The sequence below is a fragment of the Rickettsia endosymbiont of Nabis limbatus genome (assembly GCF_965196655.1).
GTDB lineage: Bacteria > Pseudomonadota > Alphaproteobacteria > Rickettsiales > Rickettsiaceae > Rickettsia.
Window position 1 is genome coordinate 1,555,011 of sequence record NZ_OZ239771.1, and the last position, 115,343, is coordinate 1,670,353.

The window sequence follows — 115,343 nt, forward strand, 5'->3', positions numbered from 1 at the left end:
TTCAGTGTACTCGCTTATTCTATGACTGTGTTATTTGATCATAAAACAAAATGAAAAATCAAATTAAGACTTCTTTTTAAACATCTCTAGCATTCTTTTTGTGACTATGAATCCGCCAAAGATATTGATAGATGCAAGCAGCGTTGCAAAAATCCCTAGCAAGCCAGAAAAACCAAAAGCACTACTACTTGCTGCTATCATAGAACTTAACACTATAATGCCTGAAATAGCGTTAGTGATTGACATAAGTGGAGTGTGTAATGCTGGAGTTACTTTCCATACTACATAATAGCCTACAAAAGAAGCTAGTACAAAAACTGTTATAGCAAACACTAAAGGATCAATAGTAGAAGCTGCAACTTGCGAGCTGCCATCTATCACTAAATCTTTTAATTTATCTGATAGTTCTTGGGTATTTTGAGCAATTTCACTAGCTTGCCTAGCTATTATTGGTAATTGATTCATATTTTTTATTTTAAAATGTTGTTTAACGTCGTGAGTTAAGCCTTACTGTGTCATCCCTTGGCTTGGGGACTAGATCCAGTAAAACAAACATAAATACGACAAGTTTTTAAAATTAGAAGCTCGATTTATCTCGCTTTATACTGGATTCCCGCCTACGCGGGAATGACATTGGAGCTATGCAACAATACCGCCACGGGATGATACCTAAAAGACTTTGCCTATTCTCGCAATGACGTATTTTTACCCAAACTTCTCGTTCACAATTTTGCCATCCTTAGTAACCAACATAGACTGCACTAACTCATCATCCATATTAAGTTTGCCGTCTTGGAGTGCATAATTTAAAAAATTATATAAATTCTTAGAATATAATTTTGAGCTATCAGTTGCAATTTTAGCAGCAAGGTTTGATAGACCTATTATAGTAACGCCGTGTTTAGTAATGATTTTATCAAGTTCCGAGCCTTCAACATTTCCGCCCGTTGCGGTTGCTATATCAACAACAATCGATCCATGCTTCATTGATTCTAGCATTTTGTCTGTAACAAGCAAAGGTGCTTTTTTTTCAGGAATTTGTGCAGTAGTAATAACTATATCATAGTTTTTAATGATCTTTGCTAAAAACTCTTCTTGCTTAACTTTATAGCTTTCAGAGCTTTCCCCAGCATAACCTGATTTATCTTGTAGATCCTCTTGCAGTTCTGGCGAAACAAATTTAGCTCCTAAGCTCTCCACTTGTTCCTTTGTCGCCGATCTTACGTCATATCCAGCAACAACGCTACCAAGTCTTTTTGCTGTTGCAATTGCTTGTAGTCCTGCAACACCGATACCAAGTATTAGAGTTTTACAAGGTGAAACAGTGCCTGCTGCCGTCATCATCATTGGAAAAGCTTTGGTATAATGATAGCTCGCTTCAACTACTGCCCTATATCCTACTAGATTACTTTGTGAAGATAGAGCATCCATATTTTGAGCTTTGGTAATTCTTGGTACTAATTCCATTGCAAAGCTAGTCAGATTTTTTTTAGCTGCTGCTTTAATATATTCATGATTCAAATAAGGCGAGATAAGCCCGATAATAACAGCTCCTTTTTTAGCAAATTCAAGTTCACTATATTTATCACTAACAGGCGATGGTTGAACCTTTAATATAATATCAGCATCAGAAATAATTTCGAGTGGTACAGCAGATATTTTAGCACCTACTGCTATATATTCTTCATCAAGAAAGCCAGCATAAGCCCCCATATCTTTCTCAACAGTAACAGCAAAGCCTTTTTTAACCAAAAGGCTAGCTACTTCAGGTGTGATAGCAACTCGAGTTTCGTGCTTTACTTTTTCTTTTAAGGCAACAATTTTCATAAATACTATTTGTTTTAAGTATATAACTAAAGTATTTTAAACATAATTTAAAATATAAAACAATGAAAATGAATAAAATATTTTCTTTAATTATCATTTATCTTTCCATAAATTCGATTGCGGCATTTGGAGCAGCTGATAAAGCGGCAGTTTTAGAGTTAAAAACATATTTGCGTGCAATGAAATCGATTGCGGTAGATTTTACACAAGAAGATTCTAAAGGTAATATATCTCAAGGAAAATTATTGATCAGTAAGCCTTATAACTTCAGATGTAATTATTACCCTCCTTTCCCTATAATTATAGTAGGTACTAAAAATTTTGTATCGATGTATGATTATGATATGGAGCAAGTAAGCCGTATTGCTAGGGATGAAAATATATTTAATTTTTTACTTGAGGATAATGAAAATTTCGACAAAGATTTTGTAGTTAAATCAGTTGTTAATGAAAAAGATTTCTCAAGGATTAATATTTATCACAAAGTAACAGAACGACATAGTGAAATTACTTTAAATAAAGCCAATAAACAAATTGAGTTGCTTAAAATATTTGAGGATACTAATGTAGTAACTATTAAATTTGATAAGATAGTTAAAGTACAAAAATTTGATGAAGATTTATTTAAGTTAAAAAATCCTGAGATATTTGGTCCGCCTAATAGGTTAACAAAATCAGAAATAGAAAAAAAATATGTTGTTTCTTCTAGCTAAAAAGGTTATGTTAATTATGCTAGTGGTGGGCATCGTGCTTATTTAGTTGGTCAGGTCGGAGAGGAAGCAGCCAGAGTAGGATTCGCTGGGTCACTACTAGCATTCTAGTTAATTGATACCCACTTGCTGCTTCGTTGTTCGTCGACTCGCCTATTATTATAGGCTTCGCTCTTCACGCCTGTCATCAAATAGGTCTGAATTAACTAGCACTTTTTGTATGGATCATTTTCCCCTGTCATCCCGTGATTTATTCACGGGATCCAGTTAAAAATACTAATAAAATTAGTATTTTTTTTATTTTCTGGATACCGTGGACAAGTCACGGGATGACTACCTTAGGGCGTTTTTCGATCCACGCAGCAATGCCGCCACGGGATGACAACAAAATTTCTAAAATTTAAATCGTGACTGATATAAATTCATCAAATAATTACATTCCTTTTGCTAGGAAATATCGTCCGGGTAGCTTTGCCGAGCTGCATGGTCAAGAAGTACTTGTAAAGGTTCTAAGCTATACTATCCTAAATAATCGTTTAGCCGGCGGGTATCTTTTAACCGGTATTAGAGGAGTCGGTAAAACCACCTCAGCTCGTATTATTGCTAAAGCGGTAAACTGCTCTGCCTTAGTTACTAAAGATAATGATATTAAGACATGTGACCAGTGTGTAAATTGTGTTAGTTTCAACAATCATAACCATCCTGATATAATTGAAATCGATGCGGCAAGTAAAACTAGCGTTGATGATATACGTAGAATCATAGAGTCAGCTGAATATAAACCACTACAAGGGAAGTATAAAATATTTATTATTGATGAAGTACATATGCTTTCTAAAGGTGCTTTTAATGCATTGCTTAAAACCCTAGAAGAGCCACCTCCACATGTGATATTTATTTTTGCAACAACCGAAGTTCAAAAAATACCTGCAACGATTATTTCAAGATGTCAAAGATATGATTTAAAACGTCTTAGCTTTGAAGAAATTTTTAAGCTGCTTGAACATATAGTTAAAGAAGAGAATCTAAAAACAGATATAGAAGCTTTAAGAGTAATAGCTTATAAATCAGATGGTTCAGCTCGTGATGCCGTTTCTATGTTAGATCAGGCAGCTAGTTTATCTGCTAAATCTGATAGTATGATTACAAGACAAGCGATTAATCAAATGCTTGGGCTTGTTGACAATAATGTTATACTAGAATTTAGCGAGTATATAGTTAATAGAGATATCGCAAATAGTATTTCTCTAATAAATAAGCTTTATTCTTCTTCGGTTAATCTTGAAATATTTATAGAATCAGTATCAGAATTTATAGCTTATCTTAATAAGGTAAAGATTTTGCCTAACTATAGCATGCCGTTATATGAGTCGTTTAATGATAAAATTAAAAATATTTTAAGTAAAATTAGTTTGCCGCATTTATCAATTTTGTGGCAAATATATAGTAAAGGGGTAGCGGAAATCAAAATTTCTTATAATCAACTTATTGAAACTGAAATGTTGATTATAAAATCAATATATTCAGCCTCGTTGCCATTGGATAATTCACCAAGTGATTACAAAGATTTAAAACAACCATCTACTGAAGAAATAAAAAAAAATTTTGAAATTATAGATTTTCTTAAGTATCTTTATGAAAATAATGAAATAGAAATATATTATTTTTTATTGAACAGCATAGAGCTTAAAAATTTTTATGATAATAAATTAGAAATTATAAGTTCTGAAATAACAAATAAAATAAAGAAACAAGTAGAAAATTTATTGTTTGCTTTTAGTAATGAAAAAATCGAAATTTTAATATTAAAAGAGCAGCAACAAACGATCTTAAAAAGTCAATTAATAGATAAAATTAAGTCAGGTGATGGTTTTAGTTTAATAAAAAAACACTTTCCTGATGCAAAAATCATGGATATTCTACTTAAAAATTAAAGGATAAAATTATGGTAAACTTTAATCAGTTTTTAAAACAAGCTCAAACAATGCAGAAAAAAATGCAAGAAGCACAAGAACAAATGGCAAATACTAGATATACTGGTAAAGCAGGTGGTGGGCTTGTAGAGATTATAGCAACAGGCAAAGGTGAAGTCGAAAAGGTTTCAATAGATGCATCTCTACTAAAAGAAGAAGAAAAAGAAATATTAGAGGATTTAATTAAAGTCGCTTTTAACGATGCAAAACAGAAATGTGATGCAGATTCACAAAATTCTATGTCAGGTGCTTTAAGTGGTATGAGTTTGCCGCCAGGTTTTAAAATGCCTTTTTAATATGAAGAACTCGGCCGCAAGCGACCGAGTTTCAAAACAGGTTAAACTGCTTTGTTTCTTTTTCAATTTTATCCATTGCGTTTATTTGATTTCGTACATATTCACGAATTACCTCATCATTAACGTTACCTACAGTTTCTACAAAAAAACTTTGCGTCCAAAGTTTACCACCCCAAAAATATTTACGCTTTATTTTTGGATAAAGCTTGAAAAAATTTCTTGCAGATATGCTTTTTATTGTCCCAAATTTGGGAGAAAAACCCCGCACTTGCAGTGCGTCGTTTTAACATATAGAATGTAGAGATGCAGTATTACAAGAAGATAAGCCACACAGTTTACGATTGCACTTATCATATAGTATGGGTGACTAAATATCGATATAATATATTGGTTGGTGATATTGGTAGGAGAGTCAAGGACCTAACCCAAGAGATATGTAAGGATAATGGAGTAGAGATATTAAGAGGGGAGATAGCTTCAAATCACGTACATATCTATGTATCTGTGCCACCTTATCAAAGTATTAGTAAGGTGGTACAGTATCTAAAAGGAAAGAGTTCAAGGAAGATTCAGCAGGAATTTCCAGAATTACGGAAACAGTATTGGGGTAAACACTTATGGGCTGTTGGATATTTTGTCAGAACCACAGGCAATGTGACTGACCAAATGATCAAGGATTATATTGATAAACATGAATCGAGAGATGATAAGTTTGGAAACTTTCAAGTTGAAAACTAGCTATAGCTAAGGCATTGATGCCGTAATCTTAAGCCCTGCATTTGCAATGCAGGGTGGTTAACTATTTGCATAATATACGACGGAGAAACTTTTGGCTCAGATTTTACTACCATATGAATATGATCAGTAGGTATCTCTAACTCCACTATTTCTATATTATAATCGTAACCAATCTTCTTTATTATTAACCTTAAGCTTTCTCTATAAGGTTCAATAAACACTTTATGACGATATTTTGGTATCCACACAAAGTGATACATTATTCTAAAAACATGATGACTATTACGCCTCAATTCCATTCTACTAAATTATAATATGCCAACGCTTATATTATAACGCTATCCATCTAGGGAGCAAGCTCCCTAGATTTTCGCTATGCGGTTAAACTGCTAAACGCCGTGGTCAAGCCACGGCATAACATTCGGTATAGCTTAATGCGATAAGATAGTGACTTAGAGTATGAGTTAGATTATACTAAATGAAAAACTTATGGCAAAGGCATATTCATACGATTTAAGAATACGAGTAATAAAAAGTTTAACAGATGGTAAAACAATAAAAGAGACTTCTGAGATATACTCTATTAGTAGGAAGACTATAATAGAATGGAAAAAATTAAAGAAACAAACCGGCGATATCAAAGCAAAAAGTGGTTATCATACAGGACATCGTAGAATAATAAGAGACATAGAGGGATTTAAAAAATTTATAGAATTAAATTTTGATAAAACCACCATGGAACTAGCTAACAACTGGAGTCAAAAAGTATCTGCAAGTACGATATCAAGATTGCTTAATAAATTAGGTTATAGTTATAAAAAAAACTTTTCTTCATCCCAAAAGAGATGTTGGTCTAAGGAATGAGTTTATATTGAAACTAAAAACTATAGACAAACAAGATTTAGTATTTATCGATGAATCTGGGATAGAAGATAATAGCTGTAGAGAACACGGGTGGAGCATTATCGGTCAAAGATGTTATGGTGAAAGGGTCTATCAACATAAATCACTGATTAGTATGATTGCTGGGGTGTCTGCCAAAGATATTATTGCCCCAATAATATTTGATGGGACATGTAATAAGGACATTTTTGAAACTTATGTACAAGAGATATTGATCAAAGAGTTAAAGCCTGGTCAGATAGTAGTAATGGATAATATTAATTTTCATAAAAGTACAAAAGTGAAAACGTTAATTGAATCTTTTGGTTGCAGTATTTTATTTTTACCAACTTACTCTCCTGATTTAAATCCTTACTATTACCCACAATTATAAAATGCTGCTAGAGTATTCACTGATCATTTTAAATAAGAAGGATAGGCGATATGCAAGATATAGTAACATACGGGATAAATATATCAAGCACTGGTTGGTTAGAGAATGAGCTCAGGCATGTTGACTTTAAAGATAAAAGACTTATAAATCGGCTTATTAAAACCAGTAACTTACTTGATAGCAAAGCATCCGGCACAATAAATCAAAGTTGCAGATCCTGGAAAGATGCGAAGGGAGCTTACAGACTATTTAGCAATGATAAGTTTGATATAGATGAAGTCTATTCTTCGCATCATGTGGAAACACAAAATAGAATCCAAGGCAAAAATTTAGTGTTTGCAATTCAGGATACAACTTACCTGGATTATGACACTCATATTAAGACAAAAGGGCTAGGCAGTATCTCCAAAGCTTATACAAAGCACAAACAGGGTCTTATTATGCATAGTACTATTATAGTGACGCCAGGAGGTCTGCCTTTAGGCCTTACCTCTCAGCAATGTTGGGCACGTATCGCAAGGGAAGAGGATCAGAAGGAAAAAGCAAGGCGTAAGTATATCACTCACATCAAAGATAAAGAAAGCTATAAATGGATTAACGCGTTTGAGGAAACAATTGCCAATATTCCTGAAAATACTAGAGTTATTACGGTTGGAGATAGAGAAGCAGATATCTTTGATTTGTTATGGAAAATTGAAGAATCAGCTGCAGAATTTGTAATTCGCAACAGACAGGATAGGAAATTTATTTGCCCGGAAAATGGTAAAACAAAAATACAAACGAAAATAAGTAAGCTACAGTCCAAGAAAGAGATTAGACTGAAAATCCCAGGCAATGGACTTCATAAAGCAAGAAAAGCAAATGTTGAAATTAAATACACATATGGGCACATACCAATTAGGTCTGTATCTTTATATGGCCCTGAAAATACTGATCACAAAATCAGTGACAAATTAGCTGTTTATGTTGTAAGCGCTAAAGAAATTAATGCCCCTGTTGGAGTAGAGGCAATCGATTGGACTATACTGACCAACATCCCCGTGAGTAGCTTTGAAGATGCTGTTGAGCGTATAACTTGGTATAAGCTAAGATGGAAAATAGAAGAATATTTTAGAGTTCTGAAATCAGGATGCAAGATAGAAGCCTCTCGCTTATCTGCCGAAACAAAGCTACAAAAATTAATTGCCATAAAAAGCCTCATTGCTTTTAAAATTTTATATTTATCAAAAATAGCCTCAACTTGTCCTGAAGAGAGCTGCGATAGCATACTTACCACCCAAGAATGGAAAACGCTTTATATGCGCGTGCACAGAACAAATAATACTCCTGGCAAGCCTCCAAATATAAAAGAAGCTATTATTTTGCTTGGTAAATTAGGAGGCTTTATGGCAAGAAAGAGTGATGGGTTGCCCGGAGCAATGTCTTTATGGCGGGGATATGAAATCCTTCAAGAGAGCGTAATGATGCTATCAATTGTTAGTGGTAAAATTTGTGGGTAATAGTAAGATTTAAATCCTATTGAGCATTACTGGTTTAAAATCAAGAACGAAATAAGAAAAACTGTTTCTAATTTTGAGCACTTTTTTGATGCGGTTTACTATGCTCTTAAAAAAGTCACTACCTTATCGCATTAAGCTATATCTTTGGCAGACACCCCAGCAATCATACTAATCTGTGATTTATGTTGATAGACCCTTTCACCATAACATCTTTGACCGATAATGCTCCACCCGTGTTCTCTACAGCTATTATCTTCTATCCCAGATTCATCGATAAATACTAAACAAAACTTACGCTATGAGTGGAAGAGTGATAAATTATTGTAAGAATAATTAAACATGTCAAAGAGGAACAGATTGCAAGCAATACCAATTAATAGAACAGATTACTGTCAATTTTTAACAATTAGCCAAAAGAATTATAGTTTAACCTACTACGCTGAACATGCCAAGAAATGTAGCCATGATGTTATTAATAGATTTTTAGAAAATGAAAAATATACTCCTTCTTTGTTATGGGAACACATTAAGAATGATGTTATCTTTTCATCTAACGGATATACAATATTTGATGATACGGTGTTAAACAAAAGGAACACAAAGAAAATAGAGGTTGCTAGATCGCAGTATAGTGGAGCTACAGGTGGAGTTACTACCGGTATAGGAGTAGTGAGTCTTGTATATTATAACCCCGATATTGATAAGTTTTGGGTAATAGATTATCGCATTTTTTCACCTGATCATGATGGAGCGACGAAACTAGATCACCTACTAAAGATGTTCAATAATGCTGTTTATAGTAAAAAGATTCCTTTTCAAACTGTACTTTTTGACACATGGTATGCTACACACAAAATTATGCAACATGTTGACTCCTTGGGCAAATATTATTATGCCCCTATTAAAGCCAATAGAAATGTTAGTAAAACGTGTGATTACGAGCCTTATAAAGCTGTTAGCAAGTTGACGTTTTCAGATGAAGAAATTAAGAATGGAATGGAGATTCATATAAAAGGATTTGCCAAAAATAAGCATGTTAATTTGTTTAAATTTACTGTTTCTACCAACAGAGTTGATTATGTTGTTACCAATAACAAAACTCAAAAATCTTCTAAAGCTGCACAAGATGAGTTTGGCTTGCGATGGGTAATTGAGAGCATGCATAGAAAAATTAAGCAACTGACTGGTATAGAACGTTGCCAATGCAGAAAACAGCGTATCCAACGTAATCACATTAGTTGTGCATTTCTAGTTTGGGCTTTTCTCAAAAGAACTGCAAATAAAATAGGTAAAACGGTCTACCAAATAAAGTTAGGGCTTTTAGATGACTATATGCAACAACAGCTTCGTTCTCCATCTTTACGATATTTAGAACCAAACATAGCGTAAGTTTTGATAGTATGGATAACAAAATACCGTTATAAAGTATTAACCCAAGTTATCAAAGAAAGGATTAGGGAAATCATAGCTCAAGTTTCAGAGGAAATGAATATTAGGATAGTAAATGGGGTGATATCATCTGATCATGTACATATTTTAGTATCGATACCTCCTAATATAGCAGTAAGTGAATTTGTACAAAGAGCAAAAGGTAGAACTTCACGTAGAATACAACAAGAATTCCCAGAATTAAAAAAGAGATATTGGGGGAAGCATTTTTGGGGAAGAGGTTATTTTAGTACAACAAGTGGTCATATCACAGATGAAGTAATTAATGAGTATATAAATAACCATACAGAAGCTCATAAACCAACTTCTATTTCTAACATTAGATTGGAATAAGCTTTAGCTTAAACTCTACGGCACTTCTAGTGCCTATCATCAACCTACCGGCTCTCAGCCGGTAGTGGTTGAGATTGTTTAAATCATTACGTAACCAAATTGATCTCACTCCTCCAGGTGATACAAGTATACCGCTCTTCTTAAGCTCATTTGATACTCGAATCTGTTCATATGCTGGATATTCTATTGCCATATCCATTACTGCCTTCTCTATCGCTGGATCAACTCTATTCGCTATTATTGGCTTCTTCCGGCTAATCTCATACAACGCTTCTTCACCACCAGTTTCATACAGTTCTTTAAATCTGTAATAACTATCTCTGCTATAGCCCATCGCTTTACTGTCATTGCTAAAGTAAAAGGGACCAGTAAATTGCACGAAAAAGGGACCAGAGAATTTGGTGTAACCTAATAAGGTTATAATGTGCAATATTCACTAGATAATTAATTAAAATAAATATCTAGTGATACAATGATAAGAATAAATATGTACACAACAATTATCACCCTTTATAAGCAAGGCAATAGTCAAAGAAATATTGCCAAACTAACGAGAATAGACCGTAAAACAGTAAGAAAAATAGTAAACCGTTATGTAGAGTCTGGTACAGAATCTCCTGCACCCTATGAACGATCTTCAGCACTGGATTCTTGGCACGAACAAATAATTGAGTTATTAGAAAAGAATCTAAGTTACATAAGAATTTTTGAAGAGTTAAAAATTCAAGGTTATACAAAAAGTTATGGTTCGCTAACCCGTTATATCAAAAAATATAAGATACAAAATAACAGTTGCATTCGTTTTCATACTTTAGCAGGAGAGGAAGCACAAGTAGATTTTGGTGACATAGGCTTACAGTATAATTCTAAGGGGCGTAGAGTTAAAGCATATGTATTTAATATGCGTTTAAGTTATAGTCGCCTTGATTATTATGAAGTAGTGTTTGATCAAAGTTGTCAAACATGGATACAATGTCATATCAATGCATTTAATTATTTTGCTGGCAGTCCAAAAGTAATAAAACTTGATAATCTTAAAGCTGGAGTGGTAGATAGCAATTTCTATGAGCCCGTATATCAGAAGGAATACAAACGTTTAGCTGATCATTATGGAATTTTACTTTCTCCTTGTCGTGTATATCAACCTCAAGAAAAAGGCAAAGTAGAATCAGGAATAAAGTATGTCAAAAATAATTTTTTTGCTGGACGTAAATTTCATAGATATGAAGAATTAACACATGATCTTGCTAACTGGTTAAATAAAGCAAATAACCGAATACATGGTACTACTAAAAAAATTCCTCAGGAACTATTTGAGCAAGAAGAAAGTAATAATTTAATGCCTTTACCATTAGAAACGTTTGATTTGTCATCGTGGCATAATCGAAAAGTAGCAAAAGATTGTCATATCACCATAGATAATTATTATTATTCCGTACCGGCAAAATATATATACAGTGAGGTACTGGTACAATTATCACCAAAACTTGTTCAAATATTTTCTATCCAAAATGATTTAATAGCAAGGCACGTTAGAACAGATGGCAAAGGAATATTTACCACTAATCCGTCTCATTATGCCAAATATAAACGTCTATGCCCAGGTTTTATAGAATATAGTGAACATTATCAACAACAAATGCAGCAGATAGGAAATAATTGCAGTTTATTATTAGAGTTATTACAACAAACACGAGTAAATGATTGGCAACGTTGTGCTAGAGGTATTATTTCTTTACGTAAGGTTTACAATGATGAGTTAATAGATAAAGCTTGTCATAGAGCATTACATTACGGTATAAGTTCTTACTCTAAAATTAAAAATATCTTAAATAGTAATGCAGTAAACTTACCATTGCCAGAGTTTGGAGGTCAGAATGCAGAACTTGCTTAATGACCTACGTAGTTTTAGATTATCAGGTATAGTCAATAGCTTAAATGAAAGGATTATTTATGCTCAAAATAATAAACTAGGATTTAAAGAATTTCTCTCACTATTATGTGAAGATGAAAAATCTCACCGTAAGGATAATAATTACCGTCGTCGTAAAAGTGCTGCTAAATTACCAGTCACTAAAAATTTAGAAGACTTTGATTTTCAGTTCCAACCAAGTATTGATGCCAAAGTAATAAGTGATTTATCTACTTGTGATTATATTAATACTAAGGGCAATGTCATATTCATAGGTAATTCTGGAACTGGCAAAACTCATCTTGCTATTGGATTAGCATTAAAAGCTTTAACACGAGAATACTCTGTATATTTTACTACGGTATCGGATATGCTTTATAATTTACATATTGCAAGAGCAGATAATAGCTATCACAAAAAAGTTAAATTACTCTTATCATTTGACTTATTAATTCTTGATGAGTTAGGTTTTAAGCAATTACCAAAACATTCAGTAGATGATTTTTTTAATATTATTGCTAAACGATATGAAAATAAATCTACCATTATTACCACAAACAAGGATTTTGAAAGATGGAATGAAATATTTGCTGATGAGTTATTAACTCATGCAATTATTGATCGAGTAGTACATCATGCACATATACTAAACATCACAGGTAAAAGTTATCGTATTAATAACTATAAATTTGGAGGTCATTTGACATAAAAATTTTTACATATAGTGGTCCCTTTTTCGTGCAATTTACTGGTCCCTTTTTATTTGACAATGACACTTTACATGCTGATGATATGCTACCAAGACTCTTAGCGAGTTCTAGTAATCCTAATTTTGGCTTTATTATTTTTTGATTTAAGTTCATTTCTTATCTCCATTTAATAATTATTTGACCAAAAACAAGATTTGTTACAAAAAAAGAAGAGAAGAATTAAATAGAAGAGTAAAAAGTTTACTTGAGCAAAAGAAGCAAGCCGCAAACACAACAAATTAATCTCTTAGGGTTTAATTCCCCGAAGGTCTGCTTCGTGATATACTAGATGCATGGAAGAAAGCAGTTATATACATAAAAGTGATAATGTCACAGTACTAATATATCATTTAGTAACACCGGCAAAGTATAGAAGAGTAATATTCAAAGAGGAACTAGACGATTATTTATGTAAAATTTGTGAGGACATAGAAGCTCGTTATGAAATTAGATTTTTGGAAATAGGAGTAGATAAAGAACATGTACATTTTTTACTACAGTCAATACTAATGTATAGCCCAACAAAAATAACTCAAATCATAAAAAGTATTACATCTAAGGAAATGTTTAAGAAATATCCAAATCTTAAAGAAAAATTATGGGGAAGTGAGTTTTGGAGTAAAGGATATTTTATGAGCACAGTAGGTAAACATGGTGATGAGCGGAAATTACGTAATTATGTAAAAAATCAAGGTTCAGGCAAACCTTCTTATAAAGCATTTCAACAAAAACAGTTAAAACTTTTTGGATAGATACCTCGTAGCTCTGCTGCGAGGAGTATCATTAATTAATTTATTTTACTAAATGTAAGATAAAATCTCAACTATTATATATTATGTTAATGGTAGAGTTACACCTAATTGTTTCATATATTTTCCTTGACGATCTGCATAAGATAAGTCGCAAATTTGATCACCTTTTAAAAATAAAAATTGACAAGCCCCCTCATTTGCATAAATCTTAGCCGGCAGCGGTGTAGTATTTGAAAACTCTAGCGTTACATGCCCCTCCCATTCTGGTTCTAGAGGCGTAACATTTACTATTATACCGCATCTTGCATAAGTAGATTTACCGACACAAATAACTAATACATCACGTGGTATTTTAAAATATTCTACAGTTCTTCCAAGTGCAAAGCTATTAGGCGGGATAATGCATACATCCACTTCTCTATCAACTAAATTATATTTATCAAAATTTTTAGGATCAACCATAGTAGAGTTTATATTTGTAAATATTTTAAACTCATTTGATACTCTAGCATCATAACCATAAGAAGATAAACCGTATGAAATAATCTTTTCTGAATCTTTAATTCTTACTTGCTTTTCTGCAAAATGCTCAATCATTTTATGATTTATAACGGTTTCCCTTATCCATTTATCCGACATTATAGGCATAATAAATTTATTATTTAGTTAATAAACTATAAAATATAACTGATAATTATTTTTAATACAAAGTAATTATGTTTATTTAAAATTGTAATTGCTTTAACTTTAAGCCACTTTGATAATATAAGTTGTAATAATACAACATTATACATCTATAAATAAATAATTACAAATTAAAATATGTTTATTTATTGTAAGTTTTAAAAATTATATTATATTCAGTATAAATTAATTTAGCCGCTATAACATAACAACCTTAATTATAGCATATAGTTTCACTAAATATATGAGGTTTTAAAATGAAAAAGTTATTATTAGCAAGTATTATCGGTCTTGCATCTACTACCAGTTTTGCATCAGGAAGTACAACTCCTGTTATTTCTAACTCCGATACTGAAATAAAATTAGAAGGTTTTTATCTATTTGAGAGTGGTTTTTCGAATCAAAATCGTTTAGGTGAATATGAAAATTTAAGTGATAATAGGAAAAAAACAGCGTTTTATACAGAGGCAGCATTTGCGGCTACTATAACTAAAACTATAAATGATGTAATAGGTGGGGTTAAAATAGTATTACAACCTACTACAAGATCAAAAACATCTACATCTTATAATGGTTCTCACATCTTTATTGAAACTAGTTATGGTAAAGTAGAACTAGGTTCTCCTTATGATGCAGGTAATAAATTTCGTATTACTAGTGGTCAAGTAGCTGCTGGATCAGGTGGATATTGGAGATATATTAACGTTGGTAGTCAATACATGCAATATAACAAATTAAAACCCGATTTTGATACCGGTCCTAGCTTTTATATAGAATCATTTTCTAACAATTTTGATGAATTTAATGTTAAAGCTGAGGCAACTAGAAAGATCAGCTTCTACACCCCTAAAATGAAAGGTTTTCAAGCCGGTATATCTTATACTCCTGATTCTGCTAACACAGGTGGTAATAAAAATATAAATAATGTCATATTTGATAATTCAATTACTGGTACTACTAATGTCCGCACTGGCATAAAGCGTAACATCGTAGAAAACGACGAAGCTATTACTATTAATCAAAATGTTACAGATTCAGTATCTGGTGGTTTAACTTATGAGCATGCACTAGGTGAAGATGCAGATTTAAAATTATCTGTTACCGGTGAATATGGTAAACCTGCTCGCCTTGCTGTTCGTTCTAAAGGAATAGGTACAACATATACAGTATTAAATACTTATAAACTATCTAACTTAAAAGCTTATAATCTTGGTGCAGTTTTTACATATGGTAATTTCTCATGCGGTGCTTCTTATGGTAGCTTAGGAAAAAGTTTAACAACTCCTGAATACCACAAAAATGGTCGTAATACTTATTATTACAACGGAGCTGTCGCTTATGGTCAAGGTCCTATTAAAACAAGCCTTAGCTATTTTAAATCTTCAAGATATAAAAATACTATTGATACTATAACTGTAGCTACGGAGTATAAAATTATGCCAGGTTTATTACCATATGCAGAAATTTCACATTTCCAAGCAAAAGGTAAGCCAGTATATTATCCTGAAGCTCCTAATAAGAAAACTAAAGGTACTCTTGGTTTAATCGGTACAAAACTTAAGTTCTAATAAAAGTCATTGCGAGGAGAAACTGCAAGTTTCGACGCGGCAATCTCATGAGGTAGTATAAAATTCCTGAGATTGCAATAATGCCTTCCTCGCAATGACGATTCTTGATCTATACAACAACCCACTGGATAACATTACACCGCAAAAGAATTACCGCAACCGCATTTCGCTTTAGCTTGTGGGTTACTGACATTGAAATATGAACTGCCTAGCTCTTCTATAAAATCAAGAGTACAATCTAGCATAAATTTTTGAGAAATAGGATCGATAATAACAGTAGCATTATATTTAGTAAAAACATAATCGTCTTTTTCTATAGTATCTTTGGAAACTAGTTCGTAATTATACATTAGCCCAGAGCAACCACCACTATCAACGGATACTCGTAGCACTAAATCTTTATTTTTTTCTAATTCTATTAATTCACTTACTCGCTCAAAAGCTCTATCGGTAATTGTGATTGTCACTAAAATAACCTTGTAAAAATCTTATAAATTGTATAATATACCTAATATTTTGTATTTTTTCAAGGTGGATACTAAATCGTCATTGCGAGCGACTGCAAGGAGCGTGGCAATCTCGGGAATATTATACTACTTTATGAGATTGCCGCATCGATGCTATGCATCTCCTCGCAATGACGGGAAAATGAGCCATACAATACTAACTTGACTACGAACCCAAGAAATAAATATCTAAATGGAAACCGAATTACCTGAACGCTCTCAAAAAATTAGGGTTAGGCTTGATTTTATAGAATCGGTGTCATCCCGTGGCGGCATTGCCCGTGTGGATCATTCTCCCCTGTCATCCCGTGATTTATTCACGGGATCCAGTTAAAAATACTAATAAAATTAGTATTTTTTATTATTTTCTGGATACCGAGGGCGTTTTTCGATCCACGCGGGCAATGCCGCCACGGGATGACATGGAAAAATTGAGCTATACAATAACACCAAACAAATCGTAAAGTGATAGAAACCAAATAAAGGTTAACAATGCTAGCTTCATATGCTTCTGATCCGCTTAAAAGCAGAGGAAGATTATACAGAGAAATACCGACTTCTTACCGCAATGAATTTGAGCGGGATCGTGATCGTATCATCCATACTAATGCATTCAGGCGTTTGCAGTATAAAACTCAGGTTTTTATTAATCATGAGGGCGATCATTATAGAAATAGGCTAACTCATTCTTTAGAAGTCTCAACAGTTGCTCGTTCGATTGCTAATACTTTAAATCTGTCAAGTGATTTAGCCGAGACTATAGCACTTGCTCATGATCTGGGACATACGCCCTTTGGTCATGCAGGAGAGAGAGCTTTGAATGAGTGCATGAAAGAGCATAATGGCTTTTCTCATAATGCTCAATCTCTAAAAATATTAACCTTACTCGAAAAAAGACATGCTGCTTATAGAGGGGTAAATCTTACTTGGGAAGTTTTAGAAGGTATAGTAAAGCATAATGGTCCTATAAGCGGTGAGGTAAACGAGTATATAGCCGAGTATAATAGCCAAAATGATTTAGAGCTTAATACTTACGCTTCTGCTGAAGCTCAAATAGCAGCACTTGCCGACGATATTAGCTATATTTCGCATGATTTGGAGGATAGTATCGGTGCTAAAATTATCGATTTTAATAATCTTGCTGAACTTAAATATATTGATCAGCAGGTTTTTGAACTTAAATCAAAATATAAGAATATAAGCTCCTCTTGCTTGATCTATGAAGTAGTACGCAAACTAATGCATGAACTAATTACCGATTTATTATGGCAAACTAAAACTAATATAAATAAAGAAAAAATTACTCATATAGATGAAATACGCAACTTAAATTATCAAATAGTCGATTTTACGGAAAAAACTAATGAGCGTATTAAAGAGATTAAAAAATTTCTACATGAGTGGGTTTATAAAAGTAATAGAAATACCGCAATCAGCCTTAAATGTACTAAGATCGTGCAAGGCTTATTTAAGGTTTATATGGAGGATGTTAACTTACTGCCTGTTAATTGGAAGATACAAATAGATTCTAACGATCCAAATAGTAAAGCTAGAATTATTGCCGATTATATAGCTGGTATGACTGACCGCTTTGCTATTCAAGAATATAACCAACTTTGCTCTTTAAATTTCAATAACATTTAATCATGAATATATTTAACAAACTAAAACACGACATAATTACTGCAAGTACGCAGTTATATAATAATTCTGAAATAGCAAATAATGCTAGTATTGAAACCCCAAAAGATAGCTTTAACGGCGATTTATCAAGTAATATCGCAATGATTATTGCTGCCAAAGAAAACATTCCTCCTCGTGAAGTTGCGTTAAAATTCAAAGAAATTCTTAATGAACTACCATATATCGCAAGCATAGAAATAGCAGGACCAGGGTTTATTAATTTTACTATCAAAGCCGATAGCTGGCACACTGCAATTGAAGATATTTTACAAAACGAATCTAAATTTTTTGAAATTGACATAGATAAAAACAAAAACATTAATATTGAGTATGTTTCAGCTAATCCAACCGGACCGATGCATATAGGACATGCAAGAGGTGCGGTATATGGGGACGTACTTGCTAATATCTTAAAAAAAGTAGGATATCCTGTTACAAAAGAATATTATGTTAACGATGCAGGTTCACAAATAAATGATTTAGTAAGTACAGTAATATTACGTTATAGGGAAGCTTTAGGCGAAAAAATTATTATTACTGATGGGTTATATCCAGGAGAGTATTTAATTCCTGTCGGGCAAGCTTTAGCTAAAGAATATGGTGATAAATTATTAAGTATGGATGAGCCGGAAAGGTTTAGAATAGTTAAAAATTTTGCTATCCAAAAAATGCTAGATTTAAATAAAGAAGATTTAAAAGAGCTGGGTGTCAAGCACGATATATTCTTTTCTGAGCAAACATTACACGATAATGGCGAGATAGAAAAAACTGTTAAATTACTAACTGATATGGGGCTAATCTATGAAGGTAGCCTGCCTGCTCCTAAAGGTAAGGTCCACGCAGAATGGGAAAACAGAACTCAAGAATTATTTAAATCTACTAAATATGGTGATGATCAAGATCGTCCGATAAAAAAAGCCGATGGAAGTTGGACATATTTTGCCTCCGATCTTGCATATGCAAAAGATAAAATAGATAGAGGAGCAAATCACTTAATTTATGTACTTGGTGCCGATCATAGCGGGTATGTCAAAAGAATCGAAGCTATTGTTAAAGCTCTAGGCAAAGAGCAGGTTAAAGTTGATGTTAAAATCTGCCAATTAGTAAATTTTGTTGAAAATGGTATGCCAGTTAAGATGTCAAAGCGTCTTGGAACTTTTGCTAGTGTGCAAGACGTAAATAATGAAGTAGGCAAAGACATTATAAGGTTTATAATGTTAACAAGAGAAAATAACAAAACGCTTGATTTTGACCTAGTAAAAGTAAAAGAACAATCTAAAGAAAACCCTATATTTTATGTCCAATATGCACATGTTAGAACGCTATCGATATTATCGAAAGCTATGGAAACGATTCCGCAATCTTATAATAGCTTTGAAGCTGGCACATATGATTTATCGCTATTATCATCGGAAGAAGAGATTGAGATAATAAAGCTCTTAGCTAGCTGGACGAAAACTTTGGAAACAGCAGCAAAATATTTTGAACCGCACAGAGTAGCGTTTTATTTGATAAATCTAGCTTCAAAATTTCATGCTTTATGGAACTTTGGTAAGGAAAATAACGATTACAGGTTCATAATAGAAAATAATGTAGAGTTAACAACAGCACGTCTTGCTCTTGCCAAAGCCATACAAAAAATTATCGCTAGTGGTCTTGAGGTTATAGGTGTAGAACCGATGGAAAGGATGTAACTGTATACTCGATGAATTTCAAAAATTGGCTACGTCGTCTTATAAGATCTGCGGTGTTCACGTATTAAGTATACGCTCCGTTCCGAGGGCTTTAGACTCCTTGCTCTTTTCCAAATTGAGCTTCGTCTACCTATACCTACTTTATCATTTACTAATTAATCTGTAATAGTTGAGATTTTATCTTACATTTAGTAAAATAAATTAATTAATGATACTCCTCGCAGCAGAGCTACGAGGTATCTATCCAAAAAGTTTTAACTGTTTTTGTTGAAATGCTTTATAAGAAGGTTTGCCTGAACCTTGATTTTTTACATAATTACGTAATTTCCGCTCATCACCATGTTTACCTACTGTGCTCATAAAATATCCTTTACTCCAAAACTCACTTCCCCATAATTTTTCTTTAAGATTTGGATATTTCTTAAACATTTCCTTAGATGTAATACTTTTTATGATTTGAGTTATTTTTGTTGGGCTATACATTAGTATTGACTGTAGTAAAAAATGTACATGTTCTTTATCTACTCCTATTTCCAAAAATCTAATTTCATAACGAGCTTCTATGTCCTCACAAATTTTACATAAATAATCGTCTAGTTCCTCTTTGAATATTACTCTTCTATACTTTGCCGGTGTTACTAAATGATATATTAGTACTGTGACATTATCACTTTTATGTATATAACTGCTTTCTTCCATGCATCTAGTATATCACGAAGCAGACCTTCGGGGAATTAAACCCTAAGAGATTAATTTGTTGTGTTTGCGGCTTGCTTCTTTTGCTCAAGTAAACTTTTTACTCTTCTATTTAATTCTTCTCTTCTTTTTTTGTAACAAATCTTGTTTTTGGTCAAATAATTATTAAATGGAGATAAGAAATGAACTTAAATCAAAAAATGGGACTGTTGCGAGATGAGAGGGTAGCAGGTATAATAAAAAAATAAAAAATATGTTTATATGTCAGAGTATCAAATGCTAATGGTAAGTTTAGATGAGTTAGTAAATGCGGATCATCAATATCGTAAATTCAAAAGTTTATTCAAATTCAAAGCAGTTGAAGCTGAGTTATTAGCATTAGAATGCGAAGCTAATTATAAAGGATATGGTATAGAGAGGCTGTTTAAATGTTTGCTGCTACAATTTATGGAAGACTTATCTGATCGGGAATTAGAACGTTATTTAGCTGATAGCACAGCGGCGAAATGGTTTTGTAATTTTGCTCTTACAGAAAAGACACCTGATTATAGTGTATTTAGTAAAATACGTAAAAAAATAGGTACTAATTTACTATCAAAAATATTTACAAAATTCCGCGATCAACTACGAGTACAAGGCTATATGGGTGAAGTATTTACCTTTGTAGATGCTTCTCATTTAATCTCAAAAGCTAATCTCTGGGAGGAACGTGATAAACTAAGAGCACAAAAATATGATAAATTGAATAATGAGACTTTGCCTAAGGTTGCAAAGGATAAACAAGCCAAAATTGGCTGTAAGGGAGGGAATAAATTTTGGTATGGTTATAAAAAACATGTGAGTGTTGATATTCAATCAGGCATGATCAATAAGGTTGCAGTTACCCCTGCAAATGTTACCGATAGCAAAGGTTTTAAGCATGTTATGCCAAGTTCTGGTGCTACATATGTTGATAAAGGTTATTGTACAATCTCTACCAAGAATGCAGCAGCTAAAAAGGGAGTCCATCTTTGTGCAATAAAGAAAAATAATATGAAAGATAAGAATTTTGACCTTGATAAATATTATACGAAAATCAGAGCACCTTTCGAGATGGTATTTTCAAAAGATAATAAGCGGGTTAGATATATAGGAATTGCCAAAAATCAATTCTCCGAATTTATGAATGCCATATGTTTTAATTTAAAACGATTAGTGGTTTTAACAACTTTAATGGCTTAAAGAAATTTATTAATAAAAATTCTAACTCTGTAAACAAATCTCTATTAAATTACTACACTATTGAATAACATTTATCTCTATATTAAACAGAATTTCTTTTTTAAAATATTTATTACCTCCTTTCCTCTTATTTTACTATCAAAAATTATCTTTCAACGGCCCCATTTTAGATAGGAACAGGTGCTAGGGGATAAACTCAATCATTGAAAACAATAATTATCCATTGTATTAAGTATTTAACCGCATAGCGAAAATCTAGGGAGCTTGCTCCCTAGATGGATAGCGTTATAATATAAGCGTTGGCATATTATAATTTAGTAGAATGGAATTGAGGCGTAATAGTCATCATGTTTTTAGAATAATGTATCACTTTGTGTGGATACCAAAATATCGTCATAAAGTGTTTATTGAACCTTATAGAGAAAGCTTAAGGTTAATAATAAAGAAGATTGGTTACGATTATAATATAGAAATAGTGGAGTTAGAGATACCTACTGATCATATTCATATGGTAGTAAAATCTGAGCCAAAAGTTTCTCCGTCGTATATTATGCAAATAATAAAAAGCATATCTGCAAGAAATTTTTTCAAGCTTTATCCAAAAATAAAGCGTAAATATTTTTGGGGTGGTAAACTTTGGACGCAAAGTTTTTTTGTAGAAACTGTAGGTAACGTTAATGATGAGGTAATTCGTGAATATGTACGAAATCAAATAAACGCAATGGATAAAATTGAAAAAGAAACAAAGCAGTTTAACCTGTTTTGAAACTCGGTCGCTTGCGGCCGAGTTCTTCATAAATACTTAGTACAACAGTCCCCTAGCATAAAGTTTGCACTAAAGGCTTAATAAGCTGTTTTGCAATAATGGAGTTTAAACATCATTCACGTTTTACATACTATCAACAGTAATTAAAATAATCAAGTGCCTTTAGTTACTTTTTAGTATTTTTTTAAACTATAAGTATACTCATACTATTTCTTAATGTTTTTATATTTCCAGTATAAAAATTAAGCCTTATTTCCATAAATAACTTTCAAAGATTGTTTTTTTATACTAAAATAAAAAGATAATCTTTTAGAGTAAGTAGAATGTCTCCTCAAATAATCGAGTTACTAATTTTTGCTGGTATTGCTTTTTTTATTATTAATAAGCTAATTACAACGCTTGGTGCTACTCCGGATGATGATCCAGCTAAACAAAAATCTTATTTTGGTGAACCGGTTATTAAAGATGTAACTCATAGTTCTACTAAATCATATGATGAAGAAAAAGATCTGCCAACTGCACAAGATATTAAAGCTTTCAAAAATTTGATAGTAGAACAGAATATAACGGCAGTTGTAGATGGTATGGAAACAGTACATAAACGTCTTAATGCATTTCAACCTATTAAATTTATCAACAATGCTAAAATCGCTTTTCAAATGATTATAGAAGCTGCTTATAAAAACCAAACAGAAGAGCTTGCTGAATTAGTTGATAAAAGATTTTTAGAAGAATTTGAAAAAATATCTGACTCTTATGGTAATTTTTTCGACGCAACAGCTTTAGACGCTAAATATTCTGAAATTTATACATTTGGCAACAACATATTTATTAGGTTACTATTCCAAGGTAAAAATGTAGTTGACAAAATAGAGGAATTAAAAGAAGAATGGACATTTACCCGTAACGCTAATACCAAGGAAGTGGATTGGTTTTTGAGTAATATCGAGAAAGTATAGTTTCGCTGTTTTGTAGTGACTTTGTCACTTAGAACCTGTCATCCCGTGGCTTGACCACGGGATCCAGTAATAAAAAATACAAATATAAAAGCTCGATTTCTCTCGCTTTATGTTGGATCCCGTGGTCAAGCCACGGGATGACACCGAACAATAATCAAGCCACGTGACACATATAAATAACAATAATAAACTATTAGTAATGAACAAATTATTCTATATTATAGGCACTATATTAATAATAGGTGTCTTTTTTATGTTTCAAAATAAATCCACCATAACAGGTGATGATAACAAAATAATCCCTCGTAAAGTTTTGTTCGGTAATCCTGACAAAACAAGAGTGTCATTAACTCATGATGGTAAATATATTTTATATATTGCACCGAAAGATGGAGTGCTCAATATTTGGTTAGCTCCAAGCGATGATATTACTAAGGCAGAGCCGATAACGCACGATAAAGGTCGTGGTATATGGTCTTATGCTAAAGCTTATAATAATAAAAATATTTTATACACTCAAGATTTTAATGGTGATGAAAATGACCGAATTTATAGTTATAATATAGAAACAAAAGAGACAAAGTTACTGACTCCGGAAAAGGGAGTAAAGGCTGGTCTAGTTGGGCTGAGCTACAAAAGACCAAATGAAATATTAATAGATTCCAATGAGCGTAATCCTGAATATTTTGACATTTATAAATTAAATCTAGATACTTTAGAAAAAGAACTGATTTATCAAAATGATAAATTTACTAATTTTGTAACAGATGAAAATTTAAATTTAAGATTTGGTAGTTTACTTGATAAAGATGGTGCCGTTGAATATTATGAATTAAAAGATGGAGAGCTTCAGTTATTTACCAAAATATCAATGGAAGATTCTTTTAATACCGCTATTCTTGGTTTTGATGCTAGTGGTGAAACTTTATATATGCTAGAGGGGCGTGATCGTAATACCTCAGCCCTTAAAGCTATAAATTTAGTTACTGATAGTGCTGAAATATTAGCAGAAGATTCAAAAGCCGATATTGGTTTATTTGCCGTACATCCTACCAAGCAGACCCCGCAAGCAGTATCAATAAATTACGATATGGTATCGTACAAAATATTAGATAAAGATATTGAAGATGATATCAAATATTTACAAAATCTTGATCGTGGTGATTTAATTATTAATAGTAGAACGCTTGATGATAAAACTTGGATTATAGCTTATAATAGCGATAATTCACCAGTGAAATATTATAAATATGATCGCACTAATAAAAAAGCTGAATTCCTATTTACTAATCGCAAAGAATTAGAGCAGTATAAACTTGCTAAAATGATACCGGCAATCATTAAGTCACGGGACGGTCTTGATTTAGTTAGCTATATAACTTTCCCAAATGATGTAAAACTTGATGAAAATAATATACCTGATAAGAAAGTACCGCTAATAATTAATGTTCATGGTGGTCCATGGGCACGTGATAGTTGGGGGTACGATCCGGAGCATCAATGGCTTGCTAACCGTGGTTATGCAGTTTTAAGTATTAATTATCGTGGTTCTACTGGCTTTGGTAAAGATTTCCTTAATGCTGGAAATTTAGAATATGCCGGTAAAATGCATACTGATCTAATTGATGGTGTAAATTGGGCAATTAAGAATAATATAGCAGAAACTGATAAAATAGGGATCATGGGTGGAAGTTATGGGGGATATGCAACGCTAGTTGGTCTTACTATGACACCTGATGTATTTGCTTGCGGTGTTGATGTTGTTGGTATGTCTAATTTACTAACTCATGTACAAACTAAAGCCCCATATTTAACTCCATTATTGAGTATATATAAAACACGTATAGGTCCTTGGGATACTGAAGAAGAAAAAGAGTTTTTAAGACAAAGATCGCCGATTAATTTCGTTGATAATATTAAGAAACCTTTATTTATAGCCCAAGGTGCTCATGATGTAAGAGTCGTGCAAGCAGAATCCGATCAGATTGTAAATGCAATGAAAGCAAAGCATATACCGGTAGTTTATGCACTTTATAAAGATGAAGGGCACGGCTTTGCAAAACCGCCTAATAGAATATCCTACTATGCTCTTGCTGAACAATTTTTAGCTAAAATCTTAAAAGGACGAGCTGAAGAAATTGGCGACGATCTAAAAATTGCTAATTTAATTTTGAATGATCAAGAAAATTTAAACGGAGTAGAAGCAGAGAAGATTATAGATAAGGCAGTTGGGAATTAGAGTCATTGCGAGGAAAAACTGTAAGTTTTGACGAAGCAATCTCAGGAATTTTATACTACTTCACGAGATTGCCGCGTCGCTACGCTCCTCGCAATGACCTTATAATATAAATAGAGTACAATATAATATAAATAGAGTACAATATAATATAAATAGAGTACAATTATGCTACTTACGAATACTAAAAATTCTTACGGGTTGATTGCTAAACTATTCCACTGGATTATAAGTATTATAGTTATAGCTATGCTCATTGCCGGCTTTTTAATGGATGATTACATAGAGCCGCCTTTAAAATGGCAAATATTTGGCTTGCATGAAGCAACCGGAGTGCTAATTTTAACTCTAGTTATATTAAGGCTTCTATGGAAATTCTATAACCCTAATGTCTTGCTACCTGCTGATTTACCAAACTGGCAAAAGAAAGCCGCCACTATTAACATAAATCTCTTATATCTTTTAATGATATTAATGCCGATAAGCGGCTTTTTTATGACTATCTTATCAAACCATCATATAGATTTTACGGCTTGTTTACTATACAATCTTTTGCCCAAGATTTACAATTCGCCAAAATCTGCAAAAAATCCACCAAAAAGCAGCTTTATTATTTACTGCTCTGATTATTCTTCATATACTAGCTGCGTTTTATCATCATTTTATTAGAAAAGATAATGTACTTAAGAGGATGTGGAATGAGTAAAAATATTTTAGATTTTTTGGGCAAGGCAAATATAATGCTGGAAATGGACCAATTGATGTAGATGAGGCAATTAGTATGGCAGTAATGGAAGAAAATAATTTTGATTTAGACGTCTCTTCTTTACAGTCTGAAGATTAATCACTATACTATGTTTTAATTATTTAAATAAATTATTTATGAATATTCACGAATATCAAGCAAAAGAGATTTTAAGAAAATACGGTGTGCCTACTTCAGCTGGGGTAGTGGTTACGAAAACCGAAAGCATTAATGCAGCGATTGATGAGCTAAATACAAAGGTTTATGTAGTTAAGGCACAAATACATGCTGGTGGTAGAGGTAAAGCCGGCGGTGTTAAGGTTGTTAAGAGTAAAGAGGAAGCAAAAAAAGTTGCTCATGATATGTTCGGTATTAATTTAGTCACACACCAAACAGGACCACAAGGGCAGAAAGTAAATCGTCTTTATATTGAATCAGGTTGTGATATTTTAAAGGAATATTATTTTAGTGTCGTATTTGATAGATCAGCTAGCTGTATCACCTTTATAGCTTCTACGGAGGGCGGTGTTGATATAGAAGAAGTTGCAGAAAAAACTCCTGAAAAAATTATAAAATTCTCAGTTGATCCAGCTACCGGCTTGCAAAACTTTCATGCTCAAGGAATAGCATATGAATTAGGGTTTAAAGACCAGCAAGTGAAACAAATGAAAGAAATAGTAAAAGCAACTTATAAGGCTTTTATTGAAACAGATGCAGCTCAAATTGAAATCAATCCGCTAATTGTAAATCGTGAGGGCAATTTATTAGCATTAGATGCAAAATTTACCTTTGATGATAATGGTCTATTTAAGCATCCTGAAATTATGGCTCTACGTGATCAGGATGAGGAAGATCCGTTAGAAACAAGAGCAGCTGATGCTGGTCTTAGCTATGTAAAAATGGATGGTAGTATTGGCTGTATGGTAAACGGGGCAGGACTCGCTATGGCAACAATGGATATTATTAAGCTTTATGGTGCAACACCAGCAAATTTCCTAGATGTTGGGGGCGGAGCTGATCGTGAGCGTGTGAAAGAGGCTTTAAAAATAATTTTATCTGATAAAGAAGTAAAAGGCATTTTAGTTAATATTTTCGGCGGTATCATGCGTTGTGATATCATAGCAGAAGGAATTATCGCAGCCGCAAAAGATATAGGTATAAAAGTGCCGTTAGTAGTTCGTTTAGCTGGTACAAATGTTGAGAAAGGTAAAGAGATTTTATCCAATTCAGGTTTAGAAATAATACCTGCTCATGATTTAGCTGATGCGGCTAGTAAGATAGTTGAGGCTATAAGGTAATACTACTTATATTTCATGAATTGCTCTTTCATTTTATCAAGGATTCGTGATGCTCACGTACTACGTGTACGCTCCGCTCACTCGCCTATCAAAATAAAATTCAATTCTTGGAGTATAAGTAGTATTAAAACTGAATACAATAAATTTAAAAGTTATTAAAGATGGCAATATTAGTTAACAAAAAAACCAAAGTAATCTGTCAAGGTTTTACAGGTTCACAAGGTACTTTTCACTCTGAGCAAGCAATAGCTTATGGTACTAAAATGGTAGGAGGGGTGACACCAGGTAAAGGTGGTAAGACCCACCTAGACTTACCAATATATAACACTGTGCATGAAGCAAAAGAAAAAACTGGTGCTAATGCTAGTGTTATTTATGTTCCACCTCCCTTTGCAGCTGATTCAATATTAGAGGCAATTGATGCGGGAATTGAAATAGTTGTATGTATCACTGAAGGAATTCCGGTGCTTGATATGGTCAGAGTAAAACGTGCTTTAAGCGGCTCTAGAACAAGATTAATCGGTCCTAATTGCCCAGGAATTATAACTCCTGATGAATGTAAGATTGGTATTATGCCAGGGCATATTCATAGAAAAGGTTCTATAGGTATTGTTTCAAGATCAGGTACTTTAACTTATGAAGCGGTAGCACAAACAACAGCTGTAGGGCTTGGACAATCCACATGCGTTGGTATTGGTGGAGACCCTGTTAATGGTACTAATTTTGTAGATTGCGTTGATATGTTTTTACAAGATGACGAAACAAAAGCAATTATTATGATTGGTGAAATTGGTGGTGATGCTGAAGAAAATGCGGCTGATTTTATCAAGCATTCAAAAATCAAGAAACCTATAGTAAGCTTTATAGCAGGTATTACAGCTCCTCCAGGTAAAAGAATGGGGCATGCTGGTGCTATTATTGCTGGCGGAAAAGGTAGTGCTGAAGATAAGCTCGAAGCTCTACAAAGTGCCGGCGTAACTATCACAAGATCACCTGCGGATATCGGCAAAACTATGATGAATTTATTAAATAAGTAAGCCGTGCTAAATCGTCATTGCAAGCGAACAAAGTGAGCGTGGCAATCTCAGGAGTATTAACTGTTTTATGAGATTGCCACGCCCTTAGTTTTGCCTATCCTCGCAATGACGAAAGAACTCCATCCACACAGCATAAAACATCCAGTATTTCCACCTCAGGCTAAAACGCCCAAAATAAATGAAATTAATAATTGATCATTAATTTCAATATATGTATGTTAATTCTACCAACTGATTAAAAATAGGTTAAGATATGAGTAGGTTAATAATAACTAGTTCTGATAATAAGTCTAACGATGGTTTAGGTCCTATAACCATTAATGATTTTCAATATACGTTTACATTTAAATCTGCTTTTATACCAGGCAATAATATTACAATTATTAACGATAATAGTAAAGGTAGTAGTTTAAGCCGTACTAAAATTTTTTATAATGATGGCAGTAATGATGTTAACATTGAAACTAATAATAAAGGAATTATTTGTAATAACTTTGCAGAAAAGTTTAAAGCTGAAACTAAAGAGGTTACTATACCTGCGGATGGTTTTAAAATTACCTATAATAATAATCAAGATTTAAATTATACTAGGATTTCTTATGATAATGGAATTATTATTCAAATTAAGGCTGGTATAGTTAGTATTTGGAATAAAGGTTGGAAAGATTGGGTTGAGTTTAGAGATTATTGTAGTGTTACTCAAATTACTTTGAAATCAGAAATTACTATAAGTAATCAGGAAAATCTACACGAACTTATTATTCAAAAAGAATCTTGGATTAAAAATAAACCTATAATATTGAATAATTACTGTTCACATTTAGAAGATATTTCTATTAATGCGGATACAATATTTAATAATTTCTGTACACATAGTAAAGCGAATTTTATTAATATTGCACATGGTACAGGCTTTGAGCAAACTGGGAATGACCTAGCTATAAATAAATTAAGGTTAGACTTAGCAGCAAAAATACAATTTACTCATGATGGAAGTAACTACAAAACTTAAGCTATGTTTGGTTCTAAATATCGTAAAGATGGAGAACGAAGCTGTTGTTGCATATAGTCATCTAAAAGCCCTAACTTTATTTGGTAGACCGTTTTACCTATTTTATTTGCAGTTCTTTTGAGAAAAGCCCAAACTAGAAATGCACAACTAATGTGATTACGTTGGATACGCTGTTTTCTGCATTGGCAACGTTCTATACCAGTCAGTTGCTTAATTTTTCTATGCATGCTCTCAATTACCCATCGCAAGCCAAACTCATCTTGTGCAGCTTTAGAAGATTTTTGAGTTTTGTTATTGGTAACAACATAATCAACTCTGTTGGTAGAAACAGTAAATGTTAAACAAATTAACATGCTTATTTTTGGCAAATCCTTTTATATGAATCTCCATTCCATTCTTAATTTCTTCATCTGAAAACGTCAACTTGCTAACAGCTTTATAAGGCTCGTAATCACACGTTTTACTAACATTTCTATTGGCTTTAATAGGGGCATAATAATATTTGCCCAAGGAGTCAACATGTTGCATAATTTTGTGTGTAGCATACCATGTGTCAAAAAGTACAGTTTGAAAAGGAATCTTTTTACTATAAACAGCATTATTGAACATCTTTAGTAGGTGATCTAGTTTCGTCGCTCCATCATGATCAGGTGAAAAAATGCGATAATCTATTACCCAAAACTTATCAATATCGGGGTTATAATATACAAGACTCACTACTCCTATACCGGTAGTAACTCCACCTGTAGCTCCACTATACTGCGATCTAGCAACCTCTATTTTCTTTGTGTTCCTTTTGTTTAACACCGTATCATCAAATATTGTATATCCGTTAGATGAAAAGATAACATCATTCTTAATGTGTTCCCATAACAAAGAAGGAGTATATTTTTCATTTTCTAAAAATCTATTAATAACATCATGGCTACATTTCTTGGCATGTTCAGCGTAGTAGGTTAAACTATAATTCTTTTGGCTAATTGTTAAAAATTGACAGTAATCTGTTCTATTAATGTCATTGTCAAATAAAAAGGGACCAGTAAATTGCACGAAAAAGGGACCACTATATGTAAAAATTTTTATGTCAAATGACCTCCAAATTTATAGTTATTAATACGATAACTTTTACCTGTGATGTTTAGTATATGTGCATGATGTACTACTCGATCAATAATTGCATGAGTTAATAACTCATCAGCAAATATTTCATTCCATCTTTCAAAATCCTTGTTTGTGGTAATAATGGTAGATTTATTTTCATATCGTTTAGCAATAATATTAAAAAAATCATCTACTGAATGTTTTGGTAATTGCTTAAAACCTAACTCATCAAGAATTAATAAGTCAAATGATAAGAGTAATTTAACTTTTTTGTGATAGCTATTATCTGCTCTTGCAATATGTAAATTATAAAGCATATCCGATACCGTAGTAAAATATACAGAGTATTCTCGTGTTAAAGCTTTTAATGCTAATCCAATAGCAAGATGAGTTTTGCCAGTTCCAGAATTACCTATGAATATGACATTGCCCTTAGTATTAATATAATCACAAGTAGATAAATCACTTATTACTTTGGCATCAATACTTGGTTGGAACTGAAAATCAAAGTCTTCTAAATTTTTAGTGACTGGTAATTTAGCAGCACTTTTACGACGACGGTAATTATTATCCTTACGGTGAGATTTTTCATCTTCACATAATAGTGAGAGAAATTCTTTAAATCCTAGTTTATTATTTTGAGCATAAATAATCCTTTCATTTAAGCTATTGACTATACCTGATAATCTAAAACTACGTAGGTCATTAAGCAAGTTCTGCATTCTGACCTCCAAACTCTGGCAATGGTAAGTTTACTGCATTACTATTTAAGATATTTTTAATTTTAGAGTAAGAACTTATACCGTAATGTAATGCTCTATGACAAGCTTTATCTATTAACTCATCATTGTAAACCTTACGTAAAGAAATAATACCTCTAGCACAACGTTGCCAATCATTTACTCGTGTTTGTTGTAATAACTCTAATAATAAACTGCAATTATTTCCTATCTGCTGCATTTGTTGTTGATAATGTTCACTATATTCTATAAAACCTGGGCATAGACGTTTATATTTGGCATAATGAGACGGATTAGTGGTAAATATTCCTTTGCCATCTGTTCTAACGTGCCTTGCTATTAAATCATTTTGGATAGAAAATATTTGAACAAGTTTTGGTGATAATTGTACCAGTACCTCACTGTATATATATTTTGCCGGTACGGAATAATAATTATTATCTATGGTGATATGACAATCTTTTGCTACTTTTCGATTATGCCACGATGACAAATCAAACGTTTCTAATGGTAAAGGCATTAAATTATTACTTTCTTCTTGCTCAAATAGTTCCTGAGGAATTTTTTTAGTAGTACCATGTATTCGGTTATTTGCTTTATTTAACCAGTTAGCAAGATCATGTGTTAATTCTTCATATCTATGAAATTTACGTCCAGCAAAAAAATTATTTTTGACATACTTTATTCCTGATTCTACTTTGCCTTTTTCTTGAGGTTGATATACACGACAAGGAGAAAGTAAAATTCCATAATGATCAGCTAAACGTTTGTATTCCTTCTGATATACGGGCTCATAGAAATTGCTATCTACCACTCCAGCTTTAAGATTATCAAGTTTTATTACTTTTGGACTGCCAGCAAAATAATTAAATGCATTGATATGACATTGTATCCATGTTTGACAACTTTGATCAAACACTACTTCATAATAATCAAGGCGACTATAACTTAAACGCATATTAAATACATATGCTTTAACTCTACGCCCCTTAGAATTATACTGTAAGCCTATGTCACCAAAATCTACTTGTGCTTCCTCTCCTGCTAAAGTATGAAAACGAATGCAACTGTTATTTTGTATCTTATATTTTTTGATATAACGGGTTAGCGAACCATAACTTTTTGTATAACCTTGAATTTTTAACTCTTCAAAAATTCTTATGTAACTTAGATTCTTTTCTAATAACTCAATTATTTGTTCGTGCCAAGAATCCAGTGCTGAAGATCGTTCATAGGGTGCAGGAGATTCTGTACCAGACTCTACATAACGGTTTACTATTTTTCTTACTGTTTTACGGTCTATTCTCGTTAGTTTGGCAATATTTCTTTGACTATTGCCTTGCTTATAAAGGGTGATAATTGTTGTGTACATATTTATTCTTATCATTGTATCACTAGATATTTATTTTAATTAATTATCTAGTGAATATTGCACATTATAACCTTATTAGGTTACACCAAATTCTCTGGTCCCTTTTTCGTGCAATTTACTGGTCCCTTTTTATTTGACAATGACACTATTAATTATTAGATGTAGTTTAAGTCCATAGAACCAACCTTTTGTTGTCTTACTGCGTGCTGCTATGCCGGCGAACACTTTATTCATTGAAATACGGTATCTCTTACATACCTCTATACTACTTGAATCTACAAAAGAAAGGCCATCACACTGATCCAAAATAGAATTGAATATCAGTACTAATAGTGGTAAATGTGGACCTATTATTTTTATAAATTGACTATAGCTTACTAATTGAAAATCTCTTTGATGATAAATCCATATTTGCTTCAGATAATAATTCTTAAAACAATCATAAGATGACTGCCAGTAGCCTATTATAATTGTTATTACCTCACTTCTGTTAAGTCGACTTTTAGGACCAGATTTGTTGTTATGGTTAGTAATTGAATTTGTATGCTTGTCTAATTCTTGAAAAAAATCATCGACGTAACAAAATATTTCTGTAAAATCCATTATCATAGGTTATTGCTCTTAAAGTTTTTTCAATAACCTATAAACTTTTTTCTTATACTATAAATACCATATTTTAATTAGCAATTTGTATTTTGTACTCACTTTATAACAAAAACAGTATTATCAATATCCCCGTAACCCACTGTTTATCAGCTATACAGCGACTTTTTGAATACGAAACTCGCGTATATTAGTACTGTGACATTATGACTTTTATGTATATAACTGCTTTCTTCCATGCATCTAGTATATCACGAAGCAGAGCTTCGGGGAATTAAACCCTAAGAGATTAATTTGTTGTGTTTGCGGCTTGCTTCTTTTGCTCAAGTAAACTTTTTACTCTTCTATTTAATTCTTCTCTTCTTTTTTTGTAACAAATCTTGTTTTTGGTCAAATAATTATTAAATGGAGATAAGAAATGAACTTAAATCAAAAAATAATAAAGCCAAAATTAGGATTACTAGAACTCGCTAAGAGTCTTGGTAGCATATCATCAGCATGTAAAGCGATGTGATATAGTAGAGATAGTTATTACAGATTTAAAGAACTGTATGAAACTGGTGGTGAAGAAGCGTTGTATGAGATTAGCCGGAAGAAGCCAATAATAGCGAATAGAGTTGATCCAGCGATAGAGAAGGCAGTAATGGATATGGCAATAGAATATCCAGCATATGGACAGATTCGAGTATCAAATGAGCTTAAGAAGAGCGGTATACTTGTATCACCTGGAGGAGTGAGATCAATTTGGTTACGTAATGATTTAAACAATATCAATAAAAGGCTTAAAGCATTAGAAGCAAGGATGGCTCAGGATGGTATTGTACTTACTGAATCTCAGTTACAAGTACTAGAGAAACGACGTAGCGAAAAAGAAGCCCATGGCGAGATTGAGACACAGCATTCAGGTTATCTAGGATGCCAAGATACATATTATGTAGGAAATTTTAAGGGTATAGGTAAGGTTTATTCTCAGGTATTTATTGATAGCTATAGCAGAGTAGCTGATGCTAAACTATATATACTGATAAAACAGCTTTAACTGCTGCTGATATGCTTAATGTGAGTGTTGATATTCAATCAGGCATGATCAATAAGGTTGCAGTTACCCCTGCAAATGTTACCGATAGCAAAGGTTTTAAGCATGTTATGCCAAGTTCTGGTGCTACATATGTTGATAAAGGTTATTGTACAATCTCTACCAAGAATGCAGCAGCTAAAAAGGGAGTCCATCTTTGTGCAATAAAGAAAAATAATATGAAAGATAAGAATTTTGACCTTGATAAATATTATACGAAAATCAGAGCACCTTTCGAGATGGTATTTTCAAAAGATAATAAGCGGGTTAGATATATAGGAATTGCCAAAAATCAATTCTCCGAATTTATGAATGCCATATGTTTTAATTTAAAACGATTAGTGGTTTTAACAACTTTAATGGCTTAAAGAAATTTATTAATAAAAATTCTAACTCTGTAAACAAATCTCTATTAAATTACTACACTATTGAATAACATTTATCTCTATATTAAACAGAATTTCTTTTTTAAAATATTTATTACCTCCTTTCCTCTTATTTTACTATCAAAAATTATCTTTCAACGGCCCCTTAATGACCGCGTGTTACCATGGTATGAAACTCAAGGCATACCAATACTTCGTATTCTGACAGATTGTGGGTCAGAATATAAGGGAAATATAGAGCATCATGCTTTTGAATTATTTCTAAGTATCGAAGGTATAGAACATACTATTACTAAAGCATATTCTCCTCAAACAAATGGTATGTGTGAACGTTTTAATAAAACTATGAAACAAGAATTCTTTGATACAGCTATGCGGAAAAAGATCTACACTGATCTTGATGATTTACAATTAGATCTTGATATTTGGTTAGAGCATTTCAATAATGAGCGACCACATTCAGGAAAATATTGTTATGGTAAAACGCCTATGCAAACTTTTAAGGATAGTAAGAAATTAGCTATTGAAAAGAACAATGAAATCTTATATCTTGAATACTTATCTGACAGTCATAATTTATCAGATATTCAGATATAATTTTTATAGTGTCTGTAAGATCAAATCTTGACTTCTACAAGCTCGCGGGATGACAATGAAATATGACAGAACTCTTTTTTGAATATATTTTTCCGTTAATTATAATCGCCTTAAAGGTGGTAGCGATCACTATACCTTTAATATTATGCGTTGCATATTTAACATATGCTGAGCGTCGTGTAATTGGGCTTATGCAGCTTAGAAAGGGTCCTAATGTTGTTGGACCGTTTGGGCTTTTGCAGCCTATTGCTGATGCGGTAAAGCTATTATTTAAAGAGCCGATCATTCCAACCAACGCCGATAAAATATTATTCGTTCTAGCACCGATGATAATTTTCATATTAAGCTTAATCGGTTGGGCAGTTATACCTTTTGCAAAAGGTGTAGTGCTTGCTGATATTAATGTCGGTGTTTTATATATTCTTGCTATTTCTTCCCTAAGCGTTTACGGCATTATTATTGCTGGTTGGGCTAGTAACTCAAAATATGCATTTCTTGGAGCTGTACGCTCATCGGCACAAATGATTTCTTATGAAGTATCGATGGGGCTTGTTATTATTACTGTGTTGCTGACTACTGGCACGCTGAACTTTAGCCAGATTGTTGAAGCACAGAGGACAATACCATGGTGGATTGATTTAATGCTCATGCCGATAGGTGTGGTATTTTTTATTTCAGTGCTTGCCGAAACAAACAGATTGCCTTTTGATTTACCGGAAGCTGAATCAGAGTTAGTTGCCGGTTATAATGTCGAATATTCCTCTATGGGTTTTGCTTTATTTTTCCTAGGTGAGTATGCTAATATGATATTAGTTAGTGCAATGACTACGACTTTTTTCTTAGGGGGCTATTTACCACCATTTAATATATCGTGGCTTGGTTTCATTCCTGGATTCTTTTGGTTTGCTTTTAAAGTAGGATTTTTGCTATTTTGCTTTTTATGGATTAGAGCAACACTGCCACGATATCGTTATGATCAGTTAATGCGTCTTGGTTGGAAAGTATTCTTACCTCTAACCTTATTTTGGGTGGTGTTAGTTTCAAGCGTGTTAATGTATACTAATAATTTGCCGGGTATTTAGTAGTTATGGGGATAGAACTTTTTCCTGATTTTATTAGAGAGCACTATGAAATTCATGAATGGAAGCATGCAATTGCTATTTTAAAAAATGATTTTGCTAATGAATGGCACGACATAATACAGGTATTAAAAAACTTTCATTTTAGAAAAAGTTGGATTACTGTAGGAGGAGGTGAAAAATCTGAAATATCAAAATCAATAGATAAATCTTTTACAGAATTGGGTTGGAAAGAAAAAATGTTTTTAACCAAAGTTATAGTAGATGAAAATTCTTTAGACTCTCCGACTCATAAGGTTGATTGCTACAAAAATAGAATAGCTTTAGAAATTGAATGGAATAATAAAGATCCTTTTTTTGATAGAGATTTGAATAACTCAGGCTTTTATTTGATTTGCGAGCAATAAGCATCGGCGTTATAATAACTAGATGTACAGAGTTACAAAAAATATTTAATTCTATAGGTAAAAGTAGTTCATATGGAGCTTCTACCACTCATATGGCTAAATTATTGCCGAGAATTGAAGGTGGCGGTGGTGGTTGTCCTATTTTAGTCTTTGGGATTACAAAGAAATTATATATAGAGGACTAAATAGAGAATAATATTGTAGCAGCAAAAGAAGATTTTGAAAGTAATATAAAAGGTAAATTTCATACTATTCTTGCTGACCCTCCTTGGCAGTTTGAAAATAGAACAGGTAAAGTTGCCCCCGAACATAAAAGACTAAATCGTTATTCGACATTAAAGCTTGATGAAATAAAAAATATACCCGTAGTAAACTGTGTTCTTGAGCCAGCACATTTATATTTATGGGTTCCTAATGCTCTGCTTCAAGAAGGGTTAGAAGTAATGAAAGCGTGGGGTTTTACTTATAAAACAAATATAATTTGGTCTAAAATTGGACGGCGGACCTGATGGTAGAGGAGCAGGGTTTTATTTTCGTAATGTTACGGAAATAGTTTTATTTGGTGTTAGGGGAAAAACTGCACGTACTTTAGCACCAGCACGAAGCCAGGTTAACTTGATAAGTAGTAGAAAACGTGAACATTCTAGAAAACCTGATGAATTATATGAATTGATAGAAAAATGTAGTAAAGGTCCTTATTTGGAGCTTTTTGCTAGGGGTACAAGACCAAATTGGACGCAGTGGGGGAATGAAGTAGAGGATTACAGCCCTAAATGGGTAACTTACTCAAATCATTCACAAATATCAAAGCAAGAAGATACGAATTATAAAAATGAAAGTTTGATTATTAAAAAGTCTGCTTGAAAAATAAAATATGATCAATTATTTAAAATCATTTTTTCTATATGAGATAATAAAAGGTTTGGCTTTGACTTTAAGATATTTTTTTAAAGCTAAAGTCACAATCAATTATCCTTATGAAAAAAGCCCAGTGAGCCCAAGATTTAAAGGTGAGCATGCTTTGCGTCGTTATGAAAACGGCGAAGAACGTTGCATCGCTTGTAAGCTTTGTGAGGCTATTTGTCCGGCACAGGCAATAGTTATTGAAGCGGATGAGCGAGAAGACGGTAGTAGACGCACCACCCGTTATGATATAGACATGACTAAATGTATTTATTGTGGGCTATGCCAAGAAGCTTGCCCCGTCGATGCGATAGTCGAAGGTCCAAATTTCGAATTTGCAAGCCTAACCCACACAGCTCTTATTTATGATAAAGAGAGATTACTGCAAAACGGTGATAGATGGGAGCAGGCATTAGCTAATAAGTTACATAAGGGCTATGAGTATAGATAGTAATATACTCTTTTATTGGAATATAATTATGTTAAAAGATCCAAATCATCATATACCAAAGGAATTTACAGAAAGTATTTACGGAGTAAAAGTTTATTGTACTTATAACTCTGAGCCGCCGACTAGTATTATTATAGATGTAGCTAAATCGTTTAACACCGGTAACAACCATAATTATTTAGCTGTATTTAGTAACCTCATAAAAAATGTATATGATAGTTTGACTAATAATCCATCTACTATAGAATATAGTCATTTTATGACTATGCTCTCGATAATTTCTGATCATCGTACAAATGTAGTTTCTAATGATGATATACTAATTAGCTGGGACTATATTGCATATTGTAGATACTTATATATGAACCCATCTAAAGCTATTGAAACCTTTAAAAAACATTTCCCATCTTGCACAGAAATAAAAATTGAACCTCCTGTTTTTCTTGCTTCGGTAGATAATTCTCTAAATGATTTTGCTCAACAAGGCATAACGCTTTCAGGAGTTCTTAATACTACTGCTGAAACATTCCCTGAAGTATAATTATAAAGTAAATTGCTTTTTAGCATATAGCTTAGTTTTTGTATCTTTTCCCTCCAACATCCATCATTAAATTTAGCTGAATTAATAATTCTAAAAAACGCGAGTTTCGAATTAATATAGCATAGGATTTAGCATATCAAGAGAGATGTAATAGAAGGTTTATTATCAGACATTTGATAATTTATCAGTGCTGCAACCATATGCACAAAGGCATTTGTAACTGATCTATGCCTTGAATGCTCAAACTTCCCCAATAGTTTAATTTTACTAAACACAGATTCTATTAATGCTCTTTTAAGCAATAATATTTTATCCAACATAGACATAAGTTTATTTTTCATATTTTTCTTTACCCTAGTTACCATAAAAATTCCTTGCTCTAAAAGTTGTTGAAATAATTGTTGTGAAATATAACCACGATCTCCGAATACTTTACCAAAAAGATTTTTGATCATCAGTTCCAGCTGTTTTCTATCATCCTTATTGCCAGGGCTAAAAGATGCTTTAACTATACCACCGGCTCTATTGTCATTGCTAAAGTAAAAGGGACCAGTAAATTGCACGAAAAAGGGACCAGAGAATTTGGTGTAACCTAATAAGGTTATAATGTGCAATATTCACTAGATAATTAATTAAAATAAATATCTAGTGATACAATGATAAGAATAAATATGTACACAACAATTATCACCCTTTATAAGCAAGGCAATAGTCAAAGAAATATTGCCAAACTAACGAGAATAGACCGTAAAACAGTAAGAAAAATAGTAAACCGTTATGTAGAGTCTGGTACAGAATCTCCTGCACCCTATGAACGATCTTCAGCACTGGATTCTTGGCACGAACAAATAATTGAGTTATTAGAAAAGAATCTAAGTTACATAAGAATTTTTGAAGAGTTAAAAATTCAAGGTTATACAAAAAGTTATGGTTCGCTAACCCGTTATATCAAAAAATATAAGATACAAAATAACAGTTGCATTCGTTTTCATACTTTAGCAGGAGAGGAAGCACAAGTAGATTTTGGTGACATAGGCTTACAGTATAATTCTAAGGGGCGTAGAGTTAAAGCATATGTATTTAATATGCGTTTAAGTTATAGTCGCCTTGATTATTATGAAGTAGTGTTTGATCAAAGTTGTCAAACATGGATACAATGTCATATCAATGCATTTAATTATTTTGCTGGCAGTCCAAAAGTAATAAAACTTGATAATCTTAAAGCTGGAGTGGTAGATAGCAATTTCTATGAGCCCGTATATCAGAAGGAATACAAACGTTTAGCTGATCATTATGGAATTTTACTTTCTCCTTGTCGTGTATATCAACCTCAAGAAAAAGGCAAAGTAGAATCAGGAATAAAGTATGTCAAAAATAATTTTTTTGCTGGACGTAAATTTCATAGATATGAAGAATTAACACATGATCTTGCTAACTGGTTAAATAAAGCAAATAACCGAATACATGGTACTACTAAAAAAATTCCTCAGGAACTATTTGAGCAAGAAGAAAGTAATAATTTAATGCCTTTACCATTAGAAACGTTTGATTTGTCATCGTGGCATAATCGAAAAGTAGCAAAAGATTGTCATATCACCATAGATAATAATTATTATTCCGTACCGGCAAAATATATATACAGTGAGGTACTGGTACAATTATCACCAAAACTTGTTCAAATATTTTCTATCCAAAATGATTTAATAGCAAGGCACGTTAGAACAGATGGCAAAGGAATATTTACCACTAATCCGTCTCATTATGCCAAATATAAACGTCTATGCCCAGGTTTTATAGAATATAGTGAACATTATCAACAACAAATGCAGCAGATAGGAAATAATTGCAGTTTATTATTAGAGTTATTACAACAAACACGAGTAAATGATTGGCAACGTTGTGCTAGAGGTATTATTTCTTTACGTAAGGTTTACAATGATGAGTTAATAGATAAAGCTTGTCATAGAGCATTACATTACGGTATAAGTTCTTACTCTAAAATTAAAAATATCTTAAATAGTAATGCAGTAAACTTACCATTGCCAGAGTTTGGAGGTCAGAATGCAGAACTTGCTTAATGACCTACGTAGTTTTAGATTATCAGGTATAGTCAATAGCTTAAATGAAAGGATTATTTATGCTCAAAATAATAAACTAGGATTTAAAGAATTTCTCTCACTATTATGTGAAGATGAAAAATCTCACCGTAAGGATAATAATTACCGTCGTCGTAAAAGTGCTGCTAAATTACCAGTCACTAAAAATTTAGAAGACTTTGATTTTCAGTTCCAACCAAGTATTGATGCCAAAGTAATAAGTGATTTATCTACTTGTGATTATATTAATACTAAGGGCAATGTCATATTCATAGGTAATTCTGGAACTGGCAAAACTCATCTTGCTATTGGATTAGCATTAAAAGCTTTAACACGAGAATACTCTGTATATTTTACTACGGTATCGGATATGCTTTATAATTTACATATTGCAAGAGCAGATAATAGCTATCACAAAAAAGTTAAATTACTCTTATCATTTGACTTATTAATTCTTGATGAGTTAGGTTTTAAGCAATTACCAAAACATTCAGTAGATGATTTTTTTAATATTATTGCTAAACGATATGAAAATAAATCTACCATTATTACCACAAACAAGGATTTTGAAAGATGGAATGAAATATTTGCTGATGAGTTATTAACTCATGCAATTATTGATCGAGTAGTACATCATGCACATATACTAAACATCACAGGTAAAAGTTATCGTATTAATAACTATAAATTTGGAGGTCATTTGACATAAAAATTTTTACATATAGTGGTCCCTTTTTCGTGCAATTTACTGGTCCCTTTTTATTTGACAATGACACTATTAATTATTAGATGTAGTTTAAGTCCATAGAACCAACCTTTTGTTGTCTTACTGCGTGCTGCTATGCCGGCGAACACTTTATTCATTGAAATACGGTATCTCTTACATACCTCTATACTACTTGAATCTACAAAAGAAAGGCCATCACACTGATCCAAAATAGAATTGAATATCAGTACTAATAGTGGTAAATGTGGACCTATTATTTTTATAAATTGACTATAGCTTACTAATTGAAAATCTCTTTGATGATAAATCCATATTTGCTTCAGATAATAATTCTTAAAACAATCATAAGATGACTGCCAGTAGCCTATTATAATTGTTATTACCTCACTTCTGTTAAGTCGACTTTTAGGACCAGATTTGTTGTTATGGTTAGTAATTGAATTTGTATGCTTGTCTAATTCTTGAAAAAAATCATCGACGTAACAAAATATTTCTGTAAAATCCATTATCATAGGTTATTGCTCTTAAAGTTTTTTCAATAACCTATAAACTTTTTTCTTATACTATAAATACCATATTTTAATTAGCAATTTGTATTTTGTACTCACTTTATAACAAAAACAGTATTATCAATATCCCCGTAACCCACTGTTTATCAGCTATACAGCGACTTTTTGAATACGAAACTCGCGTTAAAAAAGTAGCTATTAATAATAGCAACTAATGCAAATTAACTCACCACAAATTTAAAGTATAGCTTAATGCGATAAGGTAGTGACTTTTTTTTAAGAGCATAGTAAACTGCATCAAAAAAGTGCTCAAAATTAGAAACAGTTTTTCTTATTTCGTTCTTGATTTTAAACCAGTAATGCTCAATAGGATTTAAATCTTACTATTACCCACAAATTTTACCACTAACAATTGATAGCATCATTACGCTCTCTTGAAGGATTTCATATCCCCGCCATAAAGACATTGCTCCGGGCAACCCATCACTCTTTCTTGCCATAAAGCCTCCTAATTTACCAAGCAAAATAATAGCTTCTTTTATATTTGGAGGCTTGCCAGGAGTATTATTTGTTCTGTGCACGCGCATATAAAGCGTTTTCCATTCTTGGGTGGTAAGTATGCTATCGCAGCTCTCTTCAGGACAAGTTGAGGCTATTTTTGATAAATATAAAATTTTAAAAGCAATGAGGCTTTTTATGGCAATTAATTTTTGTAGCTTTGTTTCGGCAGATAAGCGAGAGGCTTCTATCTTGCATCCTGATTTCAGAACTCTAAAATATTCTTCTATTTTCCATCTTAGCTTATACCAAGTTATACGCTCAACAGCATCTTCAAAGCTACTCACGGGGATGTTGGTCAGTATAGTCCAATCGATTGCCTCTACTCCAACAGGGGCATTAATTTCTTTAGCGCTTACAACATAAACAGCTAATTTGTCACTGATTTTGTGATCAGTATTTTCAGGGCCATATAAAGATACAGACCTAATTGGTATGTGCCCATATGTGTATTTAATTTCAACATTTGCTTTTCTTGCTTTATGAAGTCCATTGCCTGGGATTTTCAGTCTAATCTCTTTCTTGGACTGTAGCTTACTTATTTTCGTTTGTATTTTTGTTTTACCATTTTCCGGGCAAATAAATTTCCTATCCTGTCTGTTGCGAATTACAAATTCTGCAGCTGATTCTTCAATTTTCCATAACAAATCAAAGATATCTGCTTCTCTATCTCCAACCGTAATAACTCTAGTATTTTCAGGAATATTGGCAATTGTTTCCTCAAACGCGTTAATCCATTTATAGCTTTCTTTATCTTTGATGTGAGTGATATACTTACGCCTTGCTTTTTCCTTCTGATCCTCTTCCCTTGCGATACGTGCCCAACATTGCTGAGAGGTAAGGCCTAAAGGCAGACCTCCTGGCGTCACTATAATAGTACTATGCATAATAAGACCCTGTTTGTGCTTTGTATAAGCTTTGGAGATACTGCCTAGCCCTTTTGTCTTAATATGAGTGTCATAATCCAGGTAAGTTGTATCCTGAATTGCAAACACTAAATTTTTGCCTTGGATTCTATTTTGTGTTTCCACATGATGCGAAGAATAGACTTCATCTATATCAAACTTATCATTGCTAAATAGTCTGTAAGCTCCCTTCGCATCTTTCCAGGATCTGCAACTTTGATTTATTGTGCCGGATGCTTTGCTATCAAGTAAGTTACTGGTTTTAATAAGCCGATTTATAAGTCTTTTATCTTTAAAGTCAACATGCCTGAGCTCATTCTCTAACCAACCAGTGCTTGATATATTTATCCCGTATGTTACTATATCTTGCATATCGCCTATCCTTCTTATTTAAAATGATCAGTGAATACTCTAGCAGCATTTTATAATTGTGGGTAATAGTAAGGATTTAAATCAGGAGAGTAAGTTGGTAAAAAACGCGAGTTTCGTATTCATAAAGTCGCTGTATAGCTGATAAATACTGGGTTACGGTGGATATTGATAATACTGTTTTTGTTATAAAATGGGCTTAAAATGCATAAATTTTCAGCAATTTGTCTTTTTTGACTCCAATTATTACAGTATGAAACTTATCCAATCTCCCAAAAGCCTTAAAAAATCAGGATTGTGGCAAATTCCTTAACTATAATTTAGGCATCTTAATACGAAACTCGCGTTAAAAATAAAATACTGCAACCAAAAGATTCAATTAACGTTTTCACTTTTGTACTTTTATGAAAATTAATATTATCCATTACTACTATCTGACCAGGCTTTAACTCTTTGATCAATATCTCTTGTACATAAGTTTCAAAAATGTCCTTATTACATGTCCCATCAAATATTATTGGGGCAATAATATCTTTGGCAGACACCCCAGCAATCATACTAATCAGTGATTTATGTTGATAGACCCTTTCACCATAACATCTTTGACCGATAATGCTCCACCCGTGTTCTCTACAGCTATTATCTTCTATCCCAGATTCATCGATAAATACTAAATCTTGTTTGTCTATAGTTTTTAGTTTCAATATAAACTCATTCCTTAGACCAACATCTCTTTTGGGATGAAGAAAAGTTTTTTTTATAACTATAACCTAATTTATTAAGCAATCTTGATATCGTACTTGCAGATACTTTTTGACTCCAGTTGTTAGCTAGTTCCATGGTGGTTTTATCAAAATTTAATTCTATAAATTTTTTAAATCCCTCTATGTCTCTTATTATTCTACGATGTCCTGTATGATAACCACTTTTTGCTTTGATATCGCCGGTTTGTTTCTTTCAAAACTTACGCTATGTTTGGTTCTAAATATCGTAAAGATGGAGAACGAAGCTGTTGTTGCATATAGTCATCTAAAAGCCCTAACTTTATTTGGTAGACCGTTTTACCTATTTTATTTGCAGTTCTTTTGAGAAAAGCCCAAACTAGAAATGCACAACTAATGTGATTACGTTGGATACGCTGTTTTCTGCATTGGCAACGTTCTATACCAGTCAGTTGCTTAATTTTTCTATGCATGCTCTCAATTACCCATCGCAAGCCAAACTCATCTTGTGCAGCTTTAGAAGATTTTTGAGTTTTGTTATTGGTAACAACATAATCAACTCTGTTGGTAGAAACAGTAAATTTAAACAAATTAACATGCTTATTTTTGGCAAATCCTTTTATATGAATCTCCATTCCATTCTTAATTTCTTCATCTGAAAACGTCAACTTGCTAACAGCTTTATAAGGCTCGTAATCACACGTTTTACTAACATTTCTATTGGCTTTAATAGGGGCATAATAATATTTGCCCAAGGAGTCAACATGTTGCATAATTTTGTGTGTAGCATACCATGTGTCAAAAAGTACAGTTTGAAAAGGAATCTTTTTACTATAAACAGCATTATTGAACATCTTTAGTAGGTGATCTAGTTTCGTCGCTCCATCATGATCAGATGAAAAAATGCGATAATCTATTACCCAAAACTTATCAATATCGGGGTTATAATATACAAGACTCACTACTCCTATACCGGTAGTAACTCCACCTGTAGCTCCACTATACTGCGATCTAGCAACCTCTATTTTCTTTGTGTTCCTTTTGTTTAACACCGTATCATCAAATATTGTATATCCGTTAGATGAAAAGATAACATCATTCTTAATGTGTTCCCATAACAAAGAAGGAGTATATTTTTCATTTTCTAAAAATCTATTAATAACATCATGGCTACATTTCTTGGCATGTTCAGCGTAGTAGGTTAAACTATAATTCTTTTGGCTAATTGTTAAAAATTGACAGTAATCTGTTCTATTAATTGGTATTGCTTGCAATCTGTTCCTCTTTGACATGTTTAATTATTCTTACAATAATTTATCACTCTTCCACTCATAGCGTAAGTTTTGCTTTAATTTTTTCCATTCTATTATAGTCTTCCTACTAATAGAGTATATCTCAGAAGTCTCTTTTATTGTTTTACCATCTGTTAAACTTTTTATTACTCATATTCTTAAATCGTATGAATATGCCTTTGCCATAAGTTTTTCATTTAGTATAATCTAACTCATACTCTAAGTCACTATCTTATCACATTAAGCTATATGTGTGGCTTATTCTACACACGGTGTCATATTTTTTATGATTTTAATTAGAAGTTATTTAATAAAATTTAAATAGTTTGTTGTATCATCAAGTTACAGTTAAGTATAAAAGCTTAATTTTTTAAAAATAAATTAAAAAAAGGTGCTATATGAGTAATAAGAATGGTAATAAACTGTAATAGTTGAGATTTTATCTTACATTTAGTAAAATAAATTAATTATTAAATGGAGATAAGAAATGAACTTAAATCAAAAAATAATAAAGCCAAAATTAGGATTACTAGAACTCGCTAAGAGTCTTGGTAGCATATCATCAGCATGTAAAGCGATGTGATATAGTAGAGATAGTTATTACAGATTTAAAGAACTGTATGAAACTGGTGGTGAAGAAGCGTTGTATGAGATTAGCCGGAAGAAGCCAATAATAGCGAATAGAGTTGATCCAGCGATAGAGAAGGCAGTAATGGATATGGCAATAGAATATCCAGCATATGGACAGATTCGAGTATCAAATGAGCTTAAGAAGAGCGGTATACTTGTATCACCTGGAGGAGTGAGATCAATTTGGTTACGTAATGATTTAAACAATATCAATAAAAGGCTTAAAGCATTAGAAGCAAGGATGGCTCAGGATGGTATTGTACTTACTGAATCTCAGTTACAAGTACTAGAGAAACGACGTAGCGAAAAAGAAGCCCATGGCGAGATTGAGACACAGCATTCAGGTTATCTAGGATGCCAAGATACATATTATGTAGGAAATTTTAAGGGTATAGGTAAGGTTTATTCTCAGGTATTTATTGATAGCTATAGCAGAGTAGCTGATGCTAAACTATATATACTGATAAAACAGCTTTAACTGCTGCTGATATGCTTAATGACCGCGTGTTACCATGGTATGAAACTCAAGGCATACCAATACTTCGTATTCTGACAGATTGTGGGTCAGAATATAAGGGAAATATAGAGCATCATGCTTTTGAATTATTTCTAAGTATCGAAGGTATAGAACATACTATTACTAAAGCATATTCTCCTCAAACAAATGGTATGTGTGAACGTTTTAATAAAACTATGAAACAAGAATTCTTTGATACAGCTATGCGGAAAAAGATCTACACTGATCTTGATGATTTACAATTAGATCTTGATATTTGGTTAGAGCATTTCAATAATGAGCGACCACATTCAGGAAAATATTGTTATGGTAAAACGCCTATGCAAACTTTTAAGGATAGTAAGAAATTAGCTATTGAAAAGAACAATGAAATCTTATATCTTGAATACTTATCTGACAGTCATAATTTATCAGATATTCAGATATAATTTTTATAGTGTCTGTAAGATCAAATCTTGACTTCTACAAATAAACCTACTGAAAAAAAGTAGATCAAATAAAGCTTAGGTTAAAAGGGGATGTTGATCCAAAACATAAATCATCCGAATTAGAGAAAATAAAAAAAGATTTAAAAGATCATAAAAAAGCTACTAGTACACCTAAAAAACCGCAAGTGTCTTTTAGTCAGGATATAGCTGGACGTCCACCAAAAGGAGGCAAAACAGGCGGAAGAGGAATGATAATTTAGAAATTATTATTACTGTGACTTTATCTAATATTTAAGCGTTATTTTTTGTTTAACAGGTACAACAGTTATATTAAGTTTTAATTGATATTTTTTAGTTCTAGGATATATAATAAATAATTCATCTAGGGCTAAATGTTTTATAGTGTAAAAAAATTATATCATGAAATTTCGAACCCTACATTCGAAATTTTATATTATTCATCAAGATTTATTTACGCAATTCCCTTAAACACCTCAATAGCTTTTGCTCGTGATAATCCATAGTCAACTATCGGTTTAGGGTAGTTATTATACATTTTGTGGAAATTTATATTGTGGGTAATGTGCGGTTGGACATTTTTTAAGATGGGTAAATATTTCTTGATATATTCAGCGTCTGGGTCAAAATTTTTCCCCTGAGTATAAGGGTTAAAAATACGGAAATAAGGCTGAGCGTCAGTACCGCACGAGCTTGCCCATTGCCATCCGCCAACATTAGAAGCGAGTTCGTAGTCCATAAGATACTGAGCAAAAAACTCTTCGCCCTTCCGCCAATCTAAAAGCAAATTCTTGCTGAAGAAACTAGCAACTATCATTCTTGCCCTATTATGCATCCAGCCATCACCGACTAACTGCTTAACTGCTGCATCTATTATAGGATAACCGGTTTCTGCGTTAATAAATTTATCGAAATATTCTTTTTTGTTATTCCATGGAATTTTATTTTTGTATTTTTCTAAGAATTCCTCATTAACAGTGTTTGGAAAATGATATAAAATAGTTGCATAAAACTCTCGCCAAATTAGTTCATTAATCCACGTTATACTACCTGGATTTGAATCAGCATTAAAAGCCTTACGATAACATTCTCTTATCGATACAAGCCCGAATCTTAAATAAGGTGAGATAGTGCTTGTGCCGTCAAGATATAAAAAATCCCGATCAATTTTGTAACGATTTATTCTTCTTGTAATGAATTTATCTAAAACATTCTGAGCATTTTTAGGCTGCCAAAGCTCATCTTCTTTATATACATAACCGATTTGTTTTAAAGCTTCAGATTCCCCTATATTTAGATCAATAGTTTTTAGTTCTATATCTTGCGGCGTATATAATTTACCATCTAAATTATAACTATAATTTGTTAGTAGCTTATTATGTGATATACTTCCATTATCTGCTATAAATTTGCGGAAAGCCTGCATATAAGGAGTATAGACTTTATAAGCCTTATTATCTTTTGTTAAAACTCTATCAGGTTTTATAAGTAAATGATCGCAGTATAAATTAAGTGTGCAGTTACTGCCTAACAACTCCTGAACTTTTTTGTCTCGTTCTATATTGCTTAGTTCATAATCTTCGTCAGCATATATATTTTCGATTTTTAGAGTAGCTGCGAGTTTTGGAATAATATCCAAAGGCTTGCCGTAAAATACTAGCAACTTTCCTTTCAGCTTTTTGAGTTCATCATTAATTAAACAAAGTGTATTGGCTAAAAAGGAAAGCCGTCTGTCATGTGGATTTTTAAACCTTTCTAGGATAGTGGTATCGAAAATAAATATAGGTAGGATTTTATCAGAATTATGAAGTGCTGCTGCAAATGATTTATTATCATGTAGCCGTAAATTACGCCGTAACCAAACTATAGAAGTTTTGTTCATAGATATACTCGATTATTTTCATCTCATGGCTTGTGAACTAGATTTAGTTAAAAATATCAAAATTGATACATACTTCAAGTTGTTTTTCTGGATCTAGTTCCTAAGCCACGGAGGGCATTGCCCGCGTGGATCGGAAAACGCCCTCGGTGTCATACCGTGGCTTGACCACGGTATCCAGAAAAGCAACTCTTAACACTAACAATTTTAGTATTTTAAGCTGGATCCCGCTACAAGCTCGCGGGATGACAGAGGAAAAATTGATCCATGCGGGCAATGCCTCCACGGAATGAAAACGAGTCTTAAATTGACATCCATGTGCTTCCACGGGAATGACAAAGAAGCTAATAAATTTACTGTAATTCTTTGCTTATTAATCTCTTAGGGTTTAATTCCCCGAAGGTCTGCTTCGTGATATACTAGATGCATGGAAGAAAGCAGTTATATACATAAAAGTGATAATGTCACAGTACTAATATATCATTTAGTAACACCGGCAAAGTATAGAAGAGTAATATTCAAAGAGGAACTAGACGATTATTTATGTAAAATTTGTGAGGACATAGAAGCTCGTTATGAAATTAGATTTTTGGAAATAGGAGTAGATAAAGAACATGTACATTTTTTACTACAGTCAATACCAATGTATAGCCCAACAAAAATAACTCAAATCATAAAAAGTATTACATCTAAGGAAATGTTTAAGAAATATCCAAATCTTAAAGAAAAATTATGGGGAAGTGAGTTTTGGAGTAAAGGATATTTTATGAGCACAGTAGGTAAACATGGTGATGAGCGGAAATTACGTAATTATGTAAAAAATCAAGGTTCAGGCAAACCTTCTTATAAAGCATTTCAACAAAAACAGTTAAAACTTTTTGGATAGATACCTCGTAGCTCTGCTGCGAGGAGTATCATTTATTTTTATATATTTCTTGCACTTTTGGATTTAGGTCATTTTCTAAAGCTTTAGATATTATATCTACTCCAACTGTAGATAACTCTCTCATAAATTTAGGACTTATGCCATCCAGTATAGCTTAATGCGATAAGATAGTGACTTAGAGTATGAGTTAGATTATACTAAATGAAAAACTTATGGCAAAGGCATATTCATACGATTTAAGAATACGAGTAATAAAAAGTTTAACAGATGGTAAAACAATAAAAGAGACTTCTGAGATATACTCTATTAGTAGGAAGACTATAATAGAATGGAAAAAATTAAAGAAACAAACCGGCGATATCAAAGCAAAAAGTGGTTATCATACAGGACATCGTAGAATAATAAGAGACATAGAGGGATTTAAAAAATTTATAGAATTAAATTTTGATAAAACCACCATGGAACTAGCTAACAACTGGAGTCAAAAAGTATCTGCAAGTACGATATCAAGATTGCTTAATAAATTAGGTTATAGTTATAAAAAAAACTTTTCTTCATCCCAAAAGAGATGTTGGTCTAAGGAATGAGTTTATATTGAAACTAAAAACTATAGACAAACAAGATTTAGTATTTATCGATGAATCTGGGATAGGAAGATAATAGCTGTAGAGAACACGGGTGGAGCATTATCGGTCAAAGATGTTATGGTGAAAGGGTCTATCAACATAAATCACTGATTAGTATGATTGCTGGGGTGTCTGCCAAAGATATTATTGCCCCAATAATATTTGATGGGACATGTAATAAGGACATTTTTGAAACTTATGTACAAGAGATATTGATCAAAGAGTTAAAGCCTGGTCAGATAGTAGTAATGGATAATATTAATTTTCATAAAAGTACAAAAGTGAAAACGTTAATTGAATCTTTTGGTTGCAGTATTTTATTTTTACCAACTTACTCTCCTGATTTAAATCCTTACTATTACCCACAAATTTTACCACTAACAATTGATAGCATCATTACGCTCTCTTGAAGGATTTCATATCCCCGCCATAAAGACATTGCTCCGGGCAACCCATCACTCTTTCTTGCCATAAAGCCTCCTAATTTACCAAGCAAAATAATAGCTTCTTTTATATTTGGAGGCTTGCCAGGAGTATTATTTGTTCTGTGCACGCGCATATAAAGCGTTTTCCATTCTTGGGTGGTAAGTATGCTATCGCAGCTCTCTTCAGGACAAGTTGAGGCTATTTTTGATAAATATAAAATTTTAAAAGCAATGAGGCTTTTTATGGCAATTAATTTTTGTAGCTTTGTTTCGGCAGATAAGCGAGAGGCTTCTATCTTGCATCCTGATTTCAGAACTCTAAAATATTCTTCTATTTTCCATCTTAGCTTATACCAAGTTATACGCTCAACAGCATCTTCAAAGCTACTCACGGGGATGTTGGTCAGTATAGTCCAATCGATTGCCTCTACTCCAACAGGGGCATTAATTTCTTTAGCGCTTACAACATAAACAGCTAATTTGTCACTGATTTTGTGATCAGTATTTTCAGGGCCATATAAAGATACAGACCTAATTGGTATGTGCCCATATGTGTATTTAATTTCAACATTTGCTTTTCTTGCTTTATGAAGTCCATTGCCTGGGATTTTCAGTCTAATCTCTTTCTTGGACTGTAGCTTACTTATTTTCGTTTGTATTTTTGTTTTACCATTTTCCGGGCAAATAAATTTCCTATCCTGTCTGTTGCGAATTACAAATTCTGCAGCTGATTCTTCAATTTTCCATAACAAATCAAAGATATCTGCTTCTCTATCTCCAACCGTAATAACTCTAGTATTTTCAGGAATATTGGCAATTGTTTCCTCAAACGCGTTAATCCATTTATAGCTTTCTTTATCTTTGATGTGAGTGATATACTTACGCCTTGCTTTTTCCTTCTGATCCTCTTCCCTTGCGATACGTGCCCAACATTGCTGAGAGGTAAGGCCTAAAGGCAGACCTCCTGGCGTCACTATAATAGTACTATGCATAATAAGACCCTGTTTGTGCTTTGTATAAGCTTTGGAGATACTGCCTAGCCCTTTTGTCTTAATATGAGTGTCATAATCCAGGTAAGTTGTATCCTGAATTGCAAACACTAAATTTTTGCCTTGGATTCTATTTTGTGTTTCCACATGATGCGAAGAATAGACTTCATCTATATCAAACTTATCATTGCTAAATAGTCTGTAAGCTCCCTTCGCATCTTTCCAGGATCTGCAACTTTGATTTATTGTGCCGGATGCTTTGCTATCAAGTAAGTTACTGGTTTTAATAAGCCGATTTATAAGTCTTTTATCTTTAAAGTCAACATGCCTGAGCTCATTCTCTAACCAACCAGTGCTTGATATATTTATCCCGTATGTTACTATATCTTGCATATCGCCTATCCTTCTTATTTAAAATGATCAGTGAATACTCTAGCAGCATTTTATAATTGTGGGTAATAGTAAGATTTAAATCCTATTGAGCATTACTAGTTTAAAATCAAGAACGAAATAAGAAAAACTGTTTCTAATTTTGAGCACTTTTTTGATGCAGTTTACTATGCTCACGCGAGTTTCGAATTAATATAGCATAGGATTTAGCATATCAAGAGAGATGTAATAGAAGGTTTATTATCAGACATTTGATAATTTATCAGTGCTGCAACCATATGCACAAAGGCATTTGTAACTGATCTATGCCTTGAATGCTCAAACTTCCCCAATAGTTTAATTTTACTAAACACAGATTCTATTAATGCTCTTTTAAGCAATAATATTTTATCCAACATAGACATAAGTTTATTTTTCATATTTTTCTTTACCCTAGTTACCATAAAAATTCCTTGCTCTAAAAGTTGTTGAAATAATTGTTGTGAAATATAACCACGATCTCCGAATACTTTACCAAAAAGATTTTTGATCATCAGTTCCAGCTGTTTTCTATCATCCTTATTGCCAGGGCTAAAAGATGCTTTAACTATACCACCGGCTCTATTAATTATTAGATGTAGTTTAAGTCCATAGAACCAACCTTTTGTTGTCTTACTGCGTGCTGCTATGCCGGCGAACACTTTATTCATTGAAATACGGTATCTCTTACATACCTCTATACTACTTGAATCTACAAAAGAAAGGCCATCACACTGATCCAAAATAGAATTGAATATCAGTACTAATAGTGGTAAATGTGGACCTATTATTTTTATAAATTGACTATAGCTTACTAATTGAAAATCTCTTTGATGATAAATCCATATTTGCTTCAGATAATAATTCTTAAAACAATCATAAGATGACTGCCAGTAGCCTATTATAATTGTTATTACCTCACTTCTGTTAAGTCGACTTTTAGGACCAGATTTGTTGTTATGGTTAGTAATTGAATTTGTATGCTTGTCTAATTCTTGAAAAAAATCATCGACGTAACAAAATATTTCTGTAAAATCCATTATCATAGGTTATTGCTCTTAAAGTTTTTTCAATAACCTATAAACTTTTTTCTTATACTATAAATACCATATTTTAATTAGCAATTTGTATTTTGTACTCACTTTATAACAAAAACAGTATTATCAATATCCCCGTAACCCACTGTTTATCAGCTATACAGCGACTTTTTGAATACGAAACTCGCGTTATGCTCTTAAAAAAGTCACTACCTTATCGCATTAAGCTATATAGCTTCAATCAATAAGGTTGATACATGAAATTTTACGAGTCTCGATTGTGCTCACGTATTTTTATACGCTCCGCAATCTCGCTCGTAAATTTAATGTCTAAACCTTATTGCTTTTTGTTATATATTTTTGGTTAGTATATTTCCTGAGATTGATCCTTTTTGCTAGGTACATAATCAAAAACGTCATCATTATAATTGTTGTCTATGATTTCGCTGTCATCTTCAATTATCAGGATGTTATTGATCTTAAATGCTTCCATAACAGAACCACCAGGCGTGATTTGACCAGTTGCTCTATCTACAGCTTGTAATTTTATTGAATCAGGTACTTTAAAAGGTAGGGAAGGCTCATCTTTATAAGCGTTACTCATAAAATCAATAAAAATAGGCAATACTACGCTTGATCCTGTTGCTCTTCTTCCTAGAGTTCTTGGCGTATCATATCCAACATAACTCCCTACAACTATTTTGGGCGTGAAGCCTATAAACCATGTATCTTTATTATCGTTACTAGTACCAGTTTTTCCGCCGATAATTTTCCCTAATTTCTTTGCAGAGTAAGCAGTTCCCCTATCTACTACACCTGTTAAAAGTGAAGTAATTTGATAGTCACTTGCTGCATCCGTGACCATATAAATATTTTCTGGAGGAATTTCTAATATTGCGTTATCTAAATTACTATCTGAAACGTTGCAAGTTGTGCATTCTCTATCATCTCTGCGATAAATAACTTTGCCGTTACGATCTTTAATTAATTCCACGAAATGTGGTTTGATCCTTTTACCACCATTAGCTATTATGCCGTAAGCATTAGTTATTCTCTCAAGTGTTGTTTCAATAGAACCAAGTACCATAGAATAGACTTTTTGTGGATTATCATTAATTCCAAATCGCTTAATTATATCAACAATTTTGGTGAGTCCCACCGCAGTTGCTACTCTAACTGTTACAAGATTACGAGATTTTTCAAGTCCTGTACGCATAGTAATTGGTCCTAGAAACTTACCCTCATAATTTTTAGGACGCCAGCTTGGCATGCCAGGACCTTGCGAAATCTCAATAGGACCATCGTTAAAAATCTGATTTGGTTTAACTCCATTTTCAAGAGCTGCTAGATAAACAAAAGTTTTACTTAAAGAACCTGGTTGACGAAGTGCCTGTGTTACCCTGTCAAATTTACTAGCAAAGAAATCATATCCGCCGACGCTTGCAAGTACCTGTCCAGTATTTGGATTCATGACCATAATAGCACCGTTTACTTCTGGAATTTGCCGTAATGCATAATAATCTTTTACAGGTTCTACAACTATTACATCACCCTTTGTTAGTAGCTTTTTAGCTGATTTAAGCTCACTTTTTGCCCATTTCATTTCAGAAATAGGGATTTTAGATTTAGCTCCGCTTGCAAAACCGATCTCAGCCTGAGTATCAGTAACTTCCAAAACTACAGCAATTTTATATTCTAGAAGCGATGGTGTAGTTGGTAATTTTTTTAATTCTTCTTGCCAGTTATTAAGCGAAATAGTAGCTATAGCTTTTGTGAAACCACGTTTTCTATCAAAATCTCTAAGACCTTTTCGTAGTGACTCTTCAGCAAATTTTTGCATTTTAGCATCTAAAGAAGTAATAATAGTAAGACCGCTAGTATAAAATTCATCTTTACTACCTAGCATTTTAATTACTTCATCCCTAACTTGCTCAGCATAATAATCAGCCGTAACAGTTTCATCTTGGTCTCGCTTTCGTAGCGTAATTGGACTATCTACTGCCTCTTTTGCTGCATCGCTTGTGATATAACCATCTTCTAGCATCCGCATGATTACATAATCACGACGAGCTTTAACTCTAGAATAGTTTCTCTCAGGATTAAGCTCAGAAGGAGCTTTAGGTAATGCTGCAATAAAAGCTGACTCCGCAATAGTTAGCTCCTCTACTGATTTGTTAAAATAATTTTGTGCGGCAGTAGCAACCCCATACGCACCACGTCCAAAAAATGTTTGATTAAGATATAATTCTAAAATCTGATCTTTAGTAAATACTCTTGAGATCATATAAGATAAAATCGCTTCTTTAATCTTACGCTGAAATGACACCTCATTGGTAAGTAGAAAATTCTTTACTACCTGCTGAGTAATTGTGGAAGCCCCCTCCATACGCCTATGATGAAGAAAATTTGATATGTTGAGAAATGCTGCCCTAACTATTCCAAATAAATCAACCCCTTGGTGGTTATAGAAGTTTTTATCCTCTGCAGCAATAAAGCTTTCTTTTAATGAGGTAGGAATACTGTTAATTGGAACAAATACACGTCGCTCAAAAGCATATTCCTCCATTAATTTCCCATCACGAGAATAAATACGTGTTACCGAGGGAGGATAATATCTTGCTAGCTGTCTATAATCAGGCAAATCACGAGAATAGTAATATATTATATAAGCTATAATCCCGCAACCTATCAAAAAAAGTAGAGCAAAAATTTTTAAACAAAAAAATAGAGATTTGTACATGTATAGATGATATTTTTTATATTAAAATGCCTGTTAAACTATTAAGTGCTGCTTTAGTAATTTTTACATTAATTGTTTTGCCAAGTAAATCTTTATTAGGGTTTGTGATATATACGGATTGCATATAAGGTGTTTTGCCTATAATTTGATCATCAAATTTACCATCACGATCAAATAAAACTTTCATTGTAGAACCTACACAACTTTCATTAAAAACTGGTTGCTGGTTTGAGAGTTCTTTTTGCAAAATAGTTAATCTTTCTGATTTAATATGCTCAGGCACTTGATCACTTCTTGTTGCACCAGGTGTACCAGGACGAGGACTATATTTAAAAGAATAACACTGACCGTATCTTACTTTGCGGACTAAATCTAAAGTATCTGCAAAATCTTCATCGGTTTCGCCAGGAAATCCAACAATAAAATCAGAAGACAAAACTATATCAGGTCTAGCTTTTCTTAAGCGATCGATTATGTCAAAGTAATAATCCCGATCATGTTTGCGGTTCATTGCCTTGAGTATTTTATTTGAACCTGATTGTACTGGAAGATGTAAGAATGGCATTAATTTAGGCTCTAAGCCATGTAAGCTTATTAAATCATCTGTCATATCTATCGGATGTGAAGTGGTGTAACGTAATCTCTCTAAATTTGGAATTTTTGCTAAATGCCTTATTAAATCAGCAAGAGTAAATACTTTATCGTCTGATGTTTTGCCGTGATAAGCATTAACATTCTGTCCAAGCAGCATGATTTCTTTAGCACCGCTACTAACTACCTTTAAGGCTTCTCTATAAATTTGTTCTACGTTTCTTGAAAATTCAGCACCTCTAGTATAAGGTACTACGCAAAAAGTACAAAACTTATCACACCCCTCTTGTACTGATATAAAGGCACTTACTCCTTGTGGATATAACTGTTCAGGTAATTGGTCAAATTTTGCTTCTTCAACAAAATCAAGATCGATTAAATGTTTTTCGTGCCTAACAACTTTAGAAATTAATTCAGGTAAATTATAATAAGATTGAGGACCAACTACGATATCGACGTAAGGAGTTCTGGTGAAAATTTCTTCTCCTTCGGCTTGTGCAACACAACCAGCTACTACTATTATTGCTGAATTTAGACCTTGCTTTTTTCGCACATCTTGTAATTTTTTAATGCGACCAAGTTCCGAGTAGGTTTTTTCTGCGGCTTTTTCTCTAATATGGCAAGTATTTAAAATAATGACATCTGCTTCCTCGATATTTTCTGTAGGCTCATAACCGTAAGGATATAGCAAGTCCTGCATCTTAACGGAGTCATACACATTCATCTGACATCCGTAAGTTTTAATATAAAGCTTCTTACTCATATATAATGTTTTGTAATACCTTAAAAGGTCTACATTATAATATATTTAAATAACTTTATCAAATTTTAAATAATATTAGATAACGGGTTACTTAGGTTCTATGCATTTTTAAAAAATGCATAGAATTTAGAATTTGTGTAAATTCTAGATAGGTTATATGAAAATAAAGAAGAAAGATAATTACATTATTTCACAACATTTAGAGCGATGTTTAGTACCTCCTAATTTTTTAACGTTATTATCTTGTTCTTGATGCAAATTTCCATGATGAGGTGGTGTTGTATAGTAATTAACCATTTTTTCTAGATTTTTGGAATCTTGCTGTGTTTGTTGTACAAAAGCTTTGTTTTCTTCAGGTTTATAAGTTTTTTGGAATTCTGCAAATAGTTCAGCTGCAGTTTTTTTTCCTTTAGACATAATTTTCTCCTTTTTTAGTTTTGTGATTGATTATTTTATAGACGAATGAATTATATTTCCCGACCTATTTTTTTTTGATTATTAATTTGTGGTTGTACATTTTGCGATATAGTTTTTTTAGGTTCTGAATTAGTTAAAGAATCTTTTATTTTATCGCACTGGTGTTGAGTTTTTACATTTTGACGTATTTGTTTATCATTTTCATCCAGCTCTTTATTATTTGTTATTGCATCATGCTGATTGTGAAGTAAAATATGCTTTTGCTTTAATTGTTCATGTTTATCAGGACTTCTAGTATGTTCCGTTTTTTCTATAGCATCTTTAAATTGTTTTATGTGCATGTGATCTTTTTCATGCGATGATTTTAATTTATCAAAATCATTTTTTATATTTTGCCTTATGTCTTGAGCTTTTTCTAATAAGATCTTATTTGCTGCTAGCTTGTCATGATTAGTTTTTAGTTTATTTATTTGCTCTGGGGTTAAATTTTGTTTATTTATTTGCGATAAGCTGTTAATTTCTTTTTCTAGCTCTTCCTTTTCTTGCTTAGCTGTTTCAAATACTTCATTTACTCTTTTCTCTTGTTCTTTAAGTGCTGCAAATTTTTGTTTACGCTCTTCAATTTCCTGATGAGTTATTATATTTTTATCTACAGCTTTTTCATCAATTGTTATCTCCCCTTTAGAATCTTTTTTTACCATTTCTTCTATTGGGGTATATAATTGTTTATACTCTTTTAGATTTTCCTTAAATTTATCGTGTTTAGTATTGAGATCTCTAATTTGCTCTGTTACTTTTGCTTTATATTGTTGTATTTCTTCTTGTTGTAATTGCTGTTGTAACTTTTCTAAGTCTTTTGCGTAAATTTCAGAATTAGATTGTATTTCAGAAGTCTCTTGTTTTTTTATGATAGTTTTTTGAATTTCATCAATTATCTTATTAAGATAACTATTATCGGATTTTAATGATTGTATTTGACTTGCTAATCTACTTAACTCCGCAGGATTGTTAGTAGCACTTACTTGAGAAAGAATAGACTTAATCTCATTAGAAATTTGAGGATCAGCCACTTGTTTTTCGCTTATATTTTTTTTATTATTCACAATAACCTTTTATATCTATTGCTATCATTGTGGAAAACGTTAACAAATAGTAAAATTTAAGTCAAGTATTTAATGATACTCCTCGCAGCAGAGCTACGAGGTATCTATCCAAAAAGTTTTAACCGCATAGCGAAAATCTAGGGAGCTTGCTCCCTAGATGGATAGCGTTATAATATAAGCGTTGGCATATTATAATTTAGTAGAATGGAATTGAGGCGTAATAGTCATCATGTTTTTAGAATAATGTATCACTTTGTGTGGATACCAAAATATCGTCATAAAGTGTTTATTGAACCTTATAGAGAAAGCTTAAGGTTAATAATAAAGAAGATTGGTTACGATTATAATATAGAAATAGTGGAGTTAGAGATACCTACTGATCATATTCATATGGTAGTAAAATCTGAGCCAAAAGTTTCTCCGTCGTATATTATGCAAATAATAAAAAGCATATCTGCAAGAAATTTTTTCAAGCTTTATCCAAAAATAAAGCGTAAATATTTTTGGGGTGGTAAACTTTGGACGCAAAGTTTTTTTGTAGAAACTGTAGGTAACGTTAATGATGAGGTAATTCGTGAATATGTACGAAATCAAATAAACGCAATGGATAAAATTGAAAAAGAAACAAAGCAGTTTAACCTGTTTTGAAACTCGGTCGCTTGCGGCCGAGTTCTTCATCTGTTTTTGTTGAAATGCTTTATAAGAAGGTTTGCCTGAACCTTGATTTTTTACATAATTACGTAATTTCCGCTCATCACCATGTTTACATACTGTGCTCATAAAATATCCTTTACTCCAAAACTCACTTCCCCATAATGGGACTGTTGCGAGATGAGAGGGTAGCAGGTATAATAAAAAAATAAAAAATATGTTTATATGTCAGAGTATCAAATGCTAATGGTAAGTTTAGATGAGTTAGTAAATGCGGATCATCAATATCGTAAATTCAAAAGTTTATTCAAATTCAAAGCAGTTGAAGCTGAGTTATTAGCATTAGAATGCGAAGCTAATTATAAAGGATATGGTATAGAGAGGCTGTTTAAATGTTTGCTGCTACAATTTATGGAAGACTTATCTGATCGGGAATTAGAACGTTATTTAGCTGATAGCACAGCGGCGAAATGGTTTTGTAATTTTGCTCTTACAGAAAAGACACCTGATTATAGTGTATTTAGTAAAATACGTAAAAAAATAGGTACTAATTTACTATCAAAAATATTTACAAAATTCCGCGATCAACTACGAGTACAAGGCTATATGGGTGAAGTATTTACCTTTGTAGATGCTTCTCATTTAATCTCAAAAGCTAATCTCTGGGAGGAACGTGATAAACTAAGAGCACAAAAATATGATAAATTGAATAATGAGACTTTGCCTAAGGTTGCAAAGGATAAACAAGCCAAAATTGGCTGTAAGGGAGGGAATAAATTTTGGTATGGTTATAAAAAACATGTGAGTGTTGATATTCAATCAGGCATGATCAATAAGGTTGCAGTTACCCCTGCAAATGTTACCGATAGCAAAGGTTTTAAGCATGTTATGCCAAGTTCTGGTGCTACATATGTTGATAAAGGTTATTGTACAATCTCTACCAAGAATGCAGCAGCTAAAAAGGGAGTCCATCTTTGTGCAATAAAGAAAAATAATATGAAAGATAAGAATTTTGACCTTGATAAATATTATACGAAAATCAGAGCACCTTTCGAGATGGTATTTTCAAAAGATAATAAGCGGGTTAGATATATAGGAATTGCCAAAAATCAATTCTCCGAATTTATGAATGCCATATGTTTTAATTTAAAACGATTAGTGGTTTTAACAACTTTAATGGCTTAAAGAAATTTATTAATAAAAATTCTAACTCTGTAAACAAATCTCTATTAAATTACTACACTATTGAATAACATTTATCTCTATATTAAACAGAATTTCTTTTTTAAAATATTTATTACCTCCTTTCCTCTTATTTTACTATCAAAAATTATCTTTCAACGACCCCATAATTTTTCTTTAAGATTTGGATATTTCTTAAACATTTCCTTAGATGTAATACTTTTTATGATTTGAGTTATTTTTGTTGGGCTATACATTGGTATTGACTGTAGTAAAAAATGTACATGATCTTTATCTACTCCTATTTCCAAAAATCTAATTTCATAACGAGCCTCTATGTCCTCACAAATTTTACATAAATAATCGTCTAGTTCCTCATTGAATATTACTCTTCTATACTTTGCCGGTGTTACTAAATGATATATTAGTACTGTGACATTATCACTTTTATGTATATAACTGCTTTCTTCCATGCATCTAGTATATCACGAAGCAGAGCTTCGGGGAATTAAACCCTAAGAGATTAACAAAAATTAACTTTGTATTGTGAGCCACTGGTTTAATAACTCATCAAGCTTATTTTTATCATTAACTAGTTGAGTGCTGACTTGATTATATTTTTGCGGGTTTGCAAGGTATAGATTACTATCCTCAAGTTGCTTTTCTAAAGCTTTAATTGAAACTTCTAATTTTTCAATTTCATTTGGTAATGTTTCAAGCAAACGTTGATATTTGTAAGATAGCTTTTTATTTTGTGGTTCTTTAGGACTAGAAATAGGAGTTATAGGCTTTGAGATTTTTTTAGTTATAGGGCTTGCAGTAAAATATTGTTTATAATCTTCATATCCGCCAGTTAAATCGTGAATTTTACTTTGAGCAAAAACTAAGGTTCGTGTAACTAATCTATCTAAGAAATCACGATCATGACTAACTACTATTAAAGTGCCGGAATAATCTGCAAGTATGTCTAGTAGAATCTCTAAACTATCCATATCTAAATCATTAGTTGGTTCATCTAGGATAAGCAAATTACCAGGATTAATTAAAATTTTTGCAAGTAATAGCCTGTTAGCCTCACCTCCTGATAGAATAGCAGTTTTAGCATTTAGTAGCTTAGGGTCGAACATGAATTGCTTCAGATAGCCAGCAACATGCATAGTTTCATCATTAGGCAAAAATACCTGATCCCCGCCAGTAGGACATAAAGTTTGTTGCAAAGTGTGATTATAGTTTAGTTTTTCTCGATGTTGATCAAAATATGAAATATCTAAATTACCACCATATATAATTTTGCCGATTTCAGGAGTAAGTTGCTTGGTTAGTAGCTTGATAAAAGTAGATTTTCCTGAGCCATTCGCTCCAATTATGCCGATCTTTTCGCCTTTTTTAACCCGAAAGCTAAAATTATCGATAATTTTAGTATTTTTATAGCTAAAACTAACATTATCAGCTTCGATAATAAACTTACTTTTGGCTATATTTTCTTCAAGTTCTGCTTGTACTCTTTGTTTTGAACGAGCTAGCTTTGCCGCATGTTCTCTTGCTATTTCCCTTAGGGTTTTTAGCTGAGCAAGCCTTTTCTGGTTACGCTTACGTCTAGCTGTGACACCTGCGTTTAACCATTCATTTTCTTGAGCTAATTTTTTATTTAATTTGCGAAGAGCTGCTTCTTCTTGCTCTATAATAATATTTTGCCATTCGTCAAAATATTTGAATCCTTTATCGGATTTGCGTAAATGTCCACGATCAAGCCACCAAATTTTATTAGTCACATTTGATAGGAAAGTTCTATCGTGACTAACGCAAATAATCGCACCATTATATGATTTAACGTATCCTTCCAGCCATTCAATTGTTTCAATATCTAAATGGTTAGTCGGCTCATCAAGCAATAATATTTCTGGTTCTAATATTAAGGCTTTAGCAAGGCTGGCTCTTCTAAGCTGTCCGCCTGAGTAGGTAGATAGGTTATCTGTGCCGTTGATTTGTAGCTTTTCTAGTATTATATCTATTTCATTTTTATTGTTTTGATCTAAAATGAAATCATAGATATTAGAATTAAGTTTGATCGCAATGTCTTGTTTTAAATATCCGGTTGTGATTGCAGGGTCTTTAAATAGTTCCCCGTTATCTAACTCATAATCTTCCGATATTACTTTCATTAGGCTTGATTTACCACAGCCATTACGACCTATCAAACAAATCTTATCGCCTTTATATAAATAAAGCTCTAAATCAGATAAGATTATTTTATCGGCAAAACTTAAATTACCGTCTTTGATATAATAGATTGGAGTCATAGGACTATGTCATGCCGTGGCTTATACGGCATCTAGTAAATAAATATAATAAGCGTAGGTTGTTTTTTTGGATTCTCGTTAATGTTATTGCATGCTCATATGTCATTCTTAGCTAAAAGCAGGAATCCAGAAAAATAAACATAAAAGCAGCAAGTTTTTAAAGTTAAAAGCTTAGGTTATCTCGCTTTATACTAGATTCCTGCTTTTAGCTAAGAATGACATATAGGACATTTTTTAATCCACGCAGGCAATGCCTTGCGGGAATAATATATAGGGCATTTTTTGAGCCATATAACAGTACCTACTTAAAATCAAATCTTCTTGATTATTAAACTAGTGTTAGTGCCTCCAAATCCGAAAGAATTGGAAAGCACATAGTTTATTTTAGCTTCTTTAGCTTTAAGTGCAACTAAGTCTAACTTAACTTCGTCCATTGGATTTTCTAAATTTAGGGTAGGTGGTGCAATCTGATCTCTAATTGCAAGCGTACCAAAGATAAATTCAACACTTCCAGCAGCACCAAGTAAATGCCCTATTGAAGATTTAGTAGAAGACATTAAAACTTGAGGGTTAGTTTCTAAAAATAATCTCTGAACTGCATTTAATTCGATTGCATCGCCTATATCAGTAGAAGTACCGTGTGCGTTAATATAGTTAATCGCATCAGGGGCTATACCAGCATCTTGCAGTGCTTCATGCATTGCTCGATAAGCTCCTCTTCCCTCAGGATGCGGAGCTGTCATATGATACGCATCACCAGTAGAGCCGTATCCTACGACTTCGCCATAAATTTTAGCACCACGACGCACAGCATGTTCATATTCTTCTAAGACTACAACGCCAGCTCCTTCTCCCATAACAAAACCACCTCGATTCTTATCCCAAGGTCTCGATGCTTTTTCAGGTTCATCATTATATTTAGTACATAAGGCTCTTGCTGCTACAAAGCCTGCAACTCCAACAGGAGTTACCGGTGCTTCTGCTCCGCCTGCAACCATAAAATCAGTATAGCCATGCTTTATCATACGCATAGCATCGCCTATAGCATGTGCTCCTGTAGAGCAAGCTGTTACTGCAGCTTGATTTGGACCGCTAAAACCGTATTTTATTGAAACAAGACCTGATAAAAGATTAATTAAGGAAGCTGGAATAAAGAACGGGCTAACTTTACCGTTATTTTCTTGATGAAGCTTTACTGAAGTATCTTCAATCATTTTAAGACCGCCGATTCCTGAACCCAGTATTAAACCAGTTCTATCACGTGATTTTTGATCTTCTGGTAACCATCCACTATCTTCAATTGCTTCAGTTGCAGCTGCAACACCATAATGGATAAATTTATCCATTTTACTCAATCTATTTACATCTTCAGCTTTCGTAAAATTTTCAAGTTTGAAGCCATTTTCTTCAGAATGGTTTAATAGTCCTGCAATTTTGCATGCAAGTTTGGAAGTGTCAAATGCTGTAATAGTTTTTATACCGCTTACTCCTTGGACTATATTATCCCAAGATGACTTAACGTTAAGCCCAACTGGGGTAATTAGTCCAAGACCAGTAATAACTACTCTTTTATTCATGGTTTGATTCAACATCCTTAATTATTTTACTAAGTCTTAATTTAATACAGATTAAGATTTATGTTCTTTTATATAGTTAACAACATCTGCTACTTTTTTTATCTTAGTTGCTTCTTCATCAGGAACATCAACACCAAATTCTTTCTCTATTTCCATCATTATTTCTACTGTAGATAGGCTATCTACTCCTAAATCTTCTGCAAATCGCGAGTCCTCGCTGATTTCTTCAATTTTTTTCCCTTGATTATCAGCAATAATTTTGATAACTTTCTGCTCGATATTATCCACTTTACTCATAATTTTGAACTCCATAAATCATTTTTATTAGTTTGTATATTTATAAACATAAGTTTAATATTTTAAAATATTATGAATACTTATTATTCATAGCTATTTTAGCTTTAAAAGAACTTCTAGCACAAAAAATTGTTTTATGCCAGCATAAAATTTTATACCATTAACATTCCGCCATTTACATGTAGGGTTTGACCAGTAATATATGACGATTGATTGCTTGCTAAAAATGCAACCGCATTTGCTATATCTTCAGGCATACCATATGTTCCTTTTGGGATTTTTCGTGTTATAGCTTCTTTTTGTTCCTCATTTAACTTATCAGTCATATCAGATTTAATAAAACCTGGAGCGACTGCATTAACTGTAATTCCTCTGGTTGCAACTTCATAAGCAAGTGATTTTGTCATACCGATTAAACCTGCTTTAGAAGCACAGTAATTCGCTTGCCCAGGGTTACCTGAAACTCCTACTATTGAAGCTATGTTAATGATGCGTCCGTATCTATTAGTCATCATCTTTTTTATTGCTTCACGATTTAAAATGAAATTTGCTTTTAAATTAATATCAATAACTTGGTCAAAATCTTCATTTTTCATTCTTATTGCTAGCGTATCTTTGGTAATACCGGCATTACAGACTAAAATATCTAATTTTTCTATTTGAGCTATTAAATTGCCCCATTCTTCAGTATTTGTAAGATTACAGACTTTAATTGTGTAATTATCTTTTAAATCATTGCCGAGAGCTTTTAATTTTTCCTCATTACTCCCGCTTATAATTACATGGCTTCCAAGCTTATGAAGCTGCCTTGCAATAGCACCTCCTATACCTCCTGAAGCTCCGGTAATTAATGCTGTTTGACCGCTTAAATCAATCATTTACTTCCTCCTCTTGTTCAAAATTTATATTATTGACTTTAGATGATTTTTCTCGTACAAGCTTCTCAATTTCATTAGAGATTTGTGGATTATCTTTCAAATATTGTTTAACATTTTCACGTCCTTGACCGATACGTACGCTATTATAAGAAAACCAAGAACCAGATTTTTCTATTATGTCAAGCTTTACTCCAAGATCGATTATTTCACCTTCTTTTGAAATACCTAAGCCATACATTATATCAAAATCTGCTGTTTTAAATGGAGGTGATACTTTGTTTTTTACTACTTTTACTTTGGTTTGGCTGCCTATTACTTCTTCTTTATCCTTAATAGAACCTATTCTTCTAATATCTATTCTAACTGAAGCATAGAATTTTAAAGCATTACCGCCGGTTGTAGTCTCAGGACTGCCAAACATTACACCGATTTTCATTCTAATTTGATTGATGAAAACAGTAATACAATTAGTACGATTAATTGAAGCAGTAAGTTTACGTAAAGCCTGACTCATTAATCTTGCTTGAGAAGCCATTTGTGCATCGCCCATTTCGCCTTCAATCTCTGATTTTGGTACTAAAGCAGCAACACTATCTATTATTATCATATCAATACCGCCGGAGCGAATTAAAGTATCGGCAATTTCTAAAGCTTGTTCTCCTGTATCAGGCTGAGATATGATAAGCTCATCAATATTGACCCCAAGCTTTTTAGCATAAGCTGGATCTAAGGCATGCTCAGCATCAATAAATGCACATGTTCCGCCTTTTTTCTGTGCTTCAGCAATTAAATGTAATGTAAGAGTAGTTTTACCTGAGCTTTCAGGACCAAATATTTCTATTATTCTGCCTTTAGGAACTCCGCCAATTCCAAGAGCTATGTCAAGTCCAAGCGAACCGGTTGACACAGCTTCTATATCAACATTAGGACGCTGACCAAGTTTCATAACCGAGCCTTTACCATAGCTTTTTTCAATTTGTGCGAGAGCTGCAGCAACAGCTTTTTCTTTATCTATATTTGACATAAGCTTCCATACTTAACTAATTCGTAATTAAATTAAAATATAGGCTTAATTCTAAAAAATCAAATTTTATTTTTTAAAGTTAATATAAAACTTTTGGTGTTGAAATTTTTATTAGAAGTAGCAATATATAATATATAGAAAAGCCCATGAATGAAATAATAACAAATACTAATGAGTTAATAAATGATATTAGCGTTCTTATTAATAATGCTAAAGTTAGAATTGCCATTAAAGCTAATACCGAAATGACAATGTTATATACCTTTGATATTTCAATATTTGTTAAGCCAAATTTCAGGATTCTCCTTTGCTCACGTACTATTTGTACGCTCCGCAGGCTCACCGCTTATTTGACTTCCAAATCTTAAAATATCTGCGGTATACTGGCATAGAGATCCTTAAAAGTATAAGAGCGGAATACGGGCAGGAGGTTATTAAGACTTTAGCTAAAGGTCTTTCTTCCTTATATAGGCAAGGCTTTTCTCGTATAGCTCTAATTCTCATGAATCAATTTTATCAATCTTTTAAAGAGCAACAAATTAGTGCGACACTGTTGCACCAATTAAGTTGGAGTCATATAATAGAGTTATTACCTCCAAAAGAACATAATCAAAGAGAATTTTATGCGTATATGTCTATACAAGAAAATTGGAATGTTAGAAAGTTACGTAGTAATATTGATAAAATGTTATATGAAAGAACGAAGTTATCTAATAGATCTGAAGAACAAGTAATATCATTATTTAAAACAGATTCTAGGTTAGAGCCTAATTTAATTCTTAAAGATCCGTATATACTTGATGAACTTAAAAAATTGGCTACGTCGTCTTGATAAATTCTGCGGTGCTCAAGTATTAAGTAACTGCTGCCGCTCCTCGTTTTGAGGACTTCTTACTCTTTTCCAAATTAAACTTTGTCTACTGACTTTTCGTTTATTAGCAGTATATTCATGTTGCACAATATTAGACAGAATTAACGCCTATAGAGATTTTACAGAAAAAAATCGGAGAAATAGTATTACAGACAAAAAGAATTTATGAAAATAGACCTATTGCAAATGTTCACGAATAAAGATAATTTGTATATCTTTGATACTTCAAGATTTGGTAAGCCTAAATTTTAGGAATTGCCTGTAGTGATGAATAGTGCCAGACAGTTTTTATTCTATGTCATTCCTGCTAAAGACCTGCTTGCGTGGATCAGTTTTTCCGTCATTGTGAGGAAATTACGAAGTAATTGTACGTACGCAATCTAGTTAAAAAATGCTAACTTATAGTATTTTTTATTATTTTGTCTGGATTGCCACGGTCCTTGCAGTCGCTCGCAATGACGAATTGGTATCCACGCAACAATGCTTACTGTGGTGGCTTTGTTGCTTAGATCGAAAAGCACCATCAGTGTCATCTAGTTGCTTGGAAACTAGATCTAGAAAACAATAAAAAATACTAGTTTTATTAGTATTTTTTACTGAATCCTGTGAATAAATCACGGTATGACAGGGAAAAATGATCTACGTTGGCAATGCCTTTACGCAAAAAGTAACATATGAATCATGCAATGAAATTAATCAATTTGTAAGGTATAATGAAGATAAACTTATGCTGACTCAGCTAAAGGCTCTGTTGTAGATTCTTCGGTTTTTTGTTCACGTAAATAGTCTTGTACTTCTGATTCTGATCTTGCAACAATAACTGTAACATCTGTACTAAGTTCAGCATGCAATCTTACTTCAACCTTGTAAACCCCTATAGATTTGATTTGAGTATCAAGAATTATATTTAAATGAGAAATAGGGTAAGATACAGCTTGAGATAATTTTTCGGCTATTTCTTTATTATTTACTGAACCAAATAATTTACCATCATCTGATGTTTGACGAACAAAAATTAATTTTTGATCTTTAATAAGATCATTAATTTTTGTTATTTCTTCTTTTATTTGTGTATCTTTTTCTTCTAATTCATGCTTCTGCTTAACAATTAACTCTTTATTAAGTTTAGTAGCTCTAATAGCTAATTTTTGTGGTAAAAGATAATTACGACCAAATCCGTCGGCTACTTTATGTATTTCCCCTATCTTACCTAATTTTCTTACCGGTTTAATTAAAATAACTTCCATGGTATTATACGTCCTTTACTTAGCTTGAAATACAAAAGGTAACAATGCTAAAATTCTTGCAATTTTAATAGCATTATTTAGCTTTCTTTGTTTTTTTGCACAAACATTTGTGATTCTACTTGGTAGCATTCTACCGCCTTCGGAAACAAATTTTATCAAAAGTTCTGGATTTTTATAATCAATAACCGGTGCATTAGGCACAGAAAGAGGACAACCTTTACGTCTTCTAAAGAACACTTTTTTAGAAGCTCTTTCCATTGGTTTTCGAGTTGTTGTTTCACTAGTATTGTTTTTCGACATTATTTACCTTAATTCCTGCAAATTTAGATTTGATTATTTTAATTAGCCGTTACATCAATTACTGGAGTATTTTCTGTATTTTGATTTTTTAATATCGGTGAAGGCTCATTACTAATTGAATCTACTTTTTGTATAAGAAATCTTATGATATTTTCATTAAGTTTCATTTTTCTCTCTAGCTCTTGCTTTACAGCTGGAGTAGTATCAAGACCTAAAAGGTAATAATATCCTTTTTTGTGATTGCCGATTTTATAAGCTAAAGCTCTTAACCCCCAGTATTCTTTTTTTACAATAGCACCGTTATTATCTTTAATGATTTTACTAAAATCATCAACTATTTTATCTATATCATTTAATGATACGTCTTGACGCACAATAAAAACTGACTCATAAAAACTCATAATTATAAGAATCCCATACAAAAACTTTAAAATAAAGCTATTTATAGCAACTGAAACTATTAAATTCAAGTATTATTTTTAAAAAATTATTATTTCTTTGTTTTTTTTTAAAAAAGTTTGCTATAACCCCTAGTAAATCTGAAGATTATTAACAATAATTTTCAATTATTTACTAAATATTAACAGAGGTTAATTTAGTTTTAGACAAACTATTATAGCAAAAAGCAATGAGGTTCAGACATTAAATTTGCGAGCAAGATTGTGGAGCGTATATTAAATACGTGAGCACAATCAAGACTCGCTAAATTTGATGTATCAAACTTATTGCTTGAAGCTATACGTCTAGCTTAACTTAGCACTTATTTGATTCCTAACTTTTGAAATATCTGCGATATACATTAAAAATTAATGATACTCCTCGCAGCAGAGCTACGAGGTATCTATCCAAAAAGTTTTAACTGTTTTTGTTGAAATGCTTTATAAGAAGGTTTGCCTGAACCTTGATTTTTTACATAATTAACGCGAGTTTCGAATTAATATAGCATAGGATTTAGCATATCAAGAGAGATGTAATAGAAGGTTTATTATCAGACATTTGATAATTTATCAGTGCTGCAACCATATGCACAAAGGCATTTGTAACTGATCTATGCCTTGAATGCTCAAACTTCCCCAATAGTTTAATTTTACTAAACACAGATTCTATTAATGCTCTTTTAAGCAATAATATTTTATCCAACATAGACATAAGTTTATTTTTCATATTTTTCTTTACCCTAGTTACCATAAAAATTCCTTGCTCTAAAAGTTGTTGAAATAATTGTTGTGAAATATAACCACGATCTCCGAATACTTTACCAAAAAGATTTTTGATCATCAGTTCCAGCTGTTTTCTATCATCCTTATTGCCAGGGCTAAAAGATGCTTTAACTATACCACCGGCTCTATTAAGGGACTGTTGCGAGATGAGAGGGTAGCAGGTATAATAAAAAAATAAAAAATATGTTTATATGTCAGAGTATCAAATGCTAATGGTAAGTTTAGATGAGTTAGTAAATGCGGATCATCAATATCGTAAATTCAAAAGTTTATTCAAATTCAAAGCAGTTGAAGCTGAGTTATTAGCATTAGAATGCGAAGCTAATTATAAAGGATATGGTATAGAGAGGCTGTTTAAATGTTTGCTGCTACAATTTATGGAAGACTTATCTGATCGGGAATTAGAACGTTATTTAGCTGATAGCACAGCGGCGAAATGGTTTTGTAATTTTGCTCTTACAGAAAAGACACCTGATTATAGTGTATTTAGTAAAATACGTAAAAAAATAGGTACTAATTTACTATCAAAAATATTTACAAAATTCCGCGATCAACTACGAGTACAAGGCTATATGGGTGAAGTATTTACCTTTGTAGATGCTTCTCATTTAATCTCAAAAGCTAATCTCTGGGAGGAACGTGATAAACTAAGAGCACAAAAATATGATAATTTGTAGATGCTTCTCATTTAATCTCAAAAGCTAATCTCTGGGAGGAACGTGATAAACTAAGAGCACAAAAATATGATAAATTGAATAATGAGACTTTGCCTAAGGTTGCAAAGGATAAACAAGCCAAAATTGGCTGTAAGGGAGGGAATAAATTTTGGTATGGTTATAAAAAACATGTGAGTGTTGATATTCAATCAGGCATGATCAATAAGGTTGCAGTTACCCCTGCAAATGTTACCGATAGCAAAGGTTTTAAGCATGTTATGCCAAGTTCTGGTGCTACATATGTTGATAAAGGTTATTGTACAATCTCTACCAAGAATGCAGCAGCTAAAAAGGGAGTCCATCTTTGTGCAATAAAGAAAAATAATATGAAAGATAAGAATTTTGACCTTGATAAATATTATACGAAAATCAGAGCACCTTTCGAGATGGTATTTTCAAAAGATAATAAGCGGGTTAGATATATAGGAATTGCCAAAAATCAATTCTCCGAATTTATGAATGCCATATGTTTTAATTTAAAACGATTAGTGGTTTTAACAACTTTAATGGCTTAAAGAAATTTATTAATAAAAATTCTAACTCTGTAAACAAATCTCTATTAAATTACTACACTATTGAATAACATTTATCTCTATATTAAACAGAATTTCTTTTTTAAAATATTTATTACCTCCTTTCCTCTTATTTTACTATCAAAAATTATCTTTCAACGACCCCATTAATTATTAGATGTAGTTTAAGTCCATAGAACCAACCTTTTGTTGTCTTACTGCGTGCTGCTATGCCGGCGAACACTTTATTCATTGAAATACGGTCAGGAGTTTCGCACTTAGGAAAATTGCATATCAGTTAGAAGCCATCTAATGTTATTCTGAATTGATGTTTTTATAACTTCCCAAGTTTGTTGATATAAAGTAATTTTTTCATTTATCCTCCTTTTGTTCATATCAAGCCATGCCAATACAGCAAGGCAAATATGATTTCTTTGAGCTCGACCCGTGCGTGCCTGACAGCTTTCAATACCACAAGTTTGTTTTAATTCTCGATGATAAACTTCTATAGACCAACGTGCCTTAACAATTTTCTCTATTTGCTCACGTGTAGGGTTTTCTAAATTAGTTGTTATGTAATCAATGCGACCATTTTTTGCCACAAACTTAAATACCGTTACCCAACCGTATCCACGTAGATGAATTTTTAGCCCTTCATCGGGAATCTCCAAAGTGTCCAAGCTAACATTACGATTAACTTTTCTATTTCTTCTTAGGTTAGTAACCCATATCCAACCTAAATTACGTATATGTTTTAAATTATCCAAACCACTATACCAAGCATCCATGACTATGGCATCAGGATTGATACCTCTTTCTTTAGCTAAAGTAAGCATATCACAAAAATGCTCGTTCTTTGTTTTGCCATCAGTTTCTTTATCATATATTCTATAATCTACAGGAGTAGATTGATCAATTTGAGTATTGTAATGCAGTAAGTTTACCATTCCTATACCAGGTATAACATCATGTACAGCCCCAGAATATTGATACTTTACAAGCTCGATCCTCTTACTGTATTGCTTTGACAATAAGGTGTCATCTCCTACTAATAAACAAGGCTCCTCTAGATCAAGATATTTTGACACTTTGCTATAGATTTCGCTAGGGCGAAAATCTTTACTCTTTAACCATCGACTTGCACTATCGTGCGATAGATCTACTGGGCTTACTTCAGATAATGCTTTGCCAGTATATCTTACACTACTTGCTTGTAAAAACGATTGATATAAATCTTTGCTACATTTTGATCTTGTCATTTTTATCTAAAACTATTTTTCTCTAGATTACCATATTCTTTGCTAAGAGCCTATCTTGAAAGACGAATATGCTCATTAAATAGTACTGCAACATATTACTTTAGCACTGTTTGATGTATCAAAAAATTTACAATTTTTAGCAAAATTACTGCTTTTTTATACAAATTGTAAACTGCTTGCTATGAATTAGTGTATTGTTTTTGTTCTCAATACACTTTCAAGACAGGCTCTAAGTGCGAAACTCCTGACGGTATCTCTTACATACCTCTATACTACTTGAATCTACAAAAGAAAGGCCATCACACTGATCCAAAATAGAATTGAATATCAGTACTAATAGTGGTAAATGTGGACCTATTATTTTTATAAATTGACTATAGCTTACTAATTGAAAATCTCTTTGATGATAAATCCATATTTGCTTCAGATAATAATTCTTAAAACAATCATAAGATGACTGCCAGTAGCCTATTATAATTGTTATTACCTCACTTCTGTTAAGTCGACTTTTAGGACCAGATTTGTTGTTATGGTTAGTAATTGAATTTGTATGCTTGTCTAATTCTTGAAAAAAATCATCGACGTAACAAAATATTTCTGTAAAATCCATTATCATAGGTTATTGCTCTTAAAGTTTTTTCAATAACCTATAAACTTTTTTCTTATACTATAAATACCATATTTTAATTAGCAATTTGTATTTTGTACTCACTTTATAACAAAAACAGTATTATCAATATCCCCGTAACCCACTGTTTATCAGCTATACAGCGACTTTTTGAATACGAAACTCGCGTTAAACATTTCCTTAGATGTAATACTTTTTATGATTTGAGTTATTTTTGTTGGGCTATACATTAGTATTGACTGTAGTAAAAAATGTACATGTTCTTTATCTACTCCTATTTCCAAAAATCTAATTTCATAACGAGCTTCTATGTCCTCACAAATTTTACATAAATAATCGTCTAGTTCCTCTTTGAATATTACTCTTCTATACTTTGCCGGTGTTACTAAATGATATATTAGTACTGTGACATTATCACTTTTATGTATATAACTGCTTTCTTCCATGCATCTAGTATATCACGAAGCAGACCTTCGGGGAATTAAACCCTAAGAGATTAAAATTTTTAACCGCTCGAATCATATAAAAAAATTAAAAAAATAAATAAAATAATGCTTAGGTTGATAGTTTTATTAGGTGAAATTAAGGTATGAGATTCTGTAATTGAATAGAATTTGAAAAATTGGCACAAAGTTAGTTAAGAATATGCCAACTCTTCATTCATTAGCAGCATAAACCGCTAGTAAATGAAGAAAGTTGTTAGATTATAATGAAAATAAAGCAATTAATTAGAAACTTTTATTGCATTTAATTTATTATATAGTTTGTAAATAGACTGTTCAGCGTCGTTAATTTTTCTATTAACTACTTTCAATAATTTTTTTGAAGGCTCTTCAGTTATTTGTTCAGCAGAGCTTATCTGTTCTGCTAAATTTTTAAGAGACTCTTGTATTTCTATAAAAGATCTTCTAAATTGTTTTTTAATCGTAGTAGATGATTCTTCAAGCTCTTTTATTTTTAAACATAAATTTTCTAAAAGCTGCTCTACCTTAGCTTGCATTAAATTTAATTTTTGCTTCTCTTTTTCACTGAGGTAACTTAATGTTTCTTGCATTTTTGCTTGAATTCTTACCTTTGTAGTACGGTCAAGTTCTGAAGCAAGTCCAATTTTACTCATCAAGAATATTATCCATTTGTGAACATCAAAATGATACCATTTTGCACCATTACGATAGTCTGAAGGGAAAGCATGATGATAGTTATGCCAGTTTTCCCCAAGTAAAAATAAAGCCATCCACCAAATATCTCCAGCAGTTCCTTTGTAATACTTTTTACTACCGACAAAATGACATAAAGAATTTACACAAAAAGTTGCTTGTTGTTGCAGAAATCTACCAAGCCCCATGAATAAAAATCCCATATATGCCGAATGTATAGTACCGCCGACTAGATAGCCTATAATTAATGGTACAGCTATATTCATAAAAGCTGCTATCTGCCAATAATATCTTAGCTGCCACTTTAACAAATTATTTTTACCAAGTTTAACCCAAGTAATACGATCGATAGATTTATAGCTTCCTTGTCCTACTAACATCCAACCTATATGAGACCAAATAAAACCTAAAACTCTATTTTCAAATTTTAAAGGACTATGCGGATCTTGATCTGTATCTGTTTTAGCATGGTGCTTATAGTGATTCGAAGCCCAAGACAACGCAGGTCCTTGCAAAGTTCCAGCAGATAGCACAACTAAAACGAACTCAGCATATTTATTTATTTTATAAGAATGATGAGACCATAATCTATGCAATCCAATTCCAACTGTAATATTATTAACATAATAACTGCTAACCAGAAAAATAATTTCAGTCCAACCTATTCCATAACTGGATACGTATTTAACTAAAAGCGATATTAGGATAACAGGATAAATTATTAGTGCAAAAAATGCAGGCTTATTTATTTTACTTAGCATAAAGTTTAACCGATTTTTAATTTGTAACAATGAACCTCAGGAGTTTCGCACTTAGGAAAATTGCATATCAGTTAGAAGCCATCTAATGTTATTCTGAATTGATGTTTTTATAACTTCCCAAGTTTGTTGATATAAAGTAATTTTTTCATTTATCCTCCTTTTGTTCATATCAAGCCATGCCAATACAGCAAGGCAAATATGATTTCTTTGAGCTCGACCCGTGCGTGCCTGACAGCTTTCAATACCACAAGTTTGTTTTAATTCTCGATGATAAACTTCTATAGACCAACGTGCCTTAACAATTTTCTCTATTTGCTCACGTGTAGGGTTTTCTAAATTAGTTGTTATGTAATCAATGCGACCATTTTTTGCCACAAACTTAAATACCGTTACCCAACCGTATCCACGTAGATGAATTTTTAGCCCTTCATCGGGAATCTCCAAAGTGTCCAAGCTAACATTACGATTAACTTTTCTATTTCTTCTTAGGTTAGTAACCCATATCCAACCTAAATTACGTATATGTTTTAAATTATCCAAACCACTATACCAAGCATCCATGACTATGGCATCAGGATTGATACCTCTTTCTTTAGCTAAAGTAAGCATATCACAAAAATGCTCGTTCTTTGTTTTGCCATCAGTTTCTTTATCATATATTCTATAATCTACAGGAGTAGATTGATCAATTTGAGTATTGTAATGCAGTAAGTTTACCATTCCTATACCAGGTATAACATCATGTACAGCCCCAGAATATTGATACTTTACAAGCTCGATCCTCTTACTGTATTGCTTTGACAATAAGGTGTCATCTCCTACTAATAAACAAGGCTCCTCTAGATCAAGATATTTTGACACTTTGCTATAGATTTCGCTAGGGCGAAAATCTTTACTCTTTAACCATCGACTTGCACTATCGTGCGATAGATCTACTGGGCTTACTTCAGATAATGCTTTGCCAGTATATCTTACACTACTTGCTTGTAAAAACGATTGATATAAATCTTTGCTACATTTTGATCTTGTCATTTTTATCTAAAACTATTTTTCTCTAGATTACCATATTCTTTGCTAAGAGCCTATCTTGAAAGACGAATATGCTCATTAAATAGTACTGCAACATATTACTTTAGCACTGTTTGATGTATCAAAAAATTTACAATTTTTAGCAAAATTACTGCTTTTTTATACAAATTGTAAACTGCTTGCTATGAATTAGTGTATTGTTTTTGTTCTCAATACACTTTCAAGACAGGCTCTAAGTGCGAAACTCCTGAACCTAACTAGCATCGATAAGAAATATTAATACAATTAATATGTAAATACAAAGAAATTTTTAATTGTTATTATTAAATATCTGATTCTACTATATCTTTATTAAGTGAATAACCAATAAAACGAACTGTTTTAATAATTGGGCTATCTTTTCCTAAAGCATCTCTAATTCTATTTATATGTACATCAATCAGACGCTGGTTAAAACTTTCGTCATCTTCCCATAAATATTGCATTATTTCTCGGCGTGAATATACACTATTAGGCGACTGAAGAAAAAGTCGCAGAATTTTAAATTCTGTAGGACCTAAACGAATAGTTTCTTTGCCCTTATAAACCCTTTCGGCATTTAAATCAATGCTTATATTTTTAAATTTGATAATATTATCCTGTAAAATTGTTTTAGAGCGTCTTAACAAGTTTTTCAGAAAATGTATTATCTGATCAGATAAGAGAGGTTTGTAAAAAAATGATATCAAATCATCGATCTCCATTAAATTTAACTGCTTAGTTGAGGACAGAAAAATTATCGGTGTATTAGAAAGCTTATCAATTTTCCTAATATTAGATACAGTAACCATAGGATTTTCCTGTAGTTCTGCATTAGTAATTATAATAGCAAGTGGTTCATTGAAGAAATAATCAAAACTTACGCTATGTTTGGTTCTAAATATCGTAAAGATGGAGAATGAAGCTGTTGTTGCATATAGTCATCTAAAAGCCCTAACTTTATTTGGTAGACCGTTTTACCTATTTTATTTGCAGTTCTTTTGAGAAAAGCCCAAACTAGAAATGCACAACTAATGTGATTATGTTGGATACGCTGTTTTCTGCATTGGCAACGTTCTATACCAGTCAGTTGCTTAATTTCTCTATGCATGCTCTCAATTACCCATCGCAAGCCAAACTCATCTTGTGCAGCTTTAGAAGATTTTTGAGTTTTGTTATTGGTAACAACATAATCAACTCTGTTGGTAGAAACAGTAAATTTAAACAAATTAACATGCTTATTTTTGGCAAATCCTTTTATATGAATCTCCATTCCATTCTTAATTTCTTCATCTGAAAACGTCAACTTGCTAACAGCTTTATAAGGCTCGTAATCACACGTTTTACTAACATTTCTATTGGCTTTAATAGGGGCATAATAATATTTGCCCAAGGAGTCAACATGTTGCATAATTTTGTGTGTAGCATACCATGTGTCAAAAAGTACAGTTTGAAAAGGAATCTTTTTACTATAAACAGCATTATTGAACATCTTTAGTAGGTGATCTAGTTTCGTCGCTCCATCATGATCAGGTGAAAAAATGCGATAATCTATTACCCAAAACTTATCAATATCGGGGTTATAATATACAAGACTCACTACTCCTATACCGGTAGTAACTCCACCTGTAGCTCCACTATACTGCGATCTAGCAACCTCTATTTTCTTTGTGTTCCTTTTGTTTAACACCGTATCATCAAATATTGTATATCCGTTAGATGAAAAGATAACATCATTCTTAATGTGTTCCCATAACAAAGAAGGAGTCAGGAGTTTCGCACTTAGGAAAATTGCATATCAGTTAGAAGCCATCTAATGTTATTCTGAATTGATGTTTTTATAACTTCCCAAGTTTGTTGATATAAAGTAATTTTTTCATTTATCCTCCTTTTGTTCATATCAAGCCATGCCAATACAGCAAGGCAAATATGATTTCTTTGAGCTCGACCCGTGCGTGCCTGACAGCTTTCAATACCACAAGTTTGTTTTAATTCTCGATGATAAACTTCTATAGACCAACGTGCCTTAACAATTTTCTCTATTTGCTCACGTGTAGGGTTTTCTAAATTAGTTGTTATGTAATCAATGCGACCATTTTTTGCCACAAACTTAAATACCGTTACCCAACCGTATCCACGTAGATGAATTTTTAGCCCTTCATCGGGAATCTCCAAAGTGTCCAAGCTAACATTACGATTAACTTTTCTATTTCTTCTTAGGTTAGTAACCCATATCCAACCTAAATTACGTATATGTTTTAAATTATCCAAACCACTATACCAAGCATCCATGACTATGGCATCAGGATTGATACCTCTTTCTTTAGCTAAAGTAAGCATATCACAAAAATGCTCGTTCTTTGTTTTGCCATCAGTTTCTTTATCATATATTCTATAATCTACAGGAGTAGATTGATCAATTTGAGTATTGTAATGCAGTAAGTTTACCATTCCTATACCAGGTATAACATCATGTACAGCCCCAGAATATTGATACTTTACAAGCTCGATCCTCTTACTGTATTGCTTTGACAATAAGGTGTCATCTCCTACTAATAAACAAGGCTCCTCTAGATCAAGATATTTTGACACTTTGCTATAGATTTCGCTAGGGCGAAAATCTTTACTCTTTAACCATCGACTTGCACTATCGTGCGATAGATCTACTGGGCTTACTTCAGATAATGCTTTGCCAGTATATCTTACACTACTTGCTTGTAAAAACGATTGATATAAATCTTTGCTACATTTTGATCTTGTCATTTTTATCTAAAACTATTTTTCTCTAGATTACCATATTCTTTGCTAAGAGCCTATCTTGAAAGACGAATATGCTCATTAAATAGTACTGCAACATATTACTTTAGCACTGTTTGATGTATCAAAAAATTTACAATTTTTAGCAAAATTACTGCTTTTTTATACAAATTGTAAACTGCTTGCTATGAATTAGTGTATTGTTTTTGTTCTCAATACACTTTCAAGACAGGCTCTAAGTGCGAAACTCCTGGGAGTATATTTTTCATTTTCTAAAAATCTATTAATAACATCATGGCTACATTTCTTGGCATGTTCAGCGTAGTAGGTTAAACTATAATTCTTTTGGCTAATTGTTAAAAATTGACAGTAATCTGTTCTATTAATTGGTATTGCTTGCAATCTGTTCCTCTTTGACATGTTTAATTATTCTTACAATAATTTATCACTCTTCCACTCATAGCGTAAGTTTTGCTGAGATTCAGTAAGTACAATACCATCCTGAGCCATCCTTGCTTCTAATGCTTTAAGCCTTTTATTGATATTGTTTAAATCATTACGTAACCAAATTGATCTCACTCCTCCAGGTGATACAAGTATACCGCTCTTCTTAAGCTCATTTGATACTCGAATCTGTCCATATGCTGGATATTCTATTGCCATATCCATTACTGCCTTCTCTATCGCTGGATCAACTCTATTCGCTATTATTGGCTTCTTCCGGCTAATCTCATACAACGCTTCTTCACCACCAGTTTCATACAGTTCTTTAAATCTGTAATAACTATCTCTGCTATAGCCCATCGCTTTACATGCTGATGATATGCTACCAAGACTCTTAGCGAGTTCTAGTAATCCTAATTTTGGCTTTATTATTTTTTGATTTAAGTTCATTTCTTATCTCCATTTAATGATACTCCTCGCAGCAGAGCTACGAGGTATCTATCCAAAAAGTTTTAACTGTCAAAACTTACGCTATGAGTGGAAGAGTGATAAATTATTGTAAGAATAATTAAACATGTCAAAGAGGAACAGATTGCAAGCAATACCAATTAATAGAACAGATTACTGTCAATTTTTAACAATTAGCCAAAAGAATTATAGTTTAACCTACTACGCTGAACATGCCAAGAAATGTAGCCATGATGTTATTAATAGATTTTTAGAAAATGAAAAATATACTCCTTCTTTGTTATGGGAACACATTAAGAATGATGTTATCTTTTCATCTAACGGATATACAATATTTGATGATACGGTGTTAAACAAAAGGAACACAAAGAAAATAGAGGTTGCTAGATCGCAGTATAGTGGAGCTACAGGTGGAGTTACTACCGGTATAGGAGTAGTGAGTCTTGTATATTATAACCCCGATATTGATAAGTTTTGGGTAATAGATTATCGCATTTTTTCACCTGATCATGATGGAGCGACGAAACTAGATCACCTACTAAAGATGTTCAATAATGCTGTTTATAGTAAAAAGATTCCTTTTCAAACTGTACTTTTTGACACATGGTATGCTACACACAAAATTATGCAACATGTTGACTCCTTGGGCAAATATTATTATGCCCCTATTAAAGCCAATAGAAATGTTAGTAAAACGTGTGATTACGAGCCTTATAAAGCTGTTAGCAAGTTGACGTTTTCAGATGAAGAAATTAAGAATGGAATGGAGATTCATATAAAAGGATTTGCCAAAAATAAGCATGTTAATTTGTTTAAATTTACTGTTTCTACCAACAGAGTTGATTATGTTGTTACCAATAACAAAACTCAAAAATCTTCTAAAGCTGCACAAGATGAGTTTGGCTTGCGATGGGTAATTGAGAGCATGCATAGAGAAATTAAGCAACTGACTGGTATAGAACGTTGCCAATGCAGAAAACAGCGTATCCAACATAATCACATTAGTTGTGCATTTCTAGTTTGGGCTTTTCTCAAAAGAACTGCAAATAAAATAGGTAAAACGGTCTACCAAATAAAGTTAGGGCTTTTAGATGACTATATGCAACAACAGCTTCGTTCTCCATCTTTACGATATTTAGAACCAAACATAGCGTAAGTTTTGCCAATTATAATTACTAAAAATAAAATATTAATATCTGATTTCCCAAATTTCCAGTTTGTTCGATCTATTGCTACAACATAATTTTCTATACAAAAAAAGCTTAATATCAATGATGCAACTTTCATATAATCAAAAGTAAATTCTTTCAAAAAACAATAAATCCTATGGGTTTTTGATGATATTTTAGCATCACCTACAATACCAAGGGCTAAACCTTTTTGATAAATAGAACTTCCAGTCATTAGACTGATTATCATTCCAGACAAACATTTTAATCTTGATTTATTTCCATCTATATATAAAATTAATTCTCGAAGTAGTATTTGGTGCATTGTTTTCCAAAAAATCCACCTTATACTACTTTATTACCCTTTAAATCAACCTTTCTTCAACATCTCTACAAAATTGTAGGGTACTATGAAATGATTTATGCAGTAGCACCGCCAGAATTAGTAATTAGAAAAATTTTAAAAACATCAAGATGGATCAATGTTGTTGATAACAATATTACAAAATCTAAACATGAATCAGAAGCAGAATTTAATGCATTACTTGAGCTTCTCGAACCTATTTTAAAACATCCAGATTCAGCTGAGTTATTAAATCAAATTTATATAATAACTATGTATAAAAGCTTTAGCCTTTAATACAAAAAAATATTAAAGATAAATTTTTAGCATTAAGTAAAAATCAAAAAATACCTGAAAAATTACAAGATTTTTGTAGTAAAAATATCGGCACTATTCATGCCTTTCAAGGCAAAGAAGCAGATACTGTAATTATGCTACTTGGGGCTCAACGTCCTCAAGATACAGGCACTAGAAATGTTATGACTAAAAAGCCCAACGTTTTAAACGTTGGTATTAGCAGAGCAAAAAATAATCTTTATATTATTGGTAATGCGGAGCTTTGGCTAAAGCATAAATATATGCAAGAAATACATAACATGCTTTCTTAGTTGTCACCCCGTGGCGACATTGCCCGCGTGGATTAGTTTTTCTGTCTGAGCTAAGGAAATTACGAAGTAATTGTACGTACGCAATACCGCCACGGGATGACAACTTTAAAGCGAATGATAGTTTAATTTCTCTTATTCCTTTTTTCTAAAATAATTGCATGTATTTGTTGAAGAGTATCGTTAAAATCATCGTTAGTGATTATATGATCATATTCGTTAGAATATGATATTTCCGCTTGTGCTGAAGCCATGCGTAGTTGTATTGCTTCTTCATTATCAGCAGCTCTATTTCTTAAACGCTGCTCCAATACTTCAAGGTTAGGAGGTAAAATAAATATAGAAACAGCATTAATTGCATTTTGCTTTATACTCCTTGCACCTTGCCAATCAATATCAAATAAAACATCTAACCCTTGATTTAGCAAATTTTCGACATGTTTTTTAGGGGTGCCATAATAATTATCATATATTTTAGCATGTTCAAGAAATTGATTTTGTTTAACTAATTCTTCAAATTCAGATTTAGTTTTAAAATAGTAATTTACGCCATCTTGTTCGTTTGGTCGTGGTTTTCTAGTAGTTGCCGAAATTGATAAGCGTAGATTATTATCGATTTCTAATAACGCCTTTGCTAAGCTTGATTTACCTGCACCAGATGGGGAAGATAAAATTATGATCAACCCTTTATTTTTTGTCATGTTTACTAACTATTCGTATTAGGTACAGTTCTGTTTATTACCTCATCCATAGTACAACTAAAATATTTTGCTATTTTTAAAATTGTATCTATTTCAGGATTAAATTCACGATTTACTTCCGCTCTCATAATCCTGCTAATGGTAGTATAAGGAACATCGGTAACCTCAGCGAGATATTTACGGTCTATTTTTTCTTGTTTTAACTTTTCTTCTAAAAATTCTTTTACTTTAGTAGCAAGTGCCATATTGTTATACTCCAAATAGTTGGATTAAATATTTGTATCACGATGAAAACCATCTTCGGTGTCATCCCCACATGGATCACTTTCCCCTGTCATCCCGTGATTTATTCACAGGATCCAGTTAAAAATATCAATAATATCTGGATCTAATTCTCAAGCCACGGTATAAGATTGAACACATTTTCCTATCCACGCAACAAATAATATATTTCACCAAACATTTTTTATAATTATAGGTAATTTATAAGGACTGACAATAACTAAATCAAAACGAATATTATAATTAATTATATTTACTATTACTGCTTAAGAACATTTCAGCTGCTCGCTTAATTCCTTTTTGCTGATTAAAAGATACGAATCTATCATCGATGTTAGAGCTTCTTGCTTTTATAGCTTAATGCGATAAGGTAGTGACTTTTTTAAGAGCATAGTAAACCGCATCAAAAAAGTGCTCAAAATTAGAAACAGTTTTTCTTATTTCGTTCTTGATTTTAAACCAGTAATGCTCAATAGGATTTAAATCTTACTATTACCCACAAATTTTACCACTAACAATTGATAGCATCATTACGCTCTCTTGAAGGATTTCATATCCCCGCCATAAAGACATTGCTCCGGGCAACCCATCACTCTTTCTTGCCATAAAGCCTCCTAATTTACCAAGCAAAATAATAGCTTCTTTTATATTTGGAGGCTTGCCAGGAGTATTATTTGTTCTGTGCACGCGCATATAAAGCGTTTTCCATTCTTGGGTGGTAAGTATGCTATCGCAGCTCTCTTCAGGACAAGTTGAGGCTATTTTTGATAAATATAAAATTTTAAAAGCAATGAGGCTTTTTATGGCAATTAATTTTTGTAGCTTTGTTTCGGCAGATAAGCGAGAGGCTTCTATCTTGCATCCTGATTTCAGAACTCTAAAATATTCTTCTATTTTCCATCTTAGCTTATACCAAGTTATACGCTCAACAGCATCTTCAAAGCTACTCACGGGGATGTTGGTCAGTATAGTCCAATCGATTGCCTCTACTCCAACAGGGGCATTAATTTCTTTAGCGCTTACAACATAAACAGCTAATTTGTCACTGATTTTGTGATCAGTATTTTCAGGGCCATATAAAGATACAGACCTAATTGGTATGTGCCCATATGTGTATTTAATTTCAACATTTGCTTTTCTTGCTTTATGAAGTCCATTGCCTGGGATTTTCAGTCTAATCTCTTTCTTGGACTGTAGCTTACTTATTTTCGTTTGTATTTTTGTTTTACCATTTTCCGGGCAAATAAATTTCCTATCCTGTCTGTTGCGAATTACAAATTCTGCAGCTGATTCTTCAATTTTCCATAACAAATCAAAGATATCTGCTTCTCTATCTCCAACCGTAATAACTCTAGTATTTTCAGGAATATTGGCAATTGTTTCCTCAAACGCGTTAATCCATTTATAGCTTTCTTTATCTTTGATGTGAGTGATATACTTACGCCTTGCTTTTTCCTTCTGATCCTCTTCCCTTGCGATACGTGCCCAACATTGCTGAGAGGTAAGGCCTAAAGGCAGACCTCCTGGCGTCACTATAATAGTACTATGCATAATAAGACCCTGTTTGTGCTTTGTATAAGCTTTGGAGATACTGCCTAGCCCTTTTGTCTTAATATGAGTGTCATAATCCAGGTAAGTTGTATCCTGAATTGCAAACACTAAATTTTTGCCTTGGATTCTATTTTGTGTTTCCACATGATGCGAAGAATAGACTTCATCTATATCAAACTTATCATTGCTAAATAGTCTGTAAGCTCCCTTCGCATCTTTCCAGGATCTGCAACTTTGATTTATTGTGCCGGATGCTTTGCTATCAAGTAAGTTACTGGTTTTAATAAGCCGATTTATAAGTCTTTTATCTTTAAAGTCAACATGCCTGAGCTCATTCTCTAACCAACCAGTGCTTGATATATTTATCCCGTATGTTACTATATCTTGCATATCGCCTATCCTTCTTATTTAAAATGATCAGTGAATACTCTAGCAGCATTTTATAATTGTGGGTAATAGTAAGGATTTAAATCAGGAGAGTAAGTTGGTAAAAATAAAATACTGCAACCAAAAGATTCAATTAACGTTTTCACTTTTGTACTTTTATGAAAATTAATATTATCCATTACTACTATCTGACCAGGCTTTAACTCTTTGATCAATATCTCTTGTACATAAGTTTCAAAAATGTCCTTATTACATGTCCCATCAAATATTATTGGGGCAATAATATCTTTGGCAGACACCCCACAGCTGTCGAAAGTAGAAGAGAAGAAATAAGTATGTAAAAAAGTATTAGGAAGAGGTAAACAGGTAACTAAAAAATTAAAAAGGTTACCCTGAATGGAAATAAAAGAAATAATGAACTTAATTAGTGATAAGAGGCTGATAGAAGTAGGGGAAAAATATACCGTAGATAAAGCCAATCATAAAATAACGGGAGCATTTATTTTAAAAAGTTTTGTTAGGTCATCACTACTTGGTAGACCGATTAGCTTAAGGACATTAGAGGAAATAGTACCGGCAACTTTAGAGTTAAGTAGTCTTCTTAAAACAAAAAAGGTTGGTAAAAATAAAATAGACCATAGTTCTATTGGTAAAAGATTAAAAACAATAAAGACAGAATATTTCAAAGCAATTTATGATGAACTAGTAGAAAAGTATAATAGCCATTTTAATAAGATAGAAAGAAAACAATTACACATATTTGATTCAACAACTATTAATCTTTCCGGCAGAGTAATTAAAGATGGATTAAAAATAGGAGGAAAAAAGAATGATAGTCAAGTAAAGCTTAGTGTAGGTTTAGAGGGACAAATACCATCTAATATAAGATTTTGCAATGATAAATCTGAAGCAAGTGATGATGTAGCATTAGTTAAAGCTATAAATGAATCTAAGCTAGATAAGGAAGATATATTAATATTTGATAGGGGAATTTGTAAAACAACTACCTATGAAGATTTCAGTAACAAAGAAATAAAATTTGTTACTAGAGTACAAACTAACAGACGCTATAGAGTTATTAAAAAGTTAGAGATCAAGCAGAATCAAAACAATCATAGTAACTTACAAATACAAAGTGATGAGATTATTAATTTATACAGTGCTAACAAAATAATCAAATGTAATTTAAGATTAATAAAAACCATTGATTATAAGAACAAAGAAATATGGTTTTTAGCAAATTTATCGGATAGTTCTGCTGAAGAGATAGCAGAGATATATAAGAAAAGATGGGATATAGAAGTATTTTTTAAATTCATAAAACAGCATTTACAGTTTAAACATTTTATCAGTCATTCTCAAAATGGCATGATAGTATATTTATATAGCATATTAATAGCTGCAATTCTATTTACCATATTTAAAAATATAAATAAATTAAAGGGTTTTAAGATTCCATTATTACGATTTTGCTTATTACTAGAGAAGGAAATAATTCGTGATATTGTAATATTGTCTGGGGGCAATATTGATCTTATAAAGTTTAGATTATAACTATATCTACTTTCGACAGCTGTGGCAGACACCCCAGCAATCATACTAATCAGTGATTTATGTTGATAGACCCTTTCACCATAACATCTTTGACCGATAATGCTCCACCCGTGTTCTCTACAGCTATTATCTTCCTATCCCAGATTCATCGATAAATACTAAATCTTGTTTGTCTATAGTTTTTAGTTTCAATATAAACTCATTCCTTAGACCAACATCTCTTTTGGGATGAAGAAAAGTTTTTTTTATAACTATAACCTAATTTATTAAGCAATCTTGATATCGTACTTGCAGATACTTTTTGACTCCAGTTGTTAGCTAGTTCCATGGTGGTTTTATCAAAATTTAATTCTATAAATTTTTTAAATCCCTCTATGTCTCTTATTATTCTACGATGTCCTGTATGATAACCACTTTTTGCTTTGATATCGCCGGTTTGTTTCTTTAATTTTTTCCATTCTATTATAGTCTTCCTACTAATAGAGTATATCTCAGAAGTCTCTTTTATTGTTTTACCATCTGTTAAACTTTTTATTACTCATATTCTTAAATCGTATGAATATGCCTTTGCCATAAGTTTTTCATTTAGTATAATCTAACTCATACTCTAAGTCACTATCTTATCGCATTAAGCTATACTTCAATAAAAACAATTTCTTTATTACGCAGTGCAATGATATCTATTTCACCGACATAATAACGTTTTCTATGATGAAGAATTTGATAAAATTTTATTTTATAGATTATTATACAGATATATTCGGCAATAATACCAAGATATTTTTTTTCATGTATACTCGTTTAGTTTGAAAAATTGGCTTCGTTACTTCTCGCTTTTGGTCCTCACATAGAATAAACTACGCTGCGGTCAAAAGCCCCGAGATGCCTTGCTCTTTTCCAAACTAAACTTCGTCTACTTTTTTTACTCTTTAGGCAATAATACTTGCACAAACTCAGTTTTAGATAGATCGGCAGCGATGTTAACTATAACATCATTTTCTGTAACTTTAGTGACATAACCAACTAAGATACCTGCTGGGTAAGTACTGCCATGACCAGAAGTTATTATCTCTTCATTTTTTTGCACTAAATGATTATTAGGTAAGTATAAAATTTTACTATTGTTATTATTACCGGCTAAAATACCTTGCTCTCTTGAGGCACTTGTTTTAATAGGTATTCTAGAGTTAACATCACTTATTAGCATAACTTTAGCATAATTATTACTTACTTCTATTACTTTACCAACTAATCCTTGTGAATTGGTCGTAACGATTTGATCAGGTTCAACTCCGTGTTTTCTACCAGCAGAAATTAATGCCGTTTTAGAAAATGGACTAAAAGACACACTTAATAATTTAGCAGTAACATATTTAAATTCTTCTTCCTCGGTAACTGTTAAAAGATCTTTCAGAGCAATATTTTCAGCCCTTACTGATTCTACTTCGCTCTGAAGATGCTTAAGTCTTGCTACTTCAAGCTCAAGCTCTATATTTCGTTTTTCTAGATCTTGAAAATAAACAAATTTTTGTTTTATAGAATTTATACTTTCAAATATATTTTCGTAAAATACTAATCCAGCTGATAATACGCTACCTGTTATTTCAATAGAAATATTGGATATTTTTTTAGGTGAAACAAGAAATAAATACAAAGATAATCCAAGAAAAAATATGACAAAAAAGCGTTTAAGAGTAACTAATAAAGTTCTTACTAGCTCCAAGGAACTTGAAGAATTTTTTACTCTATTCGCAAGTATTGCCATCTTTAATCCTGTTTAAATAGTACATGTTTTAGCTTTGTAAAATCTTCAAGTGCTTTTCCTGTCCCAAGTGCTACACATGATAGTGCATCATCTGCAATTATCACAGGTAATTTTGTTGCCTCACTAAGAACAAAATCAAGATTTCGGAGTAATGAACCACCACCTGTTAGCACTATTCCTTTATCAACTATATCAGAAGATAATTCGGGAGGCGTCGCCTCTAATGCTACTTTTACTGCCTCAACAATTTGACTTACTGGTTCTATTAGACTATCAGCAATTTGCCTTTCATTCAATACCATTTCTTTTGGAATGCCATAAATTAAATCACGACCTTTTATTTCCATAACCCTTGGTTCTGCATTTTGATCTACATAAGCAGTACCTATTTCTTGCTTTATCTTTTCAGCTGTAGCCTCACCAATTAGCAGGTTATAATGTCTTCTTATATATGAAATAATTGCTTCATCCATCTTGTCGCCACCGACTCTTACGGACCTTGCATATACTATACCACCTAGTGACAAAACTGCAACTTCTGTAGTACCGCCGCCAATGTCAACAATCATTGAGCCTGTTGCTTCCGTTACAGGAAGCCCCGCACCAATTGCCGCCGCCATAGGCTCTTCAATTAAATATACATCCTTACCACCTGCACTTTCTGCTGCTTCTTGAATAGCACGACGTTCAACAGGCGTAGAGCCTGACGGCACACAAACAACAATCGTTGGACCAAAAAAAGAACGACGATTATGTACCATTCTAATAAAGTACTTAATCATTTCTTCTGCACCTTTGAAATCGGCAATCACGCCGTCTTTTAAAGGTCTTTTAGCTTCAATATCATTTGGAGTACGACCTAGCATCATTTTTGCTTCATGACCAAAAGCATAAGGCACAAAAGAGCCATCTTTTTTTATTAACGCAACTACTGAGGGCTCACGAAGAACAATACCACGTCCTTTTTGATATACGATAGTATTTGCCGTACCAAGATCAATAGCCATACCGGAATAAAACCCTTCCAAAAATTTCATTATCATTTTTCTTTTTCTCTCTAAATTCTAAAAATTCTTCCATGCTAAATTAATTATAGACAAAGTTTTATTTGGAAAAAGCAAGGCGTCTTAAAGCTTAAACCTTTACTTATATAGTAGCGGATTATCAGCAAAAAACAATTTTCAGCGTATATTTTAGAAAGTTCTAGACAAGATGAAAAAGGTGAGCCTGCGGAGCGTACATACTTAGTACGTGAGCACAGGCGAATCCTGCAAAATTCGCTTGTATAGAGCTTTCTAAAATAGCTGAAACCAATTTTTCAAATAAAACGAGTATAATTTAAATTTCTTTATAATGTAAAATAATAAGGTTACTAATAAAAAATATTAACATACTTGGTAACAAAATAGCAGCAATTAAAGATAGATTATTATAGGTCAGTACTTTAAGTAATATTTCTGACAATGAATATACTATAAAACCTGAAAATAATCCTAATATTAATATTTTTTCCTGCGAATTATCACGTTGTTTTAGGCTAATAAAACAACTTGCTAAAATTATAGTCGCTATCATCATTGCAGGTTTAAATAGTTGCTTATAATAATAAACTTGGTAATTAGTAATAAGTAGACCTGAATTTAATAGTTCATCGATTAATTTAGGTAAATTCCAAATAGAAACCATTTCAGGATGAGTAAACTTATTTACTAAACTACTAACAGATAAATTAGTTGATATAGTTAGGCTGTTATGTGCTTCGGTACTATCTTTTGTAAAAACTTTGACCCTATTTAAGTGCAGTGATTTATTCTCAATTATACCATATAATGCATCAATTCTCTTTAAGAAGTTGTTGTTGTTATCGATAAATAAAACTGTAACATTATTTAATTTTTTCTCAGAAATATTAATAAATTGTGTTTGAATTATTTGATTTTTCCTGTTTAAAGCTTCAAAAAATAATAAACCTGATTTAGATATTACTGCTTCATTATGTGTTTTTTTAGTAAGCTTTGCTTCTAGTAAATCATATTTTCGTAAGCCTAACGCCCCGATAGGATTTAATATAGTCGTAAAGGCTATACCTAAAATTAAAGTCACGATACATGGAATTATCAATACTTGCCAAATATGAATACCACTAGATAATATAGCAGTTAACTCATTATTTTTTGTTAAGTTCCTAAGGAAAAAAAGCATAGAAGTAAAGCTAATTAAAGCAGAAACTTGATTCAAAAGATATGGAACTTTATATAATATAAATCGCCAAAAAAAATCAAAAGGTACATACATGTTTTTGAATTTTTGTAAGAGATCAAAGAGATTGGATATGATTAATAATCCAATTAAAATAGATAATATTATAAAAAAACACTTAAAATATAATTTAGCAAGATACCAAGAAAGTGTTTTTAAATTAATCATTTAAATTCAATTTAATAATGATTTTTTAGAATATTGTAAGGATTGCTTCGTCAATTAATTCGTAATTTCCTTAGCTCAGACGGAAAAACCGATCCACGCAAGCAAGCCCCTTGTGGTCAAGCTAACCATATGACACAGACAAATTTGTGTGGTGGGGCTGGTAGGACTTGAACCTACGACCACACCGTTATGAGCGGCGTGCTCTAACCAACTGAGCTACAGCCCCTGTTCATCTGAATTTTATATAATTATTATGGCTATAAGTCTAGTAAAATTTTTATATTTTTTTAATATATACTTAAAATTTATCTATTTTTTGCTACAAGTAAAACTAGCTTTCATTTATCTATAGATATACTCAAATGATTTGGAAAATTAGAATATAAAACAAGAGTTAAGCATGTGAGTTCCTTAAAGTTTTGCAGAGCCAATTCTTCAAATCATTTGAGTATACAAATAAAAAAGGTCGAGTTAATTAACCCGACCTTTCCTATGGAAAATCTAATGATTTAGAAATTTTTAGTGATGTACAACTGTTACAGCTCTACGATTATAAGCAAAAGCTTCTTTAGTATTACCCATCATAGCAGGTCTATCTTTACCATAAGATATTGTGCTTACTCTATGATGCTCAATTCCTTTATGCTTTAAGAATTCTGCAGCTTTTTGTGCTCTTCTTTCACCTAAAGCTAAGTTATATTCTCTAGTACCTCTTTCATCACAATGTCCTTCGACAGTAGCTTTTACATGAGGATGTCTTGATAACCAGCAAGCTTGTCTTTGTAATTCTTCTTTAGCTTTTTCAGATAAAGCAGAACTATCGAAAGCAAACCATACAGCGTTACCTGCTTGCTTTTCAAAATCTTTCATTATAGATGTTTCTTCTGATGGATTCATTCCACAACCATATGACGCTTTTTTGGTTTTATTACACCCTGCAAGCACAAATAATGCAAGAAAAGCTAATGTTATTTTTGTTATTTTCATAATTAAACTCCTTGAGGTTATAATTTATTAAAATTTAAATTATTCAGTTAGATAACAAGTTTAAACTAACTAAAACTATGAAGTTAGTATATATCATTATTTTACGAGTTTAAAGGCTAAAATACTATAAAATACAAATAGTGCTATATAAATGTGGTAAAAATATCATTGACCTTTCCCCAAAACTCCCTTTAAAGAAGTAATAATAGGTTTGAATTGCAGAATTTAAGGATACTAAATTATAGTAGATAGACGAAGTTTTATTTGGAAAAGAGCAAGGCGTCTTGAAGCTGATAACCGCAGCGTAGTTAACCTACGTGAGGATTATCAGCAAGAGACAACGTAGCCAATTTTTCAAATAAAGCAAGTATATCACCATCTAATGATGGCACTACCCCAAGTAAGACCGGCACCAATAGCCGAGAATAAAATAATATCACCTTTTTTGATTTTACCTGAAGCTTTAAGAGAACTTAGAGCAAGTGGAATAGAAGCAGCTGAACAATTAGCGTGTTTTTCTACAGTTTTCACTACTTTATGATCTTCGACATTTAATAGTTCGGCAAGCTTATTAATTATACGTATATTTGCCTGATGTGGGATAAAATAGTTAATATCGTTTACAGTGAAATTATTATTGCGTAATAATTCCTCTATAGATTGGTGCATTTTCTCTACTGCAAGACGGAATAATTTCTGTCCTTGCATAATTATTTTACCGCTGCTACCATTCATACTTACACCGCCGTTGGTATATAGTATTTCATAATCTGCACCGCTTGAGAAAATATTACTGTCTATTACACCGGAGTTATCATCGCTACGTTGTAGGATTACACTGCCTGCTCCGTCGCCAAATAAAACACAAGTAGCTCTATCTTCCCAATCCAGTAAAGAGGTCATTTTTTCAGCACCTATCAGTAAAATAGTTTTATATTTACCGGAGGAAATAAGAGAATTTGCTACTTGCACGCCATAAGCAAAACCGGCACATACGGCTTGTAAATCAAATGACGGAACATTAGTTAAACCAAGATAACCTTGTAGTTTAGTTGCAACTGATGGGAAGCTATTGTCAGGAGTAGTAGTGCATGTAATAATTAAATCAATCTCATTTACTGAAATGCCAGCATCCGCTATAGCTTTTTCAGCGGCTTTTAAAGCAATATGAGAAGTATACTCAGTATCACCTGCTATATGACGTTGTGAGATACCGGTTCTTGTTCTAATCCATTCATCGTTAGTATCAACAAATTTTGCAAGCTCATCATTGCTAACAACTTTTGGAGGGAGATATCCGCCGCAGCCAATAATTTTACAGGTCATAAAAATTTAAACTTAAGCTACTTCTGCTTCGATTTTTTTCGTTACTACTTGACGATTATTATAAGTACCATCAACTAAAGAAACGTGATGTGGAAGTTTATATTCACCAGTTTGAGAGTCAACTATTACATTAACTTTACCAAGTGCTAAATGTGAACGTCTCATATTACGTCTTGATTTTGATGTTTTCTTCTTTGGAACTGCCATTATTTACCTCTTTTATTAAAAAGTATTTGTCAAATTAGTGAAGCAGTATATTATAATCTTATAATAAAATCTAGATAAAATTAAATTTATGAAATTTTTCTTAATATTCGTCTCCAGTATATTCGTCATTTTTTCCTTAAGCGGTTGCCAAACTATTGAAAATAGAGGGCAGTCTATAGATGACTCAGCACTTACAAAATTAGAAGCAAAAAAACTAAGTAAAACAGAAGTAGTAGAACTAATCGGCACTCCTACCATGATTCCAGAATATTCTCAAAATACATGGTACTATGTTGAGCGAGTGATGTCACAAAGAGCTTGGCTTAATCCTAAAATCGTAAAACAGAGAATAGTGAAAATTACCTTTGATAACCATAATTTAATGCAAGAGGTTATGGTAATTGATGATTCACATAGACATGATATCGAAACAGTCAGTGAATATACAAAAACATACGGCACTGAACTTAATTGCTTACAAAAATTTGTTAAAAACCTAGGTAGATTTAATAAAACTACTGGCGGAAATAAGAATAAAAATAAAAGCAAGAAGAAGAAATAAGTTGTTGTACTGTCATCCTGCGTAGGCTTTGCTCGCGTGGATCAGTTTTTCCTTCTGAGCTAAGGAAATTACGAAGTAATTGACGAAACAAGGAAGTATAAAAAATGCTAACTTATAGCATTTTTTATTACTCCTTCTAGATTGCCACGCTCATTTTATTCGCTTGCAATGACTGAAAACCAATGAAACGTTAACTTATGGAATGCATTACAAAGGGGTCGTTGAAAGATAATTTTTGATAGTAAAATAAGAGGAAAGGAGGTAATAAATATTTTAAAAAAGAAATTCTGTTTAATATAGAGATAAATGTTATTCAATAGTGTAGTAATTTAATAGAGATTTGTTTACAGAGTTAGAATTTTTATTAATAAATTTCTTTAAGCCATTAAAGTTGTTAAAACCACTAATCGTTTTAAATTAAAACATATGGCATTCATAAATTCGGAGAATTGATTTTTGGCAATTCCTATATATCTAACCCGCTTATTATCTTTTGAAAATACCATCTCGAAAGGTGCTCTGATTTTCGTATAATATTTATCAAGGTCAAAATTCTTATCTTTCATATTATTTTTCTTTATTGCACAAAGATGGACTCCCTTTTTAGCTGCTGCATTCTTGGTAGAGATTGTACAATAACCTTTATCAACATATGTAGCACCAGAACTTGGCATAACATGCTTAAAACCTTTGCTATCGGTAACATTTGCAGGGGTAACTGCAACCTTATTGATCATGCCTGATTGAATATCAACACTCACATGTTTTTTATAACCATACCAAAATTTATTCCCTCCCTTACAGCCAATTTTGGCTTGTTTATCCTTTGCAACCTTAGGCAAAGTCTCATTATTCAATTTATCATATTTTTGTGCTCTTAGTTTATCACGTTCCTCCCAGAGATTAGCTTTTGAGATTAAATGAGAAGCATCTACAAATTATCATATTTTTGTGCTCTTAGTTTATCACGTTCCTCCCAGAGATTAGCTTTTGAGATTAAATGAGAAGCATCTACAAAGGTAAATACTTCACCCATATAGCCTTGTACTCGTAGTTGATCGCGGAATTTTGTAAATATTTTTGATAGTAAATTAGTACCTATTTTTTTACGTATTTTACTAAATACACTATAATCAGGTGTCTTTTCTGTAAGAGCAAAATTACAAAACCATTTCGCCGCTGTGCTATCAGCTAAATAACGTTCTAATTCCCGATCAGATAAGTCTTCCATAAATTGTAGCAGCAAACATTTAAACAGCCTCTCTATACCATATCCTTTATAATTAGCTTCGCATTCTAATGCTAATAACTCAGCTTCAACTGCTTTGAATTTGAATAAACTTTTGAATTTACGATATTGATGATCCGCATTTACTAACTCATCTAAACTTACCATTAGCATTTGATACTCTGACATATAAACATATTTTTTATTTTTTTATTATACCTGCTACCCTCTCATCTCGCAACAGTCCCACAAACTATCGCTGTCATGTATTTTTTCAGAAACTTCACCGGAAATTATAACATTACTTTGCTCTGTAATAACATCTCCTCCCTTAATAATTCTTGCTGTTTCACAAATAAGCGTATTGAGATTACCGATAATTTTAGAATCTGAGCTAGTGGCATCTAATATTATATCGCTAATAAATTTTTTGAATGATACTCCTCGCAGCAGAGCTACGAGGTATCTATCCAAAAAGTTTTAACTGTCAAAACTTACGCTATGAGTGGAAGAGTGATAAATTATTGTAAGAATAATTAAACATGTCAAAGAGGAACAGATTGCAAGCAATACCAATTAATAGAACAGATTACTGTCAATTTTTAACAATTAGCCAAAAGAATTATAGTTTAACCTACTACGCTGAACATGCCAAGAAATGTAGCCATGATGTTATTAATAGATTTTTAGAAAATGAAAAATATACTCCTTCTTTGTTATGGGAACACATTAAGAATGATGTTATCTTTTCATCTAACGGATATACAATATTTGATGATACGGTGTTAAACAAAAGGAACACAAAGAAAATAGAGGTTGCTAGATCGCAGTATAGTGGAGCTACAGGTGGAGTTACTACCGGTATAGGAGTAGTGAGTCTTGTATATTATAACCCCGATATTGATAAGTTTTGGGTAATAGATTATCGCATTTTTTCACCTGATCATGATGGAGCGACGAAACTAGATCACCTACTAAAGATGTTCAATAATGCTGTTTATAGTAAAAAGATTCCTTTTCAAACTGTACTTTTTGACACATGGTATGCTACACACAAAATTATGCAACATGTTGACTCCTTGGGCAAATATTATTATGCCCCTATTAAAGCCAATAGAAATGTTAGTAAAACGTGTGATTACGAGCCTTATAAAGCTGTTAGCAAGTTGACGTTTTCAGATGAAGAAATTAAGAATGGAATGGAGATTCATATAAAAGGATTTGCCAAAAATAAGCATGTTAATTTGTTTAAATTTACTGTTTCTACCAACAGAGTTGATTATGTTGTTACCAATAACAAAACTCAAAAATCTTCTAAAGCTGCACAAGATGAGTTTGGCTTGCGATGGGTAATTGAGAGCATGCATAGAAAAATTAAGCAACTGACTGGTATAGAACGTTACCAATGCAGAAAACAGCGTATCCAACGTAATCACATTAGTTGTGCATTTCTAGTTTGGGCTTTTCTCAAAAGAACTGCAAATAAAATAGGTAAAACGGTCTACCAAATAAAGTTAGGGCTTTTAGATGACTATATGCAACAACAGCTTCGTTCTCCATCTTTACGATATTTAGAACCAAACATAGCGTAAGTTTTGTCCTATATCCTACTGATATAATTGTATCTAGTTTGTGGCAAATTATCAAATTTTTTTGAAATAATAACAATCCCTGTTTTAAAAAACTTTTTTAAGTATAAATCTTTATACAACCTAAGTATCTTTTACGAGTGTAAGCCATTCTGCTTCATCAATAATTTTAATACCAAGCTCTTTGGCTTTTTTGAGTTTACTGCCAGCGTCTTCACCTGCTATTACTAAATCCGTATTTGAGGATACGCTAGCTGCAACTTTAGCTCCAAGCTTTTCGGCAGTTGCTTTTGCTTCAGCCCGTGATAAAGTTGGCAGGCTGCCGGTAAATACCACTATTTTTCCTGTTAAGCTACTTTGTTCCCTAGTCTCTTTATAATCTTCAATATTTAATACTTCACTTAGATTTTTGATAAGCTCAATATTTTCCTTAACATCAAAAAAATCAATAATATCTACTAACATTTTGTCGCCGATACCATCAAGATTGTTTAATTTTTGATAAATTTCAGAATCATTTTCTTTTAATAACTCCATTTGAGTTATAAAATTATCATAGCTGCTAAATTCTCTAGCAAGTAGTTTAGCGTTTTGCTCGCCAATATGCCTAATACCTAAGGCATATATAAATCTCGGCAGACTAACATTTTTTGATTTTTCAATATTGTTGAAAAGATTTTCTACGGATTTTTTACCCCATCCATCCATGTTCTCTAGCTTAGTTAAGTTAGCTTCGTTTTTTTCTTTCAAAAAGAATATGTCATAAGGGTTACTAATTAAGCCTTTATCAATTAAAAATTCAACTTGCTTACGCCCAAGTCCTTCAATATCCATAGCGTTTTTTGATACGAAATGACGTATATGCTCATAATTCTGAGCAGGACAATTAAGTCCATTATAGCAACGTATTATAATATCTTCAGGAACATAATGTAATTTAGAATTGCAAGAAGGGCAAAATAAAGGGGGATCGAATGTTGTAGCATCAGCAGAACGTTTAGCAAGATCAACTCCGGTAATTTGTGGAATTACATCGCCTGCACGCTGCAAAAATACATAATCACTGACCCGAACGTCTTTTCGTGCTATCTCTTGGTAATTATGTAACGTTGCTCTACTAACTATGACTCCGCCGATTTCTATAGGCTCAAGCTCTGCTACCGGCGTTAAAGTGCCGGTTCTGCCTACTTGTACTGTGATCGAAAGTAGTTTAGTTTGTCCTATTATAGCGGGGAATTTGTGAGCGGTAGCGAACCTTGGAGATCTAGCAATGAAACCCATTCTATCTTGCAAAGCAAAATCATTTAACTTATATACTACCCCGTCAATTTCATAGGGTAAATTTTCTCTGTTTATTTTTAAATATTCATAAAAGTCAAATATCTCTTCTTCGGAGCTTGCAAGTTTACCTATTTCATTAACGTTAAAGCCGAATTCTTTTAATTTCACAAGTAGCTGATCTTGAGAGTTTGCTAGTTCCTCTTTTGCAGAGCCTATAGCATAAACAAAATATTTGAGCGGTCTTTTAGCGGTAATAGTAGGATCAAGCTGACGAAGTGAGCCGGCAGCAGCATTACGAGGATTAGCAAACTTATCTTTGCCTTGCTGTTCCTGTTCTTGGTTTAAACTTATAAAGTCGTTTTTTTCAATGTAAATTTCCCCCCGTACTTCTAAAAGTTCCGGAGCATTGTTAATTTTGTGAGGAAAGTTTTTGATTGTTTTAATATTTGCTGTTATATCCTCACCTATATAGCCATCGCCTCTAGTAGCGGCAGTTACTAGAATACCATTTTTATAAGTAGCAGCAAATGATAGTCCATCTATTTTAGGCTCACAAAATATAGGAGAAAAATCATTAAGCCGTAAAAAGTTTTTAATACGATCTACAAAATCCTTAACATCCTCTTCATCAAATACATTACTAAGCGATAGCATCGGCGTATTATGAGTAATCTTAGCAAATTTATTTTCGACTTTAGCACCTACTTTTTTGCTAGGACTGTTTTTTAGGATTAGGTGAGGAAATTTTTGCTCTAATTTTAGATTGATGTTAAATAGCTGATCATATTCGGCATCTGAAACTAGTGGCTTATCTTCTATGTAATAAGCATGGTTATATTGTGCTATTTTATCAGCTAATTCTATTAATAATTTTTTTGCTTCTTCTTTATTTATTTTTTCTATATTTTGCATTAGTGATTTTTAAGTTTTTTTTAAGTCAGTAAATTCAGCAATTTCTTTGATAGATAAATTTTTTATATATACTTGCTGCTTTATCATACTCACCTTTTTCTTGAGCTCTTTTTATGGTACTATCTTCAATTTTAAGCCATTTTAACAGTAAAATTCATATGAAATACAATTTATTTATTAGAGTCTGTTATTTCTCTTTTCAGTTTTTCTATTTCTTCTTTCGTTAAGTCAGTAAATTCAATAATTTCGTCTAATGGTTTTCCTCTAATAAGCATTTTCTTTGCTATTTCTATACTTCTTTCAGCCTTACTTTCTTCTTTAGCTTTTTTAATAGTATTAGCTTCGATCATAAGCCATTTTAAGCGATCCTCATAAGCTTTTTGCTCTTCCTCATTAAAATTCATAACCTCAAGTACCATTAAGGCTTTCTTTAAAACTTTATTATCTAGTTTTTTTGGTAGCTTATCTTTGTTTAATAAATCATGGCGAGTTAAAAAAGCTAGCCATATATCAAGAGAGTCTTTTACTTTTTTTACTATATCTGCTAACTCTTCAGAAGCATTAGTAAATTTATTTAGCTCTATTGTATGCAACTCTATATCTTCAAAATATACTAAACCGGGTACTCTATCTCTTAACTCAAAGGCACTATGATAGTTTTCAGTATTCGGAATACTAGTAAAATTTAGTATATGAATACCTATTGTTTTATTTAGCTTCGAATAGTCATCACCGGCTTTTAATTGTTCTGCATATAATTTAGACCAATAATATAAGGCTCTTTTATCATAGTCAGCTTCGTCGGTCACCTGTATTTCGATATTAAACATTTTACCGCTTTCACTTTTAGCTTTGACGTCAAGAATAGATAACTTATCTGCTGCAAAATTCTTTGGATTATATGGATTAAGTAGCGTTACTTCTACAATTTGATCTTTTTCACTAACTATTGAATTAATAAGCGATATCAACAAATCCTTATTCTCTTCCACTCCAAAGATTTTTTTAAACGCTAAATCTACTCTAGGGTTAACTTTATACATAATTATTACTTTATTTTACTAAAATTATTATACTATATTTTTCTAATTAATCCAATTAAGAAACCGCTAACAGTAATGAATACCCCAAACCAAATAAAGCTCATCATCGGTTTATAATATATCTTAGCGTGAATTATATCGCCGTCTATATTACTTAATACTGCGTAAAGATCGTATAGTAAATAAGAATATATATCGCTTTCTTGTGACAAGCCTTTCTCAACTATATAAAGCCTATTTTCCGGTTTTAGTATGGTTATATTATGGTTATTATCCTCAAGCCAAAATTCAGCGATTTGTCTATAATAATTTTTACCTTGAGCGAACTTAACATTTTGCAAAGTTACTTTAAACTCATTAAATTTTGTACTTGTGCCAACGCTTCCGGTAAAGTCCATTTCACTTTGCAATAATGCATTCATAGTAATACTAAAAGCGATAAGTGCAAAGCCGAAATGCCCAAGGATCATGCTAGCGGTGCTTGCTTTTAAAGATTGTCTGAAATAATTGGTTTTGACTAAAAAATATAAAATATTATGCAGCATTAAGAAGATAGATGCAGTTGTGGTTAAAACAGATATGACCTTAAAGTTTACCTTGAGCGATATTAAATATGTTATTATCAAAGATAATATTAAGATAATAATATGTTTCTTAATTGAGCTTTTAGTAGTAAATAACCCGATAGTGAAAAGAATAGGTATAACGAAAATAAGAAAATTATTAATAAAGAATCTCTTATCGATAATAATAGGTTTAACGTCAAATAAAGAATAAGCTAAAGGATAAAGCGTGGCGGATATTAATACAATAAGGCTTAAGGTAAAAAGGATGTTACCTATGGTTATAGCTTGCTCTCGTATGTCATTCCCGCAAAAGTAGGAATTTAGAAAATAATCTACCAAAGAAGAACTGGATTCCCGCTTTTGCGGGAATGACATAGTACGGATATACACCCCCAAAGCACTAATACCCATAATCAAAAATATTGTCAGTAAATATACACCTCTCTCAGGTGAGAATGCAAAGGAGTGAATTGAAGTAATAAAGCCGGATCGGACTAAAAAAGTACTGAATACTACTAATAAAAAAGTTACAATCGATAAAATAATTGTCCAGTTTTGCATACGTCCAGTTTTTGTTGTGACTACTATAGAATGGTGCAGTATTATGCCGGATAGCCATGGAAATAGCGAAATATTTTCAACAGGATCGAAGAACCAAAATCCTCCCCAACCGAGTTCTCTATACGCCCACCACGAACCAAGAGCTATACCGATTGTAGTAAATAAAATACCGATATTGGAGAATGTTTTAAGGAGGCTTATGTCATTCCCGCAAAAGCGGGAATCCAGTAAATAATTTGCAAAAGAACTAGATTCCCGCTTTTGCGGGAATGACATAGAGGAGCGGGATGACACTAACATTGCACAAACAATAATAAAAGGTACGACATAGCTGACATAGCCTAAATAAAGTAGAGGAGGGTGGATGCTTAAAGCGATATCTTGTAGCATCGGATTTAACCCTAACCCTTCTTTAGGAATAAAGGAAAATGTATTAAATGGATTAGAAGTAAAATAAATAAAGCTGCTAAAAAGTAGTTGGATAACTGACAAAATAATAATAGGTAATTTTTTATCTTCTTGGTTTTTAATTAGGAAGATATAACAGCAACTAACGATTTGTAATAAAGTAAACCATAATAATATTGAACCCTCATGGCTCGACCAACTACCGGCTATTTTATATATTAACGGCTTTAATGTGCTGGAGTTTAAGAAAACATTTTGTAGTGAAAAATCTGAAGTAATAAAGGCATAAACTAAAGTAAGAAAAGCAAGCAAAGTGCAGAGGATGGTGGTGTAGAAAGTGAGTATGTCATTCCCGCAAAAGCGGGAATCTAGTTTTTTAATTGTCATCCTGCGGCTTGACCGCAGGATCCATTTAAAAATATTGTTAGGTTTTAAGTTGTTTTTCTGGATCCCGTGGACAAGCCACGGGATGACACAGGACAAACCACTTAAGCACATAATAGCAATGAGGAAAAAATTACCAATTTCACTCACTGTCTGATATTTCCTCTATGGTAGGTAATATGATAATTCTTAGGCTATCGATTTTATTAGCGATTTTCTTTAAAATTATTATTTTAAAGTTAAATAGTTCAATTACTTCCCCTCGATTTGGAATTCTAGCAATTTTATGGATTATTAACCCTGCTATAGTATTTGCATCATTATCCGGTAAGTTCCAATCAAGTTCTCGATTAACATCTCTAATAGTCGTGGTACCTTTTATAACATATTCAGTATCAGATTTTTTAATAATTTCATCACTATGCCTATCATGTTCATCGGTAATAGGTCCAACTATTTCCTCTATAACATCTTCAAGAGTAATGATGCCTTGCAAATCCCCATATTCATCGACAACACAAGCAAAATGGTTATTACGCTCTCTGAAAGCATTTAGCTGATCTACAACAAGTGCATTTTCAGGAATAAACCATGGAGGCGTCAGAAGCTCATTAATATTAATCTTCTTTTGATCGTTATTGTGCTCATAAAGTGATTTTAGTAAATCTTTTAAATTCAAAATACCGATTATATTATCTCGATTATCTTTCCATAAAGGTATGCGTGTATGCGAGCTTGATAATAAAGTTTTAATTATTACTTCGCTAGGTAGATCAATATTAATAGCTATAATATTACTCCTATGAGTCATAATTTCCGATACCGTCATATTACGTATATCTAAAATTCCGCCAAGCATATTACGATCGGTTTTATATACGCCGCCCTCTTGATGGTAATGCTCAATCACGCCTCTAACTTCTTCAGTACCGGATATTTGAGGATTTAAGTTAATACGAAATATAAAGCAGAATATTTTTGTGATGTAATCAAGAGCAATATTAATAGGTTTAAAAAGCTTTAGAAAAACTACAATTGTTGAAGCCATTTTAAGGGCTAATTGCTCAGCTTTGGCAACAGCTATAGCTTTAGGAACTACTTCAGCAAAAACAATAATTATAAAAGCCATAACGGCAGAAGCAACTAAAGGACCATTATCACCAAGAAAGCTAATAAATAAAGTAGTCGCAATAGTAGTACAAACAGTATTAATTAAACTATTACCGATTAGTAAGGTTCCAATTACTTTTTCTTTTTTCTTCAAAACCTGTAAAACAGTCTTAGCACGTTTGTCGCCAGCAACCTTAAGTTTATGAATCTTCCCGGGGGAAGAAGCAGTAATAGCAGTTTCGGTAGCAGCAAATAATGCAGATAAGGCGATCATTATTATAATAATAATCACAAATATAGTGGTCATTTGATGTTAAATTATAAAATTAACTATAAGTAATTATATTAGGAATTAAGCATTTTGCCTAATCTTTTTTGCATGCTCATTTTATTTGAAATTTTGGTTACGCCATTTTACAAGCGTGTAGGTCACTTACATTAATCAATTTATAGCTTGTTTCTTGTGTTGTAAATTAAAATTTAGAGTTTTCTTTATTTGCATCTTGGTACTTTTGTTCTAAAAATTCGTCAACAAATGACTTTGAACCTGAACCATGTTGTTTAAAAATTACTTGAGCTTTTTTTACTGTTTTATTCAAACTAACAAGATGTAATTCATCATTAAGGCTATTAACAATAAAAGCATCACCTGGCTTTAGTTTCATGGAGTTTCTAATCAAAACTTACGCTATGAGTGGAAGAGTGATAAATTATTGTAAGAATAATTAAACATGTCAAAGAGGAACAGATTGCAAGCAATACCAATTAATAGAACAGATTACTGTCAATTTTTAACAATTAGCCAAAAGAATTATAGTTTAACCTACTACGCTGAACATGCCAAGAAATGTAGCCATGATGTTATTAATAGATTTTTAGAAAATGAAAAATATACTCCTTCTTTGTTATGGGAACACATTAAGAATGATGTTATCTTTTCATCTAACGGATATACAATATTTGATGATACGGTGTTAAACAAAAGGAACACAAAGAAAATAGAGGTTGCTAGATCGCAGTATAGTGGAGCTACAGGTGGAGTTACTACCGGTATAGGAGTAGTGAGTCTTGTATATTATAACCCCGATATTGATAAGTTTTGGGTAATAGATTATCGCATTTTTTCACCTGATCATGATGGAGCGACGAAACTAGATCACCTACTAAAGATGTTCAATAATGCTGTTTATAGTAAAAAGATTCCTTTTCAAACTGTACTTTTTGACACATGGTATGCTACACACAAAATTATGCAACATGTTGACTCCTTGGGCAAATATTATTATGCCCCTATTAAAGCCAATAGAAATGTTAGTAAAACGTGTGATTACGAGCCTTATAAAGCTGTTAGCAAGTTGACGTTTTCAGATGAAGAAATTAAGAATGGAATGGAGATTCATATAAAAGGATTTGCCAAAAATAAGCATGTTAATTTGTTTAAATTTACTGTTTCTACCAACAGAGTTGATTATGTTGTTACCAATAACAAAACTCAAAAATCTTCTAAAGCTGCACAAGATGAGTTTGGCTTGCGATGGGTAATTGAGAGCATGCATAGAAAAATTAAGCAACTGACTGGTATAGAACGTTGCCAATGCAGAAAACAGCGTATCCAACGTAATCACATTAGTTGTGCATTTCTAGTTTGGGCTTTTCTCAAAAGAACTGCAAATAAAATAGGTAAAACGGTCTACCAAATAAAGTTAGGGCTTTTAGATGACTATATGCAACAACAGCTTCGTTCTCCATCTTTACGATATTTAGAACCAAACATAGCTTAAGTTTTGAAAATAAACGTGTTATAAAATTCGATGATCAAAAAGTCATAATATATCCTGTAGAGGAATTTTTATCAGATTTATGGAACGGTTTATTGTTTTAAGAAATTAGCGTCATTGCGAGGATAGGCAAAACCCAGGGCGGAGGCAATCTCTTGAAGCAAGGCTCCAGAGATTGCTTCGTCGAAACTTACAGTTTCTCCTCGCAATGACGTTATACGTAAGGGTTCTTAGTTTTTATGTAGATGAATCTAATAGGAACACCAGGCATATCGAAAGCTTCACGCATATTATTTACTAAATATCTTGTGTAACTATCGGTAATTTTTTCTGGATTATTAGAAAATAATTTGAATGTAGGCGGTCTAGTTTTTGTTTGCGTCATATATTTTACACGCACTCGCTTACCACCTTTTTGCAAAGGCAATGGATGTGCTTCGGTAGTAAAATTAAGCCACTCATTTAATTTGCTGGTAGTGATTTTTTTATTCCAAGTTTTATAAATCTTAATACAGCTATCCAGTACATCGGCTATATTTTGTTTATTTTTTGCTGAGATAAATAAGGCAGGAACGCCTTTAATCTGCGGCAGGTGATTATTTATCTGATAATAAAACTCTTCTTTAAATGCTTCTTTCTCGGATTCTTTAACTAAATCCCATTTATTGACCACTATACCAATGCTTCGCCCTTCGTTTGCTACATGGCTTGCAATATTTAAATCCTGCTGCTTCAAAGGCGATAAGGCATCAATCATTAAAATCACAGTATTAGCAAATTTGATGCTATTAATAGCGTCTGATGCTGATAATTTTTCTAAAGATTCTGTAATAGTAGCTTTTTTACGAAGTCCTGCCGTATCAATCAGTTTGATATGATTACCTTTATATTGCCAATCAATTTCAATTGATTCACGAGTAATTCCTGCTTCCGGTCCGGTTAGTAACCTTTCATCATTAATTAAAGCATTTATAAAAGTAGATTTTCCTGCGTTAGGTCTACCGCTTACTACTATTTGCAGACAATCCCCTTTAATTGGGTCATGTATTTCTGCTTCTTCTGAATTTTCTTCGGGTAGTTTGGCAATAATTTCATCATATAAATCAATCATTCCTGTGCCATGTTCGGCAGAGATAGCAACCATACTATCAAACCCAAGCTTGTAATATTCCTTATCAAAATCAAAAGCCTTTTCGCATTTGTTAATTACTAATACCGCCGGCTTATTATATTTTCTAACAAAATCGCTAAGTAATTTATCATCAGGCAATATTCCGCTTCTACCGTCCACCATAAAACAAATTAAATCTGCTTCATTTATCGCTTTAGTAGTTTGCTCCATTAGTCTTTTACCAAAACTATCAGGATTTTCTTCAAGCCCTGGAGTGTCAATAAGCGAAAACTCAAACGAACCGATTCTACCATCCGTATATTTCCTATCTCTAGTAACACCTGGCAGATCATGAACAATAGCTTTTTTACGTGTGCTTAAGCGATTAAAGAGCGTTGATTTACCAACATTTGGACGCCCTACTAAGGCAATAATTTTTTTAGTCATTATGTTTATACAATATAAATATGAAAAGCAGACGAAGATCAATTTCAAAAAGAGCAAGGAGTCTAAAGCCCTCGGAGCGAAGCGTACATGCAAGTAACGTGAGCACCGGAGAACTTATAAGACGACGTAGCCAATTTTTTTCATCGAGTAGACGGTAACATTATTTTTATATATGCTTTCTTGTGCATATCTTCGAAAAACTTCTGAGCTTTTTGAGAAATCTTTTTATTTGTTAGAAAATTTACCACATAATTATTTTCATCTTCGCTAATATTTAAGATTTTCTTAGTACATACCTGTACTATCTCAAACTCATTATATTTTTCAAAAACATTACTTGCTTGATTAGGACTCAAATCTTTTACTATAGTTTGCTTGGTTTCTTCTATTTTACTAAGCTTATCAGTAACCACTGTCATTGTTGCGAAATTATCATAAAGAGATTTTTTAACATCTGAACAGTTCTTTAACTTACTTTTTAAATTATTCATCTGTGCAAAAGTTTTATCACTTTTATCTTTAGAGGTAAAAACCTGCATTGAAACTTCTACTTCTTTTTGATCGCTAGATAAAATTGCTACATCTATTTCTTTATTACTTACTTGTACTGATCTTGATAAACCTGATAAAACATTCATCTTAATTAGTTCAGACTTAATTTGGGAAATAAAGCTATTAGTATTAACTGATCTACTTTTTAAATATTGAAGAAGAGAGCCATGAGGCATTTTGTTACGATCTTCAATAGATTTTATAGCATTATCTATTTCTTCTTGTGAAATTTCTTTATCACCATAATATTGGGAAAGTAAAGATTCATCAATCAAGCTTTTTATAGCTATATCACTTAACTGCTTATCCTGAGCAGGCGTTACCTCCTCAACATTATTTAATGCCATGATCATTTTTTTTCTAGCACGAAACTCATTAAGAGTAATCGGTTCATTATTTACAAGTGCCACTATATTTGATGTGTCAGCACATGCTGTATTAGAAATAAAAAAAATAGTAATTATTAATAATAATTTTTTCATATTTAACTCTGTAATATTAATACAATTTAGTAGACGAAGTTTTATTTGGAAAAGAGGAATCGGTCTTGAAGCTGATAACCGGAGCGTACATATAGTACGTGAGGATTATCAGCAAAAGACTTTGTCGCCAATTTTTCAAATAAAACGAGTATACTACATATTTAGGACTCTTAAACCAATGGAAATATTAAGCGAGGATTTAGTTTTTTTAATTCCTCTACTTTCATCAGATAAATAATCAGAATAAATCTTAGTTGCGATTCTAACACAATCTTTAGCATATGTCACTCTAATAGTTCTAGTCAATAAATCTGCTGAACCTTTTGAAAGATCAATACGTCCACCAATTCCAATAGACCAATTATCTGTCAATTGGTAATTAACATTTCCATAAAATTGTCTTGCTCGATTATTTGAAAGTTGCATCTCTTCTGCTCTATAATACTTTTTAAGATTTGTAAGCTGAATAAGACTACCAGTCAAACTTATCCTACCATAATATAAATTAGCTCCTACCTCATCACGTATAGGCTTAAAATATCTATTTTTTCGAAAATCATAAAATAATTCTAAATTATTAGAAATATTTCCTGAAATTTTACCAACATTTTCAGTATCACTTGCTTTTTGATATACACTATATCTAGTATTAAGAGACTGACCTAAAAACAATCTTAAATAATTTTGTTCTTTAGCAAAACTAGCGTTTAAACCATAATTTAATCTATTACCGAAGTCATGGCAATCAATACCGCTATAACGATTGGATAAGAAGAGATTTTTTCCTGATAGCTCATATTTCATAGGGTCAATTATAACAAACTTCATATCTTTACTGGTTAATTTACGCCCTATAGTAAAAGAAACTATCGGCTCAATAAGTACATTTATTGTTTTTGTTATAGCACCTGCGAATGGATAACGCCATAAAGTTTGAAATTCCGGTATATTACGTTGAAGCGATTTAGCTGCTCTTGTTCTTTCAAAATAAGCCTGTTTTGTTATATAAAAATCTCCTCTATCCCGAGCAACAAACTCAAAAATTTGTCCCGAAGAAGTTATAAGATTATGAATATAGGATAATTGTAAAGAAGTTCTAGTAAGCTGCTTTCCTATCCTTTCTTTATACATTAAAGTGTTATTTTCGATAACGATATGCCTACTTTCGTCATCATTTAAACTTATTACATTTTTTGTAGTGATTTTTGGTAATACTAGTGGATAGTTAGATCTGCTATCATTACTACCTAACCCTTGCGAAGTTAAAGCTTCTATCTGAAAATAATCCGCCTTGTGAATCTTATTTAAAAATACTCTAGAAGTTAGGTATGAAGCATAGTTATTATAATAATTTTTTAAATAAGCTTTATCAGACGTACGCTCTGCTTTAAAACCATAATTATAAACTTGATCACTACTGAAAAAATTGCCATTTACAATATAATGATAGGAAGAGGTTTTTTTATCCTTTATTTTATCTCCGTTTTTTTCCAAAAGGTAAGGCAGTCTACCATAACTACCATCAAAACTTATATTATCGGTATTATTTAGTCTATAACGCCCTTCTAGCTCAAAAATTGGACCTTTATTAAAAACTCTTGGAGTTAATGTAAAATCCATGTTAGGCTTTGCCCGTAAATATAGAGGCACTCCAAATCTTCCATTCTTCACATCTGGCACTAGTAGCCCTGAGGAAGCAGGAGCTGACGGAGTTGGATGGAAAAAATATGGTAAGTAAAAAACTGGTATACCATATACCTCGAAAAATACATTTTTATAAACTATTTTATGTTCTGCAGAATGAATATCAGTATTTTTAGCAGAAATCTGCCAGAGAGGATTTCCACTACAAGCAACTTCGCAGGGAGTAAACTTGGCATAATGAAGACGTATATTATTTTCATCTATTCTTTCAGCAAGCTTAGCAACTAAAAGACTATTATTATTAAAAAGCATAATAAACTTAGACACTACACCTTGTTTAAATTCATTTTTTAAGATTGCTTTATCACCTAATGTAATTCTATTGTCTTTATCTTTAACTCTTACATTACCCTCTACCCACAAAATATCATTATTTACATCATAAAGTAAATTATCTGCTGTTAATAAATGCTCATCCGTAAGAATTTTTAAATTACTTTTAGCATATATTAATCCCTCATTTTCATTATATTCTACAAAATCAGCAATTAAATTATTAATTTTAACGCCACTGCTTTTTGTCAAGCTACTCGCAAAACTAAAAAAAGAAGATATTACGATAATAAATAGAAATATTACCCGTAGCATTTATCATTAACCAAATATTTAAATAGTAGGAAATAATAGCAAGCTATTATTAATATAGCAAATAATAAAAATTTTGCTTGCTCTTTTGATTATTGGAGGGTTATTCTATTGGGATGATAAACGTCATTGCGAGGAGCGAAGCTTTGCTGCAATCTCGTATAAACCTCCCGAGATGGCTTCGTCGAAACTTGCAGTTTCTTCTCGCAATGACGGGTAGCACCCACCTTTAGCCAAAAACCAAATATTAATAAAATGCTAGATAATTTTACTTCCAGTCAAACTACTAAAGAATTTTCCGTTAGTGAGCTTTCTAACAAAATTAAAGAATTATTAGAAAATAATTTTGGTTATATTAAAGTAAAAGGCGAGATTTCTGGCTTAAAAATAGCAAGCTCAGGGCATGCTTACTTTAATCTAAAAGAAAATACTGCTATTTTAGCTTGTACTTGTTGGCGTCCTATTCTTGCTAAAATTAAGTTTCCATTAAATGACGGGATGGAAGTAGTAATTAGTGGCAAGCTTTCGAGCTATGCAGGCAATTCACGTTATCAACTATCAGTCGAGAATTTACAGCCCGCAGGAATCGGAGCTATGATACAAATTCTAAACGAACGTAAAGCATGTTTAGAAAAAGAGGGATTATTTAATAAAATACGTAAACCTATACCATTTTTACCTAATAAAATAGGCGTTATAACTTCAATAACTGGTGCTGTTATACAAGATATAATTCACCGAATTCGTGAACGTTTTCCAACTCATGTAATAATATGGTCCGTTAGTGTACAAGGCGAAAATTCCGGTAATGAGATTGCTGAAGCCATAGAGGGTTTTAACAAGCTAGAAGAAACAAATAAGCCAGATGTTATAATAGTTGCAAGAGGCGGCGGTTCTATCGAAGATCTTTGGTCGTTTAATGATGAAGTACTAGTGCGTGCTACTTACAACTCCAAAATTCCTATTATCTCAGCTGTAGGTCATGAGGTGGATTATACTTTAATAGATTTAGCAGCCGATAAAAGAGCCCCTACCCCAACTGCTGCCGCTGAATTTGCTGTACCTGTGCGGTCTATTTTAAATAGTACTCTGCAATCTTATGAAAAAGTATTAGTAACTAATACCAAACAATTAGTTAAAAATCATGAACAAGCTATTACAAATTATGATAAAATAAATAGGTATCTTGTCCATTATATGAATCATAAACAACAATTACTAGATGAAACGGGATTTAATCTATTAGACTCCTTACCATGCCTAATTAGTTTAAAAGAAACAAAGCTTAAATTATTTTCAAAAGAAAGAATCCATCCTCATAAAATCATTACTTATAAGACACTCGAATTAACACATAAAGCCGCTTATATCGTAAAATCGGCAAATAATACTTTGAAAAACTTTGAGTATAAATTAGAATTAAATAGTCTGTTACTATTAAGCTTAGACTATCATAATGTACTAAAACGTGGCTTTGCTATAGTTAAAGGGGAATCAGGTAATTTTGTATCTTCTAAAACTACTACTGAAAAAGTTTTAAATATACAATTTTTTGATGGGAATATTAAAGCAGTTCGTGATTAATTTTATTTTAAGGTGTGTGCAGAAATGAAAATTTTCAAACTTTTTATTTTTATACTAATTATTTTAAAAAGTTTTTATTCCTTAAGCAATTCAATATCTAAACAAGAAGCAGCTTTAGAATGCGAGAACTTACCTGATAAAAAAACTTTAATCACTGCTTGGTATATAAATGAGCCTTACCAATACTGGATGGTTACTTCAAACGGTACTGCTAATGTTTCTGGTATGGATATTGGATTAATTAATGCTCTTGCTGCAAAAATAGGAATTAATATCGAGTACCACCAAGATAATTGGTATCAAGATCAGTTAGATATTCAAAGTGGTAATGCTGACATGACTTCAGGTGCTACTTATACTGATGAGAGAAGCAATTACGCTTATTTTTCGAAGCCATATCGTATGGAAGAGTTCTCTTTATTTATCATTGAGCCATTAGCTAAAAAACTAAATTTTCAAAATAGCGATGAATTAATGGCACAAATACGCTTATTTAATCTTCAGCTTGGAATAGTAAAAGGTACGATATATGGGGAACAAAAATTCACAAATTTTTTATTTGACTATAAAAACCAAGATATAATTAAAATATATCAAAATAATATAGAACTAATAAATGGTATAGTAAAAAAAGAAATCGATGGTTTTATTAGTGATAAGATAGTCGGTTCAGTTAATATTTTAAGCAAACCTACAGATAGAAAAATAGTAGAAGTTCCTTTAAATATTAAAACCCCGTTACATTTTATGTTCAGTAAAAAAACCGTATCTTTAAATGTAGTTGAACAATTTAATTTTGCTATAGATGATTTTCTCGCAAGTAACGAATACAAAAAAATTGTTAAAACTTACATTTATCATATTTTACTGCCAAGATCTATCGACTCACATTGGTGTCATATAATAGGATTACTTGGCAGCCTTGCTTTTGCTTTTTCTGGGATTATTATAGGTATAAAAAATAATAGCACCTTATTTGGTACATTTTTATTGGCAATATTGCCATCTGTTAGCAGCTGTATAATGCTTGATTTAATAATAAATCACGATACAGGGCATTTAAATCTATATTTTACCCCATCTTATTTTTACTATATATTTACAGTGGTGCTACTTGGTTTTATCGCTGTTAAATTATTTAGTTACTATAATAAACAAATTACTGAAGATAGTTATTTAGAAAATTCTTTAAACAACACGATCGCAGTTTGTGATGCATTTGGACAAGCAGCTTTTATAATCATTGGTGTTGCAATGGTTATTATTCAGAAGATTGAACCTCTAAATTTTTGGGGTCCATTATTTGCATTTCTTACTTCTAACGGCGGAATTATAATTAGAGATTTTATTATTGGGGAAAATTCTGTAAAAAGAGTACCGAAAGGTCTTAGTATTGAAATAACGCTAATATGGGCTTTAGTCTTTAGTATATTGCTAGATATGTATGGTGCTAATCCAAACTATGATACGATAAAATATTCTATGATTATAATAATTGTCAGTGCATTTATTACCCATCTTTTACTTTATCATTTTGGTTTCCGTGAGTGGCGATTTCGCAATAAGGAAGTAACAACTAACGAAGCAGAAAGTGGTACAGAAAAATAAAGTATACTTCTTACATAACTTATTTTATAAAGAAAAACTAAGTTTTGCACGAGAGGTTTAATGAAAATTGCTACTTGGAATATTAATTCCATAAAAATGCGGATTAATATATTGCGTGATTTTTTAGCAAACGAAAATCCAGATATTTTATTATTACAAGAACTAAAATGCAAAAGTGATAAATTTCCTTTCGAGGAGTTATCTGATCTACCTTATAATTTTTATGTTCATGGGCAGAAATCATACAATGGTGTTGCTATTCTTTCAAAATTTCCTGCTGATGAAATAGTTAAAGATTTTCCAAATAATCACTGTTATGATCAAGCAAGATTTATAGAAGCAAGAATCTCATTACCTATCGGATTTTGTAATATAATTTCTTTATATGCTCCTAATGGTTCAATGCTGGGTAGCGATAAATTTACGGCAAAACTAGCATTCTATGATAGTCTTCTTAATTATTTATCAAGTAAAAAATCTTTTGACGAAAAAACCATTATAGGTGGTGATTTTAATATTGCACCATTTGATATTGATGTATATTCACCAGTAGCACTTGCAAATACTACCTGCTTTACGGAAATTGAACAAAAGAAAATGCGAACTATTTTAAATTCTGGATTTGAAGATTGTTACAGATTCCTGCACCCAAAGAAACAAGAATTCTCATGGTGGGATTATAGAGCCGGATGTTTTGAACAAAACAAAGGTATGAGAATAGATATGATCCTTTGTAGCAATAATAGCATTGACTATCTGGAAAATTGCTATATGGATTATAATTTGAGGACCAAGGAAAAGCCCTCAGATCACATACCGGTAATTGCTAATTTTAAAATTTAACAAATGCTTCCATCAATTGCTAAACATGCAGCGAGTCATCAAATCCATCCTTTGAAAAAGCATGGGCAGAATTTTATTTTTGATAGTAGCTTATGCGATAAGATTGTGCGAGCTAGTGGACTTGAAGAAAATAGTAATGTTCTAGAAATAGGACCAGGCACAGGCGGGCTTACTAGGTCAATATTACATAAAAATCCAAAATTTTTAACTGTTATTGAAACAGATGAAAGATGCATCCCATTACTTAACGAGATTAAGGCACATCACCCTAATCTAAATATCATTAAACAGGATGCTCTTAAACTTAATTTAAATGATTTAAACCTTGGTAAACTTACTATCATTTCTAACCTACCATATCATATAGGAACTGAACTAGTAATCAGATGGTTAAAAGAAGCAAGCCTTGTTACTAGCATGACATTGATGTTACAAAAAGAAGTGGTAGAGAGGATTTGTGCTAAGCCTTCCACTAAAGTATACGGGAGATTATCGGTAATATGTAGCTTAATTGCGAAAGCGGATAAATGCTTTGACGTAGCACCTACCGCCTTTTATCCACCTCCTAAAGTATATTCAGCATTAGTTAAACTAACTCCTTTAGAAAATATACCTTCTAGCGATTTAATAAGTAAAGTTGAATTGATAACTAAAATGGCTTTTGCAGGACGCCGAAAAATGATTAAATCATCGCTAAAAAATCTTGCCCCTAACATATCTGAATTTTTAGCTAAATTATATATAAGTGATAATTGCCGAGCAGAAAACCTTACTCCTAACGATTATTTATCCTTAGCTAGCTTGATATAATTGAGGCTTGTACGTCATTCCCGTGTGAGGCTTGCTTGCGTAGTTTCGATGTCATTCTTAGCTAAAAGCAGAACTCCAGTATAAAG

At 32.3% G+C, this 115,343-nt stretch carries 114 protein-coding genes, 1 tRNA gene and 18 pseudogenes (1 of these 133 only partly in view); 59 read left to right on the forward strand and 74 right to left on the reverse strand.

Features of this window, described 5'->3' with window-relative positions; genetic code table 11:
- Nucleotides 1–54: the 3' portion of an MFS transporter gene (locus ACOAL3_RS09020; RefSeq protein WP_395476913.1), read on the forward strand. The gene continues 1,188 nt to the left of window position 1, outside the view; only the last 54 of its 1,242 coding nucleotides appear in the window; its start codon lies beyond the left edge, outside the window; its stop codon occupies nucleotides 52–54.
- A 9-nt stretch (nucleotides 55–63) separates the two neighbouring features.
- Here the strand turns inward: ACOAL3_RS09020 and ACOAL3_RS09025 are convergent, their stop codons facing one another.
- The gene (locus ACOAL3_RS09025; protein WP_419234884.1) at nucleotides 64–465 is read right to left on the reverse strand and encodes an NAD(P) transhydrogenase subunit alpha part 2; all 402 of its coding nucleotides are present in this window, start codon (nucleotides 463–465) and stop codon (nucleotides 64–66) included.
- 240 nt (nucleotides 466–705) lie between these two features.
- Nucleotides 706–1,827, reverse strand: a complete 1,122-nt coding sequence (locus tag ACOAL3_RS09030) for an NAD(P) transhydrogenase subunit alpha (protein ID WP_419234885.1) — start codon at nucleotides 1,825–1,827, stop codon at nucleotides 706–708.
- A 68-nt stretch (nucleotides 1,828–1,895) separates the two neighbouring features.
- Between ACOAL3_RS09030 and ACOAL3_RS09035 the strand changes: the two genes are divergently transcribed.
- The 3 genes from ACOAL3_RS09035 to ACOAL3_RS09050 all read left to right on the forward strand — a co-directional run bounded on the left by ACOAL3_RS09035 (nucleotide 1,896) and on the right by ACOAL3_RS09050 (nucleotide 4,806).
- On the forward strand, nucleotides 1,896–2,540 hold the full coding sequence (locus ACOAL3_RS09035; protein ID WP_395476916.1) for an outer-membrane lipoprotein carrier protein LolA: 645 nt from the start codon (nucleotides 1,896–1,898) through the stop codon (nucleotides 2,538–2,540).
- 404 nt (nucleotides 2,541–2,944) lie between these two features.
- Complete coding sequence (gene dnaX / locus ACOAL3_RS09045; protein WP_419234886.1) at nucleotides 2,945–4,471, forward strand: DNA polymerase III subunit gamma/tau; 1,527 nt, start codon at nucleotides 2,945–2,947, stop codon at nucleotides 4,469–4,471.
- Nucleotides 4,472–4,482: 11 nt separating this feature from the next.
- A complete protein-coding gene (locus tag ACOAL3_RS09050; RefSeq protein ID WP_395476918.1) occupies nucleotides 4,483–4,806 on the forward strand; it encodes a YbaB/EbfC family nucleoid-associated protein in 324 nt (107 codons plus the stop codon).
- 31 nt (nucleotides 4,807–4,837) lie between these two features.
- On the opposite strand, the gene ACOAL3_RS09055 is transcribed toward ACOAL3_RS09050, so the two are convergent.
- Nucleotides 4,838–5,074 carry a transposase gene (locus ACOAL3_RS09055; protein ID WP_419234887.1) on the reverse strand — a complete coding sequence of 79 codons (237 nt, stop codon included), beginning with the start codon at nucleotides 5,072–5,074 and terminating at the stop codon, nucleotides 4,838–4,840.
- 35 nt (nucleotides 5,075–5,109) lie between these two features.
- Between ACOAL3_RS09055 and tnpA (ACOAL3_RS09060) the strand changes: the two genes are divergently transcribed.
- The gene (gene tnpA, locus ACOAL3_RS09060; RefSeq protein WP_419234651.1) at nucleotides 5,110–5,544 is read left to right on the forward strand and encodes an IS200/IS605 family transposase; all 435 of its coding nucleotides are present in this window, start codon (nucleotides 5,110–5,112) and stop codon (nucleotides 5,542–5,544) included.
- Here tnpA (ACOAL3_RS09060) and tnpA (ACOAL3_RS09065) read toward each other — a convergent pair.
- Complete coding sequence (tnpA, locus tag ACOAL3_RS09065) at nucleotides 5,541–5,804, reverse strand: IS200/IS605 family transposase (protein ID WP_419234888.1); 264 nt, start codon at nucleotides 5,802–5,804, stop codon at nucleotides 5,541–5,543. The genes tnpA (ACOAL3_RS09060) and tnpA (ACOAL3_RS09065) overlap by 4 nt on opposite strands.
- Before the next feature lie 229 nt (nucleotides 5,805–6,033).
- Between tnpA (ACOAL3_RS09065) and ACOAL3_RS09070 the strand changes: the two genes are divergently transcribed.
- From ACOAL3_RS09070 to ACOAL3_RS09080, 3 genes are read left to right on the forward strand one after another with little or no spacing between them, the layout of a single operon-like run.
- Nucleotides 6,034–6,408, forward strand: a complete 375-nt coding sequence (locus tag ACOAL3_RS09070; protein ID WP_395476636.1) for a helix-turn-helix domain-containing protein — start codon at nucleotides 6,034–6,036, stop codon at nucleotides 6,406–6,408.
- 7 nt (nucleotides 6,409–6,415) lie between these two features.
- The gene (locus tag ACOAL3_RS09075; RefSeq protein WP_419234855.1) at nucleotides 6,416–6,820 is read left to right on the forward strand and encodes an IS630 family transposase; all 405 of its coding nucleotides are present in this window, start codon (nucleotides 6,416–6,418) and stop codon (nucleotides 6,818–6,820) included.
- 50 nt (nucleotides 6,821–6,870) lie between these two features.
- Complete coding sequence (locus ACOAL3_RS09080) at nucleotides 6,871–8,319, forward strand: IS4 family transposase (RefSeq protein ID WP_419234585.1); 1,449 nt, start codon at nucleotides 6,871–6,873, stop codon at nucleotides 8,317–8,319.
- 137 nt (nucleotides 8,320–8,456) lie between these two features.
- Here ACOAL3_RS09080 and ACOAL3_RS09085 read toward each other — a convergent pair.
- Nucleotides 8,457–8,603: pseudogene (locus tag ACOAL3_RS09085) on the reverse strand (transposase); the annotation flags it as partial.
- Between the two features lie 73 nt (nucleotides 8,604–8,676).
- Between ACOAL3_RS09085 and ACOAL3_RS09090 the strand changes: the two are divergent.
- Nucleotides 8,677–9,708, forward strand: coding sequence for an IS701 family transposase (locus tag ACOAL3_RS09090; RefSeq protein ID WP_473198140.1), 1,032 nt, complete (start codon nucleotides 8,677–8,679; stop codon nucleotides 9,706–9,708).
- A gap of 3 nt (nucleotides 9,709–9,711) precedes the next feature.
- The gene (gene tnpA / locus ACOAL3_RS09095) at nucleotides 9,712–10,101 is read left to right on the forward strand and encodes an IS200/IS605 family transposase (protein ID WP_419234889.1); all 390 of its coding nucleotides are present in this window, start codon (nucleotides 9,712–9,714) and stop codon (nucleotides 10,099–10,101) included.
- A gap of 70 nt (nucleotides 10,102–10,171) precedes the next feature.
- On the opposite strand, the pseudogene ACOAL3_RS09100 reads toward tnpA (ACOAL3_RS09095), so the two are convergent.
- Nucleotides 10,172–10,453: pseudogene (locus ACOAL3_RS09100) on the reverse strand (helix-turn-helix domain-containing protein); the annotation flags it as partial.
- A gap of 135 nt (nucleotides 10,454–10,588) precedes the next feature.
- On the opposite strand from ACOAL3_RS09100, the gene istA (ACOAL3_RS09105) reads away from it, so the two are divergent.
- Complete coding sequence (gene istA, locus ACOAL3_RS09105) at nucleotides 10,589–11,995, forward strand: IS21 family transposase (RefSeq protein WP_419234890.1); 1,407 nt, start codon at nucleotides 10,589–10,591, stop codon at nucleotides 11,993–11,995.
- The gene (gene istB, locus ACOAL3_RS09110) at nucleotides 11,979–12,722 is read left to right on the forward strand and encodes an IS21-like element helper ATPase IstB (protein ID WP_419234522.1); all 744 of its coding nucleotides are present in this window, start codon (nucleotides 11,979–11,981) and stop codon (nucleotides 12,720–12,722) included. The genes istA (ACOAL3_RS09105) and istB (ACOAL3_RS09110) overlap by 17 nt, the downstream gene beginning before the upstream one ends.
- On the opposite strand, the gene ACOAL3_RS09115 is transcribed toward istB (ACOAL3_RS09110), so the two are convergent.
- Nucleotides 12,688–12,876, reverse strand: a complete 189-nt coding sequence (locus tag ACOAL3_RS09115) for a hypothetical protein (protein ID WP_419235675.1) — start codon at nucleotides 12,874–12,876, stop codon at nucleotides 12,688–12,690. The two genes, istB (ACOAL3_RS09110) and ACOAL3_RS09115, sit on opposite strands and share 35 nt — an antisense overlap.
- A gap of 179 nt (nucleotides 12,877–13,055) precedes the next feature.
- Here ACOAL3_RS09115 and tnpA (ACOAL3_RS09120) point away from each other — a divergent pair, with 179 nt between their 5' ends.
- Nucleotides 13,056–13,514, forward strand: coding sequence for an IS200/IS605 family transposase (tnpA, locus tag ACOAL3_RS09120; protein WP_419234569.1), 459 nt, complete (start codon nucleotides 13,056–13,058; stop codon nucleotides 13,512–13,514).
- An 81-nt stretch (nucleotides 13,515–13,595) separates the two neighbouring features.
- On the opposite strand, the gene dcd is transcribed toward tnpA (ACOAL3_RS09120), so the two are convergent.
- The gene (gene dcd / locus ACOAL3_RS09125) at nucleotides 13,596–14,162 is read right to left on the reverse strand and encodes a dCTP deaminase (protein ID WP_419234891.1); all 567 of its coding nucleotides are present in this window, start codon (nucleotides 14,160–14,162) and stop codon (nucleotides 13,596–13,598) included.
- 293 nt (nucleotides 14,163–14,455) lie between these two features.
- Here dcd and ACOAL3_RS09130 point away from each other — a divergent pair, with 293 nt between their 5' ends.
- Nucleotides 14,456–15,766 (forward strand): porin, encoded by a 1,311-nt coding sequence (locus tag ACOAL3_RS09130; RefSeq protein ID WP_419234892.1) that lies wholly within the window; start codon nucleotides 14,456–14,458, stop codon nucleotides 15,764–15,766.
- A 134-nt stretch (nucleotides 15,767–15,900) separates the two neighbouring features.
- Here the strand turns inward: ACOAL3_RS09130 and ACOAL3_RS09135 are convergent, their stop codons facing one another.
- Nucleotides 15,901–16,233 carry an iron-sulfur cluster assembly accessory protein gene (locus tag ACOAL3_RS09135; protein WP_395476766.1) on the reverse strand — a complete coding sequence of 111 codons (333 nt, stop codon included), beginning with the start codon at nucleotides 16,231–16,233 and terminating at the stop codon, nucleotides 15,901–15,903.
- A 531-nt stretch (nucleotides 16,234–16,764) separates the two neighbouring features.
- Here ACOAL3_RS09135 and ACOAL3_RS09140 point away from each other — a divergent pair.
- Complete coding sequence (locus ACOAL3_RS09140; RefSeq protein ID WP_419234893.1) at nucleotides 16,765–17,916, forward strand: deoxyguanosinetriphosphate triphosphohydrolase; 1,152 nt, start codon at nucleotides 16,765–16,767, stop codon at nucleotides 17,914–17,916.
- Nucleotides 17,917–17,918: 2 nt separating this feature from the next.
- The gene (gene argS, locus ACOAL3_RS09145; protein ID WP_395476768.1) at nucleotides 17,919–19,649 is read left to right on the forward strand and encodes an arginine--tRNA ligase; all 1,731 of its coding nucleotides are present in this window, start codon (nucleotides 17,919–17,921) and stop codon (nucleotides 19,647–19,649) included.
- A 240-nt stretch (nucleotides 19,650–19,889) separates the two neighbouring features.
- Here argS and tnpA (ACOAL3_RS09150) read toward each other — a convergent pair whose 3' ends face one another.
- Nucleotides 19,890–20,348 carry an IS200/IS605 family transposase gene (gene tnpA, locus ACOAL3_RS09150; RefSeq protein ID WP_419234569.1) on the reverse strand — a complete coding sequence of 153 codons (459 nt, stop codon included), beginning with the start codon at nucleotides 20,346–20,348 and terminating at the stop codon, nucleotides 19,890–19,892.
- A 258-nt stretch (nucleotides 20,349–20,606) separates the two neighbouring features.
- Here tnpA (ACOAL3_RS09150) and ACOAL3_RS09155 point away from each other — a divergent pair, with 258 nt between their 5' ends.
- From ACOAL3_RS09155 to ACOAL3_RS09205, 11 genes and pseudogenes are all read left to right on the forward strand, one after another.
- Nucleotides 20,607–21,566 carry a transposase gene (locus tag ACOAL3_RS09155; RefSeq protein WP_419234543.1) on the forward strand — a complete coding sequence of 320 codons (960 nt, stop codon included), beginning with the start codon at nucleotides 20,607–20,609 and terminating at the stop codon, nucleotides 21,564–21,566.
- Between the two features lie 361 nt (nucleotides 21,567–21,927).
- Nucleotides 21,928–22,332: an IS200/IS605 family transposase gene (tnpA, locus tag ACOAL3_RS09160; RefSeq protein WP_419234538.1), complete on the forward strand. Its 405-nt coding sequence runs from the start codon at nucleotides 21,928–21,930 to the stop codon at nucleotides 22,330–22,332.
- Between the two features lie 323 nt (nucleotides 22,333–22,655).
- Nucleotides 22,656–23,291, forward strand: coding sequence for a Tim44/TimA family putative adaptor protein (locus ACOAL3_RS09165; RefSeq protein WP_419234894.1), 636 nt, complete (start codon nucleotides 22,656–22,658; stop codon nucleotides 23,289–23,291).
- A 32-nt stretch (nucleotides 23,292–23,323) separates the two neighbouring features.
- Nucleotides 23,324–23,446: pseudogene (locus ACOAL3_RS09170) on the forward strand (palindromic element RPE4 domain-containing protein); the annotation flags it as partial.
- A 44-nt stretch (nucleotides 23,447–23,490) separates the two neighbouring features.
- Nucleotides 23,491–25,530, forward strand: a complete 2,040-nt coding sequence (locus ACOAL3_RS09175) for a S9 family peptidase (RefSeq protein WP_419235636.1) — start codon at nucleotides 23,491–23,493, stop codon at nucleotides 25,528–25,530.
- 246 nt (nucleotides 25,531–25,776) lie between these two features.
- A pseudogene (locus ACOAL3_RS09180) lies at nucleotides 25,777–25,971 on the forward strand (cytochrome b); the annotation flags it as partial.
- Nucleotides 25,972–25,992: 21 nt separating this feature from the next.
- Nucleotides 25,993–26,153, forward strand: a pseudogene (locus ACOAL3_RS09185) (cytochrome B).
- Nucleotides 26,153–26,233, forward strand: coding sequence for a hypothetical protein (locus tag ACOAL3_RS09190; RefSeq protein ID WP_473198149.1), 81 nt, complete (start codon nucleotides 26,153–26,155; stop codon nucleotides 26,231–26,233). The pseudogene ACOAL3_RS09185 and the gene ACOAL3_RS09190 overlap by 1 nt, the downstream one beginning before the upstream one ends.
- A gap of 176 nt (nucleotides 26,234–26,409) precedes the next feature.
- Nucleotides 26,410–27,570, forward strand: a complete 1,161-nt coding sequence (sucC, locus tag ACOAL3_RS09195; protein ID WP_419234895.1) for an ADP-forming succinate--CoA ligase subunit beta — start codon at nucleotides 26,410–26,412, stop codon at nucleotides 27,568–27,570.
- 161 nt (nucleotides 27,571–27,731) lie between these two features.
- Nucleotides 27,732–28,607: a succinate--CoA ligase subunit alpha gene (gene sucD / locus ACOAL3_RS09200; RefSeq protein ID WP_395476714.1), complete on the forward strand. Its 876-nt coding sequence runs from the start codon at nucleotides 27,732–27,734 to the stop codon at nucleotides 28,605–28,607.
- 253 nt (nucleotides 28,608–28,860) lie between these two features.
- Nucleotides 28,861–29,619 (forward strand): hypothetical protein, encoded by a 759-nt coding sequence (locus ACOAL3_RS09205; protein ID WP_419234896.1) that lies wholly within the window; start codon nucleotides 28,861–28,863, stop codon nucleotides 29,617–29,619.
- On the opposite strand, the pseudogene ACOAL3_RS10965 reads toward ACOAL3_RS09205, so the two are convergent.
- From ACOAL3_RS10965 to ACOAL3_RS09230, 5 genes and pseudogenes are all read right to left on the reverse strand, one after another.
- Nucleotides 29,616–29,861, reverse strand: a pseudogene (locus ACOAL3_RS10965) (IS701 family transposase); the annotation flags it as partial. The gene ACOAL3_RS09205 and the pseudogene ACOAL3_RS10965 overlap by 4 nt on opposite strands.
- A gap of 67 nt (nucleotides 29,862–29,928) precedes the next feature.
- Nucleotides 29,929–30,669, reverse strand: a complete 741-nt coding sequence (locus ACOAL3_RS09215) for a hypothetical protein (protein ID WP_419234897.1) — start codon at nucleotides 30,667–30,669, stop codon at nucleotides 29,929–29,931.
- A gap of 29 nt (nucleotides 30,670–30,698) precedes the next feature.
- Complete coding sequence (gene istB / locus ACOAL3_RS09220) at nucleotides 30,699–31,442, reverse strand: IS21-like element helper ATPase IstB (protein ID WP_419234522.1); 744 nt, start codon at nucleotides 31,440–31,442, stop codon at nucleotides 30,699–30,701.
- Nucleotides 31,426–32,832, reverse strand: coding sequence for an IS21 family transposase (istA, locus tag ACOAL3_RS09225; RefSeq protein WP_419234561.1), 1,407 nt, complete (start codon nucleotides 32,830–32,832; stop codon nucleotides 31,426–31,428). Before istA (ACOAL3_RS09225) ends, istB (ACOAL3_RS09220) begins: the two co-directional genes overlap by 17 nt.
- A 129-nt stretch (nucleotides 32,833–32,961) precedes the next feature.
- Complete coding sequence (locus ACOAL3_RS09230; protein WP_419234898.1) at nucleotides 32,962–33,435, reverse strand: transposase; 474 nt, start codon at nucleotides 33,433–33,435, stop codon at nucleotides 32,962–32,964.
- 418 nt (nucleotides 33,436–33,853) lie between these two features.
- On the opposite strand from ACOAL3_RS09230, the pseudogene ACOAL3_RS09235 reads away from it, so the two are divergent.
- The 10 genes and pseudogenes from ACOAL3_RS09235 to ACOAL3_RS09275 all read left to right on the forward strand — a co-directional run.
- Nucleotides 33,854–34,494, forward strand: a pseudogene (locus ACOAL3_RS09235) (helix-turn-helix domain-containing protein); the annotation flags it as partial.
- Nucleotides 34,495–34,878: a transposase gene (locus ACOAL3_RS09240; protein ID WP_419235638.1), complete on the forward strand. Its 384-nt coding sequence runs from the start codon at nucleotides 34,495–34,497 to the stop codon at nucleotides 34,876–34,878.
- Nucleotides 34,879–35,040: 162 nt separating this feature from the next.
- Nucleotides 35,041–35,493: pseudogene (locus ACOAL3_RS09245) on the forward strand (integrase core domain-containing protein); the annotation flags it as partial.
- A 62-nt stretch (nucleotides 35,494–35,555) separates the two neighbouring features.
- On the forward strand, nucleotides 35,556–36,575 hold the full coding sequence (nuoH, locus tag ACOAL3_RS09250) for an NADH-quinone oxidoreductase subunit NuoH (protein ID WP_419234899.1): 1,020 nt from the start codon (nucleotides 35,556–35,558) through the stop codon (nucleotides 36,573–36,575).
- 5 nt (nucleotides 36,576–36,580) lie between these two features.
- A complete protein-coding gene (locus tag ACOAL3_RS09255; RefSeq protein WP_473198136.1) occupies nucleotides 36,581–36,979 on the forward strand; it encodes a BglII/BstYI family type II restriction endonuclease in 399 nt (132 codons plus the stop codon).
- Entirely contained in the window at nucleotides 36,967–37,164 is a 198-nt protein-coding gene (locus ACOAL3_RS10970; RefSeq protein WP_473198137.1) for a BglII/BstYI family type II restriction endonuclease, read from the forward strand. Before ACOAL3_RS09255 ends, ACOAL3_RS10970 begins: the two co-directional genes overlap by 13 nt.
- Nucleotides 37,165–37,230: 66 nt before the next feature.
- A complete protein-coding gene (locus ACOAL3_RS09260) occupies nucleotides 37,231–37,488 on the forward strand; it encodes an MT-A70 family methyltransferase (RefSeq protein ID WP_419235639.1) in 258 nt (85 codons plus the stop codon).
- A complete protein-coding gene (locus ACOAL3_RS09265; RefSeq protein WP_419234900.1) occupies nucleotides 37,472–37,843 on the forward strand; it encodes an MT-A70 family methyltransferase in 372 nt (123 codons plus the stop codon). Before ACOAL3_RS09260 ends, ACOAL3_RS09265 begins: the two co-directional genes overlap by 17 nt.
- Before the next feature lie 10 nt (nucleotides 37,844–37,853).
- Complete coding sequence (gene nuoI / locus ACOAL3_RS09270) at nucleotides 37,854–38,333, forward strand: NADH-quinone oxidoreductase subunit NuoI (RefSeq protein WP_419234901.1); 480 nt, start codon at nucleotides 37,854–37,856, stop codon at nucleotides 38,331–38,333.
- Entirely contained in the window at nucleotides 38,320–38,874 is a 555-nt protein-coding gene (locus ACOAL3_RS09275) for a hypothetical protein (RefSeq protein WP_419234902.1), read from the forward strand. The genes nuoI and ACOAL3_RS09275 overlap by 14 nt, the downstream gene beginning before the upstream one ends.
- Nucleotides 38,875–39,002: 128 nt before the next feature.
- On the opposite strand, the pseudogene ACOAL3_RS09280 reads toward ACOAL3_RS09275, so the two are convergent.
- A pseudogene (locus ACOAL3_RS09280) lies at nucleotides 39,003–39,392 on the reverse strand (transposase); the annotation flags it as partial.
- Between the two features lie 153 nt (nucleotides 39,393–39,545).
- Between ACOAL3_RS09280 and istA (ACOAL3_RS09285) the strand changes: the two are divergent.
- Both istA (ACOAL3_RS09285) and istB (ACOAL3_RS09290) read left to right on the forward strand, forming a co-directional pair.
- On the forward strand, nucleotides 39,546–40,952 hold the full coding sequence (gene istA, locus ACOAL3_RS09285; RefSeq protein ID WP_419234561.1) for an IS21 family transposase: 1,407 nt from the start codon (nucleotides 39,546–39,548) through the stop codon (nucleotides 40,950–40,952).
- Complete coding sequence (istB, locus tag ACOAL3_RS09290) at nucleotides 40,936–41,679, forward strand: IS21-like element helper ATPase IstB (protein WP_419234522.1); 744 nt, start codon at nucleotides 40,936–40,938, stop codon at nucleotides 41,677–41,679. The genes istA (ACOAL3_RS09285) and istB (ACOAL3_RS09290) overlap by 17 nt, the downstream gene beginning before the upstream one ends.
- 68 nt (nucleotides 41,680–41,747) lie before the next feature.
- Here the strand turns inward: istB (ACOAL3_RS09290) and ACOAL3_RS09295 are convergent.
- The 5 genes and pseudogenes from ACOAL3_RS09295 to ACOAL3_RS09315 form a co-directional block, all read right to left on the reverse strand.
- Nucleotides 41,748–42,209 (reverse strand): annotated as a pseudogene (locus tag ACOAL3_RS09295) (transposase); the annotation flags it as partial.
- Between the two features lie 383 nt (nucleotides 42,210–42,592).
- On the reverse strand, nucleotides 42,593–44,041 hold the full coding sequence (locus tag ACOAL3_RS09300) for an IS4 family transposase (RefSeq protein ID WP_419234585.1): 1,449 nt from the start codon (nucleotides 44,039–44,041) through the stop codon (nucleotides 42,593–42,595).
- A 326-nt stretch (nucleotides 44,042–44,367) separates the two neighbouring features.
- Nucleotides 44,368–44,742, reverse strand: a complete 375-nt coding sequence (locus ACOAL3_RS09305) for a transposase (protein WP_419234903.1) — start codon at nucleotides 44,740–44,742, stop codon at nucleotides 44,368–44,370.
- A 7-nt stretch (nucleotides 44,743–44,749) separates the two neighbouring features.
- Complete coding sequence (locus ACOAL3_RS09310) at nucleotides 44,750–44,878, reverse strand: hypothetical protein (protein WP_419234904.1); 129 nt, start codon at nucleotides 44,876–44,878, stop codon at nucleotides 44,750–44,752.
- Nucleotides 44,879–45,002: 124 nt separating this feature from the next.
- Nucleotides 45,003–46,034: an IS701 family transposase gene (locus ACOAL3_RS09315; protein WP_473198143.1), complete on the reverse strand. Its 1,032-nt coding sequence runs from the start codon at nucleotides 46,032–46,034 to the stop codon at nucleotides 45,003–45,005.
- A gap of 505 nt (nucleotides 46,035–46,539) precedes the next feature.
- On the opposite strand from ACOAL3_RS09315, the pseudogene ACOAL3_RS09320 reads away from it, so the two are divergent.
- Nucleotides 46,540–47,627 (forward strand): annotated as a pseudogene (locus tag ACOAL3_RS09320) (IS481 family transposase).
- A gap of 472 nt (nucleotides 47,628–48,099) precedes the next feature.
- Here the strand turns inward: ACOAL3_RS09320 and ACOAL3_RS09325 are convergent.
- On the reverse strand, nucleotides 48,100–49,527 hold the full coding sequence (locus ACOAL3_RS09325; protein ID WP_419234905.1) for a cryptochrome/photolyase family protein: 1,428 nt from the start codon (nucleotides 49,525–49,527) through the stop codon (nucleotides 48,100–48,102).
- 424 nt (nucleotides 49,528–49,951) lie between these two features.
- Here ACOAL3_RS09325 and tnpA (ACOAL3_RS09330) point away from each other — a divergent pair, with 424 nt between their 5' ends.
- From tnpA (ACOAL3_RS09330) to ACOAL3_RS09340, 3 genes are all read left to right on the forward strand, one after another.
- Nucleotides 49,952–50,410 (forward strand): IS200/IS605 family transposase, encoded by a 459-nt coding sequence (gene tnpA / locus ACOAL3_RS09330; RefSeq protein ID WP_419234618.1) that lies wholly within the window; start codon nucleotides 49,952–49,954, stop codon nucleotides 50,408–50,410.
- A 212-nt stretch (nucleotides 50,411–50,622) separates the two neighbouring features.
- Entirely contained in the window at nucleotides 50,623–50,997 is a 375-nt protein-coding gene (locus ACOAL3_RS09335) for a helix-turn-helix domain-containing protein (protein WP_395476636.1), read from the forward strand.
- Between the two features lie 101 nt (nucleotides 50,998–51,098).
- Nucleotides 51,099–51,446 carry a transposase gene (locus ACOAL3_RS09340; RefSeq protein ID WP_419235640.1) on the forward strand — a complete coding sequence of 116 codons (348 nt, stop codon included), beginning with the start codon at nucleotides 51,099–51,101 and terminating at the stop codon, nucleotides 51,444–51,446.
- Here the strand turns inward: ACOAL3_RS09340 and ACOAL3_RS09345 are convergent.
- The 6 genes from ACOAL3_RS09345 to ACOAL3_RS09370 all read right to left on the reverse strand — a co-directional run bounded on the left by ACOAL3_RS09345 (nucleotide 51,395) and on the right by ACOAL3_RS09370 (nucleotide 59,509).
- The gene (locus ACOAL3_RS09345) at nucleotides 51,395–52,843 is read right to left on the reverse strand and encodes an IS4 family transposase (protein ID WP_419234585.1); all 1,449 of its coding nucleotides are present in this window, start codon (nucleotides 52,841–52,843) and stop codon (nucleotides 51,395–51,397) included. The two genes, ACOAL3_RS09340 and ACOAL3_RS09345, sit on opposite strands and share 52 nt — an antisense overlap.
- A 203-nt stretch (nucleotides 52,844–53,046) precedes the next feature.
- Complete coding sequence (locus ACOAL3_RS09350) at nucleotides 53,047–53,904, reverse strand: IS982 family transposase (protein WP_419234519.1); 858 nt, start codon at nucleotides 53,902–53,904, stop codon at nucleotides 53,047–53,049.
- A gap of 355 nt (nucleotides 53,905–54,259) precedes the next feature.
- Nucleotides 54,260–56,635 carry a penicillin-binding protein 1A gene (locus ACOAL3_RS09355; protein ID WP_419234906.1) on the reverse strand — a complete coding sequence of 792 codons (2,376 nt, stop codon included), beginning with the start codon at nucleotides 56,633–56,635 and terminating at the stop codon, nucleotides 54,260–54,262.
- A 16-nt stretch (nucleotides 56,636–56,651) separates the two neighbouring features.
- Nucleotides 56,652–57,989, reverse strand: coding sequence for a tRNA (N6-isopentenyl adenosine(37)-C2)-methylthiotransferase MiaB (gene miaB, locus ACOAL3_RS09360; RefSeq protein ID WP_419234907.1), 1,338 nt, complete (start codon nucleotides 57,987–57,989; stop codon nucleotides 56,652–56,654).
- 180 nt (nucleotides 57,990–58,169) lie between these two features.
- A complete protein-coding gene (locus ACOAL3_RS09365; protein WP_395477034.1) occupies nucleotides 58,170–58,406 on the reverse strand; it encodes a hypothetical protein in 237 nt (78 codons plus the stop codon).
- Between the two features lie 50 nt (nucleotides 58,407–58,456).
- Complete coding sequence (locus ACOAL3_RS09370; protein ID WP_419234908.1) at nucleotides 58,457–59,509, reverse strand: AAA family ATPase; 1,053 nt, start codon at nucleotides 59,507–59,509, stop codon at nucleotides 58,457–58,459.
- A 243-nt stretch (nucleotides 59,510–59,752) separates the two neighbouring features.
- Between ACOAL3_RS09370 and tnpA (ACOAL3_RS09375) the strand changes: the two genes are divergently transcribed.
- Together tnpA (ACOAL3_RS09375) and ACOAL3_RS09380 are read left to right on the forward strand one after the other, a co-directional pair.
- A complete protein-coding gene (tnpA, locus tag ACOAL3_RS09375) occupies nucleotides 59,753–60,157 on the forward strand; it encodes an IS200/IS605 family transposase (RefSeq protein ID WP_419234538.1) in 405 nt (134 codons plus the stop codon).
- A 228-nt stretch (nucleotides 60,158–60,385) separates the two neighbouring features.
- Nucleotides 60,386–61,345, forward strand: a complete 960-nt coding sequence (locus tag ACOAL3_RS09380) for a transposase (protein ID WP_419234543.1) — start codon at nucleotides 60,386–60,388, stop codon at nucleotides 61,343–61,345.
- A 158-nt stretch (nucleotides 61,346–61,503) separates the two neighbouring features.
- On the opposite strand, the pseudogene tnpA (ACOAL3_RS09385) reads toward ACOAL3_RS09380, so the two are convergent.
- From tnpA (ACOAL3_RS09385) to recA, 6 genes and pseudogenes are all read right to left on the reverse strand, one after another.
- Nucleotides 61,504–61,815, reverse strand: a pseudogene (gene tnpA, locus ACOAL3_RS09385) (IS200/IS605 family transposase); the annotation flags it as partial.
- Between the two features lie 60 nt (nucleotides 61,816–61,875).
- Nucleotides 61,876–63,642, reverse strand: a complete 1,767-nt coding sequence (locus ACOAL3_RS09390; RefSeq protein WP_419234909.1) for an ABC-F family ATP-binding cassette domain-containing protein — start codon at nucleotides 63,640–63,642, stop codon at nucleotides 61,876–61,878.
- A gap of 311 nt (nucleotides 63,643–63,953) precedes the next feature.
- Nucleotides 63,954–65,234: a beta-ketoacyl-ACP synthase II gene (fabF, locus tag ACOAL3_RS09395; RefSeq protein WP_419234910.1), complete on the reverse strand. Its 1,281-nt coding sequence runs from the start codon at nucleotides 65,232–65,234 to the stop codon at nucleotides 63,954–63,956.
- Between the two features lie 36 nt (nucleotides 65,235–65,270).
- Nucleotides 65,271–65,531: an acyl carrier protein gene (acpP, locus tag ACOAL3_RS09400; protein WP_395477040.1), complete on the reverse strand. Its 261-nt coding sequence runs from the start codon at nucleotides 65,529–65,531 to the stop codon at nucleotides 65,271–65,273.
- 137 nt (nucleotides 65,532–65,668) lie between these two features.
- Nucleotides 65,669–66,394, reverse strand: coding sequence for a 3-oxoacyl-ACP reductase FabG (fabG, locus tag ACOAL3_RS09405; RefSeq protein ID WP_395477041.1), 726 nt, complete (start codon nucleotides 66,392–66,394; stop codon nucleotides 65,669–65,671).
- Nucleotides 66,387–67,418, reverse strand: a complete 1,032-nt coding sequence (gene recA, locus ACOAL3_RS09410; protein ID WP_419234911.1) for a recombinase RecA — start codon at nucleotides 67,416–67,418, stop codon at nucleotides 66,387–66,389. Before recA ends, fabG begins: the two co-directional genes overlap by 8 nt.
- A 322-nt stretch (nucleotides 67,419–67,740) precedes the next feature.
- On the opposite strand from recA, the gene ACOAL3_RS09415 reads away from it, so the two are divergent.
- Nucleotides 67,741–68,250, forward strand: a complete 510-nt coding sequence (locus ACOAL3_RS09415; RefSeq protein WP_419235641.1) for a DUF1016 N-terminal domain-containing protein — start codon at nucleotides 67,741–67,743, stop codon at nucleotides 68,248–68,250.
- A gap of 764 nt (nucleotides 68,251–69,014) precedes the next feature.
- Here the strand turns inward: ACOAL3_RS09415 and rplI are convergent.
- From rplI to ACOAL3_RS09435, 4 genes and pseudogenes are all read right to left on the reverse strand, one after another.
- Nucleotides 69,015–69,536: a 50S ribosomal protein L9 gene (gene rplI, locus ACOAL3_RS09420; protein WP_419234912.1), complete on the reverse strand. Its 522-nt coding sequence runs from the start codon at nucleotides 69,534–69,536 to the stop codon at nucleotides 69,015–69,017.
- A gap of 15 nt (nucleotides 69,537–69,551) precedes the next feature.
- Nucleotides 69,552–69,836 (reverse strand): 30S ribosomal protein S18, encoded by a 285-nt coding sequence (gene rpsR, locus ACOAL3_RS09425; RefSeq protein WP_341788698.1) that lies wholly within the window; start codon nucleotides 69,834–69,836, stop codon nucleotides 69,552–69,554.
- A 38-nt stretch (nucleotides 69,837–69,874) separates the two neighbouring features.
- The gene (rpsF, locus tag ACOAL3_RS09430) at nucleotides 69,875–70,237 is read right to left on the reverse strand and encodes a 30S ribosomal protein S6 (RefSeq protein WP_419234913.1); all 363 of its coding nucleotides are present in this window, start codon (nucleotides 70,235–70,237) and stop codon (nucleotides 69,875–69,877) included.
- A gap of 550 nt (nucleotides 70,238–70,787) precedes the next feature.
- Nucleotides 70,788–71,189: pseudogene (locus ACOAL3_RS09435) on the reverse strand (transposase); the annotation flags it as partial.
- A 58-nt stretch (nucleotides 71,190–71,247) separates the two neighbouring features.
- Between ACOAL3_RS09435 and ACOAL3_RS09440 the strand changes: the two are divergent.
- Both ACOAL3_RS09440 and ACOAL3_RS09445 read left to right on the forward strand, forming a co-directional pair.
- Nucleotides 71,248–71,733 (forward strand): transposase, encoded by a 486-nt coding sequence (locus ACOAL3_RS09440; protein ID WP_419234524.1) that lies wholly within the window; start codon nucleotides 71,248–71,250, stop codon nucleotides 71,731–71,733.
- A gap of 74 nt (nucleotides 71,734–71,807) precedes the next feature.
- On the forward strand, nucleotides 71,808–72,287 hold the full coding sequence (locus tag ACOAL3_RS09445; RefSeq protein ID WP_419234525.1) for a transposase: 480 nt from the start codon (nucleotides 71,808–71,810) through the stop codon (nucleotides 72,285–72,287).
- Between the two features lie 163 nt (nucleotides 72,288–72,450).
- On the opposite strand, the pseudogene ACOAL3_RS09450 reads toward ACOAL3_RS09445, so the two are convergent.
- The 11 genes and pseudogenes from ACOAL3_RS09450 to ACOAL3_RS09500 all read right to left on the reverse strand — a co-directional run.
- Nucleotides 72,451–72,546 (reverse strand): annotated as a pseudogene (locus ACOAL3_RS09450) (transposase); the annotation flags it as partial.
- 16 nt (nucleotides 72,547–72,562) lie between these two features.
- Nucleotides 72,563–73,543 carry an IS701 family transposase gene (locus ACOAL3_RS09455; RefSeq protein WP_419234551.1) on the reverse strand — a complete coding sequence of 327 codons (981 nt, stop codon included), beginning with the start codon at nucleotides 73,541–73,543 and terminating at the stop codon, nucleotides 72,563–72,565.
- Between the two features lie 229 nt (nucleotides 73,544–73,772).
- Nucleotides 73,773–74,153 carry a hypothetical protein gene (locus ACOAL3_RS09460; RefSeq protein WP_419234914.1) on the reverse strand — a complete coding sequence of 127 codons (381 nt, stop codon included), beginning with the start codon at nucleotides 74,151–74,153 and terminating at the stop codon, nucleotides 73,773–73,775.
- 149 nt (nucleotides 74,154–74,302) lie between these two features.
- A complete protein-coding gene (tnpA, locus tag ACOAL3_RS09465; protein ID WP_419234915.1) occupies nucleotides 74,303–74,617 on the reverse strand; it encodes an IS200/IS605 family transposase in 315 nt (104 codons plus the stop codon).
- Between the two features lie 278 nt (nucleotides 74,618–74,895).
- Nucleotides 74,896–76,089, reverse strand: coding sequence for a fatty acid desaturase (locus ACOAL3_RS09470; RefSeq protein WP_419234916.1), 1,194 nt, complete (start codon nucleotides 76,087–76,089; stop codon nucleotides 74,896–74,898).
- Nucleotides 76,090–76,140: 51 nt separating this feature from the next.
- Complete coding sequence (locus ACOAL3_RS09475) at nucleotides 76,141–77,121, reverse strand: IS701 family transposase (RefSeq protein ID WP_419234551.1); 981 nt, start codon at nucleotides 77,119–77,121, stop codon at nucleotides 76,141–76,143.
- A gap of 320 nt (nucleotides 77,122–77,441) precedes the next feature.
- Nucleotides 77,442–77,948, reverse strand: coding sequence for a winged helix-turn-helix domain-containing protein (locus tag ACOAL3_RS09480; RefSeq protein ID WP_419234917.1), 507 nt, complete (start codon nucleotides 77,946–77,948; stop codon nucleotides 77,442–77,444).
- Between the two features lie 68 nt (nucleotides 77,949–78,016).
- A pseudogene (locus tag ACOAL3_RS09485) lies at nucleotides 78,017–78,907 on the reverse strand (IS701 family transposase); the annotation flags it as partial.
- Nucleotides 78,908–78,918: 11 nt separating this feature from the next.
- Nucleotides 78,919–79,899: an IS701 family transposase gene (locus ACOAL3_RS09490; RefSeq protein WP_419234551.1), complete on the reverse strand. Its 981-nt coding sequence runs from the start codon at nucleotides 79,897–79,899 to the stop codon at nucleotides 78,919–78,921.
- A 246-nt stretch (nucleotides 79,900–80,145) separates the two neighbouring features.
- Nucleotides 80,146–80,295: pseudogene (locus ACOAL3_RS09495) on the reverse strand (IS701 family transposase); the annotation flags it as partial.
- A 39-nt stretch (nucleotides 80,296–80,334) separates the two neighbouring features.
- A pseudogene (locus tag ACOAL3_RS09500) lies at nucleotides 80,335–80,787 on the reverse strand (helix-turn-helix domain-containing protein); the annotation flags it as partial.
- 142 nt (nucleotides 80,788–80,929) lie between these two features.
- Here ACOAL3_RS09500 and ACOAL3_RS09505 point away from each other — a divergent pair.
- Nucleotides 80,930–81,961, forward strand: a complete 1,032-nt coding sequence (locus tag ACOAL3_RS09505; RefSeq protein WP_473198150.1) for an IS701 family transposase — start codon at nucleotides 80,930–80,932, stop codon at nucleotides 81,959–81,961.
- Here the strand turns inward: ACOAL3_RS09505 and ACOAL3_RS09510 are convergent.
- Nucleotides 81,901–82,209 carry a hypothetical protein gene (locus tag ACOAL3_RS09510; RefSeq protein WP_419234921.1) on the reverse strand — a complete coding sequence of 103 codons (309 nt, stop codon included), beginning with the start codon at nucleotides 82,207–82,209 and terminating at the stop codon, nucleotides 81,901–81,903. The two genes, ACOAL3_RS09505 and ACOAL3_RS09510, sit on opposite strands and share 61 nt — an antisense overlap.
- Nucleotides 82,210–82,389: 180 nt before the next feature.
- Here ACOAL3_RS09510 and ACOAL3_RS09515 point away from each other — a divergent pair, with 180 nt between their 5' ends.
- Nucleotides 82,390–82,614: a hypothetical protein gene (locus ACOAL3_RS09515; RefSeq protein ID WP_419234922.1), complete on the forward strand. Its 225-nt coding sequence runs from the start codon at nucleotides 82,390–82,392 to the stop codon at nucleotides 82,612–82,614.
- Between the two features lie 95 nt (nucleotides 82,615–82,709).
- Nucleotides 82,710–82,925, forward strand: coding sequence for an AAA domain-containing protein (locus ACOAL3_RS09520; protein WP_419235642.1), 216 nt, complete (start codon nucleotides 82,710–82,712; stop codon nucleotides 82,923–82,925).
- Nucleotides 82,926–83,047: 122 nt separating this feature from the next.
- Here ACOAL3_RS09520 and gmk read toward each other — a convergent pair whose 3' ends face one another.
- The 4 genes and pseudogenes from gmk to ACOAL3_RS09540 form a co-directional block, all read right to left on the reverse strand.
- A complete protein-coding gene (gene gmk / locus ACOAL3_RS09525) occupies nucleotides 83,048–83,623 on the reverse strand; it encodes a guanylate kinase (protein ID WP_419234923.1) in 576 nt (191 codons plus the stop codon).
- 5 nt (nucleotides 83,624–83,628) lie between these two features.
- Complete coding sequence (locus ACOAL3_RS09530; RefSeq protein ID WP_395477049.1) at nucleotides 83,629–83,868, reverse strand: helix-turn-helix transcriptional regulator; 240 nt, start codon at nucleotides 83,866–83,868, stop codon at nucleotides 83,629–83,631.
- A 529-nt stretch (nucleotides 83,869–84,397) separates the two neighbouring features.
- Nucleotides 84,398–85,846 (reverse strand): IS4 family transposase, encoded by a 1,449-nt coding sequence (locus ACOAL3_RS09535; protein ID WP_419234585.1) that lies wholly within the window; start codon nucleotides 85,844–85,846, stop codon nucleotides 84,398–84,400.
- Between the two features lie 71 nt (nucleotides 85,847–85,917).
- Nucleotides 85,918–86,130: pseudogene (locus ACOAL3_RS09540) on the reverse strand (transposase); the annotation flags it as partial.
- 127 nt (nucleotides 86,131–86,257) lie between these two features.
- Here ACOAL3_RS09540 and ACOAL3_RS09545 point away from each other — a divergent pair.
- Nucleotides 86,258–87,397, forward strand: coding sequence for an IS4 family transposase (locus ACOAL3_RS09545; protein WP_419234559.1), 1,140 nt, complete (start codon nucleotides 86,258–86,260; stop codon nucleotides 87,395–87,397).
- 199 nt (nucleotides 87,398–87,596) lie between these two features.
- Here the strand turns inward: ACOAL3_RS09545 and ACOAL3_RS09550 are convergent, their stop codons facing one another.
- The 9 genes from ACOAL3_RS09550 to rpmF form a co-directional block, all read right to left on the reverse strand.
- A complete protein-coding gene (locus ACOAL3_RS09550) occupies nucleotides 87,597–87,932 on the reverse strand; it encodes a helix-turn-helix domain-containing protein (RefSeq protein ID WP_419235606.1) in 336 nt (111 codons plus the stop codon).
- Nucleotides 87,933–88,030: 98 nt separating this feature from the next.
- Nucleotides 88,031–88,192 (reverse strand): YraN family protein, encoded by a 162-nt coding sequence (locus ACOAL3_RS09555; protein ID WP_419235643.1) that lies wholly within the window; start codon nucleotides 88,190–88,192, stop codon nucleotides 88,031–88,033.
- 127 nt (nucleotides 88,193–88,319) lie between these two features.
- The gene (mreC, locus tag ACOAL3_RS09560; RefSeq protein ID WP_419234924.1) at nucleotides 88,320–89,162 is read right to left on the reverse strand and encodes a rod shape-determining protein MreC; all 843 of its coding nucleotides are present in this window, start codon (nucleotides 89,160–89,162) and stop codon (nucleotides 88,320–88,322) included.
- A gap of 2 nt (nucleotides 89,163–89,164) precedes the next feature.
- Nucleotides 89,165–90,205 (reverse strand): rod shape-determining protein, encoded by a 1,041-nt coding sequence (locus tag ACOAL3_RS09565; protein ID WP_419234925.1) that lies wholly within the window; start codon nucleotides 90,203–90,205, stop codon nucleotides 89,165–89,167.
- Nucleotides 90,206–90,500: 295 nt separating this feature from the next.
- Complete coding sequence (locus tag ACOAL3_RS09570; RefSeq protein WP_419234926.1) at nucleotides 90,501–91,589, reverse strand: LptF/LptG family permease; 1,089 nt, start codon at nucleotides 91,587–91,589, stop codon at nucleotides 90,501–90,503.
- 149 nt (nucleotides 91,590–91,738) lie between these two features.
- Nucleotides 91,739–91,815 (reverse strand) — tRNA-Ile (locus ACOAL3_RS09575).
- Nucleotides 91,816–92,108: 293 nt separating this feature from the next.
- Nucleotides 92,109–92,576, reverse strand: a complete 468-nt coding sequence (gene pal / locus ACOAL3_RS09580; RefSeq protein WP_419234927.1) for a peptidoglycan-associated lipoprotein Pal — start codon at nucleotides 92,574–92,576, stop codon at nucleotides 92,109–92,111.
- Between the two features lie 372 nt (nucleotides 92,577–92,948).
- Nucleotides 92,949–93,902: a beta-ketoacyl-ACP synthase III gene (locus ACOAL3_RS09585; RefSeq protein WP_395477054.1), complete on the reverse strand. Its 954-nt coding sequence runs from the start codon at nucleotides 93,900–93,902 to the stop codon at nucleotides 92,949–92,951.
- A 12-nt stretch (nucleotides 93,903–93,914) separates the two neighbouring features.
- Nucleotides 93,915–94,109 (reverse strand): 50S ribosomal protein L32, encoded by a 195-nt coding sequence (gene rpmF, locus ACOAL3_RS09590; protein ID WP_419234928.1) that lies wholly within the window; start codon nucleotides 94,107–94,109, stop codon nucleotides 93,915–93,917.
- A gap of 88 nt (nucleotides 94,110–94,197) precedes the next feature.
- Here rpmF and ACOAL3_RS09595 point away from each other — a divergent pair, with 88 nt between their 5' ends.
- Nucleotides 94,198–94,671, forward strand: coding sequence for an outer membrane protein assembly factor BamE (locus ACOAL3_RS09595; RefSeq protein ID WP_419234929.1), 474 nt, complete (start codon nucleotides 94,198–94,200; stop codon nucleotides 94,669–94,671).
- 377 nt (nucleotides 94,672–95,048) lie between these two features.
- On the opposite strand, the gene ACOAL3_RS09600 is transcribed toward ACOAL3_RS09595, so the two are convergent.
- The 3 genes from ACOAL3_RS09600 to ACOAL3_RS09610 form a co-directional block, all read right to left on the reverse strand.
- Nucleotides 95,049–95,528, reverse strand: coding sequence for a transposase (locus ACOAL3_RS09600; RefSeq protein WP_419234525.1), 480 nt, complete (start codon nucleotides 95,526–95,528; stop codon nucleotides 95,049–95,051).
- A gap of 74 nt (nucleotides 95,529–95,602) precedes the next feature.
- On the reverse strand, nucleotides 95,603–96,088 hold the full coding sequence (locus ACOAL3_RS09605) for a transposase (protein ID WP_419234524.1): 486 nt from the start codon (nucleotides 96,086–96,088) through the stop codon (nucleotides 95,603–95,605).
- 33 nt (nucleotides 96,089–96,121) lie between these two features.
- Nucleotides 96,122–96,373 (reverse strand): hypothetical protein, encoded by a 252-nt coding sequence (locus ACOAL3_RS09610; RefSeq protein ID WP_419234930.1) that lies wholly within the window; start codon nucleotides 96,371–96,373, stop codon nucleotides 96,122–96,124.
- An 86-nt stretch (nucleotides 96,374–96,459) separates the two neighbouring features.
- Here ACOAL3_RS09610 and ACOAL3_RS09615 point away from each other — a divergent pair, with 86 nt between their 5' ends.
- Nucleotides 96,460–97,491: an IS701 family transposase gene (locus tag ACOAL3_RS09615; RefSeq protein ID WP_473198142.1), complete on the forward strand. Its 1,032-nt coding sequence runs from the start codon at nucleotides 96,460–96,462 to the stop codon at nucleotides 97,489–97,491.
- 120 nt (nucleotides 97,492–97,611) lie between these two features.
- Here ACOAL3_RS09615 and ligA read toward each other — a convergent pair whose 3' ends face one another.
- The 5 genes from ligA to ACOAL3_RS09640 form a co-directional block, all read right to left on the reverse strand.
- Nucleotides 97,612–99,681, reverse strand: a complete 2,070-nt coding sequence (gene ligA / locus ACOAL3_RS09620; protein WP_419234931.1) for an NAD-dependent DNA ligase LigA — start codon at nucleotides 99,679–99,681, stop codon at nucleotides 97,612–97,614.
- A gap of 170 nt (nucleotides 99,682–99,851) precedes the next feature.
- Nucleotides 99,852–100,724 carry an Rpn family recombination-promoting nuclease/putative transposase gene (locus tag ACOAL3_RS09625; RefSeq protein WP_419234932.1) on the reverse strand — a complete coding sequence of 291 codons (873 nt, stop codon included), beginning with the start codon at nucleotides 100,722–100,724 and terminating at the stop codon, nucleotides 99,852–99,854.
- Nucleotides 100,725–100,756: 32 nt separating this feature from the next.
- On the reverse strand, nucleotides 100,757–102,793 hold the full coding sequence (locus tag ACOAL3_RS09630) for a heme lyase CcmF/NrfE family subunit (RefSeq protein ID WP_419234933.1): 2,037 nt from the start codon (nucleotides 102,791–102,793) through the stop codon (nucleotides 100,757–100,759).
- The gene (locus ACOAL3_RS09635; RefSeq protein WP_419234934.1) at nucleotides 102,786–104,060 is read right to left on the reverse strand and encodes an HlyC/CorC family transporter; all 1,275 of its coding nucleotides are present in this window, start codon (nucleotides 104,058–104,060) and stop codon (nucleotides 102,786–102,788) included. Before ACOAL3_RS09635 ends, ACOAL3_RS09630 begins: the two co-directional genes overlap by 8 nt.
- A 166-nt stretch (nucleotides 104,061–104,226) precedes the next feature.
- Nucleotides 104,227–104,418, reverse strand: a complete 192-nt coding sequence (locus ACOAL3_RS09640; RefSeq protein ID WP_395477117.1) for a hypothetical protein — start codon at nucleotides 104,416–104,418, stop codon at nucleotides 104,227–104,229.
- Between the two features lie 84 nt (nucleotides 104,419–104,502).
- Between ACOAL3_RS09640 and ACOAL3_RS09645 the strand changes: the two genes are divergently transcribed.
- Nucleotides 104,503–105,534: an IS701 family transposase gene (locus ACOAL3_RS09645; protein ID WP_473198140.1), complete on the forward strand. Its 1,032-nt coding sequence runs from the start codon at nucleotides 104,503–104,505 to the stop codon at nucleotides 105,532–105,534.
- A 211-nt stretch (nucleotides 105,535–105,745) separates the two neighbouring features.
- On the opposite strand, the gene der is transcribed toward ACOAL3_RS09645, so the two are convergent.
- From der to ACOAL3_RS09660, 3 genes are all read right to left on the reverse strand, one after another.
- Nucleotides 105,746–107,089: a ribosome biogenesis GTPase Der gene (gene der / locus ACOAL3_RS09650; RefSeq protein WP_419234935.1), complete on the reverse strand. Its 1,344-nt coding sequence runs from the start codon at nucleotides 107,087–107,089 to the stop codon at nucleotides 105,746–105,748.
- Nucleotides 107,090–107,229: 140 nt separating this feature from the next.
- Complete coding sequence (locus ACOAL3_RS09655) at nucleotides 107,230–108,123, reverse strand: SurA N-terminal domain-containing protein (RefSeq protein ID WP_419234936.1); 894 nt, start codon at nucleotides 108,121–108,123, stop codon at nucleotides 107,230–107,232.
- A gap of 153 nt (nucleotides 108,124–108,276) precedes the next feature.
- Nucleotides 108,277–110,415 (reverse strand): LPS-assembly protein LptD, encoded by a 2,139-nt coding sequence (locus ACOAL3_RS09660; protein WP_419234937.1) that lies wholly within the window; start codon nucleotides 110,413–110,415, stop codon nucleotides 108,277–108,279.
- Nucleotides 110,416–110,667: 252 nt separating this feature from the next.
- Here ACOAL3_RS09660 and xseA point away from each other — a divergent pair, with 252 nt between their 5' ends.
- From xseA to rsmA, 4 genes are read left to right on the forward strand one after another with little or no spacing between them, the layout of a single operon-like run.
- Nucleotides 110,668–111,996: an exodeoxyribonuclease VII large subunit gene (gene xseA / locus ACOAL3_RS09665; protein ID WP_419234938.1), complete on the forward strand. Its 1,329-nt coding sequence runs from the start codon at nucleotides 110,668–110,670 to the stop codon at nucleotides 111,994–111,996.
- Between the two features lie 24 nt (nucleotides 111,997–112,020).
- Nucleotides 112,021–113,604 (forward strand): transporter substrate-binding domain-containing protein, encoded by a 1,584-nt coding sequence (locus tag ACOAL3_RS09670; RefSeq protein ID WP_419234939.1) that lies wholly within the window; start codon nucleotides 112,021–112,023, stop codon nucleotides 113,602–113,604.
- Between the two features lie 60 nt (nucleotides 113,605–113,664).
- Entirely contained in the window at nucleotides 113,665–114,447 is a 783-nt protein-coding gene (gene xth, locus ACOAL3_RS09675) for an exodeoxyribonuclease III (RefSeq protein ID WP_419234940.1), read from the forward strand.
- Nucleotides 114,448–114,450: 3 nt separating this feature from the next.
- Nucleotides 114,451–115,257, forward strand: a complete 807-nt coding sequence (gene rsmA, locus ACOAL3_RS09680) for a 16S rRNA (adenine(1518)-N(6)/adenine(1519)-N(6))-dimethyltransferase RsmA (RefSeq protein ID WP_419234941.1) — start codon at nucleotides 114,451–114,453, stop codon at nucleotides 115,255–115,257.
- Nucleotides 115,258–115,343: the final 86 nt, after the last annotated feature.

Bases quoted from the DNA above. Each gene is read 5' to 3' on its own strand.
- ACOAL3_RS09025 (WP_419234884.1), bottom strand. From the start codon at position 465: ATGAATCAATTACCAATAATAGCTAGGCAAGCTAGTGAAATTGCTCAA.
- ACOAL3_RS09030 (WP_419234885.1), bottom strand. From the start codon at position 1,827: ATGAAAATTGTTGCCTTAAAAGAAAAAGTAAAGCACGAAACTCGAGTT.
- ACOAL3_RS09035 (WP_395476916.1), top strand. From the start codon at position 1,896: ATGAATAAAATATTTTCTTTAATTATCATTTATCTTTCCATAAATTCG.
- ACOAL3_RS09050 (WP_395476918.1), top strand. From the start codon at position 4,483: ATGGTAAACTTTAATCAGTTTTTAAAACAAGCTCAAACAATGCAGAAA.
- tnpA (WP_419234651.1), top strand. From the start codon at position 5,110: ATGCAGTATTACAAGAAGATAAGCCACACAGTTTACGATTGCACTTAT.
- tnpA (WP_419234888.1), bottom strand. From the start codon at position 5,804: ATGTATCACTTTGTGTGGATACCAAAATATCGTCATAAAGTGTTTATT.
- ACOAL3_RS09070 (WP_395476636.1), top strand. From the start codon at position 6,034: ATGGCAAAGGCATATTCATACGATTTAAGAATACGAGTAATAAAAAGT.
- ACOAL3_RS09080 (WP_419234585.1), top strand. From the start codon at position 6,871: ATGCAAGATATAGTAACATACGGGATAAATATATCAAGCACTGGTTGG.
- istA (WP_419234890.1), top strand. From the start codon at position 10,589: ATGTACACAACAATTATCACCCTTTATAAGCAAGGCAATAGTCAAAGA.
- istB (WP_419234522.1), top strand. From the start codon at position 11,979: ATGCAGAACTTGCTTAATGACCTACGTAGTTTTAGATTATCAGGTATA.
- ACOAL3_RS09115 (WP_419235675.1), bottom strand. From the start codon at position 12,876: ATGAACTTAAATCAAAAAATAATAAAGCCAAAATTAGGATTACTAGAA.
- tnpA (WP_419234569.1), top strand. From the start codon at position 13,056: ATGGAAGAAAGCAGTTATATACATAAAAGTGATAATGTCACAGTACTA.
- dcd (WP_419234891.1), bottom strand. From the start codon at position 14,162: ATGCCTATAATGTCGGATAAATGGATAAGGGAAACCGTTATAAATCAT.
- ACOAL3_RS09130 (WP_419234892.1), top strand. From the start codon at position 14,456: ATGAAAAAGTTATTATTAGCAAGTATTATCGGTCTTGCATCTACTACC.
- ACOAL3_RS09140 (WP_419234893.1), top strand. From the start codon at position 16,765: ATGCTAGCTTCATATGCTTCTGATCCGCTTAAAAGCAGAGGAAGATTA.
- argS (WP_395476768.1), top strand. From the start codon at position 17,919: ATGAATATATTTAACAAACTAAAACACGACATAATTACTGCAAGTACG.
- tnpA (WP_419234569.1), bottom strand. From the start codon at position 20,348: ATGGAAGAAAGCAGTTATATACATAAAAGTGATAATGTCACAGTACTA.
- ACOAL3_RS09155 (WP_419234543.1), top strand. From the start codon at position 20,607: ATGTCAGAGTATCAAATGCTAATGGTAAGTTTAGATGAGTTAGTAAAT.
- tnpA (WP_419234538.1), top strand. From the start codon at position 21,928: ATGTATCACTTTGTGTGGATACCAAAATATCGTCATAAAGTGTTTATT.
- ACOAL3_RS09165 (WP_419234894.1), top strand. From the start codon at position 22,656: ATGTCTCCTCAAATAATCGAGTTACTAATTTTTGCTGGTATTGCTTTT.
- ACOAL3_RS09175 (WP_419235636.1), top strand. From the start codon at position 23,491: ATGAACAAATTATTCTATATTATAGGCACTATATTAATAATAGGTGTC.
- sucC (WP_419234895.1), top strand. From the start codon at position 26,410: ATGAATATTCACGAATATCAAGCAAAAGAGATTTTAAGAAAATACGGT.
- sucD (WP_395476714.1), top strand. From the start codon at position 27,732: ATGGCAATATTAGTTAACAAAAAAACCAAAGTAATCTGTCAAGGTTTT.
- ACOAL3_RS09205 (WP_419234896.1), top strand. From the start codon at position 28,861: ATGAGTAGGTTAATAATAACTAGTTCTGATAATAAGTCTAACGATGGT.
- istB (WP_419234522.1), bottom strand. From the start codon at position 31,442: ATGCAGAACTTGCTTAATGACCTACGTAGTTTTAGATTATCAGGTATA.
- istA (WP_419234561.1), bottom strand. From the start codon at position 32,832: ATGTACACAACAATTATCACCCTTTATAAGCAAGGCAATAGTCAAAGA.
- ACOAL3_RS09230 (WP_419234898.1), bottom strand. From the start codon at position 33,435: ATGGATTTTACAGAAATATTTTGTTACGTCGATGATTTTTTTCAAGAA.
- nuoH (WP_419234899.1), top strand. From the start codon at position 35,556: ATGACAGAACTCTTTTTTGAATATATTTTTCCGTTAATTATAATCGCC.
- ACOAL3_RS09255 (WP_473198136.1), top strand. From the start codon at position 36,581: ATGGGGATAGAACTTTTTCCTGATTTTATTAGAGAGCACTATGAAATT.
- nuoI (WP_419234901.1), top strand. From the start codon at position 37,854: ATGATCAATTATTTAAAATCATTTTTTCTATATGAGATAATAAAAGGT.
- ACOAL3_RS09275 (WP_419234902.1), top strand. From the start codon at position 38,320: ATGAGTATAGATAGTAATATACTCTTTTATTGGAATATAATTATGTTA.
- istA (WP_419234561.1), top strand. From the start codon at position 39,546: ATGTACACAACAATTATCACCCTTTATAAGCAAGGCAATAGTCAAAGA.
- istB (WP_419234522.1), top strand. From the start codon at position 40,936: ATGCAGAACTTGCTTAATGACCTACGTAGTTTTAGATTATCAGGTATA.
- ACOAL3_RS09300 (WP_419234585.1), bottom strand. From the start codon at position 44,041: ATGCAAGATATAGTAACATACGGGATAAATATATCAAGCACTGGTTGG.
- ACOAL3_RS09310 (WP_419234904.1), bottom strand. From the start codon at position 44,878: ATGGAACTAGCTAACAACTGGAGTCAAAAAGTATCTGCAAGTACGATA.
- ACOAL3_RS09325 (WP_419234905.1), bottom strand. From the start codon at position 49,527: ATGAACAAAACTTCTATAGTTTGGTTACGGCGTAATTTACGGCTACAT.
- tnpA (WP_419234618.1), top strand. From the start codon at position 49,952: ATGGAAGAAAGCAGTTATATACATAAAAGTGATAATGTCACAGTACTA.
- ACOAL3_RS09335 (WP_395476636.1), top strand. From the start codon at position 50,623: ATGGCAAAGGCATATTCATACGATTTAAGAATACGAGTAATAAAAAGT.
- ACOAL3_RS09345 (WP_419234585.1), bottom strand. From the start codon at position 52,843: ATGCAAGATATAGTAACATACGGGATAAATATATCAAGCACTGGTTGG.
- ACOAL3_RS09350 (WP_419234519.1), bottom strand. From the start codon at position 53,904: ATGATAATGGATTTTACAGAAATATTTTGTTACGTCGATGATTTTTTT.
- ACOAL3_RS09355 (WP_419234906.1), bottom strand. From the start codon at position 56,635: ATGTACAAATCTCTATTTTTTTGTTTAAAAATTTTTGCTCTACTTTTT.
- miaB (WP_419234907.1), bottom strand. From the start codon at position 57,989: ATGAGTAAGAAGCTTTATATTAAAACTTACGGATGTCAGATGAATGTG.
- ACOAL3_RS09365 (WP_395477034.1), bottom strand. From the start codon at position 58,406: ATGTCTAAAGGAAAAAAAACTGCAGCTGAACTATTTGCAGAATTCCAA.
- tnpA (WP_419234538.1), top strand. From the start codon at position 59,753: ATGTATCACTTTGTGTGGATACCAAAATATCGTCATAAAGTGTTTATT.
- ACOAL3_RS09380 (WP_419234543.1), top strand. From the start codon at position 60,386: ATGTCAGAGTATCAAATGCTAATGGTAAGTTTAGATGAGTTAGTAAAT.
- ACOAL3_RS09390 (WP_419234909.1), bottom strand. From the start codon at position 63,642: ATGACTCCAATCTATTATATCAAAGACGGTAATTTAAGTTTTGCCGAT.
- fabF (WP_419234910.1), bottom strand. From the start codon at position 65,234: ATGTTGAATCAAACCATGAATAAAAGAGTAGTTATTACTGGTCTTGGA.
- acpP (WP_395477040.1), bottom strand. From the start codon at position 65,531: ATGGAGTTCAAAATTATGAGTAAAGTGGATAATATCGAGCAGAAAGTT.
- fabG (WP_395477041.1), bottom strand. From the start codon at position 66,394: ATGATTGATTTAAGCGGTCAAACAGCATTAATTACCGGAGCTTCAGGA.
- recA (WP_419234911.1), bottom strand. From the start codon at position 67,418: ATGTCAAATATAGATAAAGAAAAAGCTGTTGCTGCAGCTCTCGCACAA.
- rplI (WP_419234912.1), bottom strand. From the start codon at position 69,536: ATGGAAGTTATTTTAATTAAACCGGTAAGAAAATTAGGTAAGATAGGG.
- rpsR (WP_341788698.1), bottom strand. From the start codon at position 69,836: ATGTCGAAAAACAATACTAGTGAAACAACAACTCGAAAACCAATGGAA.
- rpsF (WP_419234913.1), bottom strand. From the start codon at position 70,237: ATGAGTTTTTATGAGTCAGTTTTTATTGTGCGTCAAGACGTATCATTA.
- ACOAL3_RS09440 (WP_419234524.1), top strand. From the start codon at position 71,248: ATGTCAGAGTATCAAATGCTAATGGTAAGTTTAGATGAGTTAGTAAAT.
- ACOAL3_RS09455 (WP_419234551.1), bottom strand. From the start codon at position 73,543: ATGACAAGATCAAAATGTAGCAAAGATTTATATCAATCGTTTTTACAA.
- ACOAL3_RS09460 (WP_419234914.1), bottom strand. From the start codon at position 74,153: ATGGATTTTACAGAAATATTTTGTTACGTCGATGATTTTTTTCAAGAA.
- tnpA (WP_419234915.1), bottom strand. From the start codon at position 74,617: ATGGAAGAAAGCAGTTATATACATAAAAGTGATAATGTCACAGTACTA.
- ACOAL3_RS09470 (WP_419234916.1), bottom strand. From the start codon at position 76,089: ATGCTAAGTAAAATAAATAAGCCTGCATTTTTTGCACTAATAATTTAT.
- ACOAL3_RS09475 (WP_419234551.1), bottom strand. From the start codon at position 77,121: ATGACAAGATCAAAATGTAGCAAAGATTTATATCAATCGTTTTTACAA.
- ACOAL3_RS09480 (WP_419234917.1), bottom strand. From the start codon at position 77,948: ATGGTTACTGTATCTAATATTAGGAAAATTGATAAGCTTTCTAATACA.
- ACOAL3_RS09490 (WP_419234551.1), bottom strand. From the start codon at position 79,899: ATGACAAGATCAAAATGTAGCAAAGATTTATATCAATCGTTTTTACAA.
- ACOAL3_RS09510 (WP_419234921.1), bottom strand. From the start codon at position 82,209: ATGACTGGAAGTTCTATTTATCAAAAAGGTTTAGCCCTTGGTATTGTA.
- ACOAL3_RS09515 (WP_419234922.1), top strand. From the start codon at position 82,390: ATGATTTATGCAGTAGCACCGCCAGAATTAGTAATTAGAAAAATTTTA.
- gmk (WP_419234923.1), bottom strand. From the start codon at position 83,623: ATGACAAAAAATAAAGGGTTGATCATAATTTTATCTTCCCCATCTGGT.
- ACOAL3_RS09530 (WP_395477049.1), bottom strand. From the start codon at position 83,868: ATGGCACTTGCTACTAAAGTAAAAGAATTTTTAGAAGAAAAGTTAAAA.
- ACOAL3_RS09535 (WP_419234585.1), bottom strand. From the start codon at position 85,846: ATGCAAGATATAGTAACATACGGGATAAATATATCAAGCACTGGTTGG.
- ACOAL3_RS09545 (WP_419234559.1), top strand. From the start codon at position 86,258: ATGAACTTAATTAGTGATAAGAGGCTGATAGAAGTAGGGGAAAAATAT.
- mreC (WP_419234924.1), bottom strand. From the start codon at position 89,162: ATGGCAATACTTGCGAATAGAGTAAAAAATTCTTCAAGTTCCTTGGAG.
- ACOAL3_RS09565 (WP_419234925.1), bottom strand. From the start codon at position 90,205: ATGATAATGAAATTTTTGGAAGGGTTTTATTCCGGTATGGCTATTGAT.
- ACOAL3_RS09570 (WP_419234926.1), bottom strand. From the start codon at position 91,589: ATGATTAATTTAAAAACACTTTCTTGGTATCTTGCTAAATTATATTTT.
- pal (WP_419234927.1), bottom strand. From the start codon at position 92,576: ATGAAAATAACAAAAATAACATTAGCTTTTCTTGCATTATTTGTGCTT.
- ACOAL3_RS09585 (WP_395477054.1), bottom strand. From the start codon at position 93,902: ATGACCTGTAAAATTATTGGCTGCGGCGGATATCTCCCTCCAAAAGTT.
- rpmF (WP_419234928.1), bottom strand. From the start codon at position 94,109: ATGGCAGTTCCAAAGAAGAAAACATCAAAATCAAGACGTAATATGAGA.
- ACOAL3_RS09595 (WP_419234929.1), top strand. From the start codon at position 94,198: ATGAAATTTTTCTTAATATTCGTCTCCAGTATATTCGTCATTTTTTCC.
- ACOAL3_RS09605 (WP_419234524.1), bottom strand. From the start codon at position 96,088: ATGTCAGAGTATCAAATGCTAATGGTAAGTTTAGATGAGTTAGTAAAT.
- ligA (WP_419234931.1), bottom strand. From the start codon at position 99,681: ATGCAAAATATAGAAAAAATAAATAAAGAAGAAGCAAAAAAATTATTA.
- ACOAL3_RS09625 (WP_419234932.1), bottom strand. From the start codon at position 100,724: ATGTATAAAGTTAACCCTAGAGTAGATTTAGCGTTTAAAAAAATCTTT.
- ACOAL3_RS09635 (WP_419234934.1), bottom strand. From the start codon at position 104,060: ATGACCACTATATTTGTGATTATTATTATAATAATGATCGCCTTATCT.
- ACOAL3_RS09640 (WP_395477117.1), bottom strand. From the start codon at position 104,418: ATGAAACTAAAGCCAGGTGATGCTTTTATTGTTAATAGCCTTAATGAT.
- der (WP_419234935.1), bottom strand. From the start codon at position 107,089: ATGACTAAAAAAATTATTGCCTTAGTAGGGCGTCCAAATGTTGGTAAA.
- ACOAL3_RS09655 (WP_419234936.1), bottom strand. From the start codon at position 108,123: ATGAAAAAATTATTATTAATAATTACTATTTTTTTTATTTCTAATACA.
- ACOAL3_RS09660 (WP_419234937.1), bottom strand. From the start codon at position 110,415: ATGCTACGGGTAATATTTCTATTTATTATCGTAATATCTTCTTTTTTT.
- xseA (WP_419234938.1), top strand. From the start codon at position 110,668: ATGCTAGATAATTTTACTTCCAGTCAAACTACTAAAGAATTTTCCGTT.
- ACOAL3_RS09670 (WP_419234939.1), top strand. From the start codon at position 112,021: ATGAAAATTTTCAAACTTTTTATTTTTATACTAATTATTTTAAAAAGT.
- xth (WP_419234940.1), top strand. From the start codon at position 113,665: ATGAAAATTGCTACTTGGAATATTAATTCCATAAAAATGCGGATTAAT.
- rsmA (WP_419234941.1), top strand. From the start codon at position 114,451: ATGCTTCCATCAATTGCTAAACATGCAGCGAGTCATCAAATCCATCCT.